General features: G+C 40.3%; 119 protein-coding genes (2 of these 119 running past the window's edge). 60 read left to right on the top strand and 59 right to left on the bottom strand.

Translation table 11 applies throughout. The annotated features are described in order from the left end of the window. The 20 genes from THETH_RS01435 to THETH_RS01340 all read right to left on the bottom strand — a co-directional run. On the bottom strand, positions 1–1,043 hold the 5' portion of the coding sequence (locus THETH_RS01435; protein WP_013931612.1) for an Rne/Rng family ribonuclease. 367 nt of this gene lie to the left of the window's left edge; 1,043 of the gene's 1,410 nt are visible here — the first part of the coding sequence; it begins with the start codon at positions 1,041–1,043; the stop codon falls past the left edge of the window. 12 nt (positions 1,044–1,055) lie between these two features. Continuing rightward, entirely contained in the window at positions 1,056–1,601 is a 546-nt protein-coding gene (hpf, locus tag THETH_RS01430; RefSeq protein ID WP_013931611.1) for a ribosome hibernation-promoting factor, HPF/YfiA family, read from the bottom strand. Then, positions 1,598–2,248, bottom strand: a complete 651-nt coding sequence (locus THETH_RS01425) for a hypothetical protein (protein ID WP_013931610.1) — start codon at positions 2,246–2,248, stop codon at positions 1,598–1,600. The genes hpf and THETH_RS01425 overlap by 4 nt, the downstream gene beginning before the upstream one ends. Before the next feature lie 174 nt (positions 2,249–2,422). Then, complete coding sequence (locus tag THETH_RS01415) at positions 2,423–2,794, bottom strand: F0F1 ATP synthase subunit epsilon (RefSeq protein WP_013931608.1); 372 nt, start codon at positions 2,792–2,794, stop codon at positions 2,423–2,425. Continuing rightward, positions 2,791–4,209 carry a F0F1 ATP synthase subunit beta gene (atpD, locus tag THETH_RS01410; RefSeq protein ID WP_041446342.1) on the bottom strand — a complete coding sequence of 473 codons (1,419 nt, stop codon included), beginning with the start codon at positions 4,207–4,209 and terminating at the stop codon, positions 2,791–2,793. Before atpD ends, THETH_RS01415 begins: the two co-directional genes overlap by 4 nt. A 5-nt stretch (positions 4,210–4,214) precedes the next feature. Further along, positions 4,215–5,027: an ATP synthase F1 subunit gamma gene (gene atpG, locus THETH_RS01405; protein WP_013931606.1), complete on the bottom strand. Its 813-nt coding sequence runs from the start codon at positions 5,025–5,027 to the stop codon at positions 4,215–4,217. Beyond that, on the bottom strand, positions 5,024–6,538 hold the full coding sequence (gene atpA, locus THETH_RS01400; RefSeq protein WP_013931605.1) for a F0F1 ATP synthase subunit alpha: 1,515 nt from the start codon (positions 6,536–6,538) through the stop codon (positions 5,024–5,026). Before atpA ends, atpG begins: the two co-directional genes overlap by 4 nt. 6 nt (positions 6,539–6,544) lie before the next feature. Then, complete coding sequence (locus THETH_RS01395; protein WP_013931604.1) at positions 6,545–7,087, bottom strand: F0F1 ATP synthase subunit delta; 543 nt, start codon at positions 7,085–7,087, stop codon at positions 6,545–6,547. Beyond that, the gene (gene atpF, locus THETH_RS01390) at positions 7,084–7,572 is read right to left on the bottom strand and encodes a F0F1 ATP synthase subunit B (protein WP_013931603.1); all 489 of its coding nucleotides are present in this window, start codon (positions 7,570–7,572) and stop codon (positions 7,084–7,086) included. Before atpF ends, THETH_RS01395 begins: the two co-directional genes overlap by 4 nt. 11 nt (positions 7,573–7,583) lie before the next feature. Continuing rightward, positions 7,584–7,841 (bottom strand): ATP synthase F0 subunit C, encoded by a 258-nt coding sequence (gene atpE / locus THETH_RS01385; protein ID WP_041446502.1) that lies wholly within the window; start codon positions 7,839–7,841, stop codon positions 7,584–7,586. Positions 7,842–7,980: 139 nt separating this feature from the next. Continuing rightward, positions 7,981–8,238, bottom strand: a complete 258-nt coding sequence (locus THETH_RS01380; protein ID WP_013931601.1) for a F0F1 ATP synthase subunit C — start codon at positions 8,236–8,238, stop codon at positions 7,981–7,983. A gap of 15 nt (positions 8,239–8,253) precedes the next feature. Further along, positions 8,254–9,111, bottom strand: a complete 858-nt coding sequence (atpB, locus tag THETH_RS01375; RefSeq protein WP_013931600.1) for a F0F1 ATP synthase subunit A — start codon at positions 9,109–9,111, stop codon at positions 8,254–8,256. A gap of 4 nt (positions 9,112–9,115) precedes the next feature. Then, the gene (locus tag THETH_RS01370) at positions 9,116–9,445 is read right to left on the bottom strand and encodes an ATP synthase subunit I (protein WP_013931599.1); all 330 of its coding nucleotides are present in this window, start codon (positions 9,443–9,445) and stop codon (positions 9,116–9,118) included. Beyond that, complete coding sequence (locus THETH_RS10435) at positions 9,390–9,638, bottom strand: AtpZ/AtpI family protein (protein WP_013931598.1); 249 nt, start codon at positions 9,636–9,638, stop codon at positions 9,390–9,392. The genes THETH_RS01370 and THETH_RS10435 overlap by 56 nt, the downstream gene beginning before the upstream one ends. Next, a complete protein-coding gene (locus THETH_RS01365) occupies positions 9,631–10,116 on the bottom strand; it encodes a chemotaxis protein CheX (protein ID WP_013931597.1) in 486 nt (161 codons plus the stop codon). The genes THETH_RS10435 and THETH_RS01365 overlap by 8 nt, the downstream gene beginning before the upstream one ends. A 12-nt stretch (positions 10,117–10,128) precedes the next feature. Further along, on the bottom strand, positions 10,129–12,810 hold the full coding sequence (gene polA, locus THETH_RS01360; RefSeq protein ID WP_013931596.1) for a DNA polymerase I: 2,682 nt from the start codon (positions 12,808–12,810) through the stop codon (positions 10,129–10,131). Further along, positions 12,788–13,150 (bottom strand): carboxymuconolactone decarboxylase family protein, encoded by a 363-nt coding sequence (locus tag THETH_RS01355; protein ID WP_013931595.1) that lies wholly within the window; start codon positions 13,148–13,150, stop codon positions 12,788–12,790. The genes polA and THETH_RS01355 overlap by 23 nt, the downstream gene beginning before the upstream one ends. Positions 13,151–13,154: 4 nt before the next feature. Then, positions 13,155–13,796, bottom strand: a complete 642-nt coding sequence (locus THETH_RS01350) for an MBL fold metallo-hydrolase (RefSeq protein ID WP_407635679.1) — start codon at positions 13,794–13,796, stop codon at positions 13,155–13,157. Next, positions 13,796–14,497, bottom strand: a complete 702-nt coding sequence (locus tag THETH_RS01345) for an undecaprenyl-diphosphate phosphatase (protein ID WP_157723365.1) — start codon at positions 14,495–14,497, stop codon at positions 13,796–13,798. Before THETH_RS01345 ends, THETH_RS01350 begins: the two co-directional genes overlap by 1 nt. 8 nt (positions 14,498–14,505) lie before the next feature. Beyond that, the gene (locus THETH_RS01340) at positions 14,506–15,108 is read right to left on the bottom strand and encodes a CBS domain-containing protein (RefSeq protein WP_013931592.1); all 603 of its coding nucleotides are present in this window, start codon (positions 15,106–15,108) and stop codon (positions 14,506–14,508) included. A 493-nt stretch (positions 15,109–15,601) separates the two neighbouring features. On the opposite strand from THETH_RS01340, the gene minD reads away from it, so the two are divergent. From minD to THETH_RS01325, 3 genes are read left to right on the top strand one after another with little or no spacing between them, the layout of a single operon-like run. Beyond that, positions 15,602–16,417: a septum site-determining protein MinD gene (minD, locus tag THETH_RS01335; RefSeq protein ID WP_013931591.1), complete on the top strand. Its 816-nt coding sequence runs from the start codon at positions 15,602–15,604 to the stop codon at positions 16,415–16,417. A 6-nt stretch (positions 16,418–16,423) separates the two neighbouring features. Beyond that, positions 16,424–16,696, top strand: coding sequence for a cell division topological specificity factor MinE (locus THETH_RS01330; RefSeq protein WP_013931590.1), 273 nt, complete (start codon positions 16,424–16,426; stop codon positions 16,694–16,696). Next, positions 16,693–17,103, top strand: a complete 411-nt coding sequence (locus tag THETH_RS01325) for a secondary thiamine-phosphate synthase enzyme YjbQ (protein WP_041446341.1) — start codon at positions 16,693–16,695, stop codon at positions 17,101–17,103. Before THETH_RS01330 ends, THETH_RS01325 begins: the two co-directional genes overlap by 4 nt. 38 nt (positions 17,104–17,141) lie before the next feature. Here THETH_RS01325 and THETH_RS01320 read toward each other — a convergent pair whose 3' ends face one another. From THETH_RS01320 to THETH_RS01300, 5 genes are read right to left on the bottom strand one after another with little or no spacing between them, the layout of a single operon-like run. Continuing rightward, positions 17,142–18,272: a type III PLP-dependent enzyme gene (locus THETH_RS01320; RefSeq protein WP_013931588.1), complete on the bottom strand. Its 1,131-nt coding sequence runs from the start codon at positions 18,270–18,272 to the stop codon at positions 17,142–17,144. A 5-nt stretch (positions 18,273–18,277) separates the two neighbouring features. Beyond that, on the bottom strand, positions 18,278–19,228 hold the full coding sequence (locus THETH_RS01315) for a GAF domain-containing protein (protein ID WP_013931587.1): 951 nt from the start codon (positions 19,226–19,228) through the stop codon (positions 18,278–18,280). A 4-nt stretch (positions 19,229–19,232) separates the two neighbouring features. Continuing rightward, positions 19,233–19,649, bottom strand: coding sequence for an RrF2 family transcriptional regulator (locus THETH_RS01310; RefSeq protein WP_013931586.1), 417 nt, complete (start codon positions 19,647–19,649; stop codon positions 19,233–19,235). 21 nt (positions 19,650–19,670) lie between these two features. After that, positions 19,671–21,383, bottom strand: coding sequence for a 3D domain-containing protein (locus THETH_RS01305; protein ID WP_013931585.1), 1,713 nt, complete (start codon positions 21,381–21,383; stop codon positions 19,671–19,673). Next, positions 21,380–22,042, bottom strand: coding sequence for a DUF2225 domain-containing protein (locus tag THETH_RS01300; RefSeq protein WP_013931584.1), 663 nt, complete (start codon positions 22,040–22,042; stop codon positions 21,380–21,382). Before THETH_RS01300 ends, THETH_RS01305 begins: the two co-directional genes overlap by 4 nt. A gap of 264 nt (positions 22,043–22,306) precedes the next feature. On the opposite strand from THETH_RS01300, the gene THETH_RS01295 reads away from it, so the two are divergent. Continuing rightward, positions 22,307–22,594 (top strand): hypothetical protein, encoded by a 288-nt coding sequence (locus THETH_RS01295; protein ID WP_013931582.1) that lies wholly within the window; start codon positions 22,307–22,309, stop codon positions 22,592–22,594. Continuing rightward, positions 22,569–22,757, top strand: coding sequence for a hypothetical protein (locus THETH_RS10430; protein ID WP_013931581.1), 189 nt, complete (start codon positions 22,569–22,571; stop codon positions 22,755–22,757). The genes THETH_RS01295 and THETH_RS10430 overlap by 26 nt, the downstream gene beginning before the upstream one ends. Positions 22,758–22,988: 231 nt before the next feature. Here THETH_RS10430 and ftsY read toward each other — a convergent pair whose 3' ends face one another. Further along, positions 22,989–23,873 carry a signal recognition particle-docking protein FtsY gene (ftsY, locus tag THETH_RS01290; RefSeq protein ID WP_013931580.1) on the bottom strand — a complete coding sequence of 295 codons (885 nt, stop codon included), beginning with the start codon at positions 23,871–23,873 and terminating at the stop codon, positions 22,989–22,991. A 4-nt stretch (positions 23,874–23,877) separates the two neighbouring features. After that, entirely contained in the window at positions 23,878–25,602 is a 1,725-nt protein-coding gene (locus THETH_RS01285; protein ID WP_013931579.1) for a proline--tRNA ligase, read from the bottom strand. 88 nt (positions 25,603–25,690) lie between these two features. Between THETH_RS01285 and THETH_RS01280 the strand changes: the two genes are divergently transcribed. Both THETH_RS01280 and folP read left to right on the top strand, forming a co-directional pair. After that, positions 25,691–26,197, top strand: a complete 507-nt coding sequence (locus THETH_RS01280; protein WP_041446340.1) for an NUDIX hydrolase — start codon at positions 25,691–25,693, stop codon at positions 26,195–26,197. Continuing rightward, positions 26,194–27,369, top strand: coding sequence for a dihydropteroate synthase (gene folP, locus THETH_RS01275; RefSeq protein WP_013931577.1), 1,176 nt, complete (start codon positions 26,194–26,196; stop codon positions 27,367–27,369). Before THETH_RS01280 ends, folP begins: the two co-directional genes overlap by 4 nt. Before the next feature lie 29 nt (positions 27,370–27,398). Here folP and THETH_RS01270 read toward each other — a convergent pair whose 3' ends face one another. The 6 genes from THETH_RS01270 to THETH_RS01245 all read right to left on the bottom strand — a co-directional run bounded on the left by THETH_RS01270 (position 27,399) and on the right by THETH_RS01245 (position 32,801). Then, on the bottom strand, positions 27,399–28,682 hold the full coding sequence (locus tag THETH_RS01270) for a dicarboxylate/amino acid:cation symporter (RefSeq protein ID WP_407635678.1): 1,284 nt from the start codon (positions 28,680–28,682) through the stop codon (positions 27,399–27,401). Positions 28,683–28,750: 68 nt separating this feature from the next. Next, entirely contained in the window at positions 28,751–29,653 is a 903-nt protein-coding gene (locus tag THETH_RS01265; protein WP_013931575.1) for a homoserine O-succinyltransferase, read from the bottom strand. A 13-nt stretch (positions 29,654–29,666) separates the two neighbouring features. Next, positions 29,667–30,596, bottom strand: a complete 930-nt coding sequence (gene cysK, locus THETH_RS01260) for a cysteine synthase A (RefSeq protein ID WP_013931574.1) — start codon at positions 30,594–30,596, stop codon at positions 29,667–29,669. Positions 30,597–30,612: 16 nt separating this feature from the next. Further along, positions 30,613–31,062 (bottom strand): RrF2 family transcriptional regulator, encoded by a 450-nt coding sequence (locus tag THETH_RS01255; RefSeq protein ID WP_013931573.1) that lies wholly within the window; start codon positions 31,060–31,062, stop codon positions 30,613–30,615. After that, positions 31,062–32,354, bottom strand: coding sequence for a homocysteine synthase (locus tag THETH_RS01250; RefSeq protein WP_013931572.1), 1,293 nt, complete (start codon positions 32,352–32,354; stop codon positions 31,062–31,064). Before THETH_RS01250 ends, THETH_RS01255 begins: the two co-directional genes overlap by 1 nt. Positions 32,355–32,369: 15 nt before the next feature. After that, entirely contained in the window at positions 32,370–32,801 is a 432-nt protein-coding gene (locus THETH_RS01245) for an RrF2 family transcriptional regulator (RefSeq protein WP_013931571.1), read from the bottom strand. A 160-nt stretch (positions 32,802–32,961) separates the two neighbouring features. Here THETH_RS01245 and THETH_RS10615 point away from each other — a divergent pair, with 160 nt between their 5' ends. The 4 genes from THETH_RS10615 to THETH_RS01230 all read left to right on the top strand — a co-directional run bounded on the left by THETH_RS10615 (position 32,962) and on the right by THETH_RS01230 (position 35,769). After that, a complete protein-coding gene (locus THETH_RS10615) occupies positions 32,962–33,129 on the top strand; it encodes a hypothetical protein (protein WP_157723285.1) in 168 nt (55 codons plus the stop codon). A gap of 442 nt (positions 33,130–33,571) precedes the next feature. Then, a complete protein-coding gene (locus tag THETH_RS01240; protein ID WP_281013000.1) occupies positions 33,572–33,994 on the top strand; it encodes an extracellular solute-binding protein in 423 nt (140 codons plus the stop codon). A gap of 54 nt (positions 33,995–34,048) precedes the next feature. Next, on the top strand, positions 34,049–34,918 hold the full coding sequence (locus THETH_RS01235) for a carbohydrate ABC transporter permease (RefSeq protein ID WP_013931570.1): 870 nt from the start codon (positions 34,049–34,051) through the stop codon (positions 34,916–34,918). An 11-nt stretch (positions 34,919–34,929) separates the two neighbouring features. Then, on the top strand, positions 34,930–35,769 hold the full coding sequence (locus THETH_RS01230) for a carbohydrate ABC transporter permease (protein WP_041446498.1): 840 nt from the start codon (positions 34,930–34,932) through the stop codon (positions 35,767–35,769). A gap of 1 nt (position 35,770) precedes the next feature. Here the strand turns inward: THETH_RS01230 and THETH_RS01225 are convergent, their stop codons facing one another. Beyond that, positions 35,771–36,073: a hypothetical protein gene (locus THETH_RS01225; protein ID WP_013931568.1), complete on the bottom strand. Its 303-nt coding sequence runs from the start codon at positions 36,071–36,073 to the stop codon at positions 35,771–35,773. Between the two features lie 114 nt (positions 36,074–36,187). Here THETH_RS01225 and THETH_RS01220 point away from each other — a divergent pair, with 114 nt between their 5' ends. The 4 genes from THETH_RS01220 to topA all read left to right on the top strand — a co-directional run bounded on the left by THETH_RS01220 (position 36,188) and on the right by topA (position 42,106). Beyond that, entirely contained in the window at positions 36,188–37,378 is a 1,191-nt protein-coding gene (locus THETH_RS01220) for an MFS transporter (protein WP_013931567.1), read from the top strand. Positions 37,379–37,426: 48 nt separating this feature from the next. Beyond that, positions 37,427–38,479 (top strand): 3'-5' exoribonuclease YhaM family protein, encoded by a 1,053-nt coding sequence (locus THETH_RS01215; RefSeq protein WP_013931566.1) that lies wholly within the window; start codon positions 37,427–37,429, stop codon positions 38,477–38,479. Beyond that, complete coding sequence (locus THETH_RS01210) at positions 38,466–39,881, top strand: phosphoglucomutase/phosphomannomutase family protein (RefSeq protein ID WP_013931565.1); 1,416 nt, start codon at positions 38,466–38,468, stop codon at positions 39,879–39,881. Before THETH_RS01215 ends, THETH_RS01210 begins: the two co-directional genes overlap by 14 nt. 68 nt (positions 39,882–39,949) lie before the next feature. Beyond that, positions 39,950–42,106 carry a type I DNA topoisomerase gene (gene topA, locus THETH_RS01205; RefSeq protein WP_013931564.1) on the top strand — a complete coding sequence of 719 codons (2,157 nt, stop codon included), beginning with the start codon at positions 39,950–39,952 and terminating at the stop codon, positions 42,104–42,106. Between the two features lie 198 nt (positions 42,107–42,304). Here the strand turns inward: topA and THETH_RS01200 are convergent, their stop codons facing one another. Together THETH_RS01200 and THETH_RS01195 are read right to left on the bottom strand one after the other, a co-directional pair. Beyond that, positions 42,305–43,186 (bottom strand): glycosyltransferase family 2 protein, encoded by an 882-nt coding sequence (locus THETH_RS01200; RefSeq protein ID WP_013931563.1) that lies wholly within the window; start codon positions 43,184–43,186, stop codon positions 42,305–42,307. Between the two features lie 21 nt (positions 43,187–43,207). Continuing rightward, entirely contained in the window at positions 43,208–44,227 is a 1,020-nt protein-coding gene (locus tag THETH_RS01195) for a lysylphosphatidylglycerol synthase transmembrane domain-containing protein (RefSeq protein WP_013931562.1), read from the bottom strand. A gap of 250 nt (positions 44,228–44,477) precedes the next feature. Between THETH_RS01195 and THETH_RS01190 the strand changes: the two genes are divergently transcribed. Then, on the top strand, positions 44,478–46,058 hold the full coding sequence (locus THETH_RS01190; protein WP_013931561.1) for a bifunctional aspartate carbamoyltransferase catalytic subunit/aspartate carbamoyltransferase regulatory subunit: 1,581 nt from the start codon (positions 44,478–44,480) through the stop codon (positions 46,056–46,058). 57 nt (positions 46,059–46,115) lie between these two features. Further along, positions 46,116–46,886, top strand: coding sequence for an SDR family NAD(P)-dependent oxidoreductase (locus tag THETH_RS01185; protein ID WP_013931560.1), 771 nt, complete (start codon positions 46,116–46,118; stop codon positions 46,884–46,886). A gap of 31 nt (positions 46,887–46,917) precedes the next feature. On the opposite strand, the gene THETH_RS01180 is transcribed toward THETH_RS01185, so the two are convergent. The 4 genes from THETH_RS01180 to THETH_RS01165 all read right to left on the bottom strand — a co-directional run bounded on the left by THETH_RS01180 (position 46,918) and on the right by THETH_RS01165 (position 50,987). After that, complete coding sequence (locus THETH_RS01180; RefSeq protein ID WP_013931559.1) at positions 46,918–48,828, bottom strand: anaerobic ribonucleoside-triphosphate reductase; 1,911 nt, start codon at positions 48,826–48,828, stop codon at positions 46,918–46,920. Next, the gene (locus tag THETH_RS01175; RefSeq protein ID WP_013931558.1) at positions 48,806–49,348 is read right to left on the bottom strand and encodes a 4Fe-4S cluster-binding domain-containing protein; all 543 of its coding nucleotides are present in this window, start codon (positions 49,346–49,348) and stop codon (positions 48,806–48,808) included. Before THETH_RS01175 ends, THETH_RS01180 begins: the two co-directional genes overlap by 23 nt. Before the next feature lie 108 nt (positions 49,349–49,456). After that, positions 49,457–50,125 (bottom strand): SagB/ThcOx family dehydrogenase, encoded by a 669-nt coding sequence (locus THETH_RS01170; protein ID WP_013931557.1) that lies wholly within the window; start codon positions 50,123–50,125, stop codon positions 49,457–49,459. 31 nt (positions 50,126–50,156) lie between these two features. Then, positions 50,157–50,987 (bottom strand): hypothetical protein, encoded by an 831-nt coding sequence (locus THETH_RS01165; protein WP_013931556.1) that lies wholly within the window; start codon positions 50,985–50,987, stop codon positions 50,157–50,159. A 138-nt stretch (positions 50,988–51,125) separates the two neighbouring features. Between THETH_RS01165 and THETH_RS01160 the strand changes: the two genes are divergently transcribed. Together THETH_RS01160 and THETH_RS10815 are read left to right on the top strand one after the other, a co-directional pair. Then, positions 51,126–51,485, top strand: coding sequence for a PadR family transcriptional regulator (locus THETH_RS01160; RefSeq protein WP_013931555.1), 360 nt, complete (start codon positions 51,126–51,128; stop codon positions 51,483–51,485). Next, positions 51,482–51,667: a hypothetical protein gene (locus THETH_RS10815; protein ID WP_013931554.1), complete on the top strand. Its 186-nt coding sequence runs from the start codon at positions 51,482–51,484 to the stop codon at positions 51,665–51,667. Before THETH_RS01160 ends, THETH_RS10815 begins: the two co-directional genes overlap by 4 nt. Before the next feature lie 114 nt (positions 51,668–51,781). Here THETH_RS10815 and THETH_RS01150 read toward each other — a convergent pair whose 3' ends face one another. Beyond that, on the bottom strand, positions 51,782–52,753 hold the full coding sequence (locus THETH_RS01150) for a dipeptidase (protein ID WP_041446494.1): 972 nt from the start codon (positions 52,751–52,753) through the stop codon (positions 51,782–51,784). Positions 52,754–52,821: 68 nt separating this feature from the next. After that, the gene (locus tag THETH_RS01145; RefSeq protein ID WP_013931552.1) at positions 52,822–53,496 is read right to left on the bottom strand and encodes a methyltransferase family protein; all 675 of its coding nucleotides are present in this window, start codon (positions 53,494–53,496) and stop codon (positions 52,822–52,824) included. 528 nt (positions 53,497–54,024) lie between these two features. Between THETH_RS01145 and THETH_RS10810 the strand changes: the two genes are divergently transcribed. From THETH_RS10810 to THETH_RS01090, 12 genes are all read left to right on the top strand, one after another. Next, positions 54,025–54,483: a hypothetical protein gene (locus THETH_RS10810; protein ID WP_211205273.1), complete on the top strand. Its 459-nt coding sequence runs from the start codon at positions 54,025–54,027 to the stop codon at positions 54,481–54,483. Positions 54,484–54,576: 93 nt separating this feature from the next. After that, positions 54,577–55,050 (top strand): transposase, encoded by a 474-nt coding sequence (locus THETH_RS10805; RefSeq protein ID WP_211205272.1) that lies wholly within the window; start codon positions 54,577–54,579, stop codon positions 55,048–55,050. A 116-nt stretch (positions 55,051–55,166) separates the two neighbouring features. Next, on the top strand, positions 55,167–55,361 hold the full coding sequence (locus THETH_RS01135; RefSeq protein WP_013931551.1) for a hypothetical protein: 195 nt from the start codon (positions 55,167–55,169) through the stop codon (positions 55,359–55,361). Between the two features lie 16 nt (positions 55,362–55,377). Next, positions 55,378–55,587, top strand: coding sequence for a DUF2922 domain-containing protein (locus THETH_RS01130; protein ID WP_013931550.1), 210 nt, complete (start codon positions 55,378–55,380; stop codon positions 55,585–55,587). A gap of 86 nt (positions 55,588–55,673) precedes the next feature. Beyond that, entirely contained in the window at positions 55,674–56,405 is a 732-nt protein-coding gene (locus THETH_RS01125; protein ID WP_013931549.1) for a gamma-glutamyl-gamma-aminobutyrate hydrolase family protein, read from the top strand. Then, positions 56,402–57,220 (top strand): M55 family metallopeptidase, encoded by an 819-nt coding sequence (locus tag THETH_RS01120; RefSeq protein WP_013931548.1) that lies wholly within the window; start codon positions 56,402–56,404, stop codon positions 57,218–57,220. The genes THETH_RS01125 and THETH_RS01120 overlap by 4 nt, the downstream gene beginning before the upstream one ends. Positions 57,221–57,276: 56 nt before the next feature. After that, on the top strand, positions 57,277–58,206 hold the full coding sequence (locus THETH_RS01115; RefSeq protein ID WP_013931547.1) for a TAXI family TRAP transporter solute-binding subunit: 930 nt from the start codon (positions 57,277–57,279) through the stop codon (positions 58,204–58,206). A gap of 12 nt (positions 58,207–58,218) precedes the next feature. Then, the gene (locus THETH_RS10250; RefSeq protein WP_013931546.1) at positions 58,219–58,692 is read left to right on the top strand and encodes a DUF1850 domain-containing protein; all 474 of its coding nucleotides are present in this window, start codon (positions 58,219–58,221) and stop codon (positions 58,690–58,692) included. A 2-nt stretch (positions 58,693–58,694) separates the two neighbouring features. Continuing rightward, complete coding sequence (locus tag THETH_RS01105; RefSeq protein WP_013931545.1) at positions 58,695–60,626, top strand: TRAP transporter permease; 1,932 nt, start codon at positions 58,695–58,697, stop codon at positions 60,624–60,626. 92 nt (positions 60,627–60,718) lie between these two features. Beyond that, positions 60,719–61,744, top strand: coding sequence for a hypothetical protein (locus THETH_RS01100; RefSeq protein ID WP_169310336.1), 1,026 nt, complete (start codon positions 60,719–60,721; stop codon positions 61,742–61,744). 93 nt (positions 61,745–61,837) lie between these two features. Then, positions 61,838–62,764 (top strand): outer membrane protein assembly factor BamD, encoded by a 927-nt coding sequence (locus THETH_RS01095; protein WP_013931543.1) that lies wholly within the window; start codon positions 61,838–61,840, stop codon positions 62,762–62,764. After that, entirely contained in the window at positions 62,761–63,825 is a 1,065-nt protein-coding gene (locus THETH_RS01090) for a hypothetical protein (RefSeq protein WP_013931542.1), read from the top strand. Before THETH_RS01095 ends, THETH_RS01090 begins: the two co-directional genes overlap by 4 nt. A 44-nt stretch (positions 63,826–63,869) precedes the next feature. Here THETH_RS01090 and THETH_RS01085 read toward each other — a convergent pair whose 3' ends face one another. Together THETH_RS01085 and THETH_RS01080 are read right to left on the bottom strand one after the other, a co-directional pair. Beyond that, positions 63,870–65,228 (bottom strand): aminopeptidase, encoded by a 1,359-nt coding sequence (locus tag THETH_RS01085; protein ID WP_013931541.1) that lies wholly within the window; start codon positions 65,226–65,228, stop codon positions 63,870–63,872. 62 nt (positions 65,229–65,290) lie between these two features. Continuing rightward, a complete protein-coding gene (locus THETH_RS01080) occupies positions 65,291–66,097 on the bottom strand; it encodes a flagellin (protein WP_013931540.1) in 807 nt (268 codons plus the stop codon). A gap of 124 nt (positions 66,098–66,221) precedes the next feature. Here THETH_RS01080 and THETH_RS01075 point away from each other — a divergent pair, with 124 nt between their 5' ends. Together THETH_RS01075 and THETH_RS01070 are read left to right on the top strand one after the other, a co-directional pair. After that, complete coding sequence (locus THETH_RS01075) at positions 66,222–67,331, top strand: M24 family metallopeptidase (protein ID WP_013931539.1); 1,110 nt, start codon at positions 66,222–66,224, stop codon at positions 67,329–67,331. 15 nt (positions 67,332–67,346) lie between these two features. Continuing rightward, positions 67,347–68,192, top strand: a complete 846-nt coding sequence (locus tag THETH_RS01070; protein ID WP_013931538.1) for an SDH family Clp fold serine proteinase — start codon at positions 67,347–67,349, stop codon at positions 68,190–68,192. 38 nt (positions 68,193–68,230) lie between these two features. Here the strand turns inward: THETH_RS01070 and THETH_RS01065 are convergent, their stop codons facing one another. From THETH_RS01065 to THETH_RS01040, 6 genes are all read right to left on the bottom strand, one after another. Beyond that, on the bottom strand, positions 68,231–70,147 hold the full coding sequence (locus tag THETH_RS01065) for a transglycosylase domain-containing protein (RefSeq protein WP_013931537.1): 1,917 nt from the start codon (positions 70,145–70,147) through the stop codon (positions 68,231–68,233). Then, entirely contained in the window at positions 70,144–70,581 is a 438-nt protein-coding gene (locus tag THETH_RS01060) for a methylated-DNA--[protein]-cysteine S-methyltransferase (protein ID WP_013931536.1), read from the bottom strand. The genes THETH_RS01065 and THETH_RS01060 overlap by 4 nt, the downstream gene beginning before the upstream one ends. A 65-nt stretch (positions 70,582–70,646) precedes the next feature. After that, complete coding sequence (locus THETH_RS01055; RefSeq protein WP_013931535.1) at positions 70,647–70,886, bottom strand: thioredoxin family protein; 240 nt, start codon at positions 70,884–70,886, stop codon at positions 70,647–70,649. 12 nt (positions 70,887–70,898) lie between these two features. After that, on the bottom strand, positions 70,899–72,038 hold the full coding sequence (locus tag THETH_RS01050) for a permease (RefSeq protein WP_041446338.1): 1,140 nt from the start codon (positions 72,036–72,038) through the stop codon (positions 70,899–70,901). A 45-nt stretch (positions 72,039–72,083) separates the two neighbouring features. Beyond that, positions 72,084–72,521 carry an arsenate reductase ArsC gene (locus tag THETH_RS01045; RefSeq protein WP_013931534.1) on the bottom strand — a complete coding sequence of 146 codons (438 nt, stop codon included), beginning with the start codon at positions 72,519–72,521 and terminating at the stop codon, positions 72,084–72,086. After that, a complete protein-coding gene (locus tag THETH_RS01040; RefSeq protein ID WP_013931533.1) occupies positions 72,518–72,913 on the bottom strand; it encodes an ArsR/SmtB family transcription factor in 396 nt (131 codons plus the stop codon). The genes THETH_RS01045 and THETH_RS01040 overlap by 4 nt, the downstream gene beginning before the upstream one ends. Before the next feature lie 150 nt (positions 72,914–73,063). Here THETH_RS01040 and THETH_RS01035 point away from each other — a divergent pair, with 150 nt between their 5' ends. From THETH_RS01035 to THETH_RS00960, 16 genes are all read left to right on the top strand, one after another. Continuing rightward, positions 73,064–74,038 carry a P1 family peptidase gene (locus THETH_RS01035; protein WP_013931532.1) on the top strand — a complete coding sequence of 325 codons (975 nt, stop codon included), beginning with the start codon at positions 73,064–73,066 and terminating at the stop codon, positions 74,036–74,038. A 12-nt stretch (positions 74,039–74,050) separates the two neighbouring features. Continuing rightward, positions 74,051–75,862, top strand: a complete 1,812-nt coding sequence (gene lepA, locus THETH_RS01030; protein ID WP_013931531.1) for a translation elongation factor 4 — start codon at positions 74,051–74,053, stop codon at positions 75,860–75,862. A gap of 114 nt (positions 75,863–75,976) precedes the next feature. Further along, positions 75,977–76,465, top strand: a complete 489-nt coding sequence (gene ruvC, locus THETH_RS01025; RefSeq protein WP_013931530.1) for a crossover junction endodeoxyribonuclease RuvC — start codon at positions 75,977–75,979, stop codon at positions 76,463–76,465. Next, a complete protein-coding gene (locus THETH_RS01020) occupies positions 76,462–80,586 on the top strand; it encodes a PolC-type DNA polymerase III (RefSeq protein ID WP_013931529.1) in 4,125 nt (1,374 codons plus the stop codon). Before ruvC ends, THETH_RS01020 begins: the two co-directional genes overlap by 4 nt. Before the next feature lie 217 nt (positions 80,587–80,803). After that, positions 80,804–81,958 (top strand): homocitrate synthase, encoded by a 1,155-nt coding sequence (gene nifV / locus THETH_RS01015; protein WP_013931528.1) that lies wholly within the window; start codon positions 80,804–80,806, stop codon positions 81,956–81,958. Positions 81,959–81,964: 6 nt separating this feature from the next. Then, positions 81,965–83,893, top strand: a complete 1,929-nt coding sequence (locus THETH_RS01010; protein ID WP_013931527.1) for an aconitate hydratase — start codon at positions 81,965–81,967, stop codon at positions 83,891–83,893. Positions 83,894–83,897: 4 nt separating this feature from the next. Beyond that, positions 83,898–84,902, top strand: a complete 1,005-nt coding sequence (locus THETH_RS01005) for an isocitrate dehydrogenase (NAD(+)) (RefSeq protein WP_013931526.1) — start codon at positions 83,898–83,900, stop codon at positions 84,900–84,902. Between the two features lie 20 nt (positions 84,903–84,922). Beyond that, positions 84,923–86,557 carry a biosynthetic-type acetolactate synthase large subunit gene (gene ilvB / locus THETH_RS01000; protein WP_013931525.1) on the top strand — a complete coding sequence of 545 codons (1,635 nt, stop codon included), beginning with the start codon at positions 84,923–84,925 and terminating at the stop codon, positions 86,555–86,557. A 33-nt stretch (positions 86,558–86,590) separates the two neighbouring features. Beyond that, positions 86,591–87,091, top strand: a complete 501-nt coding sequence (gene ilvN / locus THETH_RS00995) for an acetolactate synthase small subunit (protein ID WP_013931524.1) — start codon at positions 86,591–86,593, stop codon at positions 87,089–87,091. A 1-nt stretch (position 87,092) separates the two neighbouring features. Further along, positions 87,093–88,091 (top strand): ketol-acid reductoisomerase, encoded by a 999-nt coding sequence (gene ilvC / locus THETH_RS00990; protein WP_013931523.1) that lies wholly within the window; start codon positions 87,093–87,095, stop codon positions 88,089–88,091. A 37-nt stretch (positions 88,092–88,128) separates the two neighbouring features. Further along, positions 88,129–89,793, top strand: a complete 1,665-nt coding sequence (ilvD, locus tag THETH_RS00985) for a dihydroxy-acid dehydratase (RefSeq protein WP_013931522.1) — start codon at positions 88,129–88,131, stop codon at positions 89,791–89,793. A gap of 27 nt (positions 89,794–89,820) precedes the next feature. Beyond that, positions 89,821–90,816 (top strand): TRAP transporter substrate-binding protein, encoded by a 996-nt coding sequence (locus THETH_RS00980; RefSeq protein WP_013931521.1) that lies wholly within the window; start codon positions 89,821–89,823, stop codon positions 90,814–90,816. Positions 90,817–90,890: 74 nt separating this feature from the next. Further along, complete coding sequence (locus tag THETH_RS00975; RefSeq protein WP_013931520.1) at positions 90,891–91,385, top strand: TRAP transporter small permease; 495 nt, start codon at positions 90,891–90,893, stop codon at positions 91,383–91,385. Positions 91,386–91,387: 2 nt separating this feature from the next. Beyond that, positions 91,388–92,650, top strand: a complete 1,263-nt coding sequence (locus THETH_RS00970; RefSeq protein ID WP_013931519.1) for a TRAP transporter large permease — start codon at positions 91,388–91,390, stop codon at positions 92,648–92,650. A 218-nt stretch (positions 92,651–92,868) separates the two neighbouring features. Then, a complete protein-coding gene (locus THETH_RS00965) occupies positions 92,869–93,603 on the top strand; it encodes an ABC transporter ATP-binding protein (RefSeq protein WP_013931518.1) in 735 nt (244 codons plus the stop codon). After that, positions 93,585–94,829 (top strand): ABC transporter permease, encoded by a 1,245-nt coding sequence (locus THETH_RS00960; protein ID WP_013931517.1) that lies wholly within the window; start codon positions 93,585–93,587, stop codon positions 94,827–94,829. Before THETH_RS00965 ends, THETH_RS00960 begins: the two co-directional genes overlap by 19 nt. Before the next feature lie 18 nt (positions 94,830–94,847). On the opposite strand, the gene purE is transcribed toward THETH_RS00960, so the two are convergent. Then, complete coding sequence (gene purE, locus THETH_RS00955; protein ID WP_013931516.1) at positions 94,848–95,312, bottom strand: 5-(carboxyamino)imidazole ribonucleotide mutase; 465 nt, start codon at positions 95,310–95,312, stop codon at positions 94,848–94,850. 15 nt (positions 95,313–95,327) lie between these two features. Then, complete coding sequence (locus THETH_RS00950) at positions 95,328–96,506, bottom strand: 5-(carboxyamino)imidazole ribonucleotide synthase (RefSeq protein ID WP_013931515.1); 1,179 nt, start codon at positions 96,504–96,506, stop codon at positions 95,328–95,330. 168 nt (positions 96,507–96,674) lie between these two features. On the opposite strand from THETH_RS00950, the gene THETH_RS00945 reads away from it, so the two are divergent. From THETH_RS00945 to THETH_RS00905, 9 genes are read left to right on the top strand one after another with little or no spacing between them, the layout of a single operon-like run. After that, positions 96,675–97,727: a potassium channel family protein gene (locus THETH_RS00945; protein ID WP_013931514.1), complete on the top strand. Its 1,053-nt coding sequence runs from the start codon at positions 96,675–96,677 to the stop codon at positions 97,725–97,727. A gap of 36 nt (positions 97,728–97,763) precedes the next feature. Continuing rightward, positions 97,764–99,329: an MBL fold hydrolase gene (locus THETH_RS00940; protein ID WP_013931513.1), complete on the top strand. Its 1,566-nt coding sequence runs from the start codon at positions 97,764–97,766 to the stop codon at positions 99,327–99,329. A 21-nt stretch (positions 99,330–99,350) separates the two neighbouring features. Continuing rightward, the gene (gene metG, locus THETH_RS00935; protein WP_013931512.1) at positions 99,351–101,240 is read left to right on the top strand and encodes a methionine--tRNA ligase; all 1,890 of its coding nucleotides are present in this window, start codon (positions 99,351–99,353) and stop codon (positions 101,238–101,240) included. A gap of 9 nt (positions 101,241–101,249) precedes the next feature. Beyond that, positions 101,250–103,679: a DNA gyrase subunit A gene (gene gyrA / locus THETH_RS00930; protein WP_013931511.1), complete on the top strand. Its 2,430-nt coding sequence runs from the start codon at positions 101,250–101,252 to the stop codon at positions 103,677–103,679. Then, the gene (locus tag THETH_RS00925; protein ID WP_013931510.1) at positions 103,664–104,041 is read left to right on the top strand and encodes an archease; all 378 of its coding nucleotides are present in this window, start codon (positions 103,664–103,666) and stop codon (positions 104,039–104,041) included. Before gyrA ends, THETH_RS00925 begins: the two co-directional genes overlap by 16 nt. Next, positions 104,038–104,643: a transcriptional repressor LexA gene (gene lexA, locus THETH_RS00920; protein ID WP_013931509.1), complete on the top strand. Its 606-nt coding sequence runs from the start codon at positions 104,038–104,040 to the stop codon at positions 104,641–104,643. Before THETH_RS00925 ends, lexA begins: the two co-directional genes overlap by 4 nt. Then, complete coding sequence (locus THETH_RS00915) at positions 104,633–104,995, top strand: STAS domain-containing protein (RefSeq protein WP_013931508.1); 363 nt, start codon at positions 104,633–104,635, stop codon at positions 104,993–104,995. The genes lexA and THETH_RS00915 overlap by 11 nt, the downstream gene beginning before the upstream one ends. Then, positions 104,992–105,426, top strand: coding sequence for a ribose 5-phosphate isomerase B (gene rpiB / locus THETH_RS00910; RefSeq protein WP_013931507.1), 435 nt, complete (start codon positions 104,992–104,994; stop codon positions 105,424–105,426). Before THETH_RS00915 ends, rpiB begins: the two co-directional genes overlap by 4 nt. Beyond that, complete coding sequence (locus THETH_RS00905) at positions 105,426–106,388, top strand: histone deacetylase family protein (protein ID WP_013931506.1); 963 nt, start codon at positions 105,426–105,428, stop codon at positions 106,386–106,388. The genes rpiB and THETH_RS00905 overlap by 1 nt, the downstream gene beginning before the upstream one ends. Here the strand turns inward: THETH_RS00905 and THETH_RS00900 are convergent, their stop codons facing one another. From THETH_RS00900 to THETH_RS00875, 6 genes are read right to left on the bottom strand one after another with little or no spacing between them, the layout of a single operon-like run. Beyond that, positions 106,389–107,789 (bottom strand): xylulokinase, encoded by a 1,401-nt coding sequence (locus THETH_RS00900; protein WP_013931505.1) that lies wholly within the window; start codon positions 107,787–107,789, stop codon positions 106,389–106,391. Beyond that, positions 107,779–108,639, bottom strand: coding sequence for a MurR/RpiR family transcriptional regulator (locus THETH_RS00895; protein ID WP_013931504.1), 861 nt, complete (start codon positions 108,637–108,639; stop codon positions 107,779–107,781). Before THETH_RS00895 ends, THETH_RS00900 begins: the two co-directional genes overlap by 11 nt. Beyond that, on the bottom strand, positions 108,636–109,502 hold the full coding sequence (locus THETH_RS00890) for an ABC transporter permease (protein WP_013931503.1): 867 nt from the start codon (positions 109,500–109,502) through the stop codon (positions 108,636–108,638). Before THETH_RS00890 ends, THETH_RS00895 begins: the two co-directional genes overlap by 4 nt. Continuing rightward, positions 109,499–110,494 (bottom strand): ABC transporter permease, encoded by a 996-nt coding sequence (locus tag THETH_RS00885; protein ID WP_013931502.1) that lies wholly within the window; start codon positions 110,492–110,494, stop codon positions 109,499–109,501. Before THETH_RS00885 ends, THETH_RS00890 begins: the two co-directional genes overlap by 4 nt. Continuing rightward, a complete protein-coding gene (locus tag THETH_RS00880) occupies positions 110,491–111,996 on the bottom strand; it encodes an ABC transporter ATP-binding protein (protein ID WP_013931501.1) in 1,506 nt (501 codons plus the stop codon). The genes THETH_RS00885 and THETH_RS00880 overlap by 4 nt, the downstream gene beginning before the upstream one ends. Beyond that, a complete protein-coding gene (locus tag THETH_RS00875) occupies positions 111,993–112,973 on the bottom strand; it encodes a BMP family ABC transporter substrate-binding protein (protein WP_013931500.1) in 981 nt (326 codons plus the stop codon). The genes THETH_RS00880 and THETH_RS00875 overlap by 4 nt, the downstream gene beginning before the upstream one ends. Before the next feature lie 250 nt (positions 112,974–113,223). Here THETH_RS00875 and THETH_RS00870 point away from each other — a divergent pair, with 250 nt between their 5' ends. Beyond that, on the top strand, positions 113,224–113,571 hold the full coding sequence (locus THETH_RS00870; protein WP_013931499.1) for a DUF1292 domain-containing protein: 348 nt from the start codon (positions 113,224–113,226) through the stop codon (positions 113,569–113,571). A 6-nt stretch (positions 113,572–113,577) separates the two neighbouring features. Then, positions 113,578–114,252 carry a GntR family transcriptional regulator gene (locus THETH_RS00865; protein WP_013931498.1) on the top strand — a complete coding sequence of 225 codons (675 nt, stop codon included), beginning with the start codon at positions 113,578–113,580 and terminating at the stop codon, positions 114,250–114,252. 33 nt (positions 114,253–114,285) lie between these two features. On the opposite strand, the gene THETH_RS00860 is transcribed toward THETH_RS00865, so the two are convergent. Then, positions 114,286–115,343, bottom strand: partial view of an adenosylcobalamin-dependent ribonucleoside-diphosphate reductase gene (locus THETH_RS00860; protein WP_013931497.1) — the final stretch only. The gene runs 1,459 nt beyond the window's last position; the window shows 1,058 of its 2,517 coding nt (coding positions 1,460–2,517); its start codon lies off the right edge, out of view — the gene reads right to left on this strand; its stop codon occupies positions 114,286–114,288.

Raw genomic sequence — 115,343 nt, 5'->3', positions numbered from 1 at the left:
TGTAGCTCCTTAACCAATTTATCTCTGTATTCCTTAGATGGAACATCGATGAAATCCACTATGATCATCCCACCGATATTTCTAAGCCTTAATTGACGTGCTATTTCTCTTGCTGCTTCGATGTTTATTCGATGCGCAAGTTCTGCATGATTTTTCTCACCAACAAAACTTGCGGAATTTACATCGAATACAGTCAATGCTTCTGTTATGTCTATTGCAACATAACCTCCGCTTGGAAGAAAGATTTTCCTTTCCAACGCTTGGTTTATGTGGTTGTAGATACCAAACTTTTCAAAAACGTCTCCTTCAACAAGTCGAATCAAAGGCTTTTTAGCCAGATCCTTGCATGCTTGCTTGAACTTTTCGTACATGTCTTGGGAGTTAACTATTATCTCGTCTATTGTTTTGTTCAATCTCTCCCTTATTATGAAATCAGCGGCTGTTGGTTCTGCCATCAAAAGCTTTGGTTTTTTTGCTCTTTTAAACGAAGCCAAAACTTCCTGCCATTTTTGCCTTAGCTGAGAAAGCTCTTCCAATATCAATTCGTCGTTTACGTACTCTGAAGCTGTTCGAATTATCACTCCTTCGGTTTTTCCAAGATTTTCAAAGATTTTCTTCAACCTTTCTCTTTCTACACTATCGGAAATTTTCTTGGATATTCCTCTAATCCTTGACAAAGGGAAGTAAACAACAAAACGTCCCACCAGAGATATTTTGGTGGTTACAAGAGGACCTTTGGTTCCAACGTTTTCGTTTCTAATTTGAACCAATATTTTGCTACCCTCTTTGATGGTGTTACCGTTTAAAACTTCGGATATGTAAAACTTCGAAGGATCGAGCAGTTTCAAAAAAGCGTTTTTGCTTTCACCAATGTTTACAAAAGCAGCATTAAGCCCTGGAACTATTTTTTCAACTTTTCCAACGTACAAGTTTCCCGAGATCGATTGAAGTTCTTCTATGAACAACTCCTGTAAAACGCCTTCTTCAAGAATGGCTCCGTTTACCTTGTCTTCAAATACATTTACTATCAGCTGAACGGCCACAGTGTTTCAACCTCAGTCTACAAATTCTATCAAACCGACCTTTCCGTCTTTTTTCAAATAGAGAAGGTTAAGCTCATTTGTTTCAGAATTTCTGAAAACAAAAAATTGCCGATTCATGGTTTTAAACTGTAGCAAAGCTTCCTCCAAAGACATTATGTTCAATGGAATCCTTTTAGTTTCAGCAATTTCCAAACTTTCCTCGCTTTCAACCTCCAAGATATCCTCAGAATGCTGTGAAACAACCTCTCGTTGTGATGTTGTTCGACCTCGATCTCTCATCGATGATTTAAGCTTCTTTACTCTTTTTTCAAGAGCATCACACAATCTATCTATCGCTGCGTAAATATCTGGATCCTTCTCTTGAACTATTATCGTATTTCCTTTCAAGTTGAGATTTGCTTTCAAAACGTAATTCACGGCATCCTTTTCGGCTTTTATTTCCGCCGAGATCACTTCCTCGTCTGTAAGCACTCTATCAACTTTTTCCAACCGCTTTTCAAGGTAATGTTCTATAGCCGGAGAACTGTCAAAGCCTCTTGTTACAAAGCGATAATTCATGCTTTCTCCTCCTTTGTAAGAATAGTTCCTCTGTGTTCATAATAATCCTTTATGGATTGGAAATATTCAGGATGCAACAGCAAATATCCACACAACGTTATAAACATGAGTACAAACGTGTTTTTATCAACAACTACATTTGAGAAAAAGCTTGATAACTTGTCTGAGCCAGTAATTTTTAAAACAACTTTCATTTCGTTTTGCTCGTGATCCTTTAAAGCCTTAACTAGGAAATGAAAACAAAAGGTTATTCCCAAAAGTACCGCCAAAAATCCAAACGGCAAGAACAGGTTCAAAATCAAACCAGCCGCGGTTATTGATATACCAACGTTAACCATCACCTCGTCGAATTTCAAAAAAACCGACGCGTACTCAGGATAACGCTTAGAAATGCTCGAGAAAAGATTTCTAACAATTGCCCTTATTCTAGCTAAAATGATCAACAAACCTCCAGCTGAAGCCAAGCCCAAGCCTTGGGAAAAACCAAGAAAATGGGAAGCTCCAGTTGAAAAATATGCCGCTACTTTAATTATCGACGCAATTAATGCCAAAAAATTGGAGATTACAAACAAGATTAACAAATAATAGTAAGCGGTTTCCTCCGGAAACTTCTTTGAACTGAAGAAAGAAAGCACTTTGTTATCCACCCTTCACCCTCCCTTTAAAAAATATGATAACAAAATTGACAGGAAAAACAAAATCAACGCGATTGAAATATACCAAATAGTCCGACATGAAAGCTCGGAAAATGATTTTGAGAAAAGAAATATCGAAAGGATCAACAGCGATATACCTCCCACCAAAAGGAAATAAATCATTTCTCACTTTCCCTTCTTAACGTCCACCTCTACCTTTGCGTTTTTATAAAGCTTTTTCTCAAACTCCATCAGCTTCTCCGCACGCTCTCTGGCATCTTTAAAAACGTGTGGATCAAGTTCTTCGGCAGGAACAACAACGCTCGCCACTATGGTAATCTTGCTTTCCCCATCACAACTCATATAACCACCATAGGTGGCAAAAACTTTTTCGCCATTTTCTGTAACACACCTAACGTAATCAACGGCAAGCTGAGCAACGATGGGTGCCCTTCTTGGAAGAATTCCCATGGCACCAACGACTGTTCTCACCAGCACAAAACTTGTCTTACCTTTCCAACAAACCGAAGTTGGCGATAAAATTTCAACCTCTATCATACCACAGTACCTCGCATCAGCTTCTTGGCTTTTTCTACAGCTTCATCAATTGTTCCAACCATGAAGAACGCTTGCTCCGGAAGGTCATCGTACTTACCTTCAAGTATCTCTTTGAAACCTCTAACAGTTTCGGATATTGGAACATACTTTCCAGGAACACCTGTGAACCTCTCGGCAACAAAAAAGGGTTGACTGAGAAATCTTTGTATTTTTCTTGCCCTTTGAACAATGAGTTTATCTTCTTCAGACAACTCTTCCATTCCCAGTATTGCGATTATATCCTGCAAATCTCTGTATCTTTGTAAAACCTCTTGAACTCCTCTTGCAACCTTATAGTGTTCCCAACCCACAACCGCTGGATCCAAAATTTTCGAAGTAGAGTCAAGCGGGTCAACTGCGGGATAAATTCCAAGCTCTGCTATTTTTCTTGAAAGCACGACGAAGGCATCCAAATGCGAAAAGGTTGTTGCTGGAGCTGGGTCAGTTATATCGTCAGCTGGAACGTAGATGGCTTGAACAGAAGTAATGGATCCCCTATGAGTCGATGTTATTCTCTCTTGCAACTCTCCCATGTCAGTCGCAAGTGTTGGTTGATAACCCACTGCGGATGGCATTCTACCCAAAAGTGCAGAAACCTCGCTCCCAGCCTGAACAAACCTGAATATGTTGTCTATGAACAAAAGAACATCTCTTCCTTCCACATCTCTGAAGTATTCTGCAATGGTGAGAGCAGTCAAAGCAACTCGAAACCTTGCTCCAGGAGGTTCATTCATCTGTCCAAAGACCAAAACCGTATTCTCCAAAACTCCTGCTTCCTTCATCTCCAACCACAGTTCATTTCCTTCCCTGGTTCTTTCTCCAACACCTGCAAAAACCGAAAAACCTTTCTGTTCTATCGCTATGTTTCTTATAAGCTCCATCACCAAAACTGTTTTTCCAACGCCGGCTCCTCCGAAGAAACCTATCTTCCCACCCTTTGGGAACGGAGCAAGAAGGTCTATAACCTTTATACCTGTTTCTAAGATTTCAATTTCAGTTTTTTGTTCGGTTATCTTTGGAGCTGGTCTATGAATCGGCCAATAGTCGTCCGCAATTATCTCACCTTTTTCGTCTATTGGTTTGCCGACGACGTTTAAAATTCTTCCGAGCACTCCTCTTCCAACCGGTGCCACAATCGGTCTACCTGTGTCAACAACTTCAAGCCCTCTGACTAAACCATCGGTCGAATCAAGAGCTATTGTTCTCACAATGTTATCTCCAAGAAGTTGTTCCACTTCCAAAACCAGCTTTTCACCCGTTTGTGGATTTATCGTTTCAAGAGCGTTGTATATATCTGGTAATTCCGATTCATCGAACTTAACGTCTACAACTGGGCCTATTATCCTTACTATGTAACCTTTTCCAGGCAAGTTCATCCCTCCTATTCTTCCTTCAGCGCTTCTGCTCCAGTAACGATCTCAATCAGTTCTTGCGTGATAGACGCTTGTCTTGCTTTATTGTACTCCAAGGTCAATTTTCTTATCATTTCTTTGGCGTTTTCTGTGGCATTTCTCATGGCATTTTGCCTTGAATACATTTCGCTCAGCTTGGTTTCGTACAAAAGGTAAAAAAGCTTTGAAACCACGTAAAACTTGGCAAAGCTTGCTGCTAGTTCTTCGCTCATAGGTTCGTACTCGTACCTGTTGACTTTTCCCTCCGTTTTCAAAGGTGTCAACTTTAAAAGGTGAGGCTTTTGAACAAGCTTGTTTATGAATTTAACATAAAGAACATCCACGTTTCCACCAAGGGTTATCAATTCTTCCGTTAAAAGTGATGCAAAACTAAAGGTAGGTATTTCGTACATCCTCTGATAGGCTTTGATCAGCTTCGATGAGCCAGAAAAATGCGCACCAAGTTTTGCCCCAACTGTTATTAAACCATCGTAGTCGTTTAGGACTTTTTCCACCTGGCTTGCCATTTCAGCGTTGAAAGCGCCACACAATCCCATATCGCTTCCAATCGCCACAAGTATCTTTTTTCCAGAACCAACCACAAACGGATGATTGCAAAACTGAAAATCTATTTGTCTATATACCTTTTCGACACCTTCTATGTAATTCTTTGCTTGTCTAAAACCTTCTTCCAGCTTTTTAATTCTCGCTCTGGCGACCATTTCCATGGCTTTTGTTATCTTCATCAAAGACGTCGTTGCTTGTATCTTTCTTTTTATTGCCCTAAGTTTTCCCCTGCTCATTTTTCATGCCATCCTTTCAAAAATTCCTCGATGGCTTTTTTCAACTCATCTTCTATTTCCTTGGTCAGCTGCTTTTCTTCGGCTATTTTTCTCAACAAGTGGGCGTACGAACTTCTCATGTAATCAAGGAAGTCCTTTTCAAACTTTCTAACTGCCTCAACTGGTAGCTCATCGAGGTATCCATTTACCCCAGCGTACAAAACCACAACTTGCTCTTCAACCGGCATCGGGCTGTACTGATCTTGCTTCAAAAGTTCCTGGAGTCTTTGTCCTCTTATGATCTGCGCACGCGTGGCTGGATCAAGCTCAGATGCAAACTGTGCAAAAGTTTCAAGTTCTCTGAACTGTGCAAGTTCTATTCTGAGCATTCCTGCTACTTGTTTCATCGCTTTTATCTGAGCTGCTCCACCAACACGCGACACCGACAAACCCACGTTGATGGCCGGTCTGATACCAGCGTAGAACAACCCAGGCTCTAAGTAAATCTGACCGTCGGTGATGGATATAACGTTGGTTGGAATGTAAGCAGAAACATCGTTTGCCTGAGTTTCAACTATCGGTAGCGCAGTCAAAGAACCCCCACCGTATTCATCGCTGAACCTTGCAGCTCTTTCCAAGAGCCTGGAATGAAGGTAAAAGATATCTCCAGGGTAAGCTTCTCTTCCAGGTGGCCTTCTCAAAAGCAAAGATAATTGCCTGTAAGCTGCGGCATGCTTTGAAAGATCATCGTAAACCACCAACGCGTCCCTGCCGGTGTACATGAAATACTCTCCCATGGCGCATCCTGCGTATGGTGCAAGGTACTGAATTGCTGCTGGATCTGAAGCGGAGGCAAAAACAACTGTTGTGTACTCCATGGCCCCGAATTCTTTCAGTTTTTCGACTATCCTGGCAACTGCCGCTGCTTTTTGACCAATTGCAACGTATATGCAGTAAACTCCTTTGCCTTTCTGGTTTATTATCGTGTCTATTGCAATCGCAGTTTTCCCGGTTTGCCTATCTCCTATTATCAACTCACGCTGACCTCTACCAATAGGAATCATGGCATCTATGGCTTTTATACCAGTTTGAAGCGGTGTGTTAACAGGCTGTCGGTAAATCACACCGGGTGCTTTTATTTCAACCTTTCTTGTATGCTTTGCTTGAATTGGTCCAAGTCCATCCAGTGGTTCTCCAAGTGGGTTGACAACTCTACCAAGCAATTCTTCACCGACAGGAACTTCGATGATTCTTTTAAGCCTTCTGACCTTGTGTCCCTCTTTTATCTTGGAATAATCTCCAAGGAGTATAACACCAACGTTGTCTTCCTCCAGGTTAAATGCCAAACCCTTTACTCCGGTCTCCTCAAACTCAACTAATTCGTTCATCATTACGTTGTTCAATCCATAGACGCGTGCTATACCATCTCCAACTTGAACTACCCATCCTGTTTCCTGAAGGTCTATCTCCTCTTTGAATTCCTTGATTTTTTCTTCCAAAATTTTCGAAATTTCTCCCGGGCTTATTCTCAACTTTTATCACCTCTTTTCCAAAACTCCTTGGATTATTCTCTTTAACCTTCCAGTAACAGAAATATCCAATTTTTTTCCTTCGAACTCCAAAATCGATCCTGCAATCAAACTTTGATCTATTTTCAAATCAAACACTGGTTCGCGTTTGGTATATCTTTGAACAAACGCTTTTAAAACCTTGAGTTCTTCATCACTTGGTTCGTAAGGCATCACAAGCACGACAGGTACTTTCATTTGGAACTCTATCTCCATCAATTCAAAGTATCTGACTATCAACGGAAAGGCCTTCTGCCTTTTCTTCTCAAACAAAATCGTTAAGAAATTCTTAAAAGGTTTGTCAACGGAAAAACCCATTGATTCTAAAACTTTGACAAGTTTTTCACACCTTTTTTCCGCAGAAATGGTTGGATTGTCCAAAGCATCTTTGAGTTTTTTGTAAACTTCGCTTGCGACGACTAAAAGTTTTCGATACTCTTCAACCTTTCCAAGTTCTTGTGCAACCATCAGTAAAGCCCTTGAATACCTTGGTGCGATTTGTACGTACCTCATTTTAAGTTCTCCCTCTGGAGGATGTTGATCAAATATTCTCTTTTGGCTTTCTCATCTAAAACATTTTGAAGTATTTTCATTGCCAAAACAACGGCAATCTCGGTTGCTCTTCTTTCAATTTCCTCCAAAACTTGTTGTTTTTCTTTTTCAATTTGAACCTTTGCAGCGCCTATGATCCTTTCAGCCTCCTCTTTAGCTTGGCTCTTTGCTTGATTTATCATTTGCTCTGCTTTTTGCCTTGCATTCTCAACGATTTGCTCGGCTTGCTTTCTTGCTTCCACCAAGATATTTTCAGCTTCTTTTTTCAAAGCCAAAGCTTCTTGTCTTTCTCTTTCTGCTTGTGCAAGCTCAAATTGAACTTTTTCGCGTCTTTTATCAACCACGTTCATAAGTGGCTTGTAGAGCAATTTGTAAAGTAGGACCAACAATACGCAAAAGTTGATCAATTGAATCAAACTCGTCAAATTAATTTCGACAAAGCCCACTTTCAATCACCTCAAATTGCAAACAAAATCAACAACGTTATCAACAACGAATAAAGCCCCGTTGTTCCACAAACAGCTTGAGCAAGCAACATTCGTATCGTCATCGTCCCAACCAATTCAGGTTGCCTTGCCATAGCTTCCATAGTTCCATCACCAACGTGTCCTGCTCCTATCGCAGGACCTAATGCCCCTGCTCCTATGCAAATACCCGCTCCTAGAAATCTTCCAAGCCACACCAGTGATTCTGTGAACTTTGGGGTGCTTTGAATGAATTTCTCAAGTTCTGCGAAAAAATCAAGAAGCTCTTTCTCCATACTGTCCCTCCTCAGCAGGCAAAACAAAAGGCCACGATGGATTGCAAAGAAGATTTTTTGAACTGCTTCTTCGACTTTTCAAGATAAAATTCGTTTATAGAACGAAAAGTATCAAAATTGAGATCAACAAGGAGTACAAACCTGTTGTTTCACAAACAGCTTGCGAGAGAAGCATTCTCGTTGTTAAAGTACCCATGAGTTCAGGTTGCTTTGCCATGGCCTCCATTGCTCCACGTCCAACGTGACCTTCACCTATACCTGGCCCAATGGCACCAAATCCCATACAAATACCTGCTCCTATGAATTTTCCCATTTGAATTAAAGCTTCAGCAATCGTTGGACCATTTTCCATCAAAAACCCCTCCTTTTAAGATATGGCTGACGCAATATAAGCTATTGCAAGCACAGTAAAAACCAAAGCTTGAATCAAACCGACAAACAAGCCAAAGAATCCCCAAAAAACAATTGGCATGAAAAGATACTTGACCATGTAGCTTAAAAGATAAGTCAACAATGCTCCGCCTGCTATGTTTCCAAAAAGCCTTAAAGAATGGGATATTGGTTTTGAAAGCTCACCAATCACATTCATTGGAAACATGAAAGGAAGAGGTTCAAACCATGACTTCAACCAACCTTTGATTCCTTTCGCTTTTATTCCAAAAATCTGACTTATGAAGAAAACCATGACAGCTAATGTAGCATTTGTGTTTATATCTGCCGTCGGAGAAAACCAGGTATCTGAAAACAAAACAACCTTTATAACTTGACCCTGGGAGTTCGCTTCAACAGTTATACCTGGAATTGCACCACCCAAAATGTTTGAAAACGCAACAAAGATGAATATCGTACAGGCAACGTAAAAAGTTGGTCTGATAAATCTTTGATCTGGTATGGCAGTTTCAACCATATCATAAATGTATTCAAACAAAGCTTCAACAGCGGCTTGTTTCCTATCAGGAATAAGTTTTGGTTTTCTAAGAGAAAAGGCAAACCACGCAAGGAATATCATTATCATCCATGTCATGATCAAAGTTAAAGGATTAATTCGTAAAAAAGCACTTTGTCCAAAAGGAAGTTGAACAATCCATCGATTGGCAACATTTTTAAAGGCTTCAGACATACTTTGTTTGGAAAGTATTATTGCGTTTGGTATTCCTATCGCAAGGTAAACGACAAGAAAGATTGTCAAACCAATCTTTGCTCTTCTCGAGAGCTTTATTTTCACCCGTTCACCTCCAGGATAAAAAGGCCGCAAACTTTTCGTTCATCAATCCAACGAATGCCCCAAAGACACCCGGAATTGATATCAAACTAGCCAATGCTAAAGTTACGCCACTTATAGTATAGCGAATCAAATATCCTGATACAAGCATTGGCTTTCTTTTGACAACACATTTTCTAACATCACGCCAAAGAAGTAGCAGGTTGACTAACGAAGCAAATAAGCCTAAGATAACACATATGGCGGCTTTTCCACCAAAGAAAACTAAGAATAAACCTATTTCAATCAGTCCTAAAAGGATTATCACTTTTATCATCTTTTTTATCGCGCTTGTCATACTTTTCAGCTTCCTTCAGCAAAAATTTAAAGCCGTTGTACAGGCCTGACGCAATCCCCAGGAATATGAAAACAACAAAAAGAACTTTGTTGTTGAAAGTCCACTTATCGATGTAATAACCAAGAACGGTCCCTACCAGGATATTTGAAACAACCGTTACCCCAAATTGAAAGAAGATGGCAAACCTACTCATGTTTTGGCATTATCAAAATGGATCCCTTTGAAGAAATGACAATTTCAGAATCCTCTTCTTCAAATACACCCACTGGTAATCCCACCACAAAGCCTTCAACTGTCACTTTTAACTCTTTACCCGCAACAACCGTGGGAGGACTTATGGTTATCTTCACACCTATTTTTTCCAAATTCACAGCCATAGAACCTGCTATCATGTTACCTATTTCTCCAACCGCACTCATGACAAATTCATCGACAGTTTCGTATGTGTTACCCATCATCTTTGAGACTACCTTTAAAGCGAGCTCTGGTTTAAAGGAATAAATCAAACTTCCTTCAGCGCTTCCAACAAAACCTATTATCGTAACCAAGTTGTATTTTGGTCGAATCTCTTTCAGCACATTTGGTCTACCGACTTTTGGCTTCACTCCAAGCAAAAATTCAAAAGTGCTAACAATTGCATTTAACAACGCATTGATAACTCTTACGTCCATTAACCATTCCTCCTATTCCCAACTTTGACCAACTTCGATTTCCACTTTCAGTGGTACTAGTAATTTTACCACATTTTCCATACTTGTTTTGACGATTTCTTTTACCTTTTCAAGTTCATCCTCTGGGACTTCAAAGACCAGTTCATCGTGAACCTGCAGAATCATCTTTGCCTTGAGATTATTCTCTTTAATTTTTTTATAAACATCTATCATCGCAAGTTTCATTATATCGGCAGCTGTTCCTTGGACAGGTGTGTTAATCGCTATCCTTTCACCTTCTTGCCTTACGTAATTATCTTTCGATCTAAGCTGTGGTACTTCTCTCTTTCTACCAAAAAGTGTTCTAACGTATCCTTTTTCTCTGGCAAAGTTTATCGTTTTTTCAATGTAACTTCTAACTTGTGGATAGAGCTCGAAGTACTCTTTTATGAACCTCTGCGCTTCTTCGTAGCTTAAACCTGTTCTCTGCGCCAAACCATACGGTGACACACCGTAGATGACCGAAAAGTTCACAAGTTTTCCAATCGATCTCATCTGAGGTGTTACCTCTTTTAAATCCACCTTGAAAATCTTTGAAGCAGTCAGAGCATGTATGTCTTCGTCGTTCAAAAACGCTTGAACAAGACGTTCATCCGAGCTTAGATGTGCTAAAACTCTCAATTCTATTTGTGAATAATCGGCGCTCAATATCCACCAACCTTTTTCCTGTGGAACGATTGCCTTTCTTATTTCCTTTCCCTCTTCATGCCTTGTGGGAAGATTTTGAAGATTGGGGTCACTGCTGCTAAGTCTTCCTGTGGCAGTTCCCGTTTGATGAAAACTTGTGTGCACCCTTTTTGTTTTAGGATGAACAAGCTGTGGTAGCACATCTAAATAAGTCGACTTGAGTTTTTGATATTTTCTGTATTCCAAAATCAAAGGCACAATCGGATGTTCATCGATCAAATCTTCCAGTACATCGGCTCTTGTGGAAAATTCCCCGGTGGGTGTTCGCTTTTTTGGCTTTATCTTGAGTTTTTCAAAAAGAATGTACCCTATTTGCTTTGGAGAGTTTATGTTGAAAACTTCTCCAGCCAAGCGGAATATTTCATCCGCCAATTGATTCATCTTCGTCGCATATTTACTCGACAAAGATCTCAAATAGTCAACATCTATGTAAACACCATTTAGCTCCATCTCAACCAAAACCGGTATCAAGGGTACTTCAATTTTCTCCATAACATCGGTTAAATCTTGTTCGTGAAGTTTGACTATGAAAAGCTCATAAAGCTTTCTTGTAACATCTGCGTCCTCGGCTGAGTATCTAGTTGCGTCCTCCACAGAAACATCGGCAAAAGTAGTTGGACCAAAAAGCGGAGATGAACTTTTCACTATTTCTTCAAAACTTATCATCTTGTAGTTCAAAAACTTTAGGGCAAGTTCATCCAAGCTGAACCTCTTTTCGTCAGGATTTAAAAGGTAAGCGGCGATCATAACATCAAAGTGTGGTGTGACAGGATTTATCCCGTGCATTCTCAAAACACTGTAGTCGTACTTCAAATTCTGTCCAACGACTTTTGCGGATTTATCCTCCAAAATTTCCTTCAGTTTTTCAAAAGCCAATTCTTTCCTGATGTTCGGTCCTTGCTTATGCGCTATCGGAACGTAGTAGCTAACTTTAGATGGAAGGGAAACAGAAAATCCAACTATTTTTGCATCCAAAGGCGATAAAGAATCGGTTTCAAGATCGATGACAAAGTATTGACTCTTCTTTATTTTCTCAACCAATTCCAAAAACTTTTCTTCGCTTGTCACGCTTTGATAAGAACCCTCTTCTTCTTCTTGCGTTTTGTAAATTCCAAGTTCTTTCATTATGCTTGCAAATTCCATTTCTTTCAGAAATTCTGCAAGTTCTTCCTTCTTGAAACCTTGATAAATTAATTCCTCCCAGTTCACCTTCAGATCTAGATCGGTCATCAATGTAACCAATTTTTTGCTTTTTTCGGCATCTTCCCAATTTGAAAGAATCAGTTTTCCGACCTTGCTGTTTGGATCTATCTTTTGCTTTATATTTTCGATGCTTCCATATTTAGTTACCAATTCAACCGCAGTTTTCTCACCTATTCCTTTAACACCTGGAACGTTGTCGACGCTGTCTCCTATCAAAGCCAATAAGTCGACTATTTGAGATGGTTCAACGCCAAATCTTTCCTTAACCTTTTTTGCATCGAAAAGTTCTAGCTCAGAGATGCCTTTAGTAGGCCTGAAAACTTTTATTTTATCATCGACGAGCTGCAATACATCCTTGTCACCCGAGACGATAATCACTTCATCAAAAATATCTCTTCCCTTCTTAGCCAAAGTTGCTATCACATCGTCTGCTTCACATCCTTCGTAAGCCAAAACCTTAACCCCAAGAGCTTCAACGGCCCGTTGAATGTACGGAATCTGCTGGATCATCGCGTCTGGAGCAGGTTTTCTCTGCGCCTTGTACGTTGCAAGAATCTCATGCCTGTAAGTTTTCGTTTTCTTATCCATCACAAAGGCGACGCAATCGCCTATTTTGACGTTTTCCTTCAGAAACTTTATCATCATTCTCATAACGCCGTAAGTGGCATTGGTTGGGATGCCCGTACTTGTGCTCAAAGATTGATCCAAAGCGTAATATGCTCGATAAGTTAAACCTGTACCATCAAAGAGAAACAGTTTTGCCATTTCTCTCCATCTCCCTCAATTCCTCGAGGGCTTCCACTGCTTTTCTCAAATGCGGTATCACAATAGATCCGCCAACAACCAAAGCAACGTTGAAAGCTTCAAAAAGTTCATCATCAGTTGCACCAAGCTGAACAAGCCTTATAAGATGATAAAGTATGCAGTCGTTGCATCTTAAAACCATCGATGCAACTAAACCTAGCATTTCCTTGGTCTTTGCACTCAAAGCTCCGTCCGCATAAACTTGCGAGTCCAAGTTGAAAAATCTTTTGGTGTGCAAATTGCCTTTTTCGTTTATCAACTTGTTCAGCCTTTCGCGGTAATTGACAAATTCTTCTATCATATTTTCACCCTCTTTCTTTTTGCCCCACTTTCAAAGGCTCACCGTGTGGAAAAACAATCCAATCGCAGTTTTTTGACATTTCTCTTATAAATTTCGCCGCATCGTCGTTTCTGTAACCTTTGATCATTTCGTAGTAATCGATCCTGGTCAGACATATATCTCCTGTCACAAAAACCTTCCCCATGTTCTCAGTTTCAATCAAAAACGAAAGGTGATCCGAAGAATGATACGGCGTAAAATAAACATTGACGCAATTAAACAACGTTTCTCCACCCTTTAGAGTTTGAACTTGTTTCCAAGAATATACAACGTTTGAATACAATTTACCAGATAATGGCCCAAAGTCAGCGTACTTTCTTTCCAAAGCTTTTTCGTGAACGTAAACTGTAGCATTTTTGAAGAAAACCGTGTTGAATATGTGATCCATATGAACATGTGTTATCAAAATGTCTGAAACATCTTCTGGTTTGATGTTCTTCTCCATCAAAACCTTTTCCAAAGCTTCATAGGCAGGAAAGCCACCAGGATCAATCAAAATAAGCCTTTTTTCATCGTACAAAAGGCATACTGTTGAATAAGGAGCAAAAACATAAGGGCTTACCCTGATCGTTCCACCTGGTATTAACACTTCAAATTTCACATGCATCACCTCAAAAGATAACTCATCAAAGCCACCACGAGACAATAAACTGAAAACACCTTAAGTTTGTTCGCAAGTACGATTTTTCTTAGAACAAAAAGTGCAACCAATCCTGAAACAAAACTAAGTAAAAGAAGATACAAATCTGCTATTTTGAAAGTTTCGGCTTTCAACAATCCGGCACCAGTTATAGCTGGTATTGCGAGCAAAAAGGAATATCCCAAAGAATCTTTTTTGTCAAAACCAAGGAGTATTGCAGCAGCTATGGTTGCACCGCTTCTTGATACTCCCGGAAAAATTGCAGCAGCTTGAAAGATTCCTATGATCAAAGAGTCCAAAGCTTTCATTTCTTCCATCGTTTTTGAACCATTTTTTGCGCTTGCCAAAGCCAAGAGCAAAGCAGTTATGCAAAAGAATACCGGTAAATATTCCAACTTTTGAAAAGTCTTTTCGATTATTTCATCAAATGCAATTCCAATCAAAGCAGCCGGCAGAGTTGACAAAATCACAAGGAAAATCAACCTTGGTTTCTTTAAAACTCGTAGGATATGTTTTGCTGCAAAAATCAAAATTGCAAGCAGTGTTCCAAGATGAAGCAAAACAGTTAGGGAAACATCGGTTTCTACCTTAAAAAGGTTTCCAAGCAAGACTATATGCCCAGAGCTTGAAACAGGCAAAAACTCGGTAGCACCTTGAACTAAGGCTATTATTGCTTTCAGAAGCCTTCCTCCTTTGCCAGTTTTTCGTACTTTACTCCATACGTTTGTAGGACCTTTTCCACTACTTTTGGATCTTTTATATCGACTTTTATCGAAACTCTTCTATAACCGTTGTCCTTGACAGTGTTAACTGCCAACACATTCATCTTATTTTCCGCCAAAACATCTAGTACCTTTTTCAATTCTCCAGGTTTGTCTTCAAGCTTCAAAAGGATTCTCGTTCCAGGTTCATCCATAGCGGTCATGGCGACAAAAGCATCCAAAATCTCTGATAAAGTCAAAACACCTTTCATAACGAGGTTTTTATCGACAACAGCTAGACAAGTTTCATGTGACTCTCTAAACGTTAAAGCAACCTCTTCGATGTAACTGTCCTCGTAGACGTAATAATCTGGAAAAGCCACAAAGCTGTCAACAGGTGAATCCATTTGTACTTCAGCAATGTTTGCACGGTAAACAAATCCTTGGAAAACATTGTTCTCATCCAAAAGCACGCAATAATCAGTTCTGTTTTTCCTCATAACTGAAAGTGCTTCTTGAACAGTTGCACCTGTTTTTACATGTGGAAAATCAGGATTCATCCAATACTTTGCCAACATATTACCGCCCCTTTCTATGAAATTTTCTACCACAATATTTTATCCCATAGTTAGTAGAAATACATAATAAAGGGTGGTAGAAAACTTTTTTCAAACAACGAAAAAGCAGTTCTAATCAGCAAAATCGTTCAACTAGATAGTGGTAGAAAAAGTGGTAGAAAACTGGTAGATAAGTGGTAGAAAACTTCCAAAAAACTCTTCAAAAGCGAAAAAATAGGTGGTAGAAAACTTCTAATAAACATTTTGAAAGCAAAATCGTTTATTGGTGAAAATCGTCTAACATTTAATCACTGCAAAAATATTGGCTATTCATGAGCATTTAAAGATTTCTACCACTAAAAAATCGTTTATTCATGTGGTGTTTAGAAGTTTTCTACCACTTCACCAAAATATTGACAAAGTTTTCTACCACCACAATATCTTGTATGTCAAGCACTAAAAAAGATCATGTGGTAAAATTTATTGAAAAAGAATTTTCAAAGGTGGTGGTAGCGTGGCAAAGGTTTTCGTTGTCACCTCTGGGAAGGGTGGCGTAGGTAAGACAACCATCACGGCAAATTTAGGTTGTACCCTCGCAAAATTTGGAGAAAAGGTTTGCTTGATAGATGCGGATATCGGTTTGAAAAACTTGGACGTTGTTCTTGGATTAGAAAACCGCGTGGTTTACACCTTACTGGATGTTGTGAATGGAAAAGTTAGTCCCCAGGATGCTCTTGTTAGACATAAACAAATTAGGAATTTGTACTTGCTCGCAGCATCACAAGTTGCAACCAAAGAAATGGTATCGCCGGAGGATATGAAAGCCATCGTGAAAAGTTTGTATCCAAACTTCGATTACATAATAATCGATTCTCCCGCCGGGATAGAAAGAGGTTTTAGAAACGCTGTGGCTCCGGCCGAACAAGCTTTGATCGTAACCACACCGGAAATACCAGCCATATCTGATGCTGACAGAGTGGTCGGTTTGCTTGAAAATTTTGGATTCACCGAAAAAACGATGAAGGTAATTTTGAACCGATTCAAAATAAAAATGGTTAAGGCGGGAGAAATGCTAACTCAAGAGGATGTCAAAGCTACCTTGGCCTTGGACATCATAGGTATTGTGCCCGATTCCGAAGAGGTTATCATAGCTACGAACAAAGGTCTTCCTGTGGTTTTAAACGGTGATTTTGGGATTTCAAAGGTTTTTGAAAACATAGCAAAAAGGATCAAGGGAGAAGACATTCCACTGGAGGAAGACATCGCTCAGATGTCTGAAAAAGGTTTTCTGACCTTTTTCAAAAACCTCTTCGGAAGGAAAAGGGGATGATACAAAATGTGGTTGTTTGGATTGTTCAAAAGAAGAAAGAAGGAAAAAAGCAGAGAAACGGCGTACAAAAGGTTGGAAGCAATTTTACAGCGTCGAAGACCTGTCGCAGTGACAGAAATCGTTCCAAAAAGTGAGTTTGAAGAAAATTCTGAAAAAATCAAGGAGAAAATCATCTCTTGGGTTAGCGATACTTTCAAGGTAGACCCGCAAAAAGTGAAAGTCGATTTTGAAGAGCACAATGGGTATATAGTGATAATAACAAACGTCATGTTCGAATGAGGGTGAAAAACGTGAAAGTTCTGAACGTAAGAACTTCTCAAAGAGACGAATTTGTGGATATAACGAGCATGGTGCAGCGAATAGTTGATGAATCAGGAGTTAAAAGTGGTATTTGTGTTGTTTTTGTTCCCCATACTACTGCCGGTGTAACTATCAACGAAGGTTATGATCAATCTGTGAAATTTGATATATTGAAAAAATTGTCCCAACTTGTTCCTTTGAACGATAACTATAGGCATTCAGAAGGTAACTCAGATTCACACATAAAAGCCTCTTTGATTGGAAGTTCAGTTTGTGTGCCCATCTTCGACGGGAAACTCACCCTTGGAACTTGGCAAAGGATTTTCTTATGCGAATTCGATGGACCTAGAAGTAGAACTGTTTATGTTCAAATTGTTCAAGCTTAAATTTAAAAAAATTCCCCACCCGAGCGGGTGGGGAAAAATTATGTGAGGTCTTGGACAAAATACACTTTTGGAGATGGTATACCGTTAAAGTTTGTTCCATACTCAACGGTGTAAGCCCCTGCGTTGATGAAGTAAACTATGTCATCAAGAGTTATGTTGTAAGGAAGCATGGCATCGTCATAGATTTTGTCCACGCTATCACAAGTTGGTCCTGCAAGAACGAATGGCATCTTCTTTTCTTCTTCCTTTCCCTCGACAACCAGTTCGTACCTGAAATTTTCAATTGTTTCCATCAACCCATGGAAAACCCCCGCGTCCAAGTAAACCCATTCCTCGCTTCCCCTTTGGCACCTTAAGATTACCCTACTTACGAGTATTCCTGCATCTCCAACCATTGATCTTCCAGGTTCGGCAAAAATGGTAAGATTCCTCACATTTGGTAGGTACTCGTTAACTGCTTGCAGAACGGTTTGACCAATTTCCTCAACTGTTGGAATTGGCTTTAAATGTTTCACCGGTATTCCTCCACCGATGTCTAAAATCGACAGTTCAATACCAAAATTTCTTTCCACCCAGTAGAAAATTTTTGCGACATTTTCAATTGCGTTTGACCAACTTTTTGGATTGTAGTTTTGTGAACCAACATGAAAGCTTACACCAACGGGTTTAAGTCTCAGTTTCTGTGCATAACCAAGCAAGTCAACAGCTGTTAGCATATCCGTTCCAAACTTTCTCGACAAGGGCCAATCGCTGTGCTTGTTTTCCACAGCTACTCTGACAACTATCTGTGAACCGGGAGCGTTTTCTGCGATCTTTTCAAGCTCCATTGGACAATCGGCTACAAAAAGCCTTAGACCAATTCTGTAAGCTTCGGCTATATCCTTTTCTCTCTTCATAGGGTTGGCAAAGATCATCCTATCTGGTGTGACTCCAAGCTCGAGCAGTTTCTTTATTTCACCTATGGAAGCAACATCAAAGTTACTTCCAAGGTTTCTGAGCCTTTCAAGAATTCTGACATGGCTGTTGGCTTTGACTGCGTAAAAGATCTTACAGCCTGGTATGGCATTTTGAAGTTTTCTGTAGTTTTGCTCAACGATGTCTAGATCCATGATCAAAAAAGGTGTCTCAAAAGTTTTAGCAGCCTTTCGAACAGCATCTGTTATCTCCACAAAAATCACTCCTTGAACTTCTCAGAAAGCTTTTCACAAATTTTGTTCAAGAAAATCTTATCAAACTCATCAAATGGACTAAGTAGATGGCTGTCGATGTCGAGTTCTCCAACGATCTTTCCATCAACTTTGATTGGCACAACTATTTCTGATTTCACCTTCGGGCTGCACGAAAGATAATTTGTTTCTTTCGAAACGTCTTGAACGACAAACGTCATACCAGTTGCGGCAGCTTGCCCGCAAATACCTTTTCCAAATGGAATTCTCACATGTTCCGTCGGTTCTCCTCTGTAGGGACCTAGAACAAGTTCGTTTGGTTTCTCCTTGTCAACCAGATAAAATCCAACCCAGTTGTAGTAAGAGATGTTTTCATAGAGAACAGAACATATATCCTCCAGGGCTTTTTGAAGGTTGTTTTTGTCAATGATTTTCAGAAGAGTTGGCAACAATTCTTCGAAAATTTTTTCTTTTTCAACAAAGTTTCCAAATTTTTCGCCTTTTCTAAAACCAATTGTTGCTTGATAGGCAACGTGTGGAAGCTGTTCTAAAATTTTCTTGTTTTCGAGTGATACCAAGTCGATCAATATCACCGCTTGTTGTTTTCCTTCAACCACAGTCCAATCTGCTTTTCCCAAAAGTCCTGCAAGGAAGATGGAGAAATCTTCTTTTTCAAGCTGGAAAACGTCTGGTTTATGCGAAACAAGTTGCGAGCAGAGGTACTTGTTTTCACGTTGAATGATTTGCCACTTTTGATACAACTTATCCAAAAACCTTCTTTCAAAGGACAAAAGGATTTGTTTTACGGTTTCTTCATTCAATCCAAACAACTTTTCGTAATTTTCAATCAAAGGTTCATGCCTTTTCTTGTAGATTTTCCAATAGTCAAACCACTGATTTTTATCGTACCTGAGTATCTCAAAAAAATCTTGAGAGATGTTTTCAACTATGTTTCTCATGTTTTCACTCCTTATGACAATTGTCAACGAGTTCTTGAAGTGTGATCGATTTTAACGTCGAAATGATATTGTTCCAAAGTCTTCTCCAAACTAGATTTCTTATTGCGCAACTTTCTGGATCTGAGCAGCATTCCTCATCAAAGTTGCACTTGATTATTTTCTGTGGTTCATCAACAGCCGCCATTATTTCAAAAACACTCATTTCATTTGCTGGTTTTGTCAACTGGTAACCACCTTTTCTTCCACGAGCCGAAACAATCAAATTTGCGCGCCTAAGATCTGATACTATTTTTTCAGCAAATTCCTTCGGCACCTTTGCTTCCTTTAAAATGTTTGTTAGTGAAACTGGATTATTCTGCCCGCAACCTGCAAGGTGCATCATTATTCTAAGTGCGTACTCGCTTTTAACCGTTATGCCCAACCCTTCACACCTCCTTTTTACTCACTTGCTTGTCACAATGTATACATCAACGAAAGAACGCATGTTGGCACGAGCTTGTGCCAAATCGTTCAAATAAATATCAATAATTCTTCCTTTGATCGCCAAGCCGGTGTCTTCAACAACAAAAAAGCCATTGTTGGGTTTGTCTGAAAACTGAGGAATGTAAACCACTGTACCAAGCGGTAAAACAGAAGGATCAGCTGCCAACGTCCACCAATTTTTTGGAATCGTTCCAGCTGTGGTGATCCTAAAAGTGGGATGCTCTGGAAGTTTTCCATCTTCCCACTCGGTGTAATAGGTTGCCTCAAACTGACCAGCGTACTTGAAAATAATTCTGAACGGGTCTTTTGGTTCTCCATCTATCCATATTTCAAAGTGAAAAATACGGTCAACGGTTCCAACAAATTGACCTATTCCTACCCACTGTCCCTGCGAAACTTCCACGGTTGACAAGTTTCCATAAACGGCAAGAATCCCGTTGCCGTGGTCAATTCGAACCCAATAACCATCATCTTTTAGGATATTGACAACCTTTCCTGGCAGAATCGCTCTAACTTTTGTCGGTTGATCCACGTAGATTTCCACGCCAGTTCTAACTCCTCCACCTACGGGTTGTCCAAAGGAAGACAAAACATTTTTTGGATCTACTGGAACATCCAATGGATATCTGAAAAGCGAGGATGGATCATCTATCGGTATCTTGAGTCTTTGACCAACCAGTAAGCGGTTTGGATCTTGAAGTTGATTTAGTTCGACTATTTGCTTGATTTTGTCCGCTCCAAATCCATAGGCGCGAGCAATTGCAGACAAAGTATCGCCGGGTTTTACAACGTAAGTGATGTAACCTTGATCAAGTTTTAAAAATCTATCTCTATCGTACTCTCTGACCAAACCTCTTAGATATTCCAATTCGTTGGTCAACTGTCTTACAAGAGCTGTGGTGTTGGCGATGTAATTTTGAAGATCAGAACTTGTGCCGCTGTAAACAGTTCTTTGTTGAAACTCAAAAAACCTTTTGTCCATTTCCCTGCGAAGATTACTTTCCAACTCCCTTAAACTAACTCTTAATTGGTTGATGTCGCTTTCCAATTTTGAAATGTTTGTAGGAGAGCCGTCGGACATAGCAACTAAGTTTTCTACAGAACTTTCTAGAGCTTTAATTCTTGCTTCAAGTTCAAGCGCCTGGTTTATTTGATTCCTTATCGAAATCAAAGAGTTTGTTAAACTATCAAGTCTTTCTGCTATTTCACGTGCATTAACCTGCTCAAGAAGAATTTGTGTTTCACGCACGAATTTTTCGTAGGCCAATTGTTGTTGCTTTTGAGCAGCCTCAAGGTCCCCAAGTTTGTATATCAATTCTCTAATATCAGATATATTCAAAGCCACCGAAAGTTGACTGAACCTCATTTCAAGTGAGCTAAGTCGCGACAAAATTTTATCCACATCTTCTTGGGAAACTGTTGGGGTTGTTCTTTGAAGATCCAGCATTCTTTTGGCGTAAGCTATTTCCTCGCTCAGCCTGTTGATTTCTTCTTGCAACTTTTGAACTTCTTGTCGGGTTGCGTTTTGATTTCTCTCAATCTGCATGAGTTTGTATTCAAGATCGTCCAATCTTCGGTTTAGCTTTTCCATCACGTCTCTGTCGTATTGCATACATGATGTCAGTATCAATATCAAAAAAGGAAGGATGAAGATCAATGATTTTACTTTCACTTTTCGCTGGCAACCTCCTGCCATTGAGTTCTTGCAAGTTTTACGTACAAAGAATTTGAACCACCATAGGTTTTAATAAGTTGTGAGAACCATTTGATCGCATCCTTTTTGTTTCCAAGTCTCCTGTTTATTTCTCCAAGATAGAATAAAACCATAGCTTGCTGTTCGTCGCTCAAAGCTTCTTTTGTGTAACTTTCAAGGAAAAAATTCAATGCGCTTTTCAAGGCTTTCTTCTCTTCTTCCTCGCTGCCAAATTCTCTGTAAAGCCAAGCAAGCTTTAGGTAAGCTTCAGCTGTTTTTAAAGGTTTTTCCATCAGCATGTAAACTGCCGTCATTATGGTGTAAATCGATATGCCATCTTTGAGCGTTCTGTTTTCGCTCAAGTCAATTTTCACAGCGTTTTTCAACTTAGCTGTGAGCTTTTTGAGCTTTTCGAGTACCTCTGGCTTTACGGGTTTTCCAAAATCTTCTTCAAAAGTAGTGTAAAAGCAATTTGGACAAGTTATTGGTTGAAAAAGGAGGTAGTTAACTCCTTCGTAGGTGGGCTTAAGATCGCTGTCACGATCCTTTATTCTTATCGCATCCGTAAAAACTCTAACAGCTTCAAATGTCGTTCCACAAACAAGACACACTAGAGATTTTTTCCAAAAAGTAGGCAACCAAAACCCTCCAAATCATTTTTACCGGAGAGATTATAGCACCCGTTTTGTTGGAAGATATTTAGCAATTGGATTAATTTCATCTGAATTTTTAACGTATATAGTGGAGGTGTCAACTTAAGCCGGGAAATACGATAAAATAAACAAAAACCAACTCTTCTCACCGAAAGGAGGTTCCCGTGAATATGAAAGTTACAACAACAAATATCACCGAGTACCTATACCAAATTATACCAAACCTTTTTCAAAGACAAAGAGTTCCACATGAGGCGAAAGTATGAACTTGCATTAAGGAAGGCAGCAGCCATAATTGGAGTCAGTCATGAAGCCTTGAGGAAATGGTGGGCAAGAATGAAAGAAGAGATATTTGCTGAGAAGATAGAAGGCAATGCAGTAGTAGCTATAGACGAGATGAAGGTGAACATAAATGAGGTTAAGAGGAAGAAAGTGATCTATGCGTTGGTCAGTAAGACACGAGAGAAAGGCAAAGCAAGGGCCATGGTACTGGGAAGCGAGAAAAAAGAATATGGGATATTGGGAACACGAGCATGAGAGGTTTGGGGAAAGAAGTCTTGTTGAGAGTGTGATAGGGATAAAAAGGTACAGGCTGAGGCGTTTTAACATAAGCAGGTTATGGTACAAGAGGAGGGATGAGGACATAGTGAAGTGGCTATTTCCATTTCTTCTATTAGTACAGTTTTCCTTCTTAAGTTGACAGGTCCATTTTCATACGCTTTCCTTCAACGTTGCCACTTGTAGCGCTTTCTCGAACTCTTTCGTTCCAAACTGCTGTGTGGATACTGTACGTAATGCTTTTCTCTTTGGTTGACAAAAGTTTAGAGAATTGTATCCTTGTTCTGCTCACAAGTGCCTCTGCAGAAATTCTTGCCTTTTTCCCTGAACTGGTATGTTTGATGATATCGACTGCCTTAAGTTGATAGGTCCGTTATTCAAGTAAAGCTTCCACAAACAGTGTTGGATCGAAAGGTTTGAAATCCTCCAAACTTTCTCCAACACCTATGAACTTTATTGGAACGCCGAGCTCTTTCTTTATCGCAAGGGCTATTCCTCCTTTTGCCGTACCATCGAGTTTTGTCAGAATTATACCGGTTATGTTCACCATTTCCTTGAAAACTTTTGCTTGAACAAGACCGTTTTGCCCTGTCGTTGCGTCTATCACAAGCAATACCTCGTGGGGGGCATTTTCAACAACCTTTCCAACAACTCTGTGTATTTTTCGAAGTTCTTCCATAAGGTTCTTTTTTGTATGAAGTCTTCCGGCTGTATCTATTATCACCACATCCTTTTCTTTAGCCTTTGCGTGATTTACCGCATCGAAGGCTACGGCAGCCGGGTCTGCGCCTTCACTGTGTGCTATTACTGTACAATTTATTCTTTTACCCCATTCTTGAAGTTGTTCGATGGCAGCTGCTCTGAAGGTGTCCGCGGCGGCAAGAACCACTGTTTTGCCAAGATTTTGAAAATAGGCGCCAAGTTTTGCCACGCTGGTTGTTTTTCCTGTCCCGTTGACACCCACAACCATTATCACAAAAGGTTTTGCATTCGGAACAACAAGTTGATTTCCATTTGAAAGAATTTCCACAAGCACTTTTTTCAACGTTTCAAGCGCATCTTCTGTGTTTTCTTTTTCAAGCTTTTGAAGAATCTCTTGGGTTGTTTCATAGCCCACGTCTGCCATTATCAGTTTCTCTTCAAGTTGCTCGAGCAATTCTTGATCTATTTTTTTGCCTTTTAAAAGTTTCCCAAGTCCCTCAAAAATACTTTTTCGAGTTTTTTCAAGGCTTGCTTTCAATTTTTCGAAAAATCCCATTTTTTCACTCCCTCTTGTGTGGATCGTAATCATCGAGCATTTTGATAGCCATTTCAACCACTTTTTCCAAATCTGCTGAAACTTTCTCGTGCTTTTTGGAATTTCTCAGCTTTAGTTCCACAGAACCATCGGCAAGACTTTTTCCAACGGTGATTCTCAATGGAAAGCCTATCAAATCGGCATCTTTGAACTTCATGCCAGGTGAAATTTCCCTATCATCGATAATCACATCGATCTTTTCTTTCAGTCTGTTGTACAAGGCCTCAGCAAAACTTTTTTGTTTTTCGTCGTTAACCGAAACGATCGTGATTATCGCCTCAAACGGTGCAACAGAACGTGGCCATATTATCCCGTCTTCGTCGTTCAACTGTTCAACAACGGCTGCCATAGTTCTTGAAACACCCCAACCATAACACCCCATTATGAACGGTTTTAACTCTCCCTTTTCATCCATGTACATAGCGTTCATGGCTTTTGAGTACTTTGTGCCAAGTTTGAAAACATGGCCAAGCTCGATACCTTTGGAACCTGATAGCGGCTTTCCACAAATTGGGCATGGATCGTTCGGTTCAACAACTCTAAGATCTGCAAAGATGTCTACTTTGAAATCTCTTCCAAGGTTTGTATTCACGTAGTGATAATCGGTTTTCATTCCGCCAACAACGACGTTCTTCATGTATTTGACTCCGTAATCTGCGACGATCGTAACGTTGTTCAAACCAACTGGCCCGATGAAGCCTATCGGCACCTTGAAGGCTTCCAAAACTTCTTCTGGCTCAGCTAACCTCAAAGATTGATCTTGCATCTGTACCTTGAGTTTTTCAACATTCAGCTCTTTGTCGCCTTGGATCAAAGCCATGACAAAACCGTTTCTTCCAACAAAAAGCAGTGATTTAACTATCCTGGAAGGTTTTACTCCAAGAAAATCTGCTACCTGCTGAACGGTGCGAACATTTGGTGTATGAACAAGGGTCAAAGGTTTTTCCTCTTCTTCGTACTTTTCGTAATCTCCCTTGTACGGTGCTTGTTCATCATTTGATGCATATCCACAGCTTTCACACTTTAAAAGGTTCGTTTCACCAATTGGTGCAAAACTGACAAATTCGTGTGATTCACTTCCTCCAATCGCACCGGATGCAGCTTCAACAACTGTGTATTTCAAACCTATTCTTTCGATGATTCGACTATAGGCTTGTTTACATGCTTCGTAAGTTTCGTTCAACGATTCATAGCTGTCGTGAAAACTATAACCATCCTTCATTATGAACTCTCTTGCGCGAAGCAAGCCAAACCTCGGCCTAATTTCGTCTCTATACTTCAAACCAATCTGATAGAGAAAAACGGGCAATTGCTTGTAGGATCGAAGTTCGTCTTTCACAAGGAAAGTGACCATTTCCTCGTGTGTTGGACCAAGCGTGAAATCTCTGTTGTGCCTGTCTTTCAATTTCATCATTTCAGGACCATAGTCTTCCCATCTTCCAGTCATCTGCCACAGTTCAGCTGGTTGAATTATGGGCATCAAAATCTCCTGGGCTCCTATTCTGTCCATCTCTTCCCTGATGATTTTTTCTATTTTCGCCAAAGTTCTTTTTCCAAGGGGCAAAAAGTTGTAAACACCAGCCGCAGCTTTTCTTATAAAGCCAGCTCTGTAAAGCAAAGCATGACTTACAACCTCCGCATCACCAGGTGTTTCCTTCAAAGTAGGTGCATAAAGCTTACTAAACCTCACCTGCATACACCTCCACTCGTCTTATTTGGATTATAGCTGTTAAATGTGAAAAAAAGCAAGGGTATAATTTCTTGGAAAGGTGAATAAGATGAGAAAAAATTTGGCAGCCGTTTGTGTTCCATTAATATACATTCAAAAGGAACCTCACATTGTTTTCGTAAAAAGATCAAGAAAACTAAAGCGTCATCCTGGGCAAATTGGTTTCCCAGGAGGATTTGTTGAGAAAGAAGAATCGGCTGAAAAAGCTGCTTTGAGAGAACTTAAAGAAGAGATAGGTGTTCCTCCAAACTATGTTGAAGTTCTAGCAAAATTGAAAATCGTCACAACGACAACTACGAATATAAAAATAGAACCATTTTTGGTTCTTGTGAAAACACGTATTTTCAATTTGAACAAAAGAGAAGTTGATGAAATCTATTTTGTAAGCTTTCAGCTTTTTGAGCAAATCGAACCAGAACAAGTTACTTTGTCAAAAAACCGTTCAACAATTAGGTATCGTTTACCTGGTTTGGTAATTTGGGGTGCAACTGCAAGGATAATCAAAAATTCTTTGGAGGATATAAAGAAAGTTTTAAAGGAGGTCAAAGAAAAATGAGTTTTCTCGTTACAAAGCTTGATGAACCATTGGCGGGTTTGGACAAAATAGGGGTTGATCCTGCTTCCATACCGATTTTTCAAAAAAAAGGGCAATTCATAGGACTTTTGATATACGACGTTCCTGTGATAGCGGCAAATGTGATCAAGCAAGAAATGCTTGCTGCCGGTGGGGACGCAGCTGTTCACAGAAGTGCGATAACTCACAAGATTGAAAAAACAAACGTTTTGACTTTGGGAACGCTTGCGCAACACGATAAAGTCATAAGAAAACTTGCCATGATGCCCTATTGGGGATTAGACCTGATTTCGCAGGCTATGAAAGAATGTCTATATAGTGAGATGCCGAAGGAGATGCCATTACCAAATGGAAAGAAGCTAGTTTTTGATAGAACCCTTATCATGGGAATAGTCAACGTCACCCCAGATTCATTCTACGCTGCAAGCAGAGTTCAAAAAGATCAACTTCTTGACTATGTTGCCAAAATGGTCCAAAACGGTGTTGACATAGTTGACATCGGTGGCGAATCGACAAGACCTGGATCAGATCGAGTACCTCTTGATGAAGAGCTGAACAGGGTTTTGCCTGCCATCGAACTTGTCAAGGCAAATTTTGACGTAATCATCTCCGTCGATACTTACAAATCCAAAGTGGCAGAAGAAGCCTTAAAACTCGGTGTTCACATCGTGAACGACATAAGCGCTTTGCGGTTTGATGGAAAAATGCTGGAGGTTGTTTTGAAATACAAACCTGCAGTTATTTTGATGCACATGAAAGGTGAACCGAAGACCATGCAGCAAAATCCATACTATGAAGATGTTGTTAAAGAAATTCTTGAATTCTTTGTTGAAAGGATAAGTCTGCTAAAAAAGTATGGACTTGATGATAGGGTAATAATAGACCCAGGAATTGGTTTTGGAAAACGTTTTGAGGACAACATAGAGATACTCAAAAGGCTCGATCAATTCAAGTCGTTGAAAGTACCACTCTTGATAGGACATTCGAGAAAATCTTTCATCGGACATGCTTTAGGAGGTATTCCAGCCGAAGAAAGGTTGTTTGGAACCCTTGCTGTAACTGCTTACTGCGTCATGAAGAAAGTAAACATACTGAGAGTTCATGATGTGGCAGAAAACCTTCAGATTGTAAAAATGATAAGTCAATTGATATGAAAAGGGGCTGCGGTTGCAGCCCCTTTTTGTCATTTCCACTTTGATAGATCAAGTTCACCTTCTGTTTTTGCTACAATTGAGGTACCAACCAAATCTCCAGTAACATTTAAACAAGTTCTTCCCATGTCAAGTAAAGCATCAATTCCAAGGATCATCGCGTAAGCTGCTGCAACTCTTGTTCCAGGATCAACTTTGAAGCCAACAGAGTTTAGAACCATAAGCAACATTATCGCTCCAGCACCAGGTACACCAGCTGTGCCTATTGAAGCAAGAGTAGCCGTGATTATAACGGTCAATTGTTGTGTAAAAGTCAAATTTGCACCAACTGCAAAGGCTATGAACAACGTACAAACTCCTTGATAGATAACTGTTCCATCCATGTTTATTGTTGCACCAAGAGGTAATGTGAAAGAAGAAATTCCCCTTGGTATACCAAGTTCATCGGCGTTCTTCAAGGTAATAGGTAGGGTACCACTTGAACTTCTTGTCACAAAAGCAGTTAACATAGCTTCTTTTGCACCTTTGAGAAACCTAGTGAAAGACAAGCCAAAAATTCTCAAAGCAATTCCATAAACCACAAACAAATGCACTGCGAGGGTAATGTAAACCGTCAAAGTCACCATGCCAAGCGGTCCGAAAGCTTTGGCGCCTTGGTTTCCAAACACAACGGCTATCAAAGCAAAAACACCGATCGGTGCATACTCTAAAATACCCCGGACTATTTTGTACATCGTTTCAGCTGCTGCATCGCAGAATTTGAAAATTAACGTTGCACCTTCGCTGAGTCGTTCCTCTTTGCTGTCCCTCAAGTACGAGAGTGATATCCCGAACACAAGTGCAAAGAAGATTATAGGCAAAACATCTCCTTTTGCAAGGGAATCAACAGGGTTGGTTGGTACAATATTCAAAAGTGTTTGAATTAAAGAAGGTTGTGTCAATTGTCTTCCAGGAGCTTCGCCCGGCAGTGTTATACCAAGACCTGGCTTGAAGATATTCGCCATGATCAAACCTATTGAGACAGCAAGAACGGTTGTTATAAGGTAGTAAACCATTATCTTGACTCCAACTTTACCAAGTTTGGAAGGTCTTATACTTGCTGCGCCCGCTACCAACGAGAAAAATATGACTGGTACAACTATCATCCTGAGTAATCTGATGAACAAATCACCTAAGGGAGAGATAACCTGAATCTTCGGTCCAACTATCAGCCCAACAATCGCTCCAAGGATCAAGCCGATGAGAATCCTCACAAGGACGTTTGTACCAAAGTACCAGCCAAAGATTCTGCCTTTGCCTTTTGCCAACTGCTCCACCCCCCAGTTAAGGAATCACAAATAGATTATAGAACATTTGACAAATTATTGTGAAAAAATCCAAGATCTCACTTTACAAACTTTTTTTGATAAACATAATAATTCAACCAGTTTGCAAACAACAAATGTCCATGGCATCTCCAGTTTACTATTGGTTCAAGTTTTGGATCGTCGTTTGGAAAATAATTTTTCGGTATGTCTATATCCATTCCTCTGGCTTTGTCCCTTTCGTATTCTCGCTTTAAAGTCAAAGGATCGTATTCGGGATGACCTGTCACAAAGATGTGTCTTCTGTCCTTTGTTGCGGCTATGTAAATGCCAGCTTCATCGGATTCTGACAGAATCTCTATCTCAGGTATTTTCAACAGATCTTCTTTTCTGATCTCGGTGTGTCTCGAGTGTGGGGCATAAAATACGTCGTCAAACCCCTTGAAGAGATATTCGTTTTTATTTTTGATGGTATGTTTGAACACTCCGAACATCTTTTTCTTGAGCATGTATTTCTGTACCCCGTAACGGTGGTAAAGCGCAGCCTGGGGTGCCCAACAAACGTAATAGGTGGTTCCAACATTCGTTTCACACCAATCCATTATTTGTGTTAATTCTTCCCAGTAATCAACTTCCTCAAAGGGTAAATGCTCTACGGGAGCACCAGTTATTATAAAACCATCGAAAAATTCGCCTTTCACTTCGTCGAAAGTTTTGTAGAATTTTTTTAAGTGTTCAAAAGGTGTATGTTGCGGGATGCGTGTTTTGGTATACAAGAAAGTCACATGACAGATTATAGGTGTATTGCCCAAAACCCTCAAAAATTGGGCTTCTGTTTCCTCTTTATTTGGCATTAAGTTCAATATCCCGATTTTTACAAACGGTCCATCTTTTTCGCTTATTTCACCATAGGAAAAAACTGGTATACCCTCTGACTTGACAACTTTTCCAGAGGAAAGATCGGCTGGGACAACAACAGGCATAACTCACCTCTCCTTAAACTTCGTACAAATCTGTCGAAAGGTATCTCTCACCGGTGTCGGGCAAAATCACCACGATCATTTTTCCTTCGTTTTCGGGTCTAAGTGCCACTTGGGTTGCTGCAAAGGCAGCTGCACCAGAGGATATTCCAACTATCAGCCCTTCAGTTTTTGCAAGCAAGCGAGAGGTTTCAAAAGCTTCCTCGGCCTTCACTTTGATGATTTCATCTATTACTTTTAAATTCAACACATCTGGTATGAAACCTGCTCCGATGCCCTGAATTTTGTGCGGACCAGGTTGACCACCGGAAAGAACAGGCGAATCGTAAGGTTCTACGGCGACAATTTTGACATCAGGCTTGCGCTGTTTGAGAACTTCTCCAACCCCCGTTATCGTTCCGCCGGTACCAACACCTGCGACGAAGATGTCAACCTGTCCATCGGTATCTCTCCATATCTCTTCAGCTGTTGTTCTTCTGTGAATTTCCGGATTGGCGGGATTTTTGAATTGCTGTGGCATAAAGGAATTTGGAATCTGTGTTGCAAGTTCTTCTGCTTTTTTCACTGCCCCTCTCATTCCTTCGGAGCCCGGTGTAAGAACTATTTCAGCACCTAAGGCTTTTAAAAGTTTCCTTCTTTCCACACTCATCGTTTCTGGCATTGTCAAAATCAAGCGGTACCCTTTGATCGCTGCAACCATCGCAAGAGCGATTCCTGTATTACCGCTGGTGGGTTCAATTATTGTTGCACCTGGTTTGAGAATACCTCTTCTTTCGGCATCTTCTATCATGGAAAGGCCTATTCTATCTTTGACGCTACCACCAGGATTAAAATACTCTAACTTTGCAACAAGCCTTGCTTTTATTCCCTTTACCTTGCTGTAGTTGCCGAGTTCAACCAAAGGCGTATTTCCTATCAATTCTGCGAGATTTTTGGCTATTTTCATATACTTCCCTCCTTTGTTATATGTGGTAAATGTAACTTTTGACTTTGAACTTTTCGTATGCATCTAAAAGATCTTTGATGGTTATACTTTTTGCAAATTCTTCAATTTCAGTTTTCACTTTTTGCCACAATTTTCGCGTTATACACTGATTTGCCCTAGGACATTCTTTTAACCCGTTGGTTTTCAAGCAATCGATCAAATTCAAATCGTTTTCTGTGACTCTCAGAATGTCTAAAATCGTTATTTGATCAGCTGGTTTTGGCAAAACATATCCACCTTTCTTACCGCGAATACTTTTCAAAAGCCCTGATTTTTGAAGCTTTAAAAGAATTCTTTGCAAGTACTTTTTTGAAACACGAAGCTTTTTCGACAACTCATTCAAGCTCATTTGATTTTCGCTGGAGCAAGAGCCAAGTAGGACAAAAATTTTGATCGCCAGCTTAGATGTGGATGAAACTTGAAACATCATATCCTCACAGCCTTTCTCAACGCTTGATCCAAATCCCAAATTAAATCGTCCACATCTTCTATTCCTATCGATAGTCTCACCATATTCAAAGTGATGCCAGCTTTCAGCATATCTTCTTCGGAAAGTTGAGAGTGAGTTGTACTTGCCGGATGTATTGCCAAAGATTTTGCATCTCCGACATTGGCAAGGTGCGAAAAGATCTGCAGGCTTTCTATGAACCTCTTACAAGCTTCAACATCACCCTTCAAACCGAAAGTGAAAATTGATCCGGCCCCTTTTGGAAAGTATTTTTTGGCAAGTTCGTAGTACTTGCTGGTTGGTAAGTTGGGATAGTTGACCCATTCGACCGCAGGATGTGAGCTCAAAAACTCGACGATTTTTCGTGTGTTGTACAGGTGCTTTTCCATCCGAAGCGAAAGTGTTTCCAAACCAAGCAAAAGCAAAAACGAATTGAACGGGCTGATGCAAGCCCCGGTGTCTCTCAAAAGTTGTGCTCTAACTTTGACTATGTAAGCAGCTTCTTTGAAAGCTTTCGTGAAAGTCAAACCGTGATAACTTGGGTCTGGTTGTGTAAGTTCGGGAAATCTTCCGCTTGCCTCCCAATCGAACTTGCCAGAGTCAACGATCACTCCACCTAAGCTTGTTCCATGTCCTCCTATGAACTTTGTTGCGGAATGAACGACTATATCTGCACCATGCTCGAATGGCCTAAACAGATACGGTGTGGCGAATGTGTTATCGACTATCAAAGGTATTCCGTGTTCATGCGCGATCTTCGCTATTTTTTCCATGTCAACAAGGTTTGCGTTTGGATTACCTATGGTCTCAACAAAGATTGCCTTTGTCCTTTCGTTAATCGCCTTTTTGAAATTTTCTGGATCATCCGGATCAACAAACCTTACGGTTATTCCAAATTTTTTAAATGTATTGGCAAAAAGGTTGTAAGTTCCTCCATACAAGGTGGATGCAGAAACGATTTCATCTCCGGCTGAAGTTATGTTGAGAATAGCATAAGTTATCGCCGCAGATCCGGAAGCCACAGCTACCGCTCCCACCCCTCCTTCAAGTGCTGCCATTCTTTTTTCAAAAACATCTGTGGTTGGATTCATGATCCTTGTGTATATATTTCCTTCTTCTTCGAGCGCAAAAAGTTTTGCAGCATGTTCAGTGCTCTTGAAAACGTAAGAGGTGGTTTGATAGATTGGCACAGCTCTTGCACCAGTTGTTGGATCTGGAATTTGTCCTGCGTGAACTTGAAGTGTGTCAAAACCAAATTTTCTTTTTTCCACAGCCTTTTCCTCCTTTCATATGTAATACATCAAAGAATTCGGTTCCATAATTTCGGTGTATTCCCTTACCAAATCTTTCAAAGTTATGGAATCTAGCAGGTTCTCAATTCTTAAAGTCAATCTTTGCCACAAAAATTCCTCGATAAATCTGTCGAAATGATCATCTGATTGAGGGGATAGTGCTTTCAAGTTGGATTCAAGTATTTCAAGAATCTTCTTCACAGAAATTTGCAAAGCCTCGTCAACGATCTTATAACCACCGTAAGCTCCTTTAACTGCCCTCACTATTCCGGCTTTTGCAAGAATTTTGAAGATGCTCTCTAAATATTTCTGTGAAATTTTCTGTCTTTCTGCAATACTTGCAAGTGAGACATAACTGCTGTGCGAATGTGCAGCTAAATCTATCAAAGCCCTCAAACCATATCTACTTGTGGTCGATACTTTCAAATCCAATCCCTCGCTTTCTAAATATCCTTTTTCCTATAGGAATATTTCCTTGGCTAAAATTATACCAAAAAGATTTTGACTTGATAGGGATTGTTGATGATTTTTTAAGAGTATGGTAATATATTAGAAAATCAAGGTGTTACAATGTCAAACTGTGGGGGTGTTTTTTATTTACTACAAATGTCCAAAGTGTGGGGCGGTTTACTACTCGGCAGCGAAGCTTTCTGGAGACCAATTGATATGCGAAAAATGTGGCGCAACTGTTGAACCTATTGAGGACTACCAGCAGAAGGAATCAACCGACGAAAAAGAAAAACCTTCAAAATGAGTACCGTTTTTTCAGTTCAACTGCTTGCATAGCGTATGTTATGCTTATTACATTAAAGTCCGATCTATGAGTGTGTTCGAAAAATCAGGAATACACTTATTGTCCCATCAATCAAAGTGTTTCAAATAACCCTCGACAAAAATATACCCTCCTAATAAACAACAACAAAAATATTACCTTTACCCAGTTGTACAGTATCATCTTCACCCATATCCTCTTCTTCGCCATCTGCATGCTCTTTGTACCTTCACATCTGCCATACGCATTCTTTATTGACAATTTAAAACGAGTATGTTAAAATTATGTTCAAGAGATTGGAGGACCTGTCAACTTAAGAAGGAAAACTGCACTAATAGAAGAAATGGAAATAGCCACTTCACTATGTCCTCATCCCTCCTCTTGTACCATAACCTGCTTATGTTAAAACGCCTCTTTTCTCCCTCTGCCAGATGGGGTTCAAAGGGGAGGAGTTGTTGTAGGTGGTGGGAGCTTATGGATTTTAAAACAGAAAAATAAAGCTGAAGAAGAAGCTGCATGGAAGTTGGTAAAATACCTTGCTGAACCTGGGCCACAGATAATTTGGCATCAAGCCACTGGATATTACCCAATCAGAGTTGATGCCATTCAAAAGCTTCAAGTAAGTGGTTATTACGCTGAAAATCCGCATCATCTCACTGCTTTGCTTCAACTTCTAACAAGCGTGCAAAATTATAACACTCAGGGAGCCATAATAGGGGCTTTCCCAGAAGTTAGAGATGCTATAGAAAGCGCTATTGAAAAGATGATATCTGGTACCTTAACACCAAAACAAGCACTTGATGAAGCAGAAAAAGCCGCAAACAAAGCTATAAAAGAATACTTCTAAGACAATCGAGAGCTGGCCGGTTTTCCGCCGGTCAGCTTTTTGGAGGTTTGGAAGATGAGAAAGCATATTACACCTTACCTTTTGCTTTTACCAACTTTTGTGATAATAGTTTTGTTCATATATTATCCTGCTTACGATGCGTTTTATTCGAGTTTCTATAGAATTTCGGTTTTTGGTAATAGAAGGATATTTGTTGGTTTAAAAAATTACTTGGATTTGTTCAGAAATCCAGATTATTTGAACAGTGTGTCATTTTCTCTCATTTATACATTTGTTACTGTTACTGCTTCGCTGTTCTTAGGTTTTTTCCTTGCTTTACTTTTGGATCAAAAAATACCGGGAATAAGGATTTATAGAACCATGATATTCGCTCCTTATGCTATTTCATATGCCATAGCAGGGGCTTTGTGGGGATTCCTTTTGAACCCTGTGGTTGGTCATGTGAACTATTTGATGTTAAGATTTTTTGGTATACAGACTCACTGGCTAATCACAAGACCGTATGCTGCTTATTCGTTGATATTTGCTTCCGTTTGGAAGATACTTCCATTCAACGTAATTTTCTATTTAGCAGCCTTGCAAAGCCTTCCTGGTGAAGTTTTGGAGGCGAGCACAATCGATGGTGCAAGCAGTTGGATTAGAATTTGGAGAATAATCTTTCCACTTGTTTCGCCAATAACTTTTTATCTTGTGATAATGAACATAATTTCGGCTACTTTTCAATCTTTTGCAATAGTTGATGTTATGACCAAAGGTGGTCCCGGGAATTATACGACGACTTTGATCTACAGGCTATATCTTGATGGATTTAGATTTCAAAAACTTGGTCCTGCAAGCGCTCAGAATGTAATTTTGTTTTTAGTTATGATCGTCGTTACGGTCATCTACTTTTTCTATGGTCAAAAGAAGGTTCACTATCAGTGAGGTGTTAAATGATGAAGAAAAGAACTAAAAGAATGATAAGGGTGATCATCCTAGAAATACTTCTTGCATCAATCAGCGTGGTTGTTTTTGCTCCATTTTTTTTGGCGATTGTTATGAGCATACAACCTTCAGAATTCGTTTTTGTATTCCCTCCGCGTTTTTTGCCTAAAGGTTTTCATTGGCAGAACTATGTTCAAGCTTTCAAAGTGGTTCCATTTGGTAGGATGATACTAAATAGTGCAATTGTGGCTGTGTTGATAACATTTGGTAAGCTTGTTACTGGAACGTTTTCAGGTTATGCTTATTCAAATTTCAAATTTAGGGGGGACAAAATTTCTTTCTACATTGTTTTTGCCACTCTTTTCATTCCAGTAGAAATAGTTTTAATTGTGCCCCTGTTCAGAATTGTCAGCAAGTTTGGTTGGGTTAACACCTACTGGGCAATGACGATACCCTTCATGGCAAGCGCTACAAACACCTTTTTGATGCAACAACACTTTAAAACTATTCCAAAGGAATTCGAGGATGCGGCGAAAATAGATGGCGCAAACAGTATGCAGTATTTCTTCAAGATAATGCTACCTTTGTCCCGCCCGATAATCGCTGGGGCAAGTATCATAAACTTCACTTATGCGTGGAACATGTATCTTTGGCCACTCATAGTAGCTATGGAAGATAAGATGAAAACGGTTCAAGTAGCCGTGAACATGATAATGAACGCTGAATCTTCTCAAAATTGGGGAGTTATAATGGCTGCCACTGTTGTGGCGCTTTTACCAACACTTTTGATTTTCTTCGCACTACAGGATTTATTTGTAAAATCTTTAGTGAGTAGTGGTTTGAAAGGCTAAATTAGACCTCTTGTGAATATTCTCTTTCATTGGCATTTTCAGGTGGAAAAGCAAGGGAACCATTCTTTTCACCAAGAAAGGTTGTTGGGTAAAATTTAAGCCGAAACATCCATAACTTTCGAATAATTCTCACAGCGATTCTTACCAATTTCAAAATCAGGCCATTTTGCTGGTACAACATCATGCTCAAGATTTTAACGGTTTGATCTTTGCTCAAAATTTCCCTTGAAAAGCCTTTCGCTGGTTCAGCAAATAGAACTTTCGGATCATTTAAGCCCACGTTGGTCGAACTTTCAACCCTCATGGTTTTCCACCGAGTAAATTATCGACCAATTTTTAAGTTTTTTAAGCAATTACTTGCACAACTTGTGATAACATGTATTTTGAAAAAGCTTCTTTGGCTTTGGAGGTGTGCCTTTTGAAAGGTTATTTTCACTCTTTCAATTTCTTAACCGCTATTTTTTCGGTTTTAGCATACCTTTTGAGCGCTTATGTCAACACCATGGCTGCTAAGATTGGCGCAAGTTATTTCACGATTGGGTTGATAAATTTTTTTGCAGCTTTGGCGTATGTGATTTCAAGCCTTCTGTTCGGCGGATTTGGCGATAGATTTGGTCACAAAAGGTTTCTTAGCTTTTCTTGCTTTGTTTTTTCTGCTTTTCTTTCAATTTCACCTTTGTTGAAAGGAATAGCTGGCTTGTTTGTACTCGCCATCGGTTTTCAATTTTTCTTCGGTAGTCTTTATCCGCAACTTGTGGCGATAGTAACTAAAAACGAAAAATCCTATGGGGTTGATCATGCAAAAACGGTGGGACGTTACAATTTGTCTTGGAGCTTTGGAAACATCATAGGAATGGCTTTTGGACCGTTTTTGGCTGTGAATCTTCCTGTTTTGACTTTCTCTTTTGGTATAGCACTTTGTTTGGTTGTCGGGCTTTTTCTGGGATTTGATTACAAAAAGCATCGTGACACTTTCTACTTCAATCCGTCAAAAACGTTGAAAAAGGCTGAAAGAGCTCCAAGCATTTCCAACGCCAAGCTATATAGAAAAATCTACAGATTGATGCTATTTCTTTGCGGGCTTGTTTACACTTCCATACTCACTTTGTTTCCAAAAGTCATAAGCTCCCATGGTTTACCTTTGGGTTTAACTGGTTTTATAATCGTCGGCGCAAATCTTTCTGTTTTCTCCATGTTTTTGATTTTGTCCATCTATAGGAAATGGGTTGGTAACATCAAGGTATCACTTGCGATGCTGAGCGTTTTACCTATTACAAGCATTCTTTTGCTCCTTCCTAAAAGTGGTGTCTGGATGTTTTTCTTGATATCAATTTTTGGTGGAATGACTTATGCTACCGCCTATACTTTTGCGATTTACTACGGGATGATTTCAGAACATTTTGATCAAGGCAAGCAGGGAGGATTTCACGAGGCAACGATAGGTATGCTGTGGGGTTTTGGTCCTCTTGCAGGAGGGCTGATGATACAGATTTTCAAAAGCGAAGTTGGACTTGGGATAATGGGTTTGATCGTTTTCTTTGTGGTTTCGATCGTACAGTTTAAATTCATGAAACGTGTAAAAGCACAAAGCTTATTTGCTGGTGATTGAGGCATTTTGTATTTTTTTGGTAAAATTTTCTTGAAGGGAAGTGAAAATGTGCAGCTCGGTGACAAAATGCCAAAAGAATTAGTTCAAAAAGTTGTTTCAAGCTCTCTTGAAAAGTTTCCTTTGCTATCCGATATCATGAAAAAACTGAACGAAAATGTGGAAGTTGTGGCAAAAATTTCAAGCAAAAGGCTTCAAGAAACCAAAGATCAGAAAAAACTTTTGCTTTTGACTTTAGTCGATAGATCGGGATCTTTAAGAGCCGTTGATTGGCACAACGCTGAAGAGAATTTTGAAAAACTCAGCGAAGGAGATGTGATACTGGCCAAAGGTAGGATTGTCTATTTTGAAGATCATTTGCAGTTAAACCTTGATAAATCCAAAGATTCAGTTAGAGTTATGCAAGAAGAAGAGTATGATATAGAACGATTCGTTGAAACAACGCCTGAAGATATTGAAAAGCTTCAAAGAAAACTGAAAGAGTTGATAGACGATATTCAAGACAAAGAAATAAGGAATTTGCTAAAAGAGTTATTCGAAAAAGATGAGCAATTCTTCAGTAAGTTCATCAAAGTTCCTGCAGGAGTAAGCGTTCACCATACGTACATTGGTGGACTTCTTGAGCACACCGTAGCGGTTGCAAGTATTTGTAAAAAAATCTGGAGTGTATATGAGAACGCTTTGAACAAAGATTTGCTGATAGCCGGTGCCATCCTTCACGACATAGGAAAAGTTCAAGAATACACGATAACCAAAAAAGGTTTTGAGGTTACCACCGAAGGGGAGCTAAAAAGTCACATTGCACTTGGGGTAGAAATACTTCAAAGCAAAGCCAAAAACGTTCAGATTTCCAAAGGAAAATTGATGCAGCTGGAACACATAATTCTCTCCCATCATGGGGAACTTGAATGGGGTTCTCCGGTGGTTCCAAAAACTGCGGAAGCTTTTGTGATACACATGGTTGAAAACATGGATGCAAAATTGGCGCGCTTTAGAAGCATTTGTCAAAAAGAGAAAAAGAACGGTAACACAAAACTTTGGAGTGAATTTGACAAACACCTTCAAAGAAGAATTTGGTTGGGGGGATTCGATGAGGAAGATTAAGTTTGGAACCTCTGGATGGAGGGCAATAATAAGCGATGAATTTACATTCGAAAATGTAAAAATAGTAACTCAAGCTATCGCGGATTATTTGAAAAAGAACAACGCCAAAGCTGTAATTGTCGCAAGGGATACCAGATTCATGACTGAACATTACGCACAGCTTGTAAGTCAAGTTTTAACTGCAAACGGTATAAAAGTTTACATGCCCCAAGATCCAACTCCAACTCCCGTTGTCTCCTTCACGATAAGACATTACAAACTGGATGGTGGAATAAACATAACAGCTTCCCACAATCCACCTGAGTATTGTGGCATAAAGTTTAACCCATCTGATGGGGCACCGGCACCAACGAGCATCACTCAGCAAATTGAAGAACTAGCTGCAAAGGTTGATCCAAAAAAGATACCAACTATAAGTTTAAAGGAAGCTGCTTCAAAGGATTTGTTCGAGATATTCGATCCAAGGCCTGAATATTTTAAAGCGTTGGCCAAGCACATAGATTTTGAAAGGATAAAGGCTGCCGGTTTAAAAGCTGTTGCAGATCTTTTGTACGGAACTGCGGTGGGTTATTTGGACGAACTTTGCAGAAGATGTTGCGCTGAGCTGGAGATTTTACACGATTTCAGAGACCCGTATTTCGGTGGGGATAGACCCGAGCCAGACGAATCAAGAATGAAAGCCGTTGGAGAGATAGTTAAAAGAAGAGCTTTTGATTGTGGTATAGCAACTGATGGTGATGCCGACAGGTTCGGTGTAGTCGATGAAACTGGAAACTATTTAAAACCAAACGAAGTGATAGCCTTGCTTGCCCATCATCTGTATAAAAACAAACGCAAAAAAGGCCCGGTTGCAAGAACCGTTGCCACATCTCATGCTGTTGATGCCGTTGCTCAAGCTTTTGGGGAGAAATCTTTGGAAACCCCTGTTGGTTTCAAATATCTTGCGGCTCTACTTTTGAATGAAAACGTAGTCATAGCCGGTGAAGAAAGCGGGGGATTGTCCATAGCAAACCATGTGCCAGAAAAGGATGGGATCTTGGCGAATTTATTAGTTCTTGAAATGATGGCCTACGAAGGAAAACCACTTTCAGAACTTAGAAAAGAGTTTGCAAAAACCTATGGGGAGTTTTTCAACACAAGGGTGGATTTGAGTTTTGCAACCGAAGGAGAAAAACAAGACTTTCTTTCAAAGTTTAAACAATTTGATAGATACTTAAAAGATCTCAAGGTAGCTGACAAAGATGAAATCGACGGGGTAAGGTTTTTCTTTGATCAACCTGGAAGTTGGGTTTTAGCAAGGGCTTCTGGAACCGAACCAGTTGTTAGAGTTTACGTTGAGGCAAAGGATCAAAAAACTTTCCAAACTCTCATGAATGTCGTCAGAATGCTCATTCGAACCTGATTAATCCTCTTGACTTTCCCGTCGATGTAGTATACTGTCTTCGTGAAAAATCGAAATGGAGGGACAGGATGAGCAAAAAAGTAATTATCGTGGAATCTCCCGCAAAAGCTCACACAATTCAAGAGATTTTGAACGATGAATACGAGGTTTTGGCTTCAAAGGGTCATGTGAGGGATCTTCCAGAAGATGAATTTGGTGTGAATTTGAAAAAAGATTTTGAGCCAAAATTTGAAATAATCAAGGGGAAGGAAAAAACTATTCAAGAATTGAAGGAAAAGACCAAGGGAAAATCTGTCTTTTTGGCTTCCGATATGGACAGGGAAGGAGAAGCAATCGCTTGGCATCTTTCATTGTTGTTGGGGTTGAAAAACGGTAAAAATAGAATAATTTTCAGCGAAATTACGCCAAAAGCTATCCGTGAAGCATTGAAAAATCCAAGGGAAATCGATATGAAAAAAGTAGAGGCTCAGATAGCAAGGCGAATACTCGATAGAATCGTTGGATACAAAATCAGCCCACTTTTGTGGAGAGCTTTGAAGGCAAATTTAAGTGCTGGCAGAGTTCAATCAGCAGCACTTAGACTTTTGTGTGAAAGAGAATTACAGCGTTATAAATTTGAGCCAAAAAAGTTCTGGAGAGTTGAAGGCTACATAGGTGAAATCAAATTCAAGTTGACTCACATAGACGGCAAAAAAATCGAAATGCAAGATGTGAATGAAAAGCTAGCCAAGCAAATAGAGCAAGCTGTTGTAACCCTAAACGTAACTCGTGTCAGCCGAAGAACTATCAGGAAAAAATCCCCAGATCCTTTCATCACTAGTACCTTACAACAAGAGGCAGCAAATAAACTGGGCTTTTCTGTAAGCAAAACGATGCAGATTGCTCAGCAACTTTATGAAGGCGTAGAAACAAAAGAAGGCCATAAAGCTTTTATTACATACATGCGTACTGATTCAACCAGAATATCAGATTATGCTAGGCAGCAGGCAGAAAAATACATAAAAGAAAACTTTGGAGAAAAATATATTGGTGAGGTCAGACAATTAAAAAAAACTAAAAATGTTCAAGATGCACATGAAGCTATCCGACCTGTGGACGTTTATGTAACCCCAGAACGTGCGAAAAATTTACTTCAATCTGATCAATATAAGCTTTACAAATTGATATGGGATAGATTTTTAGCTTCCCAAATGGCTGATGCGGTGTACGAAGAAACGACAATTTTTCTCGAGAGTGGCCAGTACGGTTTTGAAGCAAAGGTTGAAAGACCAATTTTTGACGGTTTCGAATTAATTTATGGAAAAACTGCTTCGAAGAACGTCAAGATTCCTCAAGGAACAGTCAAAGTTGATCGATGGGAAATCGTCGAAGATGAAACCAAGCCTCCGGCAAGATATACAGAAGCATCAATGGTTCGCGCTCTTGAGGCAAAAGGTATTGGAAGACCAAGTACTTATGCAACGATTATATCAACCCTTTTGGAAAGAAAATACGTCGTAAAAAGAGGAAAGGAGCTTGTACCAACTGTGATAGGTTTTGTTGTCAACAATTACCTTCAAGAAAGATTTCCTTCAGTTGTTGATCTTGAATTCACGGCACGCATGGAAGAAGAACTTGATAAAATCGAACAAGGCAAGAAAAACTACAAAGAGATTTTAAGAGATTTCTACAATGATTTTTCTGATTACCTTAACAAAGCTCAAGAAAGCTGGTTTTCAATAGACTTTAAAACCAACAAACTTTGTGAGTGCGGGGAAAGCTTAACACTTCGAGTGGGTAAATATGGTCTTTACCTTACGTGTAAAAAATGTTCAAAAAGTCAATCGGTGAGATTAGATGAACTAGCTGTTCTTGACAAAGATACGATGTACTTTTATGAAGAAAATTTTGAAAAGAAATTTTGCCCAAGTTGCGGTGAACAGCTTAAACAAGTACGCGGAAAGTACGGTGTTTTTCAAAGATGTGAAAAATGTGGGAAAACTTATGGTTTGTTTGCAGAAGGAGAATGTCCTAAATGCGGTTCTGCTGTTGAAAGAAAAACTAGCAAAAGTAACAAAGTTTACTATAAATGCACAAATCAAGACTGTGATTTCATAAGCTGGCTTGAGCCAGCGAAAGAGAAATGTCCAAACTGTCAAAACCAGCTTTATTATAAAGTAATAGGATCAAGGAAAAGATTGTTCTGCGCAAACTGTAATAAGACGATTTGGAAGCGTAAAAGTTAGATTTCCAACCTCAGTACTAGACAGCTTATAGAATAATTTAGCTATTTTAACCTCTCAATTTTGGGTAGATCAATACTAGCTTCTTAATTGTCTTCGAAAAAGTTTTCTGTGCTTGAGCTTTTTGTCCTTCCATTCGAACTCTTTCAAAAAGGTGGGCGAAAAGAGAAGTACAACAACCAAATAAGCGAAAAAATCCTATCATCTTTGGAAAAAGTTTTTTTTTGCTTGTTTTGCTTCGTCCAAAATGAATTTCATTTTCTTAAAGAGAATCTTCTTACCTTCAAAATTTGCTTTGAAGTAAACATAAAAACATGTAACCAGACAGGCAAAAACATTCCAACCAATCATTCGGTTTAAGTTGATCTTTTTGAAAAACTGAGCGCGTATCTCAAAAGAGCGGAAAATGTCCGAAACAGCTCTTGCATCAAACTTTTTTCTAGTAATGCTATCTGGTCTTATTCTGTAAAAATACAACTTTTGCGTTGTTACCACAACTTTGTTGGCTTTGTAAAAAAGCATTGGAATAATTGCGTTGTCTTCGAACAAGCGCATGGCGGGAAACTCTACATCGTCAAAAAGACTTCTTTTAAACAATTTGTTCCAGACCACTAAAAATCCGCCGAAATTGATCCAGTAAATTTGTCTTAAGGCTTCAAGATTGGTGTATACATAAACTTTTTCCTTGTACCTTTTGTTGGGAACATCCTCCAGCGAAGTTTTGACGTAACCGCACATTGATATATCTGCGTCTTCTTTAAGAATAAGTCCAAGCAAAGTTTCAATGTATTTTTCACTTACCCAATCATCGCTATCCACAAAGGTTATGTATTCTCCTTTGGCATTTTTTATTCCTACGTTTCTTGCAACTCCAGCTCCGCTGTTTTGAATGTGGAAAACTCTTACCCTTGGATCAATTAAAGCATATTCGTCGCATATTTTTCCACTGTTATCCGTTGAACCATCATTAACTAGGAGTACTTCTATATTTTTGTATGTCTGATTCAACAGAGAATCTACGCATTTTTTCAAGTATTTTTCTGTGTTGAACACAGGGACAACAATGCTGACCAACGGTTTCACAGTCTATCCCTCCAAGGTGAATCAGTTATCCATTACATTGGTGTTCCATATATTTATCCGCCAAATTAATGCGAGTCCTACACCGATTGGTAAATAATAATTCATTAAGCGCCATATTAGTATAGCATAGGTACTAACACCTGAACCAAAAATGTTTGAAAAAACGATTTTGCAAAGACCCTCTACACCACCAGTTGACCCAGGAGTTGGGATGTAAATTGCCGTGCTGCTTATTAGTATGTATAAACTCACAAAACCAAAATAATGAATTTGTTGAAAGTTTTTACCGCTCATGTGAACAAGCGGTAAGTAAAGTTGTATTGGGATTAAGAAAATGTACATGATGACACCAAGTAGCATATCAATAATCATCACATACAAATTCTTTGTCCAAAGGACTTTTGTGCTCTCTGTCATTTTGGAAACCCACGCAAGAGTATTCTCAGATATTTTTTTGAACTTCTCATTCCTTGTGGTTTTTGCCAATATATGTAGAATTTTTGCCACGAACTTGGCATTCAGAAATGCTAACAAACACAAGAAAGTAACACCGATAGATATTGCTAATCCTAGGGAAATAATTATCAGCTGTGTCTTGTTTGTAAGGTATTGTATTGCCTTGGGCAAAAAAAGCAAAGCTATGATGAAATTTATTATCAGGTTACTGAACATTCTTGACAGCACCACATTTGTGGCATCTGCGGAATCTACGCCAATTTTGGTAATAAGATGATATATTTGAAAAGGCTGTCCGCCTATTGACATGGGGGTAACAAAAGAAAAGAAAACACCGAAGAAATAGTTTTCCATAGCATCTAAGAACCGGATTCTTTTGACGACTGATTTCAGGACCACGTAGTTTCTTAATCCTCCCATAATGTAATCTACAGCGAGGATCACAGTCATGTGGAATATCAGCTTTTTTGAAAAAGTAGTAAAAGCTGTTTGAAGTTCTTGCCTATCGGAGAACAAAAAAAGTAAACTGAAAATTCCAAAGCCTATGGCAAAAGTCATCAGAATGTTTCTGATCAATTTTTTCAAGCAAAAATACCTCCCAAAAGGTTATAGGCTTTTACCCTTTTGTTCACTCCAAATATCATATGTGTTTCAAGTTTGAGAAAAATTTTTGATGGACTAGTTTTTAATGATATCATATTGTCGAGTAAAATTGAGAAGGAGAATCGCTGAATGACAACTTTTTATTTGTGTAATAAAAAATTCATCTTATTAACAATAAAAGTTCAAAAGGTCAGCAAAAGCTGACCTTTTTTGTTAAATGGGGGTGGACTTTGTGGAAAAGTCTTTTCGTGGAAGAACGCTTGCAGTGATCAGAGACTTTTCCGTTGAAGAACAGCTTTTCTTATACCAAAAGACGAAAGAACTTAAGCAAAAGTGGCTTGCAAAAGAAAGTTTAGAGGAATTTCAAATCAAAGATCCAGTCAACATCTACATAGTTTTCGTTGAACCAAGCACAAGGACTAAAGAATCTTTCATAAACGCGGCAAAATTTCACCGCAACGCCAGGGTAAACATATTTGATGCGGAACATTCTTCTTTCAACAAGAACGAAAGTTATGTCGACACATTCTGTATGCTCACAAGTTATGGAGACTATTCGATATTCATCACGCGAACAAGGTTGGAAGGAGTACCCAGATTGCTTGAAAGAAAAGTTGGAGAGTTTGCACAAAGGCATGGCATAGAAAAACCTGCTTTCATCAATGGTGGCGATGGTAGGCACGAGCATCCAACCCAAGAACTTTTGGATGAATTCACCTTTCTTGAACACAACAATTTTGACAACTCACACATAAGAATTGCGCTAATAGGAGATCTTCTTCATGGTAGGACAATTCATTCGAAGGTTGACGGTCTGAGAGTCTTCAGAAATGTTGAGGTAGACTTAATTGCACCTGAAGAAATTCAAATGCCAGAGCACTATGTTCAAAGGATGATTGAAAATGGTTTTGAAGTCAGAAAATACTGCAGCATTGATGAATATCTTGCAAGTGAAAATGTTGCAAAAATTTGGTACTTCACAAGGCTTCAACTTGAGAGGATGGGTGAAGATATTCTGGAAAAGGAACACATTCTAAGAAAAGCCGTCACCTTCAGAAAGGACATGCTTGACAAAATTCCAGAGGGAACAAAGTTTTACCATCCTCTTCCAAGACCAAAAGTTAATTCAGAAATACCAACCTTTTTGGACAATCTACCTTTGAATGGTTGGGAGACGCAGGCAAGAAACGGATTTTGGGTTAGGATAGTTTTGCTTTCGATGCTTGGAGGGGCGATAACAATGGAATGCGACGATGTTGAATCAAATGAGCAGCAACAGGAAGATGAGTATGAATTCATAATACCAGCTCCTATAACTCACGGTTCAAAAGGGGTGGAAAAAGAAGGAAAACGTGGGATAAAGCCTATCGAGAATGGAACAGTGATAGACCACATCGCCAAAGGAAAAATGCCTGAGGAAATTTTTGCCACAATAGTGAAAATAAGAAAAATTCTAAAACTTTACGACTGTGACAGTGCAGATGGAATCTTCAAATCCGCTGATGGAAATTTCAAAGGTTACATAAGTCTTCCTAACAGATACCTTACGAAGAAGGAGATAAAAAAACTTGCAGCTATAGCACCAAATGTTACGGTGAACATAATAAAAGATTCCACTGTAAAGGAGAAGTATCGAATCAAACTTCCTCCAAGAATATACAATTTTGATGAAATACGCTGCAAAAACGAAAACTGCATAACACATCCAAAGAACGGAGAAAATGTGGGTGCATCCTTTGTAAGAGTTGGTGATAAACTTGTTTGCGAGTACTGTGAAACACCTCATGATTATAGCGAGATATGGACTATTTGACGAGTTGATAAGAATCTTTCTCTGATGGATTAAAAGTGTCAATAAGGAGGAAAAAGGATGAAATTAAGCAGCTTTAAATGGGCACTTGTTACAGGAGCTTCTTCTGGGATAGGAAAAGAATTTGCCATAGAGCTTGCAAAAAGAGGGATAAACATCGTTGCCGTTGCAAGAAACAGAGAGAAATTGCAAGAAACCATCAACCAGTGCAACCAATTAGGAGTTCAAACGATTGAATATTTAGCCGACCTTTCCTGCCCAGAAAATGTGAAGAAGATGGTTGAAGATCTTTCTGACTTGAAAATCGATCTTTTGGTGAACAATGCAGGTTTTGGACTGTATGGAGAATTCATCAAGCTTGAACTTGATGAACTTGAGAAAATGATCGAATTGAATATCAAAGCTTTGACAGCTTTATGTCATTTCTTTGCAAAGAAAATGGTTGAAAAGCAAAAAGGTGGAATAATAAACGTTGCGTCAATTGCAGGGCATCTTTCTGTTCCATATTTCAATGTTTATTCTGCAACCAAAGCCTATGTCTACAATCTTTCAATATCTCTTTGGGCAGAACTGAGAAAGTACAAAGTCCATGTTATGTGTGTTTCACCAGGTCCAACTGATACAATGTTCTTCGAAAGAGCTTTCAAAGGGCAAAATTTTCAAAAATTCAGAAAAATGATGAAACCAAATGAAGTGGTGGTTAAAGCATTGAAGGCTTTTGAAAAAAACAAGGTTGTGTACATACCTGGAATAACAAACAAATTTGTAGCGAACTTTATTGCCAAGCTTTTACCCCACAAATTAATGGCGAAGTTTTTGACCACAAGTTGACCAAATTAAAATGCGGGGAACTCCCCGCATTTTAAACTGTTATTATATTTTGGTAAAACTTTCTTTCAGCAAATTCGAGCTTGCGATGCTTGTTGAAAGAATTTGTTGGAACTAGGTAACCGACGATCCTTGTGAATTCGTCCACTTTTTTACCACGGCATCTTGGGCATACTTCGCCGTAGAAAGCATGTCCTTCGAGACAAACACTTATTTTTGTGTTGAAAGCAAAATAAATAACCCCCATTTTGGCCATCAGGTTGATCATATTCCAAGATTGTTTTTCATCTCTAAATGGTGAATCCAAGTTCACATGTAGTATGGCTCCACCAGAAACCTTTCTGTCAAACAAGCCAGAGTATTTTATTCTGTTCATTACATCAGCATCTGCAGTTAAAGGTAACCATTGATTCGAATAGATCATATATTTTGTTCCATAAATAATTCTATCTTTTTCAGCCAAAACAGCAGCTGCTTTTTCAGCTGGTATTTGTTCAACATTGAAGTTGAAACCGAATTTCTTTAAACCAGCTTTGTTTTGCTCATTTATTGTGTCTAGTATGTGTATTCCAAATTCTTCTCCTTCTTTGGTATAGCTTACCCCATCTGGTCCATAATTGACAAGACCCAAAATTTCTAAAGCTTCGAAGAATCCATTTATTCCAATTGTTCCGTACTGTCTTTCCAGTTTCATCAAACCAAGGTTGTAAAGTGGCAAAACTCCTTGGTTAATTCTATCTACTATCAAACTTCTGATTGCCACTAAAACTTTTTGAACCAATTCAACTTTTTCAATTAATCGTTTTTTGAAAGCTTCTTTATCTTTCGTTTCAAGTGCAATTCTAGGAAGATTTATGGTGACAACCTTGAATGAACCTATATTTAGGTCGCTTCCACCGATAGAGTTTGACATACCTTTTAATTCCTCTGGTTGAACTGAAAACTTTATATCTTTTGTTGAACTTGTAAGTCTACAGCAGGAAGCAACAGCATCGATACTGCTGCTTACATAAAAGTTGGTATCAAGCCATTTTAGATTAACTTTGTTGATGAACCTTGCGCTGTCTTCGTCCAAGAATTTTCCATCAATGTACAAAAGTGCGGCAGTTAAAACTGGAAAGGTAAACATTTGCTTTTCCCTTTCTTTTGCTATCCATTGCCAATACTTTTTTTGAAGATCTATTATAAGCTCTATGTTGTCGACTATTCTTTCTCCGTTTGGGTAAGTTTCATTTTCAAATATGGTTTTAATGTAGTTTCTATCCAAATAGGTGAAGTTAGTGTAAGGCGATTGCGTTCCTCTGATAGGTTGATTTACTGAATAAGTGAAGATTTGAAAATGCTGTTCAAGATATTCTTGTTCTTTTCCTTTTGGAATGACACCTGCTTCAATGTCCTTTTTGTAAAAATATGCAAGCCAAACGAAAAAGTCTGGTAAACCAACGGCTCCAGACTGCTGATTGGAAGCAAACATTACAAACTGAATGACATGTTGAATGAAAGAAGAAAGATGTTTAGCAGGGATAGACTTTACTGTATCTATGAAAAACAAACCTTTTTCAACAATTGGCCTAAGAGAATAAGCATAACAATAAGGTGCAAAAGCTGCATGGTGCGCGTCGTGAACGTAGATATCTCCGTACATTTGATACCTCAAAAAAGTCTTTGCATCATTTGGTCCAAAGAGTTCTTTCATTCTTTCGTATATTGCGTAAATTGAGTAAAGCTTTGTCAAAGGTTTTGCTACTTCGTTGAAATAGGTATAAACGTTTGTACTTCTGACATTTGCATTAACATCGATGCTTGAATCAATTATCCCCTTTGTAAAGAAATTTTCCGTAAACAGAACAGGATCAAGTTGCCAGGACAAACCTTCCAGTTCTTTGAAAATTTCAGGTACCTTCTCAAAATCTTCGACAAAATCACTTGAAAACCTCCAAAACATAAGCTTTTCCCCCTTCAAAGGTCATAAAGAATTCTTCTAGCTGCTCTTTTCTCAAGTACATTTGATTTTTAGAAGCAGGAAAACCGTCCTCTTTGAGGGATATTTCAAATCTTCCAAGTACAAATTCGTCAATGCTTTGTATGTAATCCTTCAAAGGTAAAAGATCAATTGGTTCTCTCCAGGTGTACAAAATTGTCAAAACTTTCGAGCCAAAGATCTTTTTCACATCCCTGCTAAGAAGTTTTACGCACTCCCTATTCCTTTCGCTTAAAGGTTCTCCACCAACAAAGGCTAAAGCGACTTTCGAAAAACCATTTAAAAGAAAAGAAAGCTTTTCCACAGAAATTGAGAGAATCTCATCATAATTTATTGCAAATTTTTCGTCAAAATCCCAGGTTTCTGGATTGTGGCATCCAACACACTTTGGAATGGCATCACATCCTTGAAAATAAACACTCACACTTGGATAAACAGGATGATCGTTGAAAAAAACTCTAATTGTGTTGATCAAGAAAATCATAGTGCATCCCCCACAGCAAATGGAATAATACCACATATAGTGGTATTACAGCATATACCACTATATATTGTATATTAAGGATCTAGAAAAGGTCAAGTATCAAATCGGTTAACTTGGGTAACCAACCGGTATCAAATACAACGGGGATAAGTTTCTGTCGAGTTTGAGAATCGATTTAACCTGCTCGTCGTAAAATGCGCCAACGGTTACAGCTCCAAGTCCAAGAGCCACAGCTTGCAGACAAAGATTTTGTGCGGCATGTCCAACCTCGATGTGAACGTACCTTACGCCTCTTTCACCGTATCTGGCAGTTGTTCTTTCATATACAGCAGCTATGACAAAAACAACAGGTGCATCTTTAACCCAGCTTTGATTGAGCGCAGCTTGTGCTAACTGCTCGCGAATATCTCCTTGGAATCTCAAACGAATTGAATGTGTAAATGGATCGTATTGGTAAAAGCCTTCTTCTAAATTTTCAACCGCGTTTTTGCCAACAACCACAAAAATTTCAAGTGGATAAGTGGCACCAGCCGAAGGTGCTGAACGAAACTTCGCGAATGGATCGGTTATACCCTGAGCTGCCCACAAAAGCTGTGAGATTTGAAAAATCGTCAAAAATTGCGTTGAAAAACTTCTCACGGATCTTCTCAAAGATATTGCTTTTTCAAGCGATACGGTTCCATCAATTCTAGGTTCAGGTAGCTTTACAACCTGTGCTAGACAGAGAAAAGCAAAAAGCATCACTAAAAAAGTTAAAATGAAACTTTTTTTCAACATTTTTGTCACCTCCTTTCAAAAGATTTTGATTTTATCTTCTAGCTAAATTTGTTACAAGGTTGTACACAAACCATCCATCGCCAGTCAAGAAGATTTGCGGTTTTGCACTCGCTGCATCCCTTTGTATTCCTATTCCATCGCTGTAGGGTTGGAAAGAAACGATTTTCGAATATGGAATCCTAAAGCTTCTCAAAGATCCATGAAAATATATGTGCTTGTCGGTTACAGCCATAATACCAGTATCAATGTGAACAACCTCGGTTTTCTCCACTGGATAACCTTTAAAACCACCAATTCGATAGTAAATTCCCTTTGCTATCCTGATACTCACTCCTTGCGTTCCACCAACGTATTCGTGCTTAACCCTACTTTCAAAATATTTGACGTTTTGAAAAACCCAAACCAAAGTTTCTCCCTTTTGAAAGTTGAAAGGTAAATGAGTATCTAAAACGACTCTCGTTGGTAATTTTCCCTCCATGATATCCCTCAAAACACCAGCTTGAACAACTTTTGTGTAAAAACCATTGTTATCCAGATCTTTTTGTTCAAGGTTGAAGAACTTGGCAAAGTTGTAAAGTTTCTCTTCCTCTTCTTTTGAAAGGTTCCCATCGCTTAAAAAATGCAAAGCTGCTTGCTCCCAGCCTGCCACCAAAGCATTCTTTATTTTACCAGTTGGAACAAAACCTTGCTGAGCAATTTGATGAAGTTCATTTGTTAAATTTTCCAATGAGCACAAACCCAATGCTGCGTTTTTCGAGGTTTCGACCATCGATCTCCATGCCATTTTGTACCTTTCTTCGCATTCTTTGTGCCGGGTTTTAAACAAACCAGCTGGTTTTCCACAATAAATACAATCTCCCATGGAAATTCCCCCTTTTTTGACAATCAGTTCAACTTGATTATACGAAAGTTAATCGATGGTTTTATTATCATATGCCATATATTGACATTTTGCACATATGTGCAGTAAAATAAATGTGAAACCAAGTAGGTGATGGTTGTGAAGGCAAACTGCGGCTGTTGTCATTGGAATGACTATGGTAAAGATGTTTTGAAAGCGGCAATTTTGGCTGTTGTCAAAAACAATCCTTCCCACGGATATTCATTGTTATCAGACCTTCAAGAGCTTGGTTTTGACATTTCTAAATACCATCCAAGCGTGATATACCGCATTTTGAGAAATCTTGAAGCTGAGGGATTGCTTGAATCCGAATGGCAAACGTTCAAAGCAGGACCAGCTAGACGCGTTTATAAAATCACGCAAAAAGGCGAACTGTTTCTAAAACAATGGGCTGAAAATTCAAAGCATTACATAGTGTTTTTACAAAAGCTAGTCGAATTCGTTCAAAAGGGAGGATGAAAGTATGTGTTGTTGTGGGTGCTGCTGTTTTCATTGTTGCTGTTGCCATTGTTGTTGCTGTAAGCATCATGGAAGAGGACATCATGAACGATCTTGTAGTTGTCATGAAGAGCACTATGAAAGCTGTACATGCGAAGAAGACGTGGATGTCAAATCGCTCAGAGAGTACGTCGATTGGCTAAAACAAGAACTAGAACAGCTTGGGAAAAAGCTTGAGGCATTTGAAAAGAGTCAACAGCAAACTTCATAGCAATCTTTTTACAGACCGCCGGGGATATACCCCGGCTTTTATGAAATTAAAGTACAGCTTTGAAGAATTCAACGAAATTCAAAAAGCATATTCTATCGATTTCTTTTTTTGTAAAGCCGGCTTTTTCAAGAAGCGGGATGATTTGCGGCAGTTTCGTAGCATCTTCAAGATCTTTGGTTGACATTTTTTCGTGCGACTGTTTGTTCAAAAATTCTTCCAAGTAATCGGAAAAATCAAGTCCAAGGCCAACATGATCGACGCCAACGAAGTTTGCCGCGTACTTGATATGTTCCACAAATTTTTCAACTGTTGGATTTTCTCTATCTACTATCCTGGGTAGGGCACTGATTCCAATGATTCCTCCTCTTTTGGCAATCTCTTTTATCTGTTCATCCTTCAAATTTCTCGGTGTTTCGCACAAACTGTAGCAGTTTGAATGAGTTGCTATAAAAGGCTTTTCAGATATTTTAGCCACATCCCAAAAGCTTTTTTCATTCAAATGTGAAACGTCAAGCACCATGCCAAGTTCTTCTATGATTTTAACTGCCTGCTTTCCAAGATTTGTCAAACCTTTGTTTTCATCCTTCGTTCCACACCCTGCGGCAAGATCGTTTTCTTCGTTCCAAGTGAGACTTACAACCCTAAATCCAAGCTCGTAGAGTGTGTAAAGAAAATTCAGATTTTTCCCTATGCCTATCAAACCTTCTACACTTGAAATCAAGAATATCTTTCCTCTTTCGACGGCTTTTTGGATATCTTCGCTTTTTGTAACGATGACAAAATCTTCGCTTTCTTTGCCTATCTTTGTCAGTTCCTTTGACCTTGCTCCTAAAAGCTTGATAAACCTTTCTGAAGGGTTTTTACTGTCTGGTTTTGTCCAAAGGGCCGCGTTTACACCAATTACCTTTCCTTCTTTCAGTTGAGGCAAATGGCAGTTTTCCAAAACGTTTGTTTCTCCTTTTTCCATCCTCATACCAACGTTGTACCAAATATCCGAATGTGCATCGAAAAACCTCATTTTCATCACCCAAGGCAATTTTAGCATTCTGTTGCTATCCAAAAAGTTTAAACGAGGTACAATTACAGTTACCATATTCCCGGTATCAACCGATACTTAACCTTCTCTGCGTACTGCTTATAACCATCTAGCTCCTTTTGCAGAGTGATGTCCTCCAGAGCTGTTCGAACAATTAAAAGCATTATCATAATTGCACCTGGAATCAGCGCCCATAGGGAACCAAGCATTATGAATGTAGCTAAGTTGAAAATGATAGAACCAGCATACCCTGGATGACGTATATAACGATAAGGACCATTTGTGACAGGATAATGCCCACGTTCAGATTGAATACGAACTCCTGGGACAAAAAACGGATTGGAAACAATTGCCCAAGTGGTAAGAAAATTACCAAAAAACATCAAAAACCAAGCTGTTACCCGTATCCAAAGGTTCAACCTTGGAGACCATTGAAAGCGGTAATCTAATCCTGCTACCACGAATGCACTCAAAATTGTAAAGAAATTAAGAAACATAATGAGCTTATCCCATTTTTTTATAGTTGTTTTGTATTTGTTGCGCTCTTTGAGTGAGTCTTCAGGCAATATAAAAACAGTGGACATAGCCATAATTGCACAAGTACCAAGGTAAATCCAAGCCCAACGCCAGGTTAAACTGCCAGCGGAAAAGAACAATAGTACAGCGAAGAAACCTGTTTGTACAGCACTCTGTCCCAATCGTTTTAATACATAATCTTTTCGCATAATGTTCTCATTCCTTCTTCCATTCCTTATATGTAGTATTCAATACAAACAAAGTATTTCTCGTAGTCTGAATTCATTAGTTATGCTGAATCGACATTTGAAACTGATCTAAATTTGAAAGTGCTTTTGTTGAGTAATTCTGTCAATCTTTGGGCAATCAAGGAAATTTCTTCGATTGAAATCGCTATCTCTTTTGCCGCTGAAGATATTTGCTCAGACGATACCGACAAAATTAGCTTTAAATCTCTTGTGTGGTATGCTAAACTTCTACAACCTTAAAGTATCCAAATTTCTTCAATTCCTTCTTAAGTTAAAGTAACAATATTGAGTTTGAAAAGGGTAACTTTTAACTTTCCCGCTTGTTTGCTGAGCTTTTTCTAACTGGAATGCCTTTGATCCTTTTTACAGAAATTTAGCCAGAAAGCACATTTTTTCAATGGATTGTGATGAATGGCTTGATTTCATTATACAACATGTAGGTTATAATCAAAGCATACCAGATCTTTGTTTGAAAGGAGCGCATTGGTTTTGAACAAATCTGAACAAATCAAACAGGCAATAGCTGAAACAAAATTGAAAAGACAATCCCAAAAGCCCGTTGTGTACCAACTAAAACTGCAGAATCTATCAAAGCAAAAGAGAAAGCTTTTGAAGGAAGTCTTCATCCAATCCAAGTGGTTGTGCAACTATCTTGTAGCTGATTTGAACAGGTTGAATGAACCTGCCAACAAGATAGAAGTTGTTGAAGTTAAGGTGAAAGACAAGTTTGAACAAAGACAGTTGAGTCTACTCGGATCACAGATAAAACAGGAGATATCAGACAGGATAAAAGATAACCTTCGTTTACTTGCAAAACTTAAGGCTAATGGTTATGAAGTTGGTGCATTGAAGTTTAAGAGGTATGTTAACTCGATACCGTTGAAACAGTATGGTGTGACGTACGAGCTTGACTTGAAGCGGAACAGGGTGAGGATTCAAAAACTTTGAAGCTTTAGAGTCCTAGGACTTAGGCAAATACCTTTCAACGCAGAGATAGCAAATGCGGTATTGGTTTCAAAGCCATCTGGGTATTATCTACACGTGACGTGTTATCTTCCAAAAGAAGAGCATGTTCCGGTGATAGACAAAGCGATAGGGATAGACTTTGGGGTGAAATCGAAGCTAACGTTTTCGAATGGTATGCAGATAGTCTTTGAGATACATGAAGCAAGAAGGTTGAAAAAGCTGCAAAGAAGGCTAACAAGGAAGAAGAAAGGTTCGAAGAACTATGAAAAAACACTTCGATTGATACGCAAAGAGTATGAGAAGATATCGAATTGGCGTAGTGATGCGATCAACAAAGTGTTTGCTTTTTTGAGGATGTACAAAGTGGTTGTTTATCAAAAGGTATGTGTTGAGTGTGGCTTAAAGATAGACAAGGACGTGAACGCGGCGATGGTGATATTGAAGAAAGGGCTTGGTTTGAGTTTTGAACAAGCTTTATGGTTGGGTCGGCTTGAAGTAACGCCTGTGGAGTGGGAAACCACGGTGAAGCAGGAAGCCCATTCCTTTTAAGGAATGGGAGGAGGTCACATGCAAGGTAGCTTTCATTTTGGTATATCCATCTTCGTATACTGTATTAATGGACAGCGCTGTCTGAGGGAAAACAAACTTTTGAAAGGAGGCTGAGCATGAAACAGCTGCGCATAGTCTATGACACAGGCGAATTAGGCCAAAACGCAAGACCTATTCGAAGAAGAACAGCACTTGTGATATCCGACGAAGCGACAGCTCAAAACTGCGAACAAATAGTTCAACTTCTTGATTCATTGACAAAGTACACAGCCTTAGAAGCACACATGGTCATAGTCGAACAGGTTTATTGATGAAAGGAGGTAAAGGATGAAAAGACTTTTGCTTGACTTTGTAAACACTTTGGATGGGAAAAGAAGGAGGATAGTGATACCTGAGCCGAAGGAAGGTTTGACGGCAGAGTATGTGAGTCAGGTTATGGACCAGCTTATAGAACAAAAGGCCTTACCGGAAGGGTATGTGAAAGACAGGGCTGCGATAGTGGAAACGACGACGGATGAATTTTTCAATCTTCTTTAATTTGAACCTTTGCCCCCGCACACGCGGGGGCTTTTTGCTTTGAATTCGGCAAATTGTATAGAATCTTCTTAGTTGGAGGTGAAAATGTGTCGCAAGGTTGTAAACCTGTTGTAGCGATAACTTGTTCACAGGTTGAAGGTGCGGCAAGGTTACCTGAAGATTATTTTAGAGCCATCGAAAAAGCAAATGGTGTACCGTTCATCGTTCCTGCCATTTCAAGTTTTGATGGTTTAGAAAAAATCAGCGAACTTGCCGATGCAATTCTTTTCAGCGGAGGAGTGGACGTCGATCCACTTCAGTACGGGGAAGAACCAGCAAAAGAGTTAGGTGAAATAACTCCAGAAAGGGATTTTACGGAGATAAATCTCTGCCAGATGTTTTTCAAAAAGAAAAAACCCATCTTTGGTATATGCCGTGGTATCCAACTGATAAACGTTGCACTTGGGGGGAAGCTTTATCAAGATATCAACCATATGCCGAAGGTTTTAAAACATTATCAGCAAGCACCGAGTTGGTATGGAACGCATAAAGTTTTCATCGATGAAGATTCGTGGTTGTTTGAAATCTTCAAAAACAGAGAAATACTGGTGAACAGTTTTCACCATCAAGCGATAAAAGAAGTTGCACCGGTTTTGAAAGTCGTGGCAAGAGCATCAGATGGAATAATTGAAGCCGTTGAAAGCAAAGATAAAGATTTTTTCATCGTTGGGGTTCAATGGCATCCTGAAAGGATGTTTCAAAGAAATGAGCAACAATTCAGATTGTTTGAGACTTTCGTCGAAAAGGTGAAAGAACTTAAAAAGGGGGTGGCTTTGTGAGAATATTCATCTCGGCGGATATGGAGGGAATTTGTGGTGTTGTAAACCTTCAGCATGTTGACCCAGGAACAAAAGATTATGAAAGATTCAGAAAGATGATGACAAGAGAAGTTAACGCTTTCGTTGAAGCAGCTTTTGAATTCGGTGCAACTGAAGTTGTTGTAAACGATTCTCACGCAAACATGGATAACATTTTGATCGAAGAACTACATCCAAAGGCAACTTTGATAAGTGGGAGTCCCAAACCACTTTCTATGATGCAAGGAATCGATGAAACTTTTGACGCAGTGTTCTTCGTTGGTTACCACGCAAGAACTGGAACTGTCGATGCCATAATGGATCACACGTTTGCAGGAAGAGTTTTTTGTGTGAAAGTCAACGGTAAACCTTTGAGCGAAGCTGGGTTGAACGCAAGAGTTGCAGGATTTTTCAGCGTTCCAGTTGTTCTTGTCTCTGGAGACGATAAAACAATCGCTTGTGCTAAAGAAGAGATAAACGAGTTTGTCCCTGTTGTTGTCAAAGAGGCTGTTGGAAGGTATGCTGCAAAGGTTTATCCGTTTGAGGTAGTCAAGGAAAGAATAAAGAATGGTGTAAAACAAGCTCTTATGAATTTGAAAAACCTCAAGCCAACAGTTGAGAAAGAGCCGGTGCATTTGGAGATCACATTTATCAACTCTTCACTCGCTGAACTTCCATGTCTTATTCCCGGTGTTGAAAGAAAAGACGCAAAAACAATCGTTTATACAGCTTCAAATTACCTGGAAGCTTACAAAGTCTTCAGGGCTTGTTTAGCAATCAACGCAGGTTTAAAATAACAAAACAAAGTGAATCGTGCTATAATGATTTTATAGATTTACAAGGAGGTGTTCTTATGAAGAAATTGTTGGGAATTTTGTTGCTTGTTTTGGCAACATTCGCAGTGGCAGCGACTTTCTTGACAATCGCAACAGGTGGTACTGCAGGGGTCTACTATCCACTGGGTGCAGCGCTGGCAGATATTTGGAACAAAAACATCAAAGGAATGAACGCTTCTGTTCAGTCAACAGGGGCATCGGTTGCGAACATCAACTTGCTTAGAAGCAAAGATGTCGATGTGATATTCGTTCAAAACGACGTTGCAGCGTATGCCTACCAAGGAATTGAGTTTTTCAAAGATCAACCATTCCCACAGCTCAGAGGCTTGGCTTGCCTTTATCCCGAGACAGTTCAAATCGTCGCCCTTGCCGATAGGAACATAAACTCTGTTTATGATTTGAAAGGCAAAAGAGTAGCCGTAGGTGCCGCCGGAAGTGGAGTTGAAGTCAACGCAAGACACATTTTGAGCGCCGCTGGTATAACATACGATGATATCAAAGTTTATTATCTAAGTTTTGCAGAGGCTGCGAACAACTTGAAAGATGGAAACATAGATGCCGCATTTCTCACCGCAGGACATCCAACGCCAGCAGTGGTTGACCTTGCAGCCGTTAGAAAGATAACGATTGTTCCGATCGATGATGAACTGATCAAGAAACTTCAGGAAAAGTATCCATTCTACACAAAGGTGGTAATCCCCGCAGGCACTTACAAAGGTGTTGGCGTGGATGTACAAACCCTTGCTGTTAAAGCAATGCTTGCGGTAAGAGAGGAAATGCCAGCGGATTTGGCTTATCAACTGTTGAAAACAATGTATGCAAACTTGCAGAGACTCAGAGAAGCACATGCAAGAGCTGAGTATATTCTGATCGAAACGGCAAAAGAAGGCATGTCAATACCTTTGCACCCGGGTGCGGAGAAATTCTTCAAAGAAATGGGGTTCTAAACAAGCTGGAGCATGTGGCTTTTCATAAAAGCTGTTTTGATTGTAATTTCGTTCTTACCAACCGATGCACAGGTTGTACCAATACTGCAGATACTAAAAGGACAGCGAGTTGTATGGGCAAAAGCAATTTTTGATGGAAAATTTACGATGACCTATGTTCATTCAGTTGAGAAAACACCAGTTTACGAGTTTTACAAAATTGATCGCGATGGTTACCTACACTTGTACGAGGCTAGATATAGTTCCTATGGGGCAGGATTACCTTCTGAACCCGAAGAGGGATTTCGAATTGAAAATAATCAGCTTGTTTTGAAGATCACAAGAAAGTTTGAGAAGATCCCTCTTCGGGTTTCTCACCTTGACGGACATGGTATTCTCTTTAAAGATGGGGTCATTATGTTTAAAGACATAGCGAAAGAAAATGAATTGATAATACTTCGCGCCGTGGTTTTAAAAATACCAAAATGTTTGTCTAAGGGGGAATAGACTTGGACAAAGAAAAGCTAACGAGTGAAGAAGTACAAAAAATTCTTGAAAAGTACGATAAAGAAGCAATTCAGCGAACACCAAAAGGTTTTTTCCTAAAATTGATAATTGCGATCGCTATAACTTTTTCGATCTTTCAACTTTACACAGCAGCTTTTGGTGTACTTGACGCGATGATCCAAAGGTCTGTTCACCTTGCGTTTGGTTTAGCGTTAATTTATTTGCTTTATCCAATGAGCAAAAAATGGAGAAGAGACAAGGTTCATTTAATAGACGTTGCTTTGGCTGCGTTGGCAGTTTTTTGCGTTATGTATGGGGTTGTGAACTACAAAGAATTGGTTCTAAGAGCAGGGATTGTAACAAGAATGGATTTCGTTATGGGATTGATTGGAATACTTCTTGTCCTTGAAGCAGCAAGAAGGGTGGTTGGACTACCAATAACGATAGTAGCAGGGTTTTTCATTGTCTATGCCATCTACGGTCGATACTTTCCAGGTTTGCTTGCCCATAGAGGCGTTTCACTTCAAAGACTTGTTGGACATCTTTTCTACACAACTGAGGGTATTTTCGGCATACCACTTGGGGTTTCTTCTACTTTTGTTTTTCTGTTCATCTTGCTTTCAGCGTTTTTGGAGAAAACTGGTTTAGGACAACTTTTCATAGATCTTGCAAACTCAATAGCTGGGCGTGCGAGTGGAGGACCCGCCAAAGTTGCCGTTTTTTCAAGTGCGTTGATGGGCACGATTTCAGGAAGTTCTGTTGCCAACACCGTCGGTACGGGAAGTTTTACGATACCGATGATGAAAAAAATAGGCTACAAACCAGAGTTTGCTGCTGCAGTTGAAGCTGCAGCTTCAACAGGTGGGCAGCTCATGCCACCAATTATGGGAGCTGCAGCGTTTTTGATGGCCGAATTTACTGGAATATCTTACGGAAAGATAATCATCGCAGCTGCAATACCAGCCATACTCTATTTCTTTGGGGTTTGGATGGGAGTTCACTGGGAAGCCAAAAAATTGGGACTGAAAGGCTTACCAAAAGAAATGGTTCCAAATATCAAAAATGTGCTACTTGAAAGAGGACATTTGCTCATACCGCTTGTGGCTATCATTTACCTTTTGGTGAGTGGATACACGCCTATGAGGGCAGCTTTGGTTGCAATAATTCTTTCGGTGGTTGCGTCCATGTTAAGAAAGAACACGAGGATAAAGTTAATCGATATACCAAAAGCGTTGGAAGCTGGCGCAAGAGGTGCTTTGAGTGTTGTTGCGGCAACTGCTTGCGCAGGGATAATCATAGGTGTTGTGACTCTCACAGGTGTTGGATTAAAACTTGGTACCGCACTTGTTGACTTAGCAAAAGGAAACCTTTTGATAACGCTCTTTTTCACAATGTTGACTTCGCTGATCCTTGGAATGGGTGTTCCAACGACAGCAAACTATGTCATAACATCCACTATAGCTGCGCCTGCTTTGCTCAGGCTTGGTGTACCAATCCTTGCTGCTCACATGTTTGTCTTCTACTTTGGCATCATAGCTGATGTCACGCCACCCGTTGCCCTAGCGGCGATGGCTGGAGCTGGAATAGCAAGAGCAAACCCGTTCAAAACTGGGTTGACTGCTTCGAAGTTGGCGATTGCCGCTTTCTTGGTTCCGTATGCTTTTGTTCTCTCACCTGATCTTCTCATTTTCTATATGAAAGGTCCCATCCACTTGATCTGGGCATTGATAACCTGCGTTGTGGGTTTGTTTGTCCTGTCTGGTGGTCTTGCTGGGTATGTTTTCGACAAACTCGGTATCATTTCCAGAATCTGTTACTCCGTCGGTGGGATACTTTTGGTTGTCCCGGAGATGACAACCGACCTTGTTGGAGCAGGGTTGATTGTCCTGGCGTTTGTCATCGAAAAAGTAAGAACCAAATTTGCAAAAGCATAGTCATTTTTTCAAAGTTGTTTGGGGTACCCTATAGGGTACCCTTTTTTCTTGAAATTCTAAAAACTCAACATTTTTGGTCGATGTTATATACGGTGATATTTGTGCGAATTGATAGCTATCAAGTTGATATGAAAAGCGAGTATTATTTCCAAAGTGTTTATGAGAAGAAAGAACAACTACAACTTTGGCTTAGCAAACGAGAGATCGAACCACAAACTCAGCAAACCTTGGAAAAACCTGTAGCAACAGAGAAACCAAACGCTTCGCTGAAGATAAAACTGGATGAAAAAAACGAGTTGAAGTTGAGGATAATCAAGATGCTTCTTGAAAAGTTCACGGGCAGAAAAGTTAGATTGCTCGTACTCGAACTCAAAGACAAGGAAGATGGTGAAGCCGACGATACAGAGAGAACCACAGCAGTTGCAAGCGTTAACAAGCCAAAGTTGTACGAATACGGTTTCGGGTTGATTTACAACAAAAGTGAAAGTTACAGCGAGCAAGAACAGGTTAGTTTTGAAACAAAGGGTGTTATCACAACAAAAGATGGCAGAAGAATAGAATTCTCTTTGAATTTCCATATGAGCAGATCATTTGCTTACAATGAAAACTTCGAGCTTAGACTCGGAGAAGCTCTCAAAGATCCGCTGGTTCTGAACTTCGAGGGTTCTCACGTGGAATTTTCAGACAAGATTGTCAAGCTGGATATAACTTTGGATGGAATCTTGGACGAGTTCAAGTTCGTCTCGGAAAACTCTGGATTTCTTGTGTTGGATTTGAACAACAACGGCGTTGTGGATGATGGAAGAGAACTTTTTGGACCAACCACCGGGAGCGGTTTCAAAGAACTTGCAGTATACGACTCTGACAAAAACGGATGGATAGACGAAGCTGATCCGATTTTCTTTAAGCTCAAGATATGGTCACTGGATGAAAACGGTGAACCAAAGTTGTTCAACCTTCTTGAAAAGAACGTCGGAGCGATATATTTGGGGTTTGTGAGAACGGGGTTCGATGTATACGACTCAGAGCAATTTGTCGGCAGGCTTCAAAACAGCGGAGTCTTTCTAAGCGAAAATGGTAAACCAGGAACAGTACAACAAGTTGATCTGAGGGTTTGAAAAGGATATCTTGAGAATCTGCCCACAAGGATGTGGGCTTTCTTTTTCTTCTAAGGAAGTGGTAGAATATAGTCAAAACAAGGGGGTGAAAAGATGAAAAGAAAGTTAACCTGGCTCGTCTTGCCTTTGCTGGCTGTTTTCATATTGTCGTCCTGTGCTGTCAATTTGTTTGTAGATTTTGAACTCAACAGACTTCTTCAAAGCGGTACGCCGGAAGAACGTCTGAACACCGCACAGCAAGCTTTGAGCGGGAAAAACTACGATGCTGCGATAACTTTGGCTGGTTCGGTGTTGAACGAGCTTCTGGATTTGGATTTGACACCGGAAGAGCTCGAGAATCTGCTTGAAGAGGAAACGCTCCAGAAATTGATTGATGGTTTGGAAGGTGAGGAACTGAATGAAGATGCATTAGCAGCGCTTGCTGTGCTTGTTGAAGCTGTTGCTGCAAAATCTGGCAAATCAATCGTCGAGGTAGCAGAAGATCTGGAGGATCTCTTAACGGAACTTGGAATTGAGATTCCTGGTTTGAAGAATGGAGAAAATGAAGAAGATTTATGGGAAATAATCAAAGAGAATCTTCCAACAATTGCACAAAAATTCGCCAAGATGTTTGACAACCGAGTGATTTTGAAGTTCCTAACAGTCGGATATCTCACATTAGCTGAAAACGGCGACGAACCAACAAAAAAGTTCTATGCTGCGCTTGCGGCATGGTATGACATCGGATTTATGTTGAACCTGATTCTTGATACGAACGACGATGGAAATATCAGTGATGAGGATTTCATCAAAAACGTGACAGCTGAAAACCTTGATCAACTTTTACAGGAAACCATCAGTGGTTTGTATGAAGACGAAGAAGACTGCGAAGAATTCGTGTGGGCATCGGAAAAACTTGAGGAAATACTCGGAATGGTTGATGCTGAAATTGATCTTCCATCCATCAGTGAGGATGGTCTAAAAGACAAGGAAAACCTTAAAGATCTTTTTGAATATCTCTTGGAAGGTGATCAAACATGAAAAAAATTTTGATCCTTTTGCTTGTTCTTTCAACAATCCTTGCCTTTTCTTACCAATGGGAAGTTTTCCCGGGGTTTTTTAAACCTTTGAAAAACCTTGGGATGGGTGGAACCTACGTTACAACGAGCGAAGGTTTGGGGGCTTTGCTTTTAAACCCAGCGTTGTACAAAGGTGGTTTCGATCTAAACAGTCAAATTGTTATGTCAAACAACGTCACAATTTTACCAAAACTGTTTCCTGTGATAACAAATCCAGCCTCGTTCACCGAATTACTCACAGATTCTGAGTTTCTGAATGCCATGCAAGGGGTACATTCCTATGGCATGAATTTCGCCGTCGGTTATGGTGCAAATTTGCTTGGTTTTACCATAGGTGGAATGGGGGCTCTACAAGCTGATGCGTTCTGGAATCTGTCTCTTCTGAACCCAAGTAACGCTGAGCTCGGGGCTTGGGCAGGCTACTTTGGAGTTCTCGGCGCTTCATTTGAAATTCTCGACGGTTTCAAACTCGGTGCTTCCGTCGGTGGAGGTATGGCAGGATTTTTGATACCCGCCACAGCAACACAGTATCCTGCTAAGATTGATATAACTGCCGAAGATCCCTTTACTGGATTGTTGCCCGATGATCCAAGCAAGATACTCCAGCAAATCAACAAACCTTTCTTCATTGCAAGTGTTGGCGGAATATACGAGCTTGAAGGCTGGAGATTTGGCGCTTCATACTTCATGACGGCGCCGGATATTCTGAACGGTACCGATTTCAGAGGAATCTTTTCCGGAGGTCTTTCATACACATGGCAGTTCCTAACAGTTGCTTTTGAGGTTGAAGACATTCTCAACATGGAAAAAACATGGCTTAGAAAACTCAACGCTGGTGTTGAGACTAATTTCGGATTTATCAAGCTGTTTGGTGGGCTTCATGCAGGTTGGTTAACAGGTGGTTTGAAGCTCGAAATACCGTTTGTCAACATCGGTTTTGTGGCATATGTATATGAATATTCAAATGCCGCAGGCTTGATGGGAGAGCAAAAGTACATTCTCACTTTTGATTCGAAATTCTGAGTTCCAATAGAAACAAACAAAGAGGGCGCAAAAGCGCCCTCTTTTTATTTGAGCTTTTCCAAAAGCGCTTTGTAGGCTCTGTAAGTTTCGTAAAGATCTGCTTTTGAGACCAACTCAAAAGGCGAATGCATTCCAAGCAACGCTGGTCCCATGTCGATTACACATGCACCTTTTTCAGCTAAGAATTTTGCAACCGTTCCACCACCGCCTCGGTCAACTTTGCCAAGGGTTGCAACTTGCCAAACTACGTCAGATTCCTTTAGAACTTTTCTAACTTTACCGACAAATTCAGCGTGTGCTTCGTTTGCACCGGATTTTCCGCCGCTTCCGGTGTACCTCAAAAGTCCAACGCCATAACCAAGTCTTGGAGTGTTTGAAATATCGACGACATCTTTGTACATTGGATCAACAGCAGCACACACATCTGCAGATATCACATAGGTTTTGTTGAAAAGCTCGTCAATTCCAAGTGATGTATCTTGACAACCTTGAAGTTTTAAGATCTTTTTCAAAAATAGCATGTAAAAGCTTGCCTTTGCGCCGGCGTTACCTTCGCTTCCGATTTCCTCTCTATCGAACAGAATAACCCCACAAGATCTCTGCGGATTTTTCAAGCTGATCAAAGCTTTAACTGCGGTAAAAGCACAGATCCTATCGTCTTGCCCGTATGCTCCGATTAAACTTTCATCAAATCCAACACTTCTTGTTTTAAGCGCTGGAACCAATTGGAATTCGCCGCTAACAAAGTCTTCCTCAGTTATGCTGTATCTGTCTTTCAAAAGCTTTAAAATGTACGTTTTCACAGCTTCTTTTTCAACTCCAGCAAGTGGTATTGTTCCCAGTATGATGTTTAATTTTTCTGCGTCAAACTTTTCGCTTACAAGCTGATCTTTTCTGTCAAGATGTGGGAGAAGATCTGCTATGACAAAAACTGGATCGTCCTTACATTGACCGATGTGTATTTCTACAACTTCTCCTGAGTCCTTCACAACGTATCCGTGAAGTTCCAACGGAAGGCTCAACCATTGGTATTTTTTGACGCCACCGTAATAGTGAGTTTTTCCAAGGGCTATCCTTTCATCCTCGAAAATTGGACTTGGTTTCAGATCAAGTCTAGGAGCATCAATATGCGCAGCAACGAGGTTCAAACCATCTTCAATCTTTCCAAGGATGTGAAGGGCTATCAAAGATTTGCCACGGTTGACTGCGTAAACTTTGTCGGTACTGCCGTCGAACTTTTCCAAAGGGACATATCCTGCTTCTTCCAACATGAGTACACATTCTTTTATCGCCATCCTCTCTGTTCTTGCCAAATCCATAAAGCGAGCATATTCTTTTGCAAATGCTTCAATTTCGTCTCTTGAACGAATCAACCAAAGGTTCTTTGGCGAATAACCAAGCACAACCAAACCTCCTTCCTTTGCTTGAGGTTACCACAATAAATGTTAGCATAAGAAACTTTTTTTCATCCAAGCAAAATTTTCAAAATCGAAAACCTCGAAACGTTGGATTGAGCCATCACACCAACTGTTGATTGCGTGAGTAATCTGTTTTTCACAAATTCCATAACCGTTTTTGCCATATCCACGTCGCTTATCGTGCTAAGACTTGAAATGGTGTTGATCATTGTGTTCCCAAGTTCTCTTGCCGCTGCTTCCAACCTGTTTGTGACAGATCCAACGTAAGATCTCACGTTTGAAACCATCTCAAGTGCTTGATCGATCCTTTGAATGGCTTGCTGGGCATTTTGTACGTTTGATATATTCACATTGCTCAATCCAAGGGTTTCCACGGTGATTTTTGGTATTGTTATGCTGATGTTTTGTCCTGCGTTTGGACCGGTTTGAACTTGAAAGTTTTCCACATCTCCTGCAAGGACTTTTATGTTGTTGTAGTTCAGCTGTTGAGAAATCTTGTTTATTTGGTTGGAAAGTTGATCGAACTCCTGCTGCAAAGCTGCTCGTTCAGATTCAGTGAGCGTTGAATTCGCAGCTTGAATTGCTAGTTCTCTCATCCTTTGTAAAGCAATGGTGATTGAGCTAAGACCACCTTCAGCAACGTTGAGCATTCCGATGGCATTGTAAGTAGCATTCATTGCTTCCCTGTAACCAGCAATCTGTGAGCGAAGCTTTTCAGCTATAGTTGCAGAAGCAACGTTTGCCGCAAGTGGTATTCTGCCTGTGGAAAGTTGTGTTGCAAGATTTGTTTGTACATTTTGAAGCTGCCAAAGTCTTTGGATTGCCCACGAATTGGTTATTTGATTTACCCTCATACGAATCACCAACAGTATTTTAACGCAAATTAATTCAAGATTACCAAAAATTTTCCAAATCGCTTTTTGCAGGCCTAAAGATTTTTCCCGTTGCAACGTGTATAATCTTTTTCAGGGGATACACATGATTAAACAACTTTTCAGGCAAAGGATTGAAATGCTCAGAAATTATGCTGCTCAAAAAGGATACGATGGGCTTTTGTTCAGCCGCTGTGAAAACTTTTCGTGGGTTACCTTTGGTGCGAGAAACCGAGTTCTTTTAAACAGTGAAGTTGGCGTAGCCCACGTTCTTTTGATAGAAGATCGAATTTATCTGATGACCAACAACATCGAAAAAAGAAGGATAGAAGAGATCGAGCTTGATGAGGACATTCTTCCGGAAATAGAGCTTGTCGAGTACATTTGGTACAAAAGGCTAGAGGATGTTTTCAAAGCCTTCATAAGTGGAAAGAAAATCCTTTCTGATACTGGTATGCTTGGCACAACCGACGTTTCAAACGAAATAGATCAGATGAGACTTGTTTTGACCGAATATGAACTTGAAAATTACCGAAAACTTGGGAAAGATTGCGACGAAGTTTTTTCAAAGGTTATGCCAACGTTGAAGCCAGAGATGACCGAACTTGAAGTTGCGGCACGGATTTCTCTGGAGCTTATGAGCAAAGACATAGAACCTTTGTTGATACTAGTTTTTGGAGAGGAAAGCTCGATGCTTTACAGGCACAATCTACCAAGAAATGTCAAAGTTGGCAACAAGGTGTTTGTGAGTATCTGCGCAAGAAGAAAAGGATTGATTGTCTCAGCAACAAGGACTGTTTTGTTCAAGCGCGATGAAAAGTGGATTGAACAACACAGAAGAAATTGCTACGTTGAAGCGTGTGCTATAGCAAGATCGAGGCCAGGAAAAAAGCTTTGCGAGGTTTTTGAGGCAATCAGAAAATCGTACGCTGAAGTAGGTGTCCCCTACGAATGGTCTTTACATCATCAAGGAGGTTTGGCAGGATACAAAGCCAGAGAAATCATAGCCAGCGAAATGACAGATTACGTTCTCAGGCCAAACAACGTCGCTGCGTGGAATCCGACGATAACTGGAACCAAATCCGAAGACACCGTAGCGATAACCGAGGAAGGATTTGAAATACTGTCTTATCCAACTAGCAGCGGCTGGCCATGTGTTGAATTCAAAATAGATGGTTTTGTCATCAAAAGGCCGGATATACTTATATTAAGCTAAAGAGGGGGGATTTAGATGGGATTCATTTTCGAGTTATTCTGGATGATCTTGATCCTCAGCTTTTTCATCCCATTTTTGAAAGCGCAAATGGAAAGGTCTCACAGGCTTGCATTGATAAGACAGCTTGAGATCAAAAGAAAAAGCAGAGTTATAACCTTGATTCACAGGCAAGAGTCTATGAGTTTCTTTGGATTAACCTTTGGTAGATACATAACAATTGAGGACTCAGAGGAAATACTGCGGGCTATAAAGTTAACCCCGCCAGATATGCCAATAGATTTGATAATTCACACCCCGGGTGGACTTGTCTTGGCGGCTGAACAGATCGCAAGAGCTTTGTGCAAACATAAAGGTAAAGTTACTGTTTTTGTGCCACATTACGCCATGTCAGGTGGCACTTTAATAGCCTTGGCAGCCGACGAAATTGTGATGGATCCAAATGCTGTTCTTGGACCACTTGATCCTCAAATAGCAGGATATCCTGCCCCATCGATTCTTTCAGTCCTTGAGAAAAAGAATATCAACGAAATAGACGATCAAACGTTGATTCTTGCTGATGTTGCCAAGAAAGCCATGAATCAAGTTAGAGAATTTGTTGAATGTCTCATAAAACCAAAAGTGGGAGAAGAAAAAGCAAAACAAATTGCGGAAATGCTTACAAGTGGTACTTGGACACACGACTACCCAATAACTGTGGATAAGCTCAAAGAAATGGGTTTAAACGTTTCAGAAGAGATGCCACAAGAAATCTATGAGCTTATGGATCTTTACAAGCAAACTGAACAAAGAAGACCTTCGGTGCAATACATACCCGCGCCTTACAAGGGAGCTAGTGAGACAGAACAAAAGTGGACCTTGTAGCGAAAAATTGTCCCCCGGCAAAGCCGGGGAATTTTTCTTCACCAAACTCTTTTGGTCTTAAGCTTGTCCCAAAGGTTTCTTGCAAATTCGGGGGATCGTTGATTTAAAACACTTAGAACTTCCAATACCATTTTGTTGTCCATTTGATCAAGAAGGCTTAGCAAAGCATCTTCTGAAAGACTTCCGTCTTCTATCCATTGAATGATTCTTTCTGAATCTATTATGAAACCTGTTGGAATGACTCTTGCAATTTGTTGCTTTGTCACTTTCCAGCTTGGAAAATTACCCGTATAATCATAATAGGAGATTATCTTCGACCAAATCGGAGCTGCGTGAACCCCTCCGGTCAACTCTGTTCCATCGACAGAAACTGAGAGCAAAATTTTCAAATCTCCGCCAATGAACCAAGCAGTTTTTTCTGAAGTACCCGTTTTCCCGGCAACGGGAACTTTTTGTTTTGCCCGAACACCTGTTCCTTTTTCGACTACCTGTTTCATTATGTCAAGAAGAATCGTTGAAGCCGTCAAAGTGTCAACTTTTCTTGAACGCACTACACCAAGGACTTTCGGGGTCGCTCGGTAGACAACTCTTCCCAGAGGATCTTCCACTCTTTCAACGACGTACGGTTTGACGACCACTCCGCCGTTGAAAATTGCCGCATAACATTTTAAAATTTCCTCAGGAGATGTTTCAAGTGTTCCAAGAGAAATAGTCAGATCCGACGGGTAATAACCATTTAACTTTAACTCATCCTGCAGAAATTTCACAACGTTCTCCATACCAAGTTGCATGAACAAATTGACAGATGGAATATTTCTCGATTCTATCAAAGCTTGGGATAGTGTAACTGTGCCTTTGTATTGCTTGTCAAAATTTTCTGGAGTCCAATCGCCAATTTTTATAGGAAGGTCGAACAATTTGCTGTCTGGCTGCCAACCTTCCAAAAGTGCAAGATAATAATAAAGTGGTTTAATGGCAGAACCTATTTGTCTTTGGCCCTCCGGATAGGTCAGGCCGATTCCTCTATAAACATAGATCGCGCCAGTTATTGGGTTAATTGCTTCTATAGCTGTTTTATCATCATAGCCAAAAGAGGCCATCATCAATTTTCTATCCAAAGTCGTGTAGATTTTGTATCCTTGCCTTAGTTCACTCAAGCCATAGCCAATTTCCTTGAGTTCTCTGACTACTCTCCAGAAAACTTCTTCATCAACACTAGTATTGACGGATTTTGCAAAGGTCATTTCTTTGAGCTCTTCTATGACTTTTCTTGACTCTTGTTGATCAAGATAACCTTCTCTGACCATCGCGTTTATAACAGTTGTGGCTACCTTTTTACTCACCTCAGGATTTTTGAATGGATTGTAATTGCCTGGCGATCTAACAGTTGCTACAAGTACCGCAGCTTCTTGTAAATTTATCTGCGAAAGGTCCTTGCCAAAATAATATTTTGAGGCGCTTGCAAAACCGTACAAACCATTCCCAAGATATACAGAATTTAAGTACATCTCGAGTATCTCGTCTTTAGTCCTTATTCTTTCAAGCCAAAGGGCTATGAAAGTTTCTCTTATTTTTCGGCTCCACGATCTTTCTGGAGAAAGATACAAAGTTCTTGCAAGTTGTTGCGTTATTGTGCTTCCACCTTCTGCTATTGTTCCGCGGTTTATATTTCTAACTATTGCCCTAGCTATTCCAAATATGTCGACACCGAAATGTTCGTAAAAATGCTTATCTTCAGAAGCCAGTAAAGCATTGATTAAATGCGGAGGAATCTCGTCCAAGTTTTTCCAAAAAGATCTTGAAAGAACCATTGGCGCGCCATCGGAGTAGTAAATTATCAACCCTGTCGGTAGGCGAGATTCAGGTGAATCAAGCCCTTTTGTCGATTCTCTATAAAGAAAAGTAAGCATAAAAAGAGAAAGACAGATTCCTAAAAATAAAGCTATTTTTCTCACAAGCTGTATCCCTCTACTTCAAGAAGAAACTTTTTCCATTTTATGCCAGAACTAAAACCACCCAAAGAATTTTTCGCCACAACCCGATGGCATGGGAAATAGATTGGCAATGGATTTCTACCAACTGCTTGACCAATCGCGCGCGCAGAAGTGTTCAATTTCTTTGCAAGCTCACCATAAGAGATCACAGTTCCATATGGGATTTCCCTTAAAGCTTGCCAAACTTTCTTTTGAAAGTCCGTACCCTTTGGATCGACGGGAAAATCGGGGATTTTTCTTTTGCCGGCAAGATATTCGAGTATTTGATCTTTAATTTCTTTCTGTATCTTACCATTTGTTTTGTCTTGATTTTGAAATTCTATCGAAACTACTTTTCCGTTTTCTTCAGCCACACAGATGTATCCAAGTCTTACCTTTATACATTCACAAGTCATCAAAAGCCCACCTTCCCTGCGACATAGTATAGTATATCGCAAGGAAGGCAAGCTGAAAGAACCTTTTAAAGTTCTTCCTGAATGAACTTTTTTATTTCCTCTCTTGTTGCAACCTTACCAAAGGACTTGACTTTGTTGTTGATAACAAGCCCAGGTGTCATCATCACGTTGTACTCTGCTATCTTGTTGACGTCGGTGACTTTTTCGATTTTCGCTTCAACGCCAAGTTCTTTGATTGCTTCTAAAACATTCGCTTCAAGAGCTTTGCACTTTGCACAACCCTTACCAAGGATCTTGATTTCCACACCAAACACCTCCTATTGGAGAAATCCAAATACTATCCCTGAAATCGTTGAGAAAATGATCACCAAAGTCACGTAAGCAAAAGTCTTCTTTGTTCCAAGAACACTTCCCACCACGAGCATGCTCGGAAGGCTCAAAGCAGGTCCAGCCAAAAGTAACGCCAAAGCAGGTCCTTGGTTCATCCCACTTCCAAGAAGCGTTTGGACTATTGGAACTTCTGTTAACGTTGCAAAGTACATGAAGGCTCCAACAACGGAGGCAAAAAGGTTTGACAGAAGTGAATTACTTCCCACAAGCATTGAAACAAATCTTGCAGGAATTATTCCAAGATCTTTTCCTGGTCTTCCAAGCAAAAATCCAGCGATCCAAACTCCTATAAAAAGCAACGGAACTATCTGCTTTGCAAAATCCCATGTTGAGGAAATCCAAGAAACTCTTTCGTCTTTTTCGAACCATTTGAATGTGATCAAAACAACCAAGACAGTCAAAGCACCAACCAAGTACCATTTGATTGCGTAAACAACAGAAAAAGCCCCACCAATGCTGGTTGGTTTGCTCCAGGTAGCAAAGATCAGAATTGCAATCAAATTTAAAAAGAAGATCAAGTTTTGCAGCATGCTTCGTTTCTCAGCTTCTGCATCCAGATTGACCATCACCCGGTTCATACGCTCTGTTTCCTCTTTTTTAAAAAGTATTTCCATTATCAAACCGATGAATATTGAAAGCACGACAGCTCCTATAGCCCTTGCGACGCCTATTTTCCAACCAAGTATTCTTGCGGTCAAAACGATCGCAAGCAAATTGATCGCTGGTCCTGAGTAAAGGAAAGTCACAGCAGGACCAATTCCCGCACCTTTTTTGTATATTCCTGTGAAAAGCGGAAGAACTGTGCAAGAGCAAACTGCAAGTATAACTCCAGAAACCGATGCCACAAGGTAAGAGATCCATTTTTTCGATTTATCCGTAAAGTACTTTATAACAGCCTTCTGGGTGACAAAGGTTGAAATTGCACCGGCTATGAAGAAGGCAGGTACAAGACAGAAAAGCACATGTTCTCTGACATATTCTTGAAACAAATGGAAAGCTTCCATCGTGGCGGATGCAACACGGTAGTTTGAAAACGGGAGAAAGTAAAAGACGACAAAGATGAACACAAGAAGGAAAAAACCTCTTCAATTCACTCGTATTACCAACTCCTTTCAATCTTGATTCGCCATGAAAGTCGTTTTTTGTTGGTCAAACTCGCCGCTTTTGATTCGCTCAACGAGTTTTTTCACCTTTTGTTCTATTTCATCCCTTATTCTTCTGTATTCTTCTATCGGCTTTCCAGCAGGATCGTCCAACCCCCAATCTTCCATGTGCTTTGAAGGTATGTAGGGACAAACCACACCACAACCCATGGTTATGACTATGTCCATCTTTTCTGGAAGTTCACTGATTGGCTTACTTCTTTGATTTGAAATATCTATTCCAACTTCTTTCATCACTTCTATCGCAACAGGGTCAATTTTTCCTGAAACTTCAGTTCCAGCCGAGTAAACTTCCATGATATCACCACCATAGTGCTTTGCAAAACCTTCAGCCATCTGGGAGCGGCAGGAATTTTTCACACATATGAAAGCAACCTTCTTTTTCATCTTTCTCCCTCCTTGTGGTAAATCAACTTTTTCACAACATCTTTTCTTTCACGAATATCTTTGCAGGTGAAGCTGGATTTGTACTTTCTCAAAGTTTCCAAATCTTTGCAGAAGGGTTGCTCGGTTTCAAATCTTTGTCGAAGAAATTCCAGCAAAATGTCATTTTCCTCGAGAAATCTTTCAGAAATCTTGTAAAACATCCACTGACCAGACTTTTCTGCCTCGATGATTCCAACGTCTTTCAGCTTGTTCAAATGTCTCGAGGTGTTCGACTGTGTCATGCCAAGGATTGTCTGAAGTTCACAAACGCACAGTTTTTCTCTAAGTAGCAAATTCAATATCCTCAGTCTATTCAGATCGCTCAAGACTTTGAAAAGCTCTACAATATCCACCAAGACCACCACACTTATTATATTCTTATATGATCATACGATCATACATTATTCGTAACAGATCGTTTAAAAACAGCTAAAAAAAGTCAAGCATAACCTCCTTCATACTGTTCCATGATGATCCTGTAAAATCTTAATAAGGTGAGGCCTATGAGAAAAAGGTTTAGAGAATACGGTTTAACATTTGGAAAGCTTCAAACAAGTGAAAGAAATCTTATAAGCGATGTAGCTGGGATAAAAGTTGGTCATGTGACTTTGATCAACGATACACCAACGATCGTGAGAACCGGCGTCACTGCGGTCGTTCCACAGCAGGTTTTTGAGAAACCTTTGCCTGCAGCTTGCGCTGTTTTGAACGGTTTTGGAAAGTCCCTTGGGTTGATGCAGATAGAAGAACTCGGTGAAATAGAAACACCGATAATTTTGACCAACACACTTGCCGTTGGATATGCCTTTCAGGGACTAGTGGAATACATGTCGAAGAAGAAAAGATTTCGCACGTTGAACCCCGTGGTTTGTGAGTGTAACGACGGTTTTTTGAACGATATACTTTATCCTGCAATCAAATCACACCACGTTTTTGAGGCGATAGAAGCTGCAAAAGAAGAATTTGAACTGGGCTGCGTTGGCGCAGGAACTGGTATGATAACTTTTGGATTTAAAGGTGGAATAGGAAGCAGTTCAAGGAAGCTTTTCGACGGATACACCATGGGAGCTTTGGTTTTGGCGAATTTTGGAGCTTTTGAAGATTTGATTATACTTGGAAAGAAAGCTAGTGATTATGTAAAAAGCGGGATAAAGAAGTCCAGTGAAGGATCGATAATAATAATCTTGGCGACCGATGTACCTTTGGATTCAAGGCAATTGAAAAGGATAGCAAGACATTCTTTCCTTGCGCTTGGCATGCTGGGATCGGCAGGTTATCATGGAAGTGGAGATGTTTGCATAGCCTTTTCCACTCAAAGAGGATCGATTGAGGAAAAAGGAAAAACATTCGATCTGCTTTTCAGAGCTGCCGTTGAATGCACCTATGAAGCGATATGCGATGCTTTGTTCTGTGCTGAAACGATGAAAGGACTTTCGGGAACAGTTGAAGAAATGCCTGTTGAATGGTTGTTAGGGTAGGAGGTGTGAGATTTGAAAGATACAAACTTTATAAGAAACATATGCACAATAGCTCACATAGACCATGGGAAAACGACTTTTGTCGATAGAATTTTGGAGTTAACAAAAGCCGTTGATTTGAGGCAAATGCACGAACAATTCCTCGACCAGATGGATATAGAAAGGGAAAGGGGAATAACCATTAAGGCTTCCCCGGTGAAGGTTATTTACAACTACACCGGGCAAGAGTACGAGATAAACATAATAGATACGCCTGGACATGTGGATTTTTCTTACGAAGTAAGCCGCAGCATGGCTGCATGTGAGGGAGCCGTTTTGATCGTCGATGCTTCGCAAGGTGTGGAAGCTCAAACTGTTGCGCACGCTTACCTGGCTGTGGACAACGATTTGGATATCATACCAGTAATAAACAAAATCGATCTTCCGAACGCAAACATAGAAGAGACTGCAACCGAAATAATCAGTCTTCTTGGGGTTAAGAAAGATGAGATCCTGAAAATCAGCGCAAAAACCGGCCAAGGTGTCAAGGAAGTTTTGGATGCGATAATCGAAAGAGTTAGACCTCCAAAAGGCGATCCAAATAAACCGCTTAAAGCTTTGATCTTCGACGCAAAGTACGACAAATACCGTGGAATAGTTGTCTATGTGAGAATCTTCGATGGAACGGTTAAAGTTGGCGACAAAATTTTGATAATGTCCACAAACCAGCAGTACGAGGTAAGCGAAGTAGGTATCTTCACACCGGATATGAAACCCACCGATGTTCTTGGACCAGGTGAAGTTGGTTACATAATCGCAGGAATCAAAGAAATTGGGCATGCGAAGGTTGGTGACACGATAACGAGTGCCACAAATCCGGTGGCTGAACCGCTACCTGGTTATAGAGAAATAAAACCAATGGTCTTTGCCAGCATCTTTCCAGGTTTACCAGAGTACTTTGAAGAGTTGAAAAAAGCTCTTGAAAAGCTAAAACTCAACGATTGGGCTTTAACCTTTGAACCAACTCGCTCTCCTGCACTTGGCTTTGGTTTTAGGTGTGGTTTTTTGGGACTTCTTCACATGGACGTCGTTAGAGAAAGACTTGAGAGGGAATTTGAAATCGCAGTTATATTGACTGCACCTAACGTTGAATACAAGGTTGTTTTGAGAAACGGTGAAACAATTTTTGTGAACGATCCTGCAAAATTCCCGGACGAAGGAGAAATTGAAAAAGTGTACGAACCTTTCGTCAAACTTTCAATCATAACACCAACGGATTACGTTGGAGACATATACACGATACTGCAGAACGAAAGAAGGGCGACCTTGCTTCACACAGAGAACGCCGGTAAAAACAGAGTCGTGATGTATTTCAAAGCGCCGCTGGCTGAGATAATAACCGATTTCTTCGACAGGTTGAAAGCCGTAAGTCGTGGATACGCTTCGATGGACTACGAATTTTTGGGATACGAAGAATCAGATGTCGTCAAGATAACAATTTTGGTCAACAAAGAACCAGTAGATGCCCTTTCCACGGTTGTTCACAAGAGCAAAGCCTATCAAGTTGCAAAAAAGCTAGTGGAAAAACTTTCAGAGCTGATACCACGTCATCAGTTTGAAATACCAATTCAGGCAAAAGCCTTTGGTAGAATCATCGCGAGAGCCGATATAAAAGCGCTTAGAAAAGACGTTCTTGCAAAATGCTACGGTGGAGATGTGACAAGGAAGATGAAGCTTCTTGAAAAGCAAAAAGAAGGCAAAAAGAGGCTGAGAGAAATAGGAAAGGTTACAATCCCACAGGAAGCCTTCCTGGCAATCTTGAGGATAGACGAAGAAAAGGATTGAAGTAGTCGCTTGGAATTTTTGCCGAACTTTTAAACGTAGGGTAACCAAGTCGGTCCTTGCCTGACTTATAATCATTTTTGCCTGCCAAAAAGAAAAAGAAACCGAGGTGTGAAATTGATCATCTTCGGTGTTGATCCTGGTTTTGGGATTCTTGGCTATGGGGTTTTGAAGGTCGAAGGAAACATCGTTGAACACGTGGCTCACGGTGTAATTGAAACAGAGAAAGATCTTCAAATGTCTCTGCGATTGAAAATCCTTTATGAGAATTTGGTCAAGTTGTTTGAAAAGTACAAACCAAAGGAATTGGCTGTTGAGAAATTGTTTTTCTTTAGAAATGTAACAACTGCCATATCGGTTGGGGAAGCCAGGGGTGTAGTTTTGCTTTTGGCTGCTCAAAAGAATATCGAAGTCTTCGAATACACGCCCCACGAAGTTAAAAAGGCCATAACAGGCAGCGGAAAAGCAACGAAGAAAGATGTACAAAGGATGGTTAAGATGTTTTTGAACTTGAAGGAAATACCAAAGCCAGACGATGCCGCTGATGCTTTGGCTATAGCTTGGTGTCATGCACTTGCAAGGAACATACGGAGGTTGGGTGTATGAAAACCACGTTGATCGAAAATTTGAACTTGAACGTGAGAGAGTTTGCAAAAAATGTTGGGATTGAAATTGAATCCGATGGCACTATAGAGTCAGCTTATTTTGATTGGACAACCAACACGTTGGTTTTAAAAGCCAACGGTTTGGGCGCCGAAGTTGATCTTTTGCAGTCTTGGCTTAGGCAATTTTTAGAAACTGACGTTAAGCTGATTCGAACCGATGCTTTGATAAGCCTTGACGATATAGCAAAAGAATTAAACGGAACCTTTCCATACATACAAAGCGTTTTGCTCCACGGAGATAAAGTCGTGATGAAAGTTACCTCGGAATTTGGTAAAGAAAGAGTGGAAAGCAAAAAGCCTCTTATAAGAAGCTACATCCGGCAAAAACTGAGTATTGAAGATATAGAAATTGTGGTTGAAGAACCGAAGATAGAAACAAAAATAGAAACTGTAAAACCCAATCTACAAATTGTTGGAAGTTCAACCAGGGTTGAGAAAGAAAAAGTTGAAATAAAAGAAAGCGACTTTTTGACACCTTCAACGATAACCACTCAGCAGGGAACAGTCAAAGTAAAAGGTCAAATCTTTAAGATGGAGATTAGAGGTGGAAAGAAAAAAGTTCTGGCAGTCTGTATCACCGATAAAAAAGACTCCTTGCTTTGTTTGGCGTTCAACAGCGTTGCTGAAAAAATGCAAGCAGAACTTTCAGAAAAAGATTGCGTCATTTTAGAGGGAGACTTGAAATTTGAAGAAGACGAACCGATTCTGTACGTTAAGGAATACAAAAAGGCAGAACCTTGGATCAGGATGGATGAATCAGAAGTTAAAAGGGTTGAATTACACGCTCACAGCAAGTTTAGCGATCTTGACAGCGTTCTTGATATAAGCAGCTACGTTGAACGTGCAAAACTTTGGGGATGGAAAGCCATCGCCATAACTGACCATGGAGTTGTTCAGGCGATACCGCAGTTCTACGAAGCTTGTAAAAATGCTGGAATAAAACCTATCTTCGGTGTAGAAGCTTACGTCGTAAACGATTCGGAACCCATAATGTACAACCCAAGAGATTTCGATATATCCAAAGCCACTTACGTGGTTGTTGACCTGGAAACCACAGGTTTGCACCCTATGTTTTCGGAGATCATAGAAATTGGTGCTGTGAAGATTGAAGAAGGCCAAATAACCGACGAATTTCACACTTTGGTCAAACCAAAAGAAAAACTAAGCGATTTCACTTCGTACTTAACTGGTATAAAACAAGAAGACCTCGAAAACATGCCAACAATAGAAGAAGTTCTTCCGAAGTTTTTGGATTTCTGCAAAGATTCCATTTTGGTTGCCCACAACGCTTCTTTTGATTATCGCTTTTTGCGTTATTGGATAAGAAAACTCACAGGTCAAGATTGGAACGTTACTTTTGTGGACACGCTTGCACTTTCAAAAAGGTTGGTAAAGCTTTCTGGCTACAACCTTGAAAAATTGGCAGCTCACTTCAAGATGGGGTCTTTCTCGCACCACAGGGCTTTGGAGGACGCAAAAGTTACTGCGAAAATTTTCCTTGAACTTTTGAAGCTTGTGGAGAAAAAATCTTTCAAGACTTTCTCCGAAATTGAAATAAGTCAAAAGGAAATAGTTGTAAGACAGTCAAAACCATTCCACGCAACGATACTGGTTCAAAACAAAGAAGGTCTTAAAAACCTTTACAAACTCATATCTGATGCACACATTAAATATTTCCACAGTGTGCCAAGAATTCCAAAGAGTGACCTTCAAGCTCTGAGGGCTGGACTACTTATCGGAAGCGCCTGTGTTTCTGGGGAAGTGATTCAGGAACTTTTGTCCGGTGCTGATATGTCAGAGATAGAGCAAACCATTTCCTTTTACGATTTCATCGAAATAATGCCGTTGGATCTTTTACCTGAAGACAACGATCTTGGACTAACCCGTGAAAGACTCAAAGAAGTGTACTTGAAACTCTTTGAAATAGCTGAAAAGATGAACATACCTATCGTCATGACTGGAGATGTTCATTTCCTTGATCCTGAGGATTCAAAAGTCAGAGACGCTTTGGAAGCACCACAGAAAGACAAATTAACTCAACAACCTGCTGCTTACCTTCGCACAACCAACGAGATGATGCAAGCTGCTATGGAAATCTTCCAGGATGAAAGCAAAGCGAGGAAAGTTGTGATCGATTATCCAAATCAGATTGCCGACAGTATAGAAATGGTCGTACCTCTTGAGAAAAAACTTCACCCACCAAAAATTGAAGAGGCTGATGAACAAATAAAAACTCTTGCAATTCAGAGAGCCAAAGAACTTTACGGTGAACCTTTACCTGAACTTATCCAAAAAAGACTTGAAAAAGAGTTGAACGCAATCATAAACCACGGTTATGCGGTCTTGTATTTGATAGCCAAAAAAATGGTTGACAAATCTCTCAGCGATGGATACGTAGTTGGTTCAAGAGGATCGGTTGGATCTTCTTTGGTTGCATATCTGCTTGGTATCACCGAGGTTAACCCACTTCCACCACATTATTTCTGCAATCAATGCAAATACGTCGAATTTGTTGAAAACTCATCCTATGGAAGTGGATATGATCTTCCAAGGAAAAAGTGTCCAAAATGCGGCAATGAACTTTCACGAAATGGTCAAGACATACCGTTTGAAACCTTTATGGGGTTTGAGGGTGATAAGGTTCCTGACATAGATTTGAACTTTTCTGGAGAATACCAAGATGAAGCACATCGATTCATAGAAACACTCTTTGGAAAATCCCACGTTTATCGTGCAGGTACCATAAACACCATAGCTTCGAAAACTGCGTACGGTTTTGTCAAAAATTACGAAGAAAAAATCAATCAAAAACTTAGAAAAGCCGAAGTGGAAAGATTAGTCAACGAACTGATGGGAGTAAAAAGAACCACAGGACAACATCCAGGCGGTTTGATAATCGTTCCGAAAGAGTACGAGGTATATGACTTTACACCAATACAATATCCTGCAAACGTTAAAACGGCAGAAACTTTCACAACGCACTTTGACTATGAGGCAATCCATGAGGATCTTGTGAAAATCGACGCACTTGGACATGATGACCCCACTTTCATAAGGCTTCTAAAAGAGTTCACTGGAATCGACCCAATGACGATTCCAATGGATGATCCTGACACTTTGAAAATTTTCTCTTCACTTGAGCCTTTGAAAATCGATCCAAAGGAACTTGGTATGGATGTTGGAACCCTTGGAATACCAGAATTTGGTACACAGTTTGTACGCGGAATGCTCTCGGAAACAAGACCGAAAACCTTTGCTGAACTTGTTAGGATCTCTGGTTTGTCACACGGTACAGACGTTTGGTTGAACAACGCAAAAGATTGGATTGAACAAGGAAAAGCAACACTTTCGGAAGTTATTTCTTGTAGAGACGACATAATGAATTATTTGATCAAAAAAGGAATGGAAGCTTCCAAGGCTTTCAAGATAATGGAAAACGTACGAAAAGGAAAAGGGCTGAGCGAGGAAGAGGAAAAGAATCTTCGAGAACTCAAAGTTCCAGAATGGTTCATAGAATCCTGTAAAAGGATCAAATACCTTTTCCCGAAAGCTCACGCAGCAGCATACGTCAGCATGGCTTTCAGAATAGCTTACTTTAAGGTGCACTATCCTCTTGCATTCTACGCGGCGTACTTTACTTTGAAAGGAGACGAGTTTGACATCGACGCGGCTTTGGGTGGTATAAAAGTTGTCAGAGAAAGGCTTCAGGAAAAGGCAAAATCTACAAAGAAAGATGTGCGTGAAAAATCCGAAGAAACAAACCTTGAGGTCATGCTCGAAATGTTCTTGAGAGGTATATCCTTCCTACCTGTGAACATCAAAAAATCTCATTCCAAGTTGTTCTTGATAGAAGATGGCAAACTTAGAATACCGTTTAACAAGCTGCCAGGCCTTGGTAACAACGTCGCAGAATCCATCGTAAAAGCAAGAGAAGAAAAACCATTCACTTCCATAGAAGACCTGATTGCAAGAACTAAAGTTAACAAAGCTCATTTGGAAGTCATAAGAAAGTACGTCGAGCTTGAAAATCTACCGGAGAAAGAACAAATGGGACTCTTCTAGTTTTAAAGCAATTTTTGGTACAACGCAGGGCAAAGCTCTGCGTTTTTTTATTTCGTTTTTCCACTTGCAAATAGCTCAGGATAGGTTACACCTTCTTGTCTTCTTGGTGTCATAAATGGTACAAAAGTTTAAAAGATTTTTCCGTTCGATTGACTCCATCCTATGTTTTCTTTATAATCTTAGCCAAAATATCACAAGAGCTCGAAGGGGGGATAATGTGACTGAAGGAAACTCGAAGAAGGTGGTGTGGGTTGATACCACCCTTAGAGACGGAGAACAAACCGCAGGAATTGTTTTTGCCCGTGAGGAAAAGATCATGATTGCAAAGCTTCTAGATGAGCTTGGTGTTGACCAAATTGAAGTAGGCATACCCGCCATGGGTGAAGAAGAAGCGGAAACAGTATGTGAAATAGCAAGATTGGGGTTAAAAGCTAGCGTGATGGCCTGGAACAGAGCTGTTATAGAAGATATCGCAAAATCAATAAAATGCGGAGTAGATGCAGTTGCTATTTCAATAGCTGTTTCAGATTTACACATTGAATACAAACTTAGATCAACAAGAGAAAAGGTCATCGAACAAATGGTAAAGGCAGTCGAATTTGCCAAAAAAGAGGGTATGTATGTATCAGTTAATGGAGAGGATGCTTCTAGAGCTGATTTTGATTACTTGGTTCAGTTCATTATGGCGGCGAAAGAAGCTGGCGCGGATCGTTTTAGATATTGTGACACAGTTGGCATTCTTGACCCAATAACAACTTACGAGATAATTAAAAAACTCAAAGAACAAACTTCTATGGATATAGAAATCCATGCCCACAACGATCTTGGAATGGCAACTGCAAATACCGTTGCTGCCATAATGGGTGGAGCAACTCATGCAAGTGTATCTGTAAATGGCTTGGGTGAAAGGGCTGGTAATGCCGCTTTAGAAGAAGTCGCAATGGCTGTGAAATATACTTTGAAAATTGATCACGGCTTAAAGCAAGAAATGTTCAAAGAAATTTCTGATTATGTTGCAAAAGCAAGCGGGAGACCAGTGCCATCTTGGAAACCTATAGTTGGTGAAAACATCTTTGCCCATGAGTCTGGAATCCACGTTGACGGCGCATTAAAGCATCCAAAAACTTATGAGATATTTAGCCCAGAAGAAGTTGGACTTCAAAGAAAAATAATCATTGGAAAACATTCTGGAACAGCTGCCTTGGTGTATGTCCTGGAGAAGTACGGTATCAAAGTTGGCAAAGATGATGTAAGGGATCTTTTGACCAAAGTTCGTAAGGCATCTATTTCGATGAAGAGAGCATTGAGTGAAAAAGAATTTCTGTTTCTTTACCATCAGTGGATTGCAGAAAAAGAGCAAGCTAAGAGGTGATTCAATTTGGGTTACAACATAACTCAAAAAATACTTTTAGAACATTTGGTCGAAGGAGAGCTAAAACCTGGAGAAGAAATTGCCATAAAAATAGATCAAACTTTGACGCAAGATGCCACTGGTACCATGGTTTATCTTCAACTGGAAGCAATGGGTATAAGTAAGGTGAAAACGAAAAAATCTGTCGCCTACGTAGACCACAATACCCTTCAAGTTGGTTTTGAGAATGCTGACGATCACAAGTTCATCGCTACAGCTGCAAAGAAATATGGGGTGTATTATTCCAAGGCAGGAAACGGCATTTGCCACCAGGTTCATTTAGAAAGGTTTGCTGTACCCGGTCAAACTCTCTTAGGTTCAGATAGTCACACACCAACAGCTGGTGGTTTAGGATGCCTTGCTATAGGTGCTGGAGGATTGGATGTGGCGGCTGCAATGGCTGGCTATCCATATTATTTGAAAATGCCTCGAATAGTAAACGTTGAGCTAAGAGGGAAACTAAAACCTTGGGTCACGGCGAAGGACGTTATTTTTGAACTTTTAAGAAGATTAACCGTTAAAGGTGGGGTTGGAAAAATTTTCGAGTACACCGGTGAGGGTGTTAAAACCCTCTCAATACCTGAAAGGGCAACGATCGCCAACATGGGAGCTGAACTTGGTGCAACTACCTCCATTTTTCCCAGCGATGATGTTACCTATGAATTTTTGAAAGCACAAGGAAGAGAAAAAGATTTCGTAAGAATAGAACCTGATGAGGATGCTCAGTATGACGAAAAAATTGTGATAGATCTTTCCAAGTTGGAACCATTAGTTGCGATGCCTCACAGCCCAGATAATGTTCATCCTATAAGCGAGGTTAAGGGCATAAAAGTCGATCAAGTGATAATTGGAAGTTGTACAAACTCTTCTTTCAAGGACATGGCGCTGGTGGCAAAGATATTGAAAGGGAAAACAATTCATCCTGATGTAAGCTTTGCAGTGGTGCCTGGTTCGCGACAAGTGTTAATGATGATGATCCAAACAGGAATTCTTTCTGACATAGTTTCAGCGGGTGCACGTATTCTGGAATGTGCCTGCGGGCCTTGCATAGGTATGGGACAAGCACCAGGTTCTGGCGCGATATCTGTTAGAACTTTCAACCGCAATTTCAAGGGAAGATGTGGAACACCAGATGCACAGGTAATCCTTGCAAGTCCAGCAGTAGCAGCAATAACCGCAGTTAACGGTGTGTTATCTGATCCACGCGAACTTGGGGAGATGCCTGAAATAGCGGAACCAAAACAATATTACATCAACGACAATATGATCATTCCCCCTGCAACCGATGAAAAAGTTGAGGTTTTTTACGGGCCCAATATCAAACCAATTCCCGTTGCCAACAAGATAGGTGAATCGATACAAGGTCAGGTTCTGATAAAGGTTTCGGATAACATCAGTACTGATGACATAATACCTGGAACCGCAAAACTTTTACCGTTAAGGTCAAACATACCCGCTCTCTCAGAATATTGTTTTGTGAACATAGATAAGGACTTTGTCAAAAGGGCAAAAGCAGCCGGTGGCGGAATAATTGTTGCTGGGGAAAACTACGGCCAAGGTTCAAGCAGAGAACACGCAGCTTTGGTGCCGCTTTATTTGGGTATAAAGGCTGTCATTGCCAAATCATTTGCAAGGATACACAAGGACAATTTGGTCAACTACGGAATTCTTCCTGCCATCTTTGAAAACCATGACGATTACGAAAAAATTGAACAGGAAGATGTGTTGTTGATAGAAAATGTCAAACAACTTTTGAAAAGTGGCAAAGGTATCGTGAAAAATCTGACTAAGCAGGTTGAAATCCCCATTTACATCGACCTTACCAAAAGACAGGTAGAACTCTTATTTGAAGGCGGTTTGCTCAACTACATAAAGAAGAAGCTTGAAAGAGGGTGAAGAAATGAAAAGAGTAACCCTCATTCCAGGTGATGGTATTGGTCCTGAAGTTGTCAATGCAGCGATACGCGTTATCGAAGCAAGCGGTGCACAAATAGAATGGGAAGTGGTGGAAGCTGGCATTTCCGCTTTACAAAAAGGGAAACCGGTTTTATCGGATGAAGTTATAGCATTGATAAAAAAGAACGGTGTGTGCTTAAAAGGCCCAACTGAAACACCAATTGGATCAGGTCATAGAAGCGTTAACGTAACTTTAAGGCAAGAACTTGGACTTTTTGCCAATCTTCGGCCTGTCAAATCCATCAATGGAGTCAAAACAAGATATGAGAATGTAGATCTTGTGGTGATAAGAGAAAATACAGAGGATTTGTACGTAGGTCTTGAGCAAAAGATAGGGAATATCGCTGCGATAAGTATAAAACTCATAACTACCGAGGCATCAACGAGGATTGCAAGATTTGCCTTTGATTTTGCCAAAAAAGAAGGCAGAAAAAAAGTCACAGTTGTTCATAAAGCAAATATAATGAAACTTTCCGATGGCCTTTTCCTGGAATGTGTACGGAATGTCGCAAAGGAGTATCCTGAGATAGCCTACGAAGAAGTCATTGTGGATAACATGTGCATGCAACTTGTGAAAAATCCAGAAAGATACGATGTAATACTTTGTCCCAACCTTTATGGTGATATCATTTCCGACCTGTGTGCCGGTTTAGTTGGAGGATTAGGTTTGGCCCCCAGTGCAAACATAGGAGATAGCGTAGCTGTATTCGAAGCAGTTCACGGCAGCGCACCGGATATCGCTGGAAAAGGAATTGCAAATCCAACTGCAATGATACTTTCCGCAGTCATGATGTTGAAATACATCGGAGAAGTCGAAAAAGCAAAAAGAATTGAAAAAGCCGTTTTGGAAGTTTTGCAAGAAGGAAAGAACTTGACACCAGATTTAGGTGGAACTGCTACAACTGAGCAATTCTGCGAAAATGTGATTGAAAAATTGAAAGAATTTTAAAAAAGTTTTGGAGTGGTAATATGGGGAAAAGGAAATTAACCGTTGCTCAAGCGATGGTGGAAGTTCTTAAAAGAGAAGGTGTAGAAATAATTTTTGGCCTACCCGGTGGGGCGATTTATCCCTTCTACGATGCTTTGTGCGATTCTGGCATAAAACACGTTTTGGTACGGCAAGAACAAGCTGCAGCGCATGAAGCCAATGGCTACGCACGCGTAACCGGTAAGGTAGGTGTTTGTGCCGCAACATCTGGACCAGGTGCAACCAACCTTATAACTGGTATAGCAACTGCATACATGGATTCTGTTCCACTAGTTGTCATAACTGGTCAGGTGAAAAGGAGTTTGATCGGCAAAGATTCATTTCAAGAGGTAGACATCGTTGGAGCAACACTGCCATTCACCAAGCATAGCTATCTAGTTAAAGATCCAAACAGCATAATCAGAATTTTGAGAGAAGCTTTCTACATCGCTTCCACAGGAAGACGCGGGCCAGTGCTTATAGATGTTCCGGTGGATGTTCAACTAGAGCAAATTGAATTTGAATTTCCAGAAAAAATAAATATTCGAGGATACAAACCACATAAAGAACCAGACAAACATTTAATAGAAAAGTGCGTTGAAGCAATAGAATCTGCCAAAAAGCCCATTATCTGTGCCGGTGGAGGCGTGATTTGGGCCAAAGCTTCAGACGAGCTTTTAACGCTGATTGAAAGGCTAAAGATTCCTGTGGTTTGTACGCTGATGGGTGTCGGTGCCATACCGACAAATCATCCCTACTACCTTGGAATAGTGGGACTGTTTGGACACAACGAAGCCAACATGGCTTTGAAACAAGCCGATTTGCTTGTCATAGTTGGAGCAAGATTCAGCGATAGAACTTTGGTGGGTATGAAGATAAGCGACGAAACAAGGATTGTTCATATAGATATAGATCCAGCAGAAATAGACAAAAACGTTGAAAGCGAAATTGGAATAGTTGGGGATGCCAAAATAGTCCTTGCTGAAATGAACAAGAAGATTTCGGCCAAACGAAACCATTTCTGGGCGGAGGAATTTGCAATCAAAGACTATGTTTTTCAAGATGAAAAACTTCATCCACAAGACGTCTTGAAGGAAATTTCAAGAGTTTACAACGGTGACTACATAATTACAACAGACGTTGGACAACACCAAATTTGGGCTGCTCACAACGTCTACATAAAGGAACCAGGAACTTTCATCACCTCCGGTGGTCTTGGAACGATGGGATTTGGGGTTCCAGCTGCAATTGGTGCGAAATTCGGTAGGCCAGATAAAGAAGTCATAGCCATAACAAGTGATGGCAGTTTCCAAATGCTTTTCCAGGAACTTGCAACTATAAAAAGAGAACAATTACCAATAAAAATAGTGCTATTCAACAATTCACGACTTGGGATGGTTTACGAGCTTCAAAAACAAAGATGCAACGCACGTTTTAGCGCCACCATTCTCGATGCCAATCCGGATTTTACAATTCTGGCAAAAGCCTATGGAATTGAAGCACAGCGTATCACCAAAAAAGATGAAATCAAGCTTGCCGTTGAAAAGATGAAAAACCTAAAAGCGCCGTTTTTGTTGGAAGTAATTGTTGATCCTGACGAACCTTCGATTCCTTCAAGACCAAATATTTGGCTGTAGAAGATTTTTGTTTTTCAAGGAAGGTGAATTAAAGTGAGACATATCCTTTCCGTGTTAGTTGAAAACCATCCTGGAGTGCTTTCAAAGGTTGCAGGACTTTTCACAAGAAGAGGTTTTAACATCGACAGCCTAACCGTTGGTACAACGACGGATCCAACGATTTCCAGAATGACAATTGTTGTAAAGGGTGATGAGTACGTTGTAGAGCAAATAACCAAACAACTAAGTAAACTGATCGATGTCATAGCTGTAAAGAAATTGAATCCGCAGGAAACTGTGGAAAGAGAACTTGCTTTGATAAAAATTAAAGCTGATCACAAAACAAGGTCGGATGTCATACAAATTTCAGAAATATTTAGAGCAAACATTGTAGACGTGTCAAATCAAACTTTAACGATAGAGGTTTTTGGCGATCAGGACAAAATAAACGCGATGATTGAGCTTCTAAAACAATACGAAATCGTTGAAATGGCTAGAACTGGTCCCATCGCGTTGGAAAGGGGAACAAAAATAATCACAAGTGAGGAGGGATAGGATGGCACGGATATTTTACGACAACGATTGTAACCTCGAACTTTTGAAGGACAAAATAATCGCAATTATTGGTTTTGGAAGCCAGGGGCATGCTCATGCGCTAAATTTGAAAGATTCTGGATTGAACGTTGTGGTGGGGCTTTACCACGGCAGCAAGTCCTGGGTTAAGGCAGAAGGTATGGGGTTTAAAGTTATGACCGCAGACGAAGCCGCCAAAGTTGCCGATTTAATCATGATACTTGTCAGTGACGATAAACAACCTCCTCTTTACAAGCAAAGCATTGAACCAAATTTGACCGAGGGAAAGGTTCTTGCCTTTGCCCACGGATTCAACATCCACTTTGGGCAGATAGTTCCCCCACCATATGTGGACGTTATAATGGTTGCTCCAAAGGGACCAGGCACCATGGTTAGAAGTCAATTTTTGGAAGGAAAAGGTGTGCCATCGCTGGTGGCGGTTCACCAGGATTACTCTGGAAAAGCGTTGGATATTGCCCTTGCTTACGCAAAAGGTATTGGAGCATCAAGAGCAGGAGTAATCCTTACAACTTTCAGGGAAGAAACGGAAACGGATTTGTTTGGTGAACAGGTTGTCCTGTGTGGTGGTATCAGTGAACTGATTAAAGCAGGGTTTGACACGTTAGTTGAAGCTGGATATCAGCCTGAAGTAGCGTACTTCGAGTGTTTGCACGAATTGAAATTGATAGTTGATTTGATTTGGAAAGGTGGACTTACTCTCATGAGACAATCCGTTTCTGACACCGCAGAATATGGAGATTACATGAGTGGCAAAAGGATCATAAACGAGGAAACCAGAAAAGAGATGAAAAAAATTCTACAAGAGATTCAGGATGGAACTTTCGCAAAACAATGGATTTTGGAAAACATGGCTGGAAGACCACAATTCAACGCAATTAGAAAAAGAGAACAAGAACTTCTCATTGAAAAAGTTGGTAGAGAGCTTAGAAAAATGATGCCTTGGATGAAGTCATCCTCTTGACAAATACCATTCGAGAATTTAAGAGGGGGTAGAACCAGTGAATAGCCATGAAGTTACGCAAGGTATTGAAAGAGCTCCTCACAGATCTTTGTTTTACGCTATGGGTTATTTACCCGAAGATTTGAAGAAGCCTCTTATAGCTGTGGTCAATGCTTATAACGAGATTATACCGGGGCATATTCACCTTAGAGACATTGCACAAGCAGTAAAACTTGGTATTAGCGCGGCCGGGGGTGTTCCAATTGAATTCCCTGTCATAGGTATATGCGATGGAATAGCCATGAACCATAGTGGTATGAAATATCCCTTGGCAAGCAGAGAACTAATAGCAGATAGCATTGAAGCGATGGTCATGGCTCACAAGTTTGATGGGATGGTTTTGATAGGAAACTGCGACAAAATAGTTCCAGGAATGCTAATGGCTGCTGCTAGACTCAATATACCTGCGATTTATGTAAGTGGAGGTCCTATGCTGGCTGGAAATTACAGAGGAAGGAAGGTTGATCTTATAAGTGTTTTTGAAGCTGTTGGTGCTTACAAAAGTGGAAAGATAAGCGAAGAAGAACTGATGGAGATGGAACTACTTGCCTGTCCAACTTGTGGAAGTTGTGCGGGGATGTTCACTGCCAACACCATGAACTGCTTGGCAGAAGCTTTGGGAATAGCGCTTCCTGGAAATGGGACAATACCTGCACCTTATGGAAGAAGAAAACAACTTGCAAAGCTCGCTGGTATGCAAATAGTAGAGCTTGTCAAGCGAAACATAAGACCAAGGGATATCCTAACGCTAAATGCTTTCAGAAATGCAATAGCTCTTGATATGGCTCTAGGTGGCTCGACAAACAGTGTATTACATCTTATGGCAATAGCACACTCCGCTGGTGTAAAGCTTGAACTGGACGAATTTGATAGGATAAGCCGGAAGGTGCCAAACATTGTAAGACTTAGTCCAGCAGGACCTTACGCTATAGAAGATCTGGATAGAGCTGGTGGAATTTCTGCTATTTTGAATATGCTTGCAAAAGCATGGCTAATTGATCCGACGACTTTAACTGTAACTGGAAAAACTCTTGGAGAGAATATCTCAAATGCAAAAGTTTTGGACTATTCAGTTATTCGACCGTTGGACAATCCTTATAGTCCAGAAGGTGGAATAGCTATTTTGAGAGGAAATCTGGCGCCAGAAGGTGCTGTAGTTAAGATTTCAGCGGTGAGTGAAGAAATGATGCGTCATACTGGCCCAGCAAAGGTTTTCGATTCTGAAGAGGAAGCTTTCGCAGCAATAATGAATGGGAAGATCCAAAAGGGAGATGTAGTTGTGATTCGATACGAAGGTCCAAAAGGTGGTCCTGGGATGAGAGAAATGCTAAGCCCAACGTCAGCGATAGTTGGAATGGGTCTTGATAAATCTGTTGCACTTTTGACAGATGGAAGATTTTCAGGTGGCACAAGAGGTCCCTGTATAGGACACATTTCTCCTGAAGCTGCAGAGGGGGGACCGATAGCAATTTTGAAAGACGGTGATATCATAGAAATAGATTTAATCAATCGAACTTTGAATGTGAAGCTTAGCGAGCAAGAAATCAAAGACCGCCTTTCAAAATGGAAAAAACCGCAACCGAAGGCTCCAGAAGGCACATACCTGGCGCGTTACAGCAAGTTAGTTACATCTGCAAGTAAAGGAGCTGTACTTGAAGGGTAAAAATACCATTATTGGGAGGTATGTAAAGTGAGAAAAGTTTTGTTTGTGCTCTTAACCGCTTGCCTTTTGTTCGTTTCATCAGCTTTGTTTGCTTCTGTTTCAGAAATTAAGCTTCGCCTTGCACATGTTGTCAACGAAAAGGATATTTTCCACGTAGCAGCAGTCAAGTTCAAAGAGCTTGTTGAGGAGAGGACAAATGGTCGAGTCCAGATTGATATATATCCCAATGCAGTTTTGGGAGACGAAAGGACCCTTCTTGAAGGAATGCAGCTTGGAACAATCGACATGGGAGTCATAACAAATGGACCTGTGGCGAACTTTTTGCCCGAAATCGCAGTTTTCGAATTGCCATTCTTGTTTGCGAATGCGCAGGAAGCTTATGCAGTCTTAGATGGTCCAGTTGGCAAGGACCTATTAAAATCGCTTGAAAAAGTCAATTTGAAAGGTTTAGCCTATGCAGAAAGAGGTTTTAGAAATATCACAAACTCCAAACGCCCTGTTAGGACTCCGGCAGATTTGAAAGGGCTTAAGATACGCGTTATGGAAAATCCTGTTTATATTGATACTTTCAAAGCCTTAGGAGCCAACGTGATTCCAATGGCATGGACTGAGGCACTTACAGCATTGCAGCAGGGAACAATAGATGGTCAGGAGAATCCAATTGTTGTTATACACTCTTTCAAATTGTATGAGACTCAAAAATACCTGTCTCTAACAAGACATACTTATGCTCCAGCGCTCATTATCATGAGTTTGAAGGTCTTCAAGAGTTTACCATCCGACATACAAAAGATTTTCGAAGAGTGCGCGCAACAAGCTGCTGAATATGCGAGAAAAGTCAACGGTGAAAACGAAGAAAGACTTTTGAAAGAACTAATAGATTTTGGTATGCAGGTTACTCAACCAGACCTCAACGCCTTTAGAGAAGCCGTGAAATCTGTTTACGATAAATACAGTGCAAGATTTGGAAAATATCTGAAAGAAATTCAAAAACAGTTGGAGGAACTTCGCAGTAATAAGTAAAGCATCTCTGCTTGAATTTTGGGGCTAATCCTGCAAGGGTTAGCCTCATCACAACATAAAGAGGAGAGATAGCTGTGAGTTTTTCCAAGTTATTTAAAACGCTCAGTGATATTTTGGATAAAGTGATCGGTGGTATAGTTTTTACTTGCATCGTTGGTATGATTGTTATAGTTACTTTGCAAATAATATCAAGGGTCTTTTTCCGAGCTATCGTTGGAACAGAAGAGTTATCCAGGTATCTTTTGGTTTGGGCTTCTTTTCTTGGCGCTACTATGGCTTACAAACGAGGTATGCATACTTCTGTGCAATTTTTGCTGGAAAAATCTTCTAAACTGACAAGAAAAACTCTTTTGATTGTTGGTATTTTGCTTTGTATGTTCTTTTTTGCTGCCTCGTTTCTTGCTGCCTTCAAATTGATATCTCTTCAAATATTTCAAATTTCCCCAGCTCTCAAACTACCAATGCGATTTGTTTATTTAGCACTTCCAATAAGTTTTTCGGTGATGCTAATTCACAGTGTTTCACTTTTACTTGAGAATTTGTCAAAAAAGGATCTAAGGGGGCAATAATTGTGGCATGGATATTGTTTGCATTGCTCTTTGTGTTCCTTTTTATTGGTTTACCAGTAGCAGTGGCTATCGGACTTTCTGCTCTTTTTGTTCTGTTAAAGAATGGTGTACCTATCGCGATAGTTGCTCAAAGAATGTTTGCTGCAACAGACAGTTTTCCCTTGATTGCCGTTCCTTTTTTCATACTTGTAGGGGATCTGCTTTCGCAGGGAAAAATATCCGAAAGGTTGATTGAACTTGCCGATTCCGTGTTTGGATTTCTTAAAGGTGGCCTTTCTGTAGCAGCCGTTTTTTCATCGATGTTCATAGCAGCTATCTCAGGTTCTGGAGCTGCAACCACCGCTGCCGTGGGTACATCTTTGATTCCTGAATTGAAAAAAAGAGGATATGATACTGCTTCCTCCGCCGCATTGACAGCCGCAGCCGGAACGATAGGAGTTGTCATACCTCCATCAGTTCCCATGGTTTTGTACGCTGTTGTCGCGAACGAATCAGTTGCAAAGCTTTTTCTGAACGGATTTTTGCCAGGTGTCGGAATGGGTTTGATACTGATTTTCATTGCACTGAGAGAAGCTCATAAGAGGAACTATCCCAAAGGTAAGGCTTTTTCTTTAAAAAACATCTGGTTAACTTTCAAGAAAGCCTTCTTTGGTCTTCTTGCACCGATAATCATTCTCGGTGGAATTTTTTCGGGGTTCTTCACGCCTTCTGAAGCGGCAGTTGTAGCCGTTGATTACACGCTTATCTTGATTCTTTTTGTTTACAGAACGATGAAACCGAAAGAGCTGATCAAACTGATAATAAGATCAGCGATGACGATGTCGATAGTTATGTTTCTGATAGCCGTAGCCGGTGTTTTCGGATGGGTGCTGGCAAATTGGAACATTCCTTCGACTATTGCGAATGCCATTTTGTCTTTGTCAGACAATCGGTATGTGATAATGCTTCTCATCGCCGTGATCATTTTAATTGCCGGAGTTTTCATGGAAACAGCTTCTGCTATATTGATACTGACACCGGTTTTTTTGCCAGTTGTTAAGCAATGTGGTGTCAATTTGATTCACTTTGGAATTATTGAAACGGTAGGATTTGCAATCGGCATGGTAACGCCTCCTGTGGCTATAAACTTATACGTCGCTACTTCCATAACTGGTTTATCCATGGAAAAAATCTCAAAATCGGTTGTGCCGTATCTGTTTGGGCTTATACTGGTCTTCTTGCTGGTGGTTTACCTTCCTCTTTTTGTACCAGGGCTAATAATGTGATCTTTACTGCTTATCTTAACGCATTGAAGGACACAGAACTCAGCCGAGCTTTGATTACAAATTTGGTTTGTTGATGAGTCAATCTTAATAAATTTTTTTCCTAACTTTATCTGCTACTGCAAAGGACTCTTTTGCACCATCGTGTGATTCTAAGAGCTTATCCTATACAAAGTAGCATTCTGATGGCATCATGATATTATCTTGTCAGGGGTGTTCATTTGAAAGCTGTTGAGGTAATTGATCTTGTGAAATACTATGATTCTTTCCAAGCTTTGAGAGGGGTTAGCTTCCAGGTTCAAGAAGGCGAGATCTTTGGTTTGATAGGTCCAAACGGCGCAGGAAAAACCACAACTCTTAGGATACTTGCAACATTACTCAAACCGTCATCTGGTACTGTGAAAATTTTCGGATACGACGTTGTAAAAGAGGCAGATTCCGTCAGGCAATGCATCAGCTACCTTCCTGAGGATGCAGGAGCTTACAAAGAGCTCACAGGTTTGGATTATTTGAAATTCATAGCAAGGTTCTTCGCAAAAAGCGAATCTGAATTCAAACAGATGGTTGAAAAAGGAGTGCAAATGGCAAACCTTGGTGAAAAAATCAAAGCCAAAGTTGCAACCTACAGCAAGGGTATGACAAGAAGACTTTTGATAGCAAGAGCTTTGATGGTTAACCCAAAGCTTGCCATATTAGATGAGCCAACTTCCGGTTTGGATGTTCTCAACGCACAGGACGTTAGAAAAATGATAAAAGATTACGCAAAGAACGGAGGAACGGTTCTATTATCCTCTCACAACATGCTTGAAGTTGATTTTTTGTGTGATCGAATTGCCTTGGTAAACAACGGTCAGATAGTGAAATCGGGCACACCAAATCAACTTAAGGAAGAATACAAAGCTTCCAACATTGAGGAAGTCTTCATCGAGGTGGTACGATGTTCTGGAACTTGCTGAAAAAAGAGTTGAAAGAGGTTTTAACCATATCCGGTATTGTTAGCATAGTTGCTCTGTCTGTGGTTTACGCTTTCATAGGTAAAACCATTGGCAATATTGAAGAGCAAGTTACCAAAAAGCCTACGATAGCTATCGTCAATTTGGACGAAGGTTATTATGCCAAGGCGGTGGAAGAGGCTCTAAGCAATGCTGCACATGTTGTTTATCTTGGAAAAGACTACGAAGAAGCGCTTCAGGCTGTGAAGCAAAACAATGGGGCAGCCGTTTTAGTGATCGAAGAAAATTTTTCTAACGACATTCTTTCATACAAGCAAGGGAAAATAAAAATCGTTTCTTATATCAGAGGTTTGGGGATAATGGACACGGTATCGTCTGCGGTTATCAGTGGACTTGTAGAAAGCATTAAGAAACAGCTCACCTATTCCATGGCAATTCAACATGGTGTATCTGATCCAGCGTTTCTACTCGAGCCGATAGCTCAAGAACCTGTGGTGATATTTCAGGACAGAGTCTACGAAAAAATCTCTCCATCGCAACTTGTAAACATTGCATCTTCTCAGTCAACGACGACGTCGGTTATCGTGATGATGCTCATAATCATGGCTGGAACAACCGTTATTTCATCGATGGGCTTGGAAAAAGAGAACAAGACCTTGGAAACTTTGATGACGATGCCTGTCAAGCGTGGGTATATCGTCTTTGCAAAGATTTTGGCCGGTGCAATATCAGGTGTCATAATGGCTGGTATATACATGATAGGTTTTTCATCCTACATGCGTGCTGTTTCGATGTCTATCCCGCAGGAGCTTGGATTAAGTGTTACACCCTTTGAATACGGCTTGGTCGGTCTGTCGTTGTTTTCTGCTTTAATATGCGGAATAGCATTGGGTATGCTGCTTGGAATTCTTTCAAAGGATTACAAAAGCGCTCAAACAATGACTTTTCCGCTGGTTGCCCTTGCTTTGGTGAGTATGTTTTTGACGATGTTCAAAGATTTTGGCACTCTCAGTACACCGTTAAAAGTCGCCGTGTTTGCAATACCTTTTACGCATCCGATGCTTTCTTTAAGAAACATGCTTTTCGATAACTATTCATTCACGATGCTTGGGATTCTTTACAACACGATACTGGCAGTGTTTTTGATGAGCGTGATTATCAAAATCTTCAACAGCGACAAGTTGATCACTGGAGTGATATCAAAAAAGCGACCAAAAGTTTTACAATGATATTTTTTGCTTTGGGATTCACTGCACTGCGTGTTGTAGTTTTTCTTTCACCTTTGGATCAAGTACTCCTAATATTCTTGCGGCTAGCAAAGCCGCATTTCTTGCTCCGTTGATTGGCACCGTTCCAACGGGAATTCCAGCTGGCATTTGGACTATTGATAAAAGCGAATCTAATCCTTCTAAACTTTTAGTTTTGATAGGCACTCCAATCACCGGAAGGTGTGTCAAGGAAGCAACCATTCCAGGAAGATGTGCAGATCCACCCGCACCAGCGATGATGACTTTCAACCCCCTAGCTTCGGCTGTTTTGGCATACTCGTACATGAGATCAGGAGTTCTGTGTGCAGATACGATTTTTATTTCATACTCTATCCCAAATTCTTCCAGAACTTCGGCGGCTTCTTTCATAACGGGAAAATCAGAGTGGCTTCCCATAATTATTCCCACCTTTGGTCGGCGAATTGGTTTGTCATCCATGTTCATGGATTAATCCCCCTTTCAAAGAGGTTTAATCTTCAAGTGTGAAAGTGTTTCAAGTGCTTTGCGCTCCGCTTTTTCTACGTTTTCGTCTAAAACCGTTATGTGGCCAAGTTTTCGCAGTCTGCTAGTTGTGGATTTTCCATACAGATGAAGATAAACTTTCTCCATGGACAATATTTTTTCAAGTCCTTCGACAGTGTATTTACCAAAAACTTCGTCGTTTCCAAGAATGTTCACCATTACGCAAGGTGAGATCAACTGTGTAGAACCAAGTGGCATTCCAGTGAGTATTCTGACAAGCTGTTCAAATTGGGACGTCACGCAGGCTTCTATCGTGTAATGACCTGAGTTGTGAGGTCTTGGGGCGATTTCGTTTATAAAGACTTGACCATTTGAATCCAAGAACAATTCTATGCAAAAGATACCGCAATCGTTCAACACTTCGACAACTTTGCGTGCGATTTGTTCTACTTTGGACTTTATCGACGAATCTATTTGCGCTGGTACTTTTGTTATTCTCAGAATATTTTCTTCGTGGATATTTTCCACCACAGGATAAAATTTTACTTCACCTTCAAAATTCCTGGCAACCAAAATTGACAGCTCTTTGACAAAGTGGATGTATTTTTCAAGCATCAGATCTTTTCCTGCAAGTTTTTCATACGCCAAATCAACGTCGGATTCACTTTTTATGACAAAATTGCCTTTACCATCGTATCCACCTTGGCGAGCTTTTAACACAACGGGCAAGCCGAATTCGCCTATTCTTTTGACCAAATCTTCCTTGCTTTCTATCTTGCAAAAAGGTGGAACAGGCAAATTTGCATTGTACAAGGTCATTTTCTGCAAGTATTTGTCTTTTATGATTTTCAGCGTTTTACTCGAAGGAATGACTGTGTGATTTTCAATTTCAAGTTCATGAAGTGCTTCAGCATCTATGTGCTCAAATTCATAGGTTATGACATCACTTTGCTCAGCCAGTTTTCGCAGAGCCGTTTTGTCCGAAAAAGGTGCGACAATTTGAAAGTCTGCAACTTGTCCTGCGGGGGAGTTTTCAGTGGGATCAAGAACCACCACGGAATATCCCATTCTTTTTGCTTCCATGGCAAGCATTCTTCCAAGCTGTCCCCCGCCGACAACTCCTATCCACGCAGGTGGATGAAGAACCCTTTTGCCTTGCAGGTTGCACCACCTCACATTGAGTTTAACTTGATCTTTTCAAAATTGAATCTAATCTTTTGTAACGAGTTGTTTAATGACGATGTTGCAACGTTATTTGGGTTTTCTAAAAAGCGTGGACTTGAAAACGTGAATTTGATAGGATTTATATATACGTGTCGAATATTGTTTGGTGGAGGAAAAGTCATGCAGAACAAGAATCAAAAGGTTGAAAAACTTCTTTTTCAAAGAATAACAAAACTGATTTTGCTAATCTTGATTATCCTGTTGATCGGGACCTTCTACTACCATTACACCGAGAATTTGCCGATAATTGATTCGTTTTTCTTCACGATAATCAGTGTTTCCACGGTTGGATACACACTCCCGAAAGAGAATTTTTCCAACGCATCGAAGATATTCACGTCCGTTCTGATAGTTTCTGGAATAAGTGCTTTCACATACGGATTGTCCAACATTGCGGCGATATTTTTTGAAGAAAGTGCCAGAAGTTATTTCAAAAGGAGGCGAATGAAAAGGATGATAGAAAAACTGACCGATCACATAATCGTAGTTGATATCACGAAAGCGACAAAGTATTTGGTTTATGAGCTTCTCAGGCATGATGTTGACGTGGTGATCGTTGGGGAAGACGAAGAGGAAATAAGGAAAATAGTAGAACAGCTTCCAGAAAAAGAAAGGCACGGTAGGTATTACTACGTTCTTGGGGACGGCAGAGATGAAAACACCTTACTGGAGGCAGGATTGAAAAGAGCCAAAACCCTTGTGGCAGCGTATGGGGATGATACGTTGAACGTTTTTGTGACTCTAACTGCCAAGTCAATAAATCCGAACATCAAGGTAATCTCTGGAGCAACCGATATCGAGGATGTGAAAAAGCTCTACTATGCTGGTGCCGATGTGGTGATAGCCACTTCCGAGATAGCCGGCTTTGAACTAGCAAAATCTGCCCTTGAGAAAACTGGAAGGATGGTTTTCAGCTTCGAGGCCTTTGGAAAGAAGACGTTGAAAATCGAATACCTAAAGGTTGAGAAAAATTTCAAGTGCATCGGGCAAAAGGTTTCAGAGTGCGATTTGTTTAAAAAGTATGAGATCACCGTTATTGCAATAGAAAGTGAAGGAAAGCTGATACTCAAAGATGACGATAAAAATAACCACGTTCTAAAGGAAAACGATGTTTTGATCGTCGCAGGTCTTGCAGATATGATTGAGAATTTCTTCAACGAACTGGCTGTTTAAAAAATTCGTGGTAGAATCAATTTTCGGAGTGATTTTTTGCTTATAAAAGTTCTCGACGGTCATGAAACGATTGGTGGTAACAAAATTCTTGTTGCAGATAAATCTAACAAAGGGTTTTTACTGGATTTTGGCTTGAATTTTACCCTTTGGTCTTTGTTCTTTGAAGAGTTCGTTCAGCCAAGAACCGGCAGAATTTTGGCTGATCTTAGCAAGCTTGAACTGATACCAAAGCTCGATATTTACAGAGAGGATCTAAACCCACCTTGTTTTGATGATTCAATTGACGTGAAATTTCTTTTCATCAGCCACGCGCATGCGGATCACTGTGGAATGATTGGATTGATAAAACCAGACATTCCACTTTTGATGACCAACGAAACTTTGGCTATCATGAAGGCAAATTCTGATTTAAAGCAAGATTTGATCGCAGAACTTTATCCCAGAAAACGCGTTAAACCCAGTGATCCTTTGATTCGATCGGATCTGACCGAAATAACCCGCAGCAAGTCGGAAAAATTTCAAAAAAGAAAGGTTTGCATAATAGGTTCTTTGAACACGAAAGATCAACTTGAAGAAAGATTTATTTTCACAGATCCATCAGACTTGTGGGACGATCGGCTGATCGTCCAACGTGCTTACCATTCAGTCATAGGCGCTGCTGGATTGATAGTCAAAGTTGACGGGCTTTGGGTCGCGTACACAGGAGATTTCAGACTAGGTCCAAGAACAAAAGAAGAGGAAAGCTTTTGGTTTGAGCATTTTGGACCAACCAGGTTAGAGCTTGCCAAAAGGACCAGCTTGTTCTTCGATGTTCTTCGCGATAAAAAACCTTTGCTGTTGATAACCGAAGGCACAAGGGTGGCTCGAAAGACAGACAGCGAAACCACGGAAAAGGATGTTTACGAAAAAGCTTTGGAACTTGTTGGTAAAACAAATAAACTCGTCATAGCAGATTTTCCCGTAAGGCATCTGGAAAGACTTTTGACTTTTCTTTTGATCGCTTGCAAAACGGAAAGGTATCTGGTCTTGATGCCAAAAGATTACGCATATTTGATCATGATGGAGCAGATAGAACCGGCTTGGAAGCTTTCCGAAGAAGAAAGGAAGCAAATCAAAGTTTACCACGTTGCGAAGGTTCAGTTTTCAAGCTTTGAGGAACAGGTTTTGAAGCAAGCCATAGAAGAAGGTATTTTGATTGGTCCTGATCAAATAGAATCAAATCCGTCAAAATACATTGTCTGCGCAGGTTATTGGGAAATCCCCATGCTGCTCGATCTTGATCCAAGCGCCCTTGAAGGTTCGATCTACATACACTCAACGAGTGAAGCTTACACCGAAGAGCAATTGATAGATACCAAAAGGCTTGGAAATTGGTTGAAGAAATTTTTCATACAACCGTTTGGGATTAGATTTGAAGACGGCGAAGCCGTTTTCACAAAAGAATTTCACGCGTCGGGGCACATATCTGCCGAAGATCTTGAAGAATTCATAAATTCCCTTGAACCTGATTACATCTTGCCTGTTCATACAGAAGAAAAAGAATGGTTCGTTGAAAGATGGGGAAAAGAAAAGATCATATTGAAAAACATGTGGTATACTTAGGTGTATGTGGAGGTGAACAACTTGAAAAAGTTTTACATAACCACACCGATATACTACGTTAATTCAGAACCGCACGTTGGAAGTGCCTATACGACTATAATTGCCGATATCATTGCTCGGTATAAAAGAATGATGGGGTATGATGTTTTCTTTTTAACAGGAACCGATGAACATGGTCAAAAAATTTTACAGGCTGCTACGAACGCAGGTAAAGATCCACAAACTTTTTGTGATGAACTTGCAGAAAAGTTCGTGCAACTTTGGAAAAAGTTGAAGATAACGAACGATGGATTCATAAGGACAACCGATCCAAGGCATATGGAAGTGGTGCAGTACTTTGTCAAAAAGATGAAGGAAAACGGAGATATTTACAAAGGAGAGTACAAAGGCTGGTACTGCGTACCGTGTGAAAGCTATTGGAGCGAAGATGAAATTGGAGAAGAAAAATTGTGTCCATCGTGCGGAAGAGAACTGAAATTTGTCCGAGAGGAGAACTATTTCTTTAAGCTTTCAAAATACAGAGATGCTCTCTTGAAACACTTTGAGGAAAATCCAGATTTTGTGCAACCTGATTTTAGAAGAAACGAGATGCTGAAGATTTTAGAAGGCGGGTTAAAGGATTTAAGCATAACCAGAACCACTTTCAAGTGGGGCGTTCCGATGCCAGACGATCCAGACCACGTCATCTACGTTTGGGTTGATGCGTTGATAAACTATGTCTCTGCCATAGGTTATCCGTACGATATGGAAAAATTCAACAGGTACTGGCCAGCCGACCTTCACCTAATAGGAAAGGAAATCAATCGCTTCCATTCGATAATATGGCCAGCAATGCTGATGTCAGTTGGCCTTCCTTTGCCGAAGGTGATATACGCACACGGTTGGTTGACCGTGGATGGCCAAAAGATCTCAAAATCTTTGGGAAATGCCATAGATCCAAAGTACTTTGTTGACAAATACGGAAACGACGTTTTGAGATTTTACCTTCTGCGCGACATAACCTTTGGAAAAGATGGGGATTTTTCTGAAAGGAACTTGGTTGAAAGACTCAACAGCGATTTGGCAAACGATTACGGAAACCTTCTGCATAGGACTCTTGCAATGGTTGAAAAACATTTCAACGGAAAGCTTCCTTCACCTTCGAAATACGATGAAATCGATGAAAGATTCAAACAACAAGTTCTCAACGGTGTTGAAGAATACATAAACAACATGGAAAGCTACGCTTTGACCCAGGCTGTGGAAAGCGTTATGAGAATCCTTGCCGCAGCCAACAAATACTTCGATGAAAAAAGGCCTTGGGTACTTGCAAAAGAAGGAAAACTAGATGAACTTTCCACAGTTCTTTACAACGTCTGCGAAGCCGTTTTGAAGGTTGCAACGATGTTTTATCCGATCATGCCTGATTCTTCTTCGGAGGTTTTCAAGAGGCTTGGGTACGATGGCCCAATCAACGAATCTGTTTTGAAAAATTGGGCGGTTTTAAAACCTGGTTCAAGCGTTTACAAAGGAGCACCGCTTTTTGAGAAAAAAGAATACGTTCCAACGGTTCAAAAGGAGGAGAATAAAATGGAGAATGTTCAAAACCTAATAGACATCGACCAGTTCAAAAAAGTCGAACTTAGAACCGCGAAGGTTATTTCAGCGGAAAGAGTTCCAAAATCCGAGAAGCTTTTAAAACTCGTTGTCGACGTCGGTGAGCTTGGAACCAGACAAATCGTTGCTGGAATTGCCAAGTACTATGCGCCGGAGGATTTGATTGGTAAAACCATCATCATCGTGGCAAACCTTAAGCCTGCCAAGCTCATGGGTATAGAATCTCAAGGCATGCTTCTTGCTGCAAAGTTCAACGATACTTTGAGAATACTGACAGTTGATGGAGAGATAGCTCCTGGCGCAACAGTTTCATAGGAGGGAAACATGGTGACAGAGCTTTTGACAAGACCAATAGAAGAAGAACTTGTTGAGCTTTACATGAATTATTCGATGAGCGTCATAATAGGACGCGCAATACCTGATGTTCGTGACGGTCTAAAGCCAGTACAAAGGCGCATTCTCTATGCCATGTACGAACTTGGTTTGACTCACAATGCACAAACCAAAAAATCTGCAAGAATCGTTGGAGAGGTCATAGGTAAATACCATCCACACGGAGATGCGGCTGTTTACGATGCTCTTGTGAGAATGGCTCAACCCTTTGTGATGAGATATCCTTTGGTCATCGGGCAAGGTAACTTTGGTTCCATAGACAGAGATCCTCCTGCGGCAATGCGATACACCGAAGCCAAGCTTTCACAGCTGGCTGAAGAAATGCTCGAAGATCTTGACAAAGAAACAGTTCCGATGACCAAAAACTTCGATGACACTTTGGAAGAACCAACAGTTCTACCTGCTAAAGTGCCAAACCTTCTTTTGAACGGTGCAAGTGGTATAGCCGTTGGCATGGCGACGAACATACCGCCGCACAACCTTGCAGAGGTTGTCGAAGCGATTAGATATGTTATCAAAAATCCAAATGCGACCATTTCGAAGCTACTTCAGTTCATAAAGGGACCAGATTTTCCAACCGGAGGAATAGTCGTAAACGCAAAAGAGCTTCCTGAAGTCTACGCCACGGGAAAAGGCAGAATAATAATACGTGCAAAAACGCATTTTGAAGAGGACAAGAAATTCAACAAAATCGTCATAACCGAAATACCGTACACTGTGAGCAAGGCAAGTCTGGTTGAAGAAATAGCAAATTACGCAACCAAAGAACCAAAGCTTATGATCAAAAACGTGAGGGACGAGTCGGACAAAACTGGTCTGAGAATAGTCATAGAGCTTGCAAAGAACGCAGACAAACAGGTTGTTTTGAACAACCTTTTCAAAAACACAAAGCTTGAAGACAGCTTCAACGTTCAAATGCTTGTCATAGATGCGAAAAAACCGAAGCTGATGAACCTTCAACAACTCATCAAAGCCTTTATAAACCACAGATTTGAAGTTATCAGAAAAAGGGCTGAGTATCAGTTCAAAGTTTATTCGAAAAGGGCACACATCATAGAAGGATTGATAAAAGCCGCGCGCGCAATAGGAGTTGTCGTAGACATAGTTCGAACGAGCAAAGACAGCCAAGAAGCCATCAAAAACTTGATCGAAACGTTGTCGATCACCGAAGAGCAAGCAAAAGCGATCTTGGACATGAGGCTTGGAAGACTTACCAGCCTTGAGGTTGAAAAACTTCAAAGCGAATATTCTCAGCTCATCAAAAACATCGAAGAGGCTAAAGAAATAATAACAAAAGACGAAAAAGTCTACGAAGTCATGGACAAAGAACTCGAAGAGATCGAGAGGAAATACAAAGATGAGAGAAGAACGCAGATAATGGATCTTTCAGAAGAGCTTGATCACAGTCCAGAAAGCTATGTCGTGGACGAGGAAATCGTGCTGACTTTGACACAAAAGGGGTATCTCAAGGCAACCAGCTTGAGGGATTACCGAACGCAAAGACGCGGTGGTAAAGGTGTCATTGGAGTCAAAACATCTGAAGACGATGAAATAACAATGGTTTGCAGTACAAGAAGTTTGGCCCAAACCTTGTTCATCTCATCGAAAGGAAAAGCCTTCGTTTTGAAAAACTACGAAATAGAAGTAACCGGTCGTGACAGCAAAGGCAAGCCTATCAGAGCGTATTTAAACCTCGAAGAAGATGAGATTGTTGTGACGATGCTTCCTTTCGACGAATGGAAGGGAGATCTTGTGCTGGTGACAAAGCAGGGAAAAATCAAAAGAACCCCGTTGAAAGAATTCGAAAATGCCGCAAGTCGCGGTATCAAAGCCATAACTTTTGAGGACAACGATTGTGTCGTCGCAGCAAAACTTTGTTACAGCGATTCCGAACAAGTTTTGATGGCCACGAAAAACGGCATGGCAATCAGATTTTCTATGTCCGAAGTTAGACCGATGGGCAGAGCAGCCATGGGAGTCAAAGGTATAGAATTGAGGGAGAACGATGAAGTTGTTGGAATGGTAAGTATTCCAAACGAAAACTGTGAAATCTTAACTGTAACAACAAAGGGTTTTGGAAAAAGAACGCCTGTTGCTGAATATAGGCTTCAAAATCGTGGTGGAATTGGCATCAAGACTTTGTCGGAAGTTGAAAAAGTCGGTACCTTGGCAGGAGTAGACGTCGTCACCGATCCGCAATCTGAGGTTTTGCTCATGACGAAAAATGGTCAGTCGATCAGGCTCAGCGTTTCTGCGATCAGTGTCCTTGGAAGGACTGCCAAGGGTGTGAAAATATTGGAACTAGACGGCGACGATGAGGTTTCGCACTTTGCGGTGATCGAAAAATGTACAGAGAACTAGACCACACGGCAGATGTGAGATATGAAATAGTTTGCGATTCTTTAAAATGCATATTTTCAGATTTAATAGAGATATTCAAAGATCACTACAGTCCAGTTTTTCTGGATGAATGTACAGTTGTCGAATACGACATAAACAAATCGATCGAAGACTTGGTCTTCGACGTGGTCAACGACTGGATATACATGATCGATGCAAAGAAGCTTTTTCCAAAAGAATGCGAAGTACAACAGAAACTTCTTGTTCGATTTTGCAAGGTTCAAAAAATTCACGGGACGGAGTTTAAAGCGTTGACTTACCATGGTTTGCAGATTGTTGAAGAGAAAAATATTCTAAAATTAAAGGTGGTGTTTGACACATGAGTAAAGAGCTTACCGAGAGGCAGAAAGAGGTTTTGGAGTTCATAGAAAACTACATAAACAAACATGGCTATCCACCGAGCATAAGGGATATTGCAAAAGCTTTTCGCATAACCCCAAGAGGCGCCATGCTTCATGTTGTGGCTTTGGAGAAAAAAGGTTACATAACCCGTTCGAAAAAGGCAAGAGCCATCAAGATAAAGTACAGAACTGAAGCGATAAGACTTCCCATCGCTGGGGAAATAGTCGCCGGGAACGTCATAGAAAATATTGAAGATTCAACGGAGACGGTAGATGTACCCTTGAACATGGCAAAATCGATCTTTGAGTATTTTGTTCTGAAAGCTAGAGATGAAAGCATGATGAGCGAGCATATCGTCAACGGCGATTATCTCATTTTGAGAAAACAGTATACTGTAAACAACGGCGACATTGCAGTAGTTCTTTTGAACAATACACAAAGAATGTTGAGAAAGGTATACATAAAAGACGGCAAACTTGTCTTGATGCCAATAAATTCACACATGCAACCAATGGAATTACCGGCTGACAAGGTCGAAATTCTCGGCAAAGTTGTGGGAGTGATAAGAATCTATGGGCAATGAGCTTTTCACGGTAAAAAACGTGAAGGATTTGTGGATCATAAAACCTACAGGTATCCTTGATCTGTACAACTCGTCGGATTTCAAGGAGAAGGTCAAAAACGAGTACATAAACCAAGGGAAGGTTAATTTGATAATAGATCTTTCAAGCGTTGAGTACATGGACAGTTCCGCCTTGGGAGTGTTGGTTGGACTTCAAAGATCTTGCAGGCTGAACGGAGGGACTTTGGTACTCTGTGGTTTAAACGACAACTTGATGAGAATTTTTCAAATAACTTCTCTTGTGTCTGTTTTTAGAATCTTTCCCAACGTTGAAGACGCGATAAAAGCCTTGCTTGAGGAGGGAAAAAGTTGAAAATAGCACTTGGCGCAGACCATGCCGGTTTCAGGTTGAAAGAAAGTGTTAAGAGCTATTTGATTTCAAAAGGCTACAAAGTCATCGACGAAGGCACTTACAGTGAGGAATCGGTGGATTATCCAGATTTTGCAAAAAAAGTTGCCGAGGATTTGAAAAACAACGTTGCGGATTTTGGGATTTTGGTCTGTGGAACCGGTATTGGAATGAGTATAGCCGCCAACAGAATAAAAGGCATAAGAGCCGCGCTGTGCCTTTTCCCAGAGATGGCAAAACTTGCCAGATCTCACAACAACGCAAATGTTTTGGTTTTACCTGGAAGACTTATAGGACCTGAGTTGGCGAATTGGATAGTCGAGGCTTTTTTAACAGAGGGGTTTCAAGGAGGAAGACACGAAAAACGAATTCAAAAATTGGAGGAATTGGGCTGATGAAAATAGTCTACGATCCCGCGCACGTATCGCACTATCCAACAAAAGAGATAGATAAAGGAAGGTTCATCGAAAATCCCGAAAAGCCTGAAAGAATAAACCAAATAAAAGACGCTTTGATAATGAAGGGCTTTGACAACTTCGTCCCGCCCTCGAAGTTTCCTATAAACTACATCTATCTTGTTCACGATGAAGAATACGTTTCCTGGCTCAAAGCCAAATGTGAATCTTTGTCGGAGGACGAAGAGTACATCACGGAAGTTTTCGGTTACGACAAATGCTTCGACACAGGTACACCCATAAAGAGAAACACCTTTGAGGTTGCCAAAAGGGCTGTTGACGCTGCTTTAACCGCGGCAAGATTGATCGATTCAAACAACGTTGTGTACGCTTTGATCAGACCACCTGGACATCATGCAACCAGAGGTTACTGTGGAGGTTACTGCTACTTCAACAACGCTGCAATTTGTGCAATGTATTTTTTAAAAAGGGGAGCCGAGAGGGTAGCAATACTCGATTTGGATTTTCACCATGGAAATGGTACACAAGAAATTTTCTACGATACCGACATGGTTTACTACATATCCATCCATGGGGATCCAAAGTACTTTTATCCGTGGATTACCGGAAGGGAAAGTGAGGTTGGCGAAGGACCAGGTGAAGGATTCAACTTGAATCTACCGCTTCCTCCAAAAGCCGATTGGAGCGAGTATTCTGCAGCCCTTGCCTATGCGGTGAACGAAATCAGAGATTATTACCCCGATGTTTTGATAGTCTCTCTTGGATTCGACACACACAAAGACGATCCAGTCGGAGATTTCTTGCTAACAGATCAAGATTACTCAAAGATGGCAAAGCAACTTTCAAAGTTGAAGATCCCAATGCTCGTCATTCAAGAGGGAGGATATAACCCGCAAGCAAATGCGGCAAGTGCCGTGAATTTCTTCTCTGCTTTGGAATGATCACAATTTCTCGTGAAGGTCCATGGTCCTTTCATGGAGCAATTTGTAAAGTTGATAAAGTCTTTCGTAATCCGGTTGTCTTTGAGCCACCGGATAGAATTTTTTTTCTATTTTAACCGACTTTTTGCTAAGCTCTGCAATATCCTCACCGGTTAGTGCGCTTAAACAGCTTATCGCACATCCCAAAAGTTCTGAATCGTGAATCTTTGGAACTTCTATTTGCCTGTTTAAAACATCTGCTTTCACTTGGTTCCAAAGATCGTTCAGAGCTTGTCCACCAGTTACCCTTATCGCTTTAACTTTGCATCCAGATTCTTCCATCAATTCCATGATTTGTCTTATCGAAAAAGCCACACCTTCGATCACTGCCACCAAAAGCGTTTTCCAATCGTTTTCAAGTGTTAAGCCAAACAAAACTCCTTTCATCTTTGGATTCCAGTATGGGCTTCTCTCTCCATTTAAATGTGGAAGAAAAATCAGATTCGTTGGTCTTTTGACCGTCAAAAGTTTTGAAAGTTCCACCAACCTTGCCCTTGTGATGTTTTTGGACATCCATTCGTAAGCAGCACCGGTCGTGTTCATCACACCGCTGACTTTCCACAGATCACCGAACATGAACGGTGTAACTATCAATCCTTTGTTTTCTGGTTTTACAAGACTGCACAACGTTACGCCTTGTGAAGTTCCACCCCTGTCGCACAAATATCCATCTTCCACAGTTGCAGTTCCAATCAAAGCCATTGCAAAATCCGGTGCCCCTGCGACCACCTTCACCGTGTGATCCAACCCAAGCGATTTGGCAACATTTTTTTCCAGCTGTGAAACTATCTGTCCTGTTGGAACAAATTCTGGTAGTAAAAACTTTTCGTGTAGACGAAATTTCTCAAGATCTTCCTGATACCACGGTAAATATCCTCGCCTCGGAAAACTTGCGTTGATTAATCTACCTGTGAGTTTAAAGACAATATAATCACTTGGTTGAAGTAAAAAAACTTCTTCTTGCAAAAGATCGTTCAAAACCAAAAGGTGCGACAAACCTACGGCTGTTTGTTCGTCGATTCCCTGAGATGTTATTTGTTCAAGTTTTTCCATGCCCCTTTTGTCCATCCATGTTATCGCGTTTCCAACGGTCGAACCTGATTTTGAAACCAAAACCGTCGTTGGACCTTGACCAGTTACGCAAATCGCAACAACTTTTTTCCTCAACTGTTGATCGGCTTTGTGAAAGCACTGAACAACTGTTGCCCACCATTTTTCAGGTTTCACTTCGCTGACGCCGTCTTTCGGCGTTGAAAAACACCTTTGTTGACAAAAGAAAACCTTTTCACCGTTTTCATCGAAAAAGGCAAGTTTTACATTTGTTGTTCCGATATCGACAGCAGCAAAAAGCTCAGACGACACCTTTATCTCCCCTTCTTTGGCGCTTGAAGAAAAGCACTTGTTCAAAGTGTTTGTATTTTTGAACCATTTTCTCCTTTTCCAACTCCATCAAAGTTATGAACAAGGTGTCTACGATGAAAAGTTGAAGATATTTTGTCAAAATTCCACCTTCCGAAAGAAGTTCGTTTTGAACATACGATGGAATCAATATGTCGCAGTTTTCGGCAATTTTTGAACCAGGTGGAGCAATTGCCACGACAGTTGCTTTGGCTTTTTTTGCAAACATCATTGCATCCAGCATATCCGTCGAAGAATAGCTGCTGGATATCGCAACCACGCAAGAGTTCTCAGGAAGATTAGAGGTGGAAATACTCTGGAGAAAGGGGTTGTCAAAGAAGTTAACTTGAAAACCAAGTTGTTTCAATTTCAAAAAAAGATCCTTTCCGGCTATGGAGTCAAAACCGTATGAAAGAATTTCAACCACATTGCTTTTCAATATCGCTTTTGCCGCTTTTTCTATCGATTCTTTCTCTATCAATTGAAAGGATTCTGAGATGTTTTCAAAGACAAAGGGCAAAAAATTCTTTGCAACCGAAGATAGTTTTTCTTCATCGAGCTTCAGAGAGTGGAAAAGTTGAAGTTCTTGGGCAAGCGCTATTTTCAACTCTCTAAATCCAGAGTAACCAAGCTTTTTGGCAAAGTCAAAAACAGTTGAGGGAGAAACATTTGCCGCTTTTGCGAGCTCAACTATGTTCATCTTCAAAACCAAGTCTGGATTTTGTATGAAAAACGTCGCTATGTTTCTCAAACTTTCGCTCAAATTTGGCAGTTGATCGCGTATAACCTGAAAAAGGCTTTTTTGTCCTGTCATTTCGATCCACTTCCTTTTGAATAAATTATCAAAACAAGCAGTGTGAAGAAAAACGGGAAGGAAAGTAAGAACTCCTGCGGAAGATGAGACAAAACTTGAAGAAAGTTCGTCAGTGCCGAGGCGAATCCAAATACAACGGCTGCCACAAAAAGCTTCCAAGCACTGTCCTTGGCTATTATAACTGCCACAAGTGAAATCCAACCTCTACCGTTGGTCATGCCCGTTACAAAAGCTTTGATCGGCAAAGACAAAGAAGCACCAGCAAGTGCGCACAAGATTCCACAGATCGTGTACACCCAGATCAAGTTACTTTCTGGATTTATTCCAAACCTTCTTGCCAGCTCAAAACCTTTTCCCACCACTTTCATGCGGTATCCAAAGTTTGTCTTTTTCAAAATTATCCAACACATTATCGTACAGAGTACGGCAGCAGCTTCGAATACCCCAAAACCATCGAAAAATTCCAAAATCGGAATACCTTTCAACTTCAAAGTCGGAACATCCGGCAATTTCTCAAAGAATATTGTACCTTTTGTTCCAAAAATTTGAGCGGCAAGAAAAACCGTCAAACCTGCTGCCATAAGGTTGGTCGCCAAACCGACAACGAAAAGGTTGGTTTTCAACTTCAAGTGAAGAAAAATCATCAACAAGGAAAAGCCTACACAAACCAAGCAGCTGAGAAGTATTCCAACCAAAAGACTCGATGTGTTCTGAGCAAAAAGAAGTGTCAAGAAAGCAGAAAGAAGCATCAAACCTTCCAAACCTATGTTCAAAGTGTTTGTCACGTTTGTGAAGAGCCCACCAAGTCCGGCAAGAACAATCGGCACCGATGCGGTGAAAGTCATCTTTAAAAGCTCCATCATTTTGAAACTCTCCTTTTCAAACTCGCCAAAGCCTCCGCGGTAACAAGGTAAAATACACTGGCTTGAACCAGTCTTGCTATCTCCGGTGTAACGTCGGCAAATATCGAGGCAATTTGGGCTCCCGTTTCAAGATAAGAGAAAAACAGCGCACTGAAAATCACAAAAAACGGTTTGTTTTTGGCAAGAAGCGCAACCGCTATACCGTTCCAACCATAGCCAAACGAAAAACCTCTTATCATCCTTCCATGCACAGCCAGTACATCCACCATTCCACCGAGTGCAGCCAGGCCCCCACTCAACGCAAAGGCAATCCACCACGTTTTTTCAACATCTATTCCGGCATATCTTGAAAAAACAACGTTTCCTCCGACCAACCGCATTTGATAGCCAAGCACACTCTTTTCAAAAACCATTTGAAGCCAGATGGCAAGAAGAATTGCCACCAAAAATCCAACGTGAACGTTAAGCCCTGGGATCGTCAAAACTTCAACGTGAAGATACTTTGTTGCAGACAGAGCAGCCATTGGATCTCTCAGATAAGTGTTCAAAAGAAAGTTTGTCACGTGTATCAAGCCGTTACTTACTAAAAAAGTCGTTATGAGTTCATCGATGTTGAGTTTTATCTTCAAAAAGGCCGACAGGCTGGCAACAGCAGATCCAACGATGAAAGCAACTAAAAGTGCGAAAAAAACTGCTTGGAAACCCTTTAAATGTAGCGCCACAAAGGTGCCTGCAAGCGTTGCAAAGTAAAGTTGCCCTTCCAATCCTATGTTGAAAACACCGGCAGAAAATGAACAGAAGGCGGCAAGTCCTGTGAAAATCAAGGGAACTGCTCCAACTAAAATTTGCGATAGAAAGTAAAAGTTTCGAAGAGGAAGTAAGAAAAAAGATTCTATGGCAATAATTGGTGCCTTGCTGACTGTCCAAAGCACAACCATTCCAAAAAAGATGGCCAAAAGCAGCGTGATCAAATTCGTTAGATAAGTTCTCAAGGCTTTCCCCCGCTTTTTGTCGTGGTATTTAAAAGAGTCGTGAAAAGATCTTTTTTGGTCAGGTTCTTGTTTTCAAGTTCTCCAACGATTTTACCCTGATGGATGAAAAGAAATCTATCGCATATCTTTATCATCTCATCGTAATCAGAAGAGGCGATCATAACTGCACTATTTGAGCTTTTCAATTCCTCCAAAATCTTGTAAAACCTCCAACTTGATCTCACATCCAAACCAGCCGTTGGTTCATGGGCCAAAAGAAGCTTTGGTTTGACATAGCATTCTCTTGCTATCACAAGTCTTTGAAGATTTCCTCCAGATAAAACTTTGGCAGGCAACTTGAGCGAGTTGATTTTGACATCGAAGAAGTTTACGACATTTTTTGCAAAGTTTTCGCACTCACTTTGAACTAACCAACCATTTTTCTCAAAATCCTCGTACTTGGTGGCTATAACATTGTCAAAGATTGAATTTTTGAGCGAAAGACCTTCCTCCATTCTATTTTCTGGAATGTAGGATATGCCAAGTTTTCGAATCTTCGACGTTGAAAGATTCTCTATTTGCACATCCTGAAAAATGATTTTACCCGAAGAAACCTTTCTTAAACCCATAATGGTTTCAAAAAGTTCTTTTTGACCACTACCGGTAAAACCAACCAAGCCAACTATCTCGCCAAAATGAATTGAGAAGGAAACATCTTTCAGCTTTTCGTTGAAAAGCTTTTCCACTTTTAAAAGCAAAGGACCTTTTTGTGAAACTCTTTGAATATGCACTGGTTCGTATTCTCCCACCATGGCGTTGATCAATTGCTCTTTTGTCAAAAGCTTTACATCTTCTGAAAGTACACTGAATCCTCCCCTTAGAACTGTCACTTTGTCGGCAACGGCAAGAACATCGTCAACGTTGTGGGTTATCAAGATTATGGTGTGGTTTGATTGTTTCAGTTTTCTGATAAGTTCGTAAAACTTAAGACTGTCTTCCTCCGAAAGGTAAGCTGTTGGCTCATCCAGCACGATTACTTTAGCACCACGGTACAAAGCCTTGAGAATCTCGACTTTTTGCTTTTCCGCAAGTGACAGTTTTCCCACACGTTCGTCTACATCGATGTAAAGCCCTGTTTTTCGCATTGTTTCAAGCAAAATATGCCTGGATTTTTTGTCGTTCCAGAAAAATCTCGTTGGTTCTTGCCCAACCACGATGTTTTCAAGGACGGTCAATTCATCGACCAACGACACGTTTTGATGAACCATGGTTATCCCCATTTTAAAGGCATCCTTTGGACTTTTCGCTGAAAAATCTTTACCGAAAACCCTAATGATACCTCTGTCTGGTCTTTCAAGACCAAGTAAGATTCTCATCAAAGTCGTCTTGCCAGCACCATTTTCACCAAGAAGAGCGTGTACGGTGCCTTCTTCAACAAAGAGTGAGGCGCCGCAAAGCGCCCTCACTCCAGAAGAATAAAAAGTCTTGTGAACATCCAGCATTTCAACGGCGTAAGTTTTCATGGTAAGGCAGAAATCTTTCCTTCAACAAGATCTTGGTAAACCCTGATCATCTCCTTTTGTATGTATTCCGGCACGAATTTTTTGTAGTTTTCATCGTCGAAAGTAAAGCTTATTGCGCCTTCCTTAACCCCCCAGATTTCTACAGTTCCATACGGCAAACTGTTCAAGTATGCTCTTTTCAAAACATCGTAAACGGCTCGATCAATCTTTTTCAAAGCGCAGGCCAAAATTGTTCCAGGTGCAACGGATATATAATTCGCATCAACGCCTATCACGTATTTACCCATTTGCTTTGCCGTTTGTATCGCACCCATTCCACTTCCACCACATATCAACAATATCACATCAACACCCTGAGAAAATTGAGCTCGTGCAAGTTCTGCCCCCTTGGCAGGATCAGCCCAACTTCCAACGACCGAGAAGACAACCTCTATCCTTTCATCAACCATTTTTGCCGCTCTTTCGTAGGCTGGTTTCATCTTGTTAACCATAGCTGGATAAATGTCCCCTGCTATCAAACCTACTTTCAAATCCGGATTTGCGCCTGGCATATCGCTTTTTGTCACCAAACCGGCAAAGTATCCTGCAAGAAAGGTCATTTCTTCATCCTTGAACGCAAGCGAAAAAACATTTGGAAGAGTTGGTGCAACCCCATCCACAAGGACGAACTTTTGTTTCGGATAAAGTTTTGCAGCTTTTTCAACACTCTTTGGCATACCCTCGGTGAACGTAACTATAACGTCGTATTTGCCCGTTGCCGCCAAACTGAGCAAAGTAGGCTCCCACCTTGCCATGTTATATCCACCTTCGACAACTTGCAGCTCAAAGCCAAATTCCTGCGAAGCTTTCTTGGCACCTTCGACGGCAAGCTCGTAAATGGCGTTACCTGCAACTTCCCCTGTGATCAACAAAGCCGCACGGAATGCAAAGGTACTGATGGCAAAAAGAAGGACAGCAAAAACCGTCAGTTTTTTCACAACACCACCTCCTGTATAATGAAATGTGTAGGAATACTAGGATTTCGAAATTTTTTCGATACCATCCGAAATTATTTTATAAAAATCTTCCTCCAAATCAAGTGGCGTTTTTTCAAAAAGTGTGTTATCATTGTTTTACAACAGCAAATATTCCCACAAAATTTTGGTTTTTGTGATATCCTATTGTTTGCGTTAATTGTCGCCCACAAAGTTTGTGGGGAAAGTTTAGTCTGAAAGGAGTTGAGTTTGTATGAACAGAGAGGATTTTGAAGTCTTTGTCCTGACCGACGAAGATGGACAAGAGCATCACTTCGTCATCCTTGCGGAAATCGACGATGGCATGAAAAAGTATTGGATCTGCGAAGAAATCATGGTTGACGAAGACGGAAACATCCAAGATTTTGGAGAAATTTACCCGTTTGCAGTCAGAGAGGATGAAAATGGTGGAATTTTCGTAGATTCAATAGAATCTGAGGAAGAATTCGAAAAAGTTTCCAAAGCTTGGAATGAGCTACTAGAAAAAGACGAAGAACTACAAAGCATGTTGTTCCTCAATGAACATGATCATGAACATCACGAGGACGAAGAGGAGGAGTAATGAAGCTTGCGAGCGGACCTATCGCAGGCTATTTACTCCGATTTGAAGAAGAAAATTGAGCTTGGTTTCTACAAAAAAGGTGAAAAACTTCCCGAAGAAGAAAAACTTGCTCAATCCTATGGAGTTGGAAGGCAAGCGGTAAGAAAAGCTATGAAGCAGCTTGCTGACGAAGGTATCGTGCGCAGGATCAAAGGGCGCGGTACCTTCGTTGTTTTTGAACCAAAAAAGGTTCTGCTTGGTTTTATGAGCAACTTGTGGCATTTCAAATTGCTGAAGAGTTATTTGAGCGACGTTCAAAAATTGGAAGACAAAATGTTCGACGAAGAAATTCCCATTGCAACCTTTGAAATTCTTTGGTTGAGCGACGAAAAACCCGTTTGCTTTGAAAAATGTCATGTAGATCCAGTTGCTTGTCCAAACGTTTTAAAGCTTTTAAACCAAAAGCAATTGACACAGCATCCAACTGATTTTCTCTCGCAGTCAGACAAAATAGCGGTAATCAACGAAAAAATCTCAATTGAGAAGATCAACAAGAATATTTGCAAATCCCTTCAGATTGCAGAAGAAACGATTGGAATAAAAAGAACTCTCGTTTTTTCAGATTACTCTGGCAAAGTTGTTGCAATCAGCTTGTTGTACTATCATCCTGAAGCTACAATTGAGCAAGTTCATCATCTTTGAAACCAAAAAACAAGCGGGGCAGTTAGCCCCGCTTTAACTGCATTTTGACCATCCACAAACTTTACAAGAAACACATCCTTCGCTTCTTATCAAGGAATTTTTCGACAGACAACTTGGACAATAAGTGTTTCCATCAAGATCAACATAGTATCCCTCTTGCCATTCAAGTTTGTTTGCAAGAACGAATTTTTCAACTTCTTCCGGTGATTTCATCGTTCCGTCGATGTGTATAATCTGGTGCTCAACGGGTTGTTTCAAGTTCCAAAGCGTTGCAAAATCTTCTATTGCCTTTTTAATCTCAAGTCCAACGTTTCTTACGTATTCCCCTTTCACCTTCAAAAGCTGTTCTATTATCTCTTCCACGGATACACCAGCTCTCAAAGCAGTTGAAGCAAGCCTTCCAATTGCTTCAGCTGTTTCTGTGCCGTTTGAAAGAAAGATTTCTATGGCTTCGCCGGTATCGTCGAACGAAACGGTTATGTAGGTTGTCCCAGCAGAAGTTTTGTACTTTCTAGTCACGCTTCTCAAAGTTTCTTTCCTTGGTCTGGCTCTCAAGCGTTTTTTCTCGTCGAGTATGAAGAACTGAACTTTTGGAGCTTCCTTTGTTTTCAAATCCTTTGCCGAGGTTAAAACCTGGGTTTGAAGTGATCCATCCCTGTAGACCGTCAGCCCACGTATCTTGTGCTTCAAAGCCTCAACGTATATCTCCAAAACATCGTCCACTGTTGCGCTGTTTGGCACGTTTATCGTCTTGGATATGTTGTTGTCCACGTAGCTTTGGAAAGCTTCTTGCATGAGAAGATGATCCAAAGGATCTATGTCGTGCGCGACGACAAAAATCTTTTTCAACCTTTCATCGATGTCTATGTTCCTCAAAGAACCTTCTTCGATCAGTCTATCTCTTATCCTTAAAAGCTCATTTTCTGGAAGCTTTTTTGCAAGAACTTCGTTCACGTAGAAAAGAGGTTCTCTTTCGTTGGTGCTAAGTTTGTTGACATACCTCACATAAGCAAGCAAGAAGTTCGGTTCTAGACCACTTGAAGTGTCCGCGATGTTTGAGATCGACCCAGTCGGTGCTATGGCCAAAACAG

The sequence above is a fragment of the Pseudothermotoga thermarum DSM 5069 genome (assembly GCF_000217815.1).
Taxonomy (GTDB): Bacteria; Thermotogota; Thermotogae; order Thermotogales; family DSM-5069; genus Pseudothermotoga; species Pseudothermotoga thermarum.
The sequence above is the reverse complement of the archived record's forward strand: the minus strand, read 5'-3'. Positions and strand labels throughout refer to the sequence as shown.

Bases quoted from the DNA above. Each gene is read 5' to 3' on its own strand.
- hpf (WP_013931611.1), bottom strand. From the start codon at position 1,601: ATGAATTATCGCTTTGTAACAAGAGGCTTTGACAGTTCTCCGGCTATA.
- THETH_RS01415 (WP_013931608.1), bottom strand. From the start codon at position 2,794: ATGATAGAGGTTGAAATTTTATCGCCAACTTCGGTTTGTTGGAAAGGT.
- atpD (WP_041446342.1), bottom strand. From the start codon at position 4,209: ATGAACTTGCCTGGAAAAGGTTACATAGTAAGGATAATAGGCCCAGTT.
- atpG (WP_013931606.1), bottom strand. From the start codon at position 5,027: ATGAGCAGGGGAAAACTTAGGGCAATAAAAAGAAAGATACAAGCAACG.
- THETH_RS01395 (WP_013931604.1), bottom strand. From the start codon at position 7,087: ATGAGGTACGTACAAATCGCACCAAGGTATTCAAGGGCTTTACTGATG.
- THETH_RS01380 (WP_013931601.1), bottom strand. From the start codon at position 8,238: ATGGAAAATGGTCCAACGATTGCTGAAGCTTTAATTCAAATGGGAAAA.
- THETH_RS01370 (WP_013931599.1), bottom strand. From the start codon at position 9,445: ATGACAAGCGCGATAAAAAAGATGATAAAAGTGATAATCCTTTTAGGA.
- THETH_RS10435 (WP_013931598.1), bottom strand. From the start codon at position 9,638: ATGAGTAGGTTTGCCATCTTCTTTCAATTTGGGGTAACGGTTGTTTCA.
- THETH_RS01365 (WP_013931597.1), bottom strand. From the start codon at position 10,116: ATGGACGTAAGAGTTATCAATGCGTTGTTAAATGCAATTGTTAGCACT.
- polA (WP_013931596.1), bottom strand. From the start codon at position 12,810: ATGGCAAAACTGTTTCTCTTTGATGGTACAGGTTTAACTTATCGAGCA.
- THETH_RS01355 (WP_013931595.1), bottom strand. From the start codon at position 13,150: ATGATAGAAGAATTTGTCAATTACCGCGAAAGGCTGAACAAGTTGATA.
- THETH_RS01350 (WP_407635679.1), bottom strand. From the start codon at position 13,796: ATGCATGTGAAATTTGAAGTGTTAATACCAGGTGGAACGATCAGGGTA.
- THETH_RS01340 (WP_013931592.1), bottom strand. From the start codon at position 15,108: ATGTTGGCAAAGTATTGGATGAATCCTGATTTTCCACATGTAAAAACA.
- THETH_RS01330 (WP_013931590.1), top strand. From the start codon at position 16,424: ATGTGGTTGTTTGGATTGTTCAAAAGAAGAAAGAAGGAAAAAAGCAGA.
- THETH_RS01325 (WP_041446341.1), top strand. From the start codon at position 16,693: ATGAGGGTGAAAAACGTGAAAGTTCTGAACGTAAGAACTTCTCAAAGA.
- THETH_RS01315 (WP_013931587.1), bottom strand. From the start codon at position 19,228: ATGAGAAACATAGTTGAAAACATCTCTCAAGATTTTTTTGAGATACTC.
- THETH_RS01295 (WP_013931582.1), top strand. From the start codon at position 22,307: ATGAGGCGAAAGTATGAACTTGCATTAAGGAAGGCAGCAGCCATAATT.
- THETH_RS10430 (WP_013931581.1), top strand. From the start codon at position 22,569: ATGGGATATTGGGAACACGAGCATGAGAGGTTTGGGGAAAGAAGTCTT.
- ftsY (WP_013931580.1), bottom strand. From the start codon at position 23,873: ATGGGATTTTTCGAAAAATTGAAAGCAAGCCTTGAAAAAACTCGAAAA.
- THETH_RS01280 (WP_041446340.1), top strand. From the start codon at position 25,691: ATGAGAAAAAATTTGGCAGCCGTTTGTGTTCCATTAATATACATTCAA.
- folP (WP_013931577.1), top strand. From the start codon at position 26,194: ATGAGTTTTCTCGTTACAAAGCTTGATGAACCATTGGCGGGTTTGGAC.
- THETH_RS01265 (WP_013931575.1), bottom strand. From the start codon at position 29,653: ATGCCTGTTGTTGTCCCAGCCGATCTTTCCTCTGGAAAAGTTGTCAAG.
- cysK (WP_013931574.1), bottom strand. From the start codon at position 30,596: ATGAAAATAGCCAAAAATCTCGCAGAATTGATAGGAAATACGCCTTTG.
- THETH_RS01255 (WP_013931573.1), bottom strand. From the start codon at position 31,062: ATGTTTCAAGTTTCATCCACATCTAAGCTGGCGATCAAAATTTTTGTC.
- THETH_RS01235 (WP_013931570.1), top strand. From the start codon at position 34,049: ATGAGAAAGCATATTACACCTTACCTTTTGCTTTTACCAACTTTTGTG.
- THETH_RS01230 (WP_041446498.1), top strand. From the start codon at position 34,930: ATGAAGAAAAGAACTAAAAGAATGATAAGGGTGATCATCCTAGAAATA.
- THETH_RS01225 (WP_013931568.1), bottom strand. From the start codon at position 36,073: ATGAGGGTTGAAAGTTCGACCAACGTGGGCTTAAATGATCCGAAAGTT.
- THETH_RS01210 (WP_013931565.1), top strand. From the start codon at position 38,466: ATGAGGAAGATTAAGTTTGGAACCTCTGGATGGAGGGCAATAATAAGC.
- topA (WP_013931564.1), top strand. From the start codon at position 39,950: ATGAGCAAAAAAGTAATTATCGTGGAATCTCCCGCAAAAGCTCACACA.
- THETH_RS01185 (WP_013931560.1), top strand. From the start codon at position 46,116: ATGAAATTAAGCAGCTTTAAATGGGCACTTGTTACAGGAGCTTCTTCT.
- THETH_RS01180 (WP_013931559.1), bottom strand. From the start codon at position 48,828: ATGTTTTGGAGGTTTTCAAGTGATTTTGTCGAAGATTTTGAGAAGGTA.
- THETH_RS01175 (WP_013931558.1), bottom strand. From the start codon at position 49,348: ATGATTTTCTTGATCAACACAATTAGAGTTTTTTTCAACGATCATCCT.
- THETH_RS01170 (WP_013931557.1), bottom strand. From the start codon at position 50,125: ATGTTGAAAAAAAGTTTCATTTTAACTTTTTTAGTGATGCTTTTTGCT.
- THETH_RS01165 (WP_013931556.1), bottom strand. From the start codon at position 50,987: ATGGGAGATTGTATTTATTGTGGAAAACCAGCTGGTTTGTTTAAAACC.
- THETH_RS10815 (WP_013931554.1), top strand. From the start codon at position 51,482: ATGAAAGTATGTGTTGTTGTGGGTGCTGCTGTTTTCATTGTTGCTGTT.
- THETH_RS01150 (WP_041446494.1), bottom strand. From the start codon at position 52,753: ATGAGGTTTTTCGATGCACATTCGGATATTTGGTACAACGTTGGTATG.
- THETH_RS01145 (WP_013931552.1), bottom strand. From the start codon at position 53,496: ATGCGAAAAGATTATGTATTAAAACGATTGGGACAGAGTGCTGTACAA.
- THETH_RS01135 (WP_013931551.1), top strand. From the start codon at position 55,167: ATGAAACAGCTGCGCATAGTCTATGACACAGGCGAATTAGGCCAAAAC.
- THETH_RS01130 (WP_013931550.1), top strand. From the start codon at position 55,378: ATGAAAAGACTTTTGCTTGACTTTGTAAACACTTTGGATGGGAAAAGA.
- THETH_RS01115 (WP_013931547.1), top strand. From the start codon at position 57,277: ATGAAGAAATTGTTGGGAATTTTGTTGCTTGTTTTGGCAACATTCGCA.
- THETH_RS10250 (WP_013931546.1), top strand. From the start codon at position 58,219: ATGTGGCTTTTCATAAAAGCTGTTTTGATTGTAATTTCGTTCTTACCA.
- THETH_RS01095 (WP_013931543.1), top strand. From the start codon at position 61,838: ATGAAAAGAAAGTTAACCTGGCTCGTCTTGCCTTTGCTGGCTGTTTTC.
- THETH_RS01090 (WP_013931542.1), top strand. From the start codon at position 62,761: ATGAAAAAAATTTTGATCCTTTTGCTTGTTCTTTCAACAATCCTTGCC.
- THETH_RS01080 (WP_013931540.1), bottom strand. From the start codon at position 66,097: ATGAGGGTAAATCAAATAACCAATTCGTGGGCAATCCAAAGACTTTGG.
- THETH_RS01075 (WP_013931539.1), top strand. From the start codon at position 66,222: ATGATTAAACAACTTTTCAGGCAAAGGATTGAAATGCTCAGAAATTAT.
- THETH_RS01070 (WP_013931538.1), top strand. From the start codon at position 67,347: ATGGGATTCATTTTCGAGTTATTCTGGATGATCTTGATCCTCAGCTTT.
- THETH_RS01060 (WP_013931536.1), bottom strand. From the start codon at position 70,581: ATGACTTGTGAATGTATAAAGGTAAGACTTGGATACATCTGTGTGGCT.
- THETH_RS01045 (WP_013931534.1), bottom strand. From the start codon at position 72,521: ATGAAAAAGAAGGTTGCTTTCATATGTGTGAAAAATTCCTGCCGCTCC.
- THETH_RS01035 (WP_013931532.1), top strand. From the start codon at position 73,064: ATGAGAAAAAGGTTTAGAGAATACGGTTTAACATTTGGAAAGCTTCAA.
- THETH_RS01020 (WP_013931529.1), top strand. From the start codon at position 76,462: ATGAAAACCACGTTGATCGAAAATTTGAACTTGAACGTGAGAGAGTTT.
- THETH_RS01005 (WP_013931526.1), top strand. From the start codon at position 83,898: ATGAAAAGAGTAACCCTCATTCCAGGTGATGGTATTGGTCCTGAAGTT.
- ilvB (WP_013931525.1), top strand. From the start codon at position 84,923: ATGGGGAAAAGGAAATTAACCGTTGCTCAAGCGATGGTGGAAGTTCTT.
- ilvC (WP_013931523.1), top strand. From the start codon at position 87,093: ATGGCACGGATATTTTACGACAACGATTGTAACCTCGAACTTTTGAAG.
- THETH_RS00960 (WP_013931517.1), top strand. From the start codon at position 93,585: ATGTTCTGGAACTTGCTGAAAAAAGAGTTGAAAGAGGTTTTAACCATA.
- purE (WP_013931516.1), bottom strand. From the start codon at position 95,312: ATGAACATGGATGACAAACCAATTCGCCGACCAAAGGTGGGAATAATT.
- THETH_RS00945 (WP_013931514.1), top strand. From the start codon at position 96,675: ATGCAGAACAAGAATCAAAAGGTTGAAAAACTTCTTTTTCAAAGAATA.
- gyrA (WP_013931511.1), top strand. From the start codon at position 101,250: ATGGTGACAGAGCTTTTGACAAGACCAATAGAAGAAGAACTTGTTGAG.
- THETH_RS00925 (WP_013931510.1), top strand. From the start codon at position 103,664: ATGTACAGAGAACTAGACCACACGGCAGATGTGAGATATGAAATAGTT.
- lexA (WP_013931509.1), top strand. From the start codon at position 104,038: ATGAGTAAAGAGCTTACCGAGAGGCAGAAAGAGGTTTTGGAGTTCATA.
- THETH_RS00915 (WP_013931508.1), top strand. From the start codon at position 104,633: ATGGGCAATGAGCTTTTCACGGTAAAAAACGTGAAGGATTTGTGGATC.
- THETH_RS00905 (WP_013931506.1), top strand. From the start codon at position 105,426: ATGAAAATAGTCTACGATCCCGCGCACGTATCGCACTATCCAACAAAA.
- THETH_RS00895 (WP_013931504.1), bottom strand. From the start codon at position 108,639: ATGACAGGACAAAAAAGCCTTTTTCAGGTTATACGCGATCAACTGCCA.
- THETH_RS00890 (WP_013931503.1), bottom strand. From the start codon at position 109,502: ATGATGGAGCTTTTAAAGATGACTTTCACCGCATCGGTGCCGATTGTT.
- THETH_RS00880 (WP_013931501.1), bottom strand. From the start codon at position 111,996: ATGAAAACTTACGCCGTTGAAATGCTGGATGTTCACAAGACTTTTTAT.
- THETH_RS00870 (WP_013931499.1), top strand. From the start codon at position 113,224: ATGAACAGAGAGGATTTTGAAGTCTTTGTCCTGACCGACGAAGATGGA.